At 46.6% G+C, this 115,343-nt stretch carries 101 protein-coding genes, 1 tRNA gene, 2 pseudogenes and 1 riboswitch (1 of these 105 only partly in view); of the genes and pseudogenes, 36 read left to right on the top strand and 68 right to left on the bottom strand.

Annotated elements, in window-relative coordinates; all coding sequences use genetic code 11:
• Positions 1-55: 55 nt before the first annotated feature.
• Positions 56-1,153: a tRNA (uridine(54)-C5)-methyltransferase TrmA gene (gene trmA / locus L5M28_RS04495; protein ID WP_263202621.1), complete on the top strand. Its 1,098-nt coding sequence runs from the start codon at positions 56-58 to the stop codon at positions 1,151-1,153.
• 107 nt (positions 1,154-1,260) lie between these two features.
• Here trmA and fabR read toward each other — a convergent pair whose 3' ends face one another.
• A complete protein-coding gene (fabR, locus tag L5M28_RS04490) occupies positions 1,261-1,875 on the bottom strand; it encodes an HTH-type transcriptional repressor FabR (protein ID WP_105251021.1) in 615 nt (204 codons plus the stop codon).
• Positions 1,876-2,019: 144 nt separating this feature from the next.
• Between fabR and L5M28_RS04485 the strand changes: the two genes are divergently transcribed.
• From L5M28_RS04485 to mnmH, 3 genes are all read left to right on the top strand, one after another.
• Positions 2,020-3,126: an acyl-CoA desaturase gene (locus L5M28_RS04485; protein WP_168826995.1), complete on the top strand. Its 1,107-nt coding sequence runs from the start codon at positions 2,020-2,022 to the stop codon at positions 3,124-3,126.
• Positions 3,127-3,221: 95 nt separating this feature from the next.
• Positions 3,222-4,280 carry a selenide, water dikinase SelD gene (selD, locus tag L5M28_RS04480; protein WP_105251019.1) on the top strand — a complete coding sequence of 353 codons (1,059 nt, stop codon included), beginning with the start codon at positions 3,222-3,224 and terminating at the stop codon, positions 4,278-4,280.
• Positions 4,280-5,386, top strand: coding sequence for a tRNA 2-selenouridine(34) synthase MnmH (mnmH, locus tag L5M28_RS04475; RefSeq protein ID WP_263197489.1), 1,107 nt, complete (start codon positions 4,280-4,282; stop codon positions 5,384-5,386). Before selD ends, mnmH begins: the two co-directional genes overlap by 1 nt.
• A gap of 74 nt (positions 5,387-5,460) precedes the next feature.
• Here the strand turns inward: mnmH and L5M28_RS04470 are convergent, their stop codons facing one another.
• The 14 genes from L5M28_RS04470 to L5M28_RS04405 all read right to left on the bottom strand — a co-directional run bounded on the left by L5M28_RS04470 (position 5,461) and on the right by L5M28_RS04405 (position 25,944).
• The gene (locus L5M28_RS04470; protein WP_263197488.1) at positions 5,461-7,323 is read right to left on the bottom strand and encodes an MFS transporter; all 1,863 of its coding nucleotides are present in this window, start codon (positions 7,321-7,323) and stop codon (positions 5,461-5,463) included.
• On the bottom strand, positions 7,314-7,925 hold the full coding sequence (locus tag L5M28_RS04465; RefSeq protein WP_263202620.1) for a TetR/AcrR family transcriptional regulator: 612 nt from the start codon (positions 7,923-7,925) through the stop codon (positions 7,314-7,316). Before L5M28_RS04465 ends, L5M28_RS04470 begins: the two co-directional genes overlap by 10 nt.
• 316 nt (positions 7,926-8,241) lie before the next feature.
• Entirely contained in the window at positions 8,242-8,685 is a 444-nt protein-coding gene (locus L5M28_RS04460; RefSeq protein ID WP_263170315.1) for a GNAT family N-acetyltransferase, read from the bottom strand.
• Between the two features lie 7 nt (positions 8,686-8,692).
• Positions 8,693-9,505 (bottom strand): 3'(2'),5'-bisphosphate nucleotidase CysQ, encoded by an 813-nt coding sequence (gene cysQ / locus L5M28_RS04455; RefSeq protein ID WP_011848162.1) that lies wholly within the window; start codon positions 9,503-9,505, stop codon positions 8,693-8,695.
• A 71-nt stretch (positions 9,506-9,576) separates the two neighbouring features.
• Positions 9,577-10,125, bottom strand: a complete 549-nt coding sequence (nudE, locus tag L5M28_RS04450) for an ADP compounds hydrolase NudE (protein WP_263197487.1) — start codon at positions 10,123-10,125, stop codon at positions 9,577-9,579.
• 236 nt (positions 10,126-10,361) lie between these two features.
• Entirely contained in the window at positions 10,362-18,803 is an 8,442-nt protein-coding gene (locus L5M28_RS04445; RefSeq protein ID WP_263202619.1) for an Ig-like domain-containing protein, read from the bottom strand.
• Positions 18,800-19,660, bottom strand: a complete 861-nt coding sequence (locus L5M28_RS04440; RefSeq protein ID WP_263202617.1) for a sulfotransferase family protein — start codon at positions 19,658-19,660, stop codon at positions 18,800-18,802. The genes L5M28_RS04445 and L5M28_RS04440 overlap by 4 nt, the downstream gene beginning before the upstream one ends.
• A 69-nt stretch (positions 19,661-19,729) precedes the next feature.
• Complete coding sequence (locus L5M28_RS04435; protein ID WP_113941567.1) at positions 19,730-20,266, bottom strand: phage tail protein; 537 nt, start codon at positions 20,264-20,266, stop codon at positions 19,730-19,732.
• Positions 20,267-20,277: 11 nt separating this feature from the next.
• Entirely contained in the window at positions 20,278-20,808 is a 531-nt protein-coding gene (locus L5M28_RS04430) for a phage tail protein (protein WP_263175858.1), read from the bottom strand.
• A gap of 12 nt (positions 20,809-20,820) precedes the next feature.
• Positions 20,821-21,342, bottom strand: a complete 522-nt coding sequence (locus L5M28_RS04425) for a phage tail protein (protein ID WP_131525226.1) — start codon at positions 21,340-21,342, stop codon at positions 20,821-20,823.
• A gap of 84 nt (positions 21,343-21,426) precedes the next feature.
• Positions 21,427-21,918, bottom strand: coding sequence for a GNAT family N-acetyltransferase (locus tag L5M28_RS04420; protein ID WP_181800906.1), 492 nt, complete (start codon positions 21,916-21,918; stop codon positions 21,427-21,429).
• 276 nt (positions 21,919-22,194) lie between these two features.
• Complete coding sequence (locus tag L5M28_RS04415; protein ID WP_263175860.1) at positions 22,195-23,334, bottom strand: sulfotransferase family protein; 1,140 nt, start codon at positions 23,332-23,334, stop codon at positions 22,195-22,197.
• The gene (locus L5M28_RS04410) at positions 23,334-25,379 is read right to left on the bottom strand and encodes a phytanoyl-CoA dioxygenase family protein (RefSeq protein WP_263202615.1); all 2,046 of its coding nucleotides are present in this window, start codon (positions 25,377-25,379) and stop codon (positions 23,334-23,336) included. Before L5M28_RS04410 ends, L5M28_RS04415 begins: the two co-directional genes overlap by 1 nt.
• Positions 25,357-25,944, bottom strand: a complete 588-nt coding sequence (locus L5M28_RS04405; protein ID WP_263202613.1) for an aspartyl/asparaginyl beta-hydroxylase domain-containing protein — start codon at positions 25,942-25,944, stop codon at positions 25,357-25,359. Before L5M28_RS04405 ends, L5M28_RS04410 begins: the two co-directional genes overlap by 23 nt.
• Positions 25,945-26,104: 160 nt before the next feature.
• On the opposite strand from L5M28_RS04405, the gene yrfG reads away from it, so the two are divergent.
• Complete coding sequence (gene yrfG, locus L5M28_RS04400) at positions 26,105-26,767, top strand: GMP/IMP nucleotidase (protein ID WP_105251004.1); 663 nt, start codon at positions 26,105-26,107, stop codon at positions 26,765-26,767.
• 141 nt (positions 26,768-26,908) lie between these two features.
• Here the strand turns inward: yrfG and L5M28_RS04395 are convergent, their stop codons facing one another.
• From L5M28_RS04395 to gspC, 13 genes are all read right to left on the bottom strand, one after another.
• On the bottom strand, positions 26,909-27,670 hold the full coding sequence (locus L5M28_RS04395) for a type II secretion system protein N (protein WP_263202612.1): 762 nt from the start codon (positions 27,668-27,670) through the stop codon (positions 26,909-26,911).
• A 14-nt stretch (positions 27,671-27,684) separates the two neighbouring features.
• A complete protein-coding gene (locus L5M28_RS04390; protein ID WP_105251002.1) occupies positions 27,685-28,161 on the bottom strand; it encodes a type II secretion system protein M in 477 nt (158 codons plus the stop codon).
• Between the two features lies 1 nt (position 28,162).
• Positions 28,163-29,350 (bottom strand): type II secretion system protein GspL, encoded by a 1,188-nt coding sequence (gene gspL, locus L5M28_RS04385; RefSeq protein WP_263202610.1) that lies wholly within the window; start codon positions 29,348-29,350, stop codon positions 28,163-28,165.
• A 51-nt stretch (positions 29,351-29,401) separates the two neighbouring features.
• The gene (locus L5M28_RS04380) at positions 29,402-29,581 is read right to left on the bottom strand and encodes a hypothetical protein (protein WP_263202609.1); all 180 of its coding nucleotides are present in this window, start codon (positions 29,579-29,581) and stop codon (positions 29,402-29,404) included.
• A gap of 45 nt (positions 29,582-29,626) precedes the next feature.
• Positions 29,627-30,625 (bottom strand): type II secretion system minor pseudopilin GspK, encoded by a 999-nt coding sequence (gene gspK, locus L5M28_RS04375; protein ID WP_105251000.1) that lies wholly within the window; start codon positions 30,623-30,625, stop codon positions 29,627-29,629.
• Positions 30,622-31,398, bottom strand: a complete 777-nt coding sequence (gene gspJ / locus L5M28_RS04370) for a type II secretion system minor pseudopilin GspJ (protein ID WP_131525235.1) — start codon at positions 31,396-31,398, stop codon at positions 30,622-30,624. The genes gspK and gspJ overlap by 4 nt, the downstream gene beginning before the upstream one ends.
• Positions 31,379-31,747, bottom strand: coding sequence for a type II secretion system minor pseudopilin GspI (gene gspI, locus L5M28_RS04365; RefSeq protein WP_105250998.1), 369 nt, complete (start codon positions 31,745-31,747; stop codon positions 31,379-31,381). Before gspI ends, gspJ begins: the two co-directional genes overlap by 20 nt.
• Positions 31,734-32,309 (bottom strand): type II secretion system minor pseudopilin GspH, encoded by a 576-nt coding sequence (gene gspH / locus L5M28_RS04360; RefSeq protein ID WP_168827004.1) that lies wholly within the window; start codon positions 32,307-32,309, stop codon positions 31,734-31,736. The genes gspI and gspH overlap by 14 nt, the downstream gene beginning before the upstream one ends.
• Position 32,310: 1 nt before the next feature.
• The gene (gspG, locus tag L5M28_RS04355; RefSeq protein ID WP_105250996.1) at positions 32,311-32,745 is read right to left on the bottom strand and encodes a type II secretion system major pseudopilin GspG; all 435 of its coding nucleotides are present in this window, start codon (positions 32,743-32,745) and stop codon (positions 32,311-32,313) included.
• 62 nt (positions 32,746-32,807) lie between these two features.
• On the bottom strand, positions 32,808-34,031 hold the full coding sequence (gspF, locus tag L5M28_RS04350) for a type II secretion system inner membrane protein GspF (RefSeq protein WP_105250995.1): 1,224 nt from the start codon (positions 34,029-34,031) through the stop codon (positions 32,808-32,810).
• Between the two features lie 3 nt (positions 34,032-34,034).
• Positions 34,035-35,600, bottom strand: coding sequence for a type II secretion system ATPase GspE (gspE, locus tag L5M28_RS04345; RefSeq protein WP_105250994.1), 1,566 nt, complete (start codon positions 35,598-35,600; stop codon positions 34,035-34,037).
• Positions 35,593-37,719, bottom strand: coding sequence for a type II secretion system secretin GspD (gene gspD, locus L5M28_RS04340; RefSeq protein ID WP_263202608.1), 2,127 nt, complete (start codon positions 37,717-37,719; stop codon positions 35,593-35,595). The genes gspE and gspD overlap by 8 nt, the downstream gene beginning before the upstream one ends.
• A gap of 24 nt (positions 37,720-37,743) precedes the next feature.
• The gene (gspC, locus tag L5M28_RS04335; RefSeq protein ID WP_131525237.1) at positions 37,744-38,673 is read right to left on the bottom strand and encodes a type II secretion system protein GspC; all 930 of its coding nucleotides are present in this window, start codon (positions 38,671-38,673) and stop codon (positions 37,744-37,746) included.
• A 253-nt stretch (positions 38,674-38,926) separates the two neighbouring features.
• On the opposite strand from gspC, the gene hslR reads away from it, so the two are divergent.
• The 4 genes from hslR to L5M28_RS04315 all read left to right on the top strand — a co-directional run bounded on the left by hslR (position 38,927) and on the right by L5M28_RS04315 (position 43,757).
• Positions 38,927-39,325, top strand: a complete 399-nt coding sequence (gene hslR, locus L5M28_RS04330; RefSeq protein WP_011848177.1) for a ribosome-associated heat shock protein Hsp15 — start codon at positions 38,927-38,929, stop codon at positions 39,323-39,325.
• A 14-nt stretch (positions 39,326-39,339) separates the two neighbouring features.
• Positions 39,340-40,200 carry an Hsp33 family molecular chaperone HslO gene (gene hslO / locus L5M28_RS04325; RefSeq protein WP_105250990.1) on the top strand — a complete coding sequence of 287 codons (861 nt, stop codon included), beginning with the start codon at positions 39,340-39,342 and terminating at the stop codon, positions 40,198-40,200.
• Positions 40,201-40,397: 197 nt separating this feature from the next.
• On the top strand, positions 40,398-41,939 hold the full coding sequence (locus L5M28_RS04320; protein WP_173497001.1) for a phosphoenolpyruvate carboxykinase: 1,542 nt from the start codon (positions 40,398-40,400) through the stop codon (positions 41,937-41,939).
• A 258-nt stretch (positions 41,940-42,197) separates the two neighbouring features.
• A complete protein-coding gene (locus tag L5M28_RS04315; protein ID WP_263202606.1) occupies positions 42,198-43,757 on the top strand; it encodes an AbgT family transporter in 1,560 nt (519 codons plus the stop codon).
• A gap of 196 nt (positions 43,758-43,953) precedes the next feature.
• Here the strand turns inward: L5M28_RS04315 and L5M28_RS04310 are convergent, their stop codons facing one another.
• Entirely contained in the window at positions 43,954-44,310 is a 357-nt protein-coding gene (locus L5M28_RS04310; RefSeq protein WP_263202604.1) for a hypothetical protein, read from the bottom strand.
• Positions 44,311-44,809: 499 nt separating this feature from the next.
• On the opposite strand from L5M28_RS04310, the gene L5M28_RS04305 reads away from it, so the two are divergent.
• The 3 genes from L5M28_RS04305 (at position 44,810) to L5M28_RS04295 (ending at position 49,639) form a co-directional block, all read left to right on the top strand.
• Positions 44,810-46,060 (top strand): dicarboxylate/amino acid:cation symporter, encoded by a 1,251-nt coding sequence (locus L5M28_RS04305; RefSeq protein WP_105250986.1) that lies wholly within the window; start codon positions 44,810-44,812, stop codon positions 46,058-46,060.
• Between the two features lie 272 nt (positions 46,061-46,332).
• A complete protein-coding gene (locus L5M28_RS04300) occupies positions 46,333-47,469 on the top strand; it encodes an FUSC family protein (RefSeq protein WP_263202603.1) in 1,137 nt (378 codons plus the stop codon).
• Between the two features lie 133 nt (positions 47,470-47,602).
• Positions 47,603-49,639: a M14 family metallopeptidase gene (locus L5M28_RS04295; protein WP_263202601.1), complete on the top strand. Its 2,037-nt coding sequence runs from the start codon at positions 47,603-47,605 to the stop codon at positions 49,637-49,639.
• Between the two features lie 25 nt (positions 49,640-49,664).
• Here L5M28_RS04295 and L5M28_RS04290 read toward each other — a convergent pair whose 3' ends face one another.
• Positions 49,665-50,432: a class I SAM-dependent methyltransferase gene (locus L5M28_RS04290; RefSeq protein WP_263202600.1), complete on the bottom strand. Its 768-nt coding sequence runs from the start codon at positions 50,430-50,432 to the stop codon at positions 49,665-49,667.
• Positions 50,433-50,702: 270 nt separating this feature from the next.
• Here L5M28_RS04290 and L5M28_RS04285 point away from each other — a divergent pair, with 270 nt between their 5' ends.
• The 3 genes from L5M28_RS04285 (at position 50,703) to L5M28_RS04275 (ending at position 53,082) form a co-directional block, all read left to right on the top strand.
• Positions 50,703-51,488, top strand: coding sequence for a hypothetical protein (locus L5M28_RS04285; RefSeq protein ID WP_263202598.1), 786 nt, complete (start codon positions 50,703-50,705; stop codon positions 51,486-51,488).
• Between the two features lie 309 nt (positions 51,489-51,797).
• Positions 51,798-52,268 (top strand): hypothetical protein, encoded by a 471-nt coding sequence (locus L5M28_RS04280; protein ID WP_263202597.1) that lies wholly within the window; start codon positions 51,798-51,800, stop codon positions 52,266-52,268.
• Positions 52,269-52,389: 121 nt separating this feature from the next.
• Positions 52,390-53,082, top strand: a complete 693-nt coding sequence (locus L5M28_RS04275) for a hypothetical protein (RefSeq protein WP_263183203.1) — start codon at positions 52,390-52,392, stop codon at positions 53,080-53,082.
• A 362-nt stretch (positions 53,083-53,444) separates the two neighbouring features.
• Here L5M28_RS04275 and L5M28_RS04270 read toward each other — a convergent pair whose 3' ends face one another.
• Both L5M28_RS04270 and L5M28_RS04265 read right to left on the bottom strand, forming a co-directional pair.
• Positions 53,445-53,885, bottom strand: a complete 441-nt coding sequence (locus tag L5M28_RS04270) for a GIY-YIG nuclease family protein (protein WP_263202595.1) — start codon at positions 53,883-53,885, stop codon at positions 53,445-53,447.
• An 11-nt stretch (positions 53,886-53,896) separates the two neighbouring features.
• A complete protein-coding gene (locus L5M28_RS04265) occupies positions 53,897-56,032 on the bottom strand; it encodes a S9 family peptidase (RefSeq protein WP_263202594.1) in 2,136 nt (711 codons plus the stop codon).
• A 180-nt stretch (positions 56,033-56,212) separates the two neighbouring features.
• Positions 56,213-56,444, top strand: a riboswitch (FMN riboswitch).
• A gap of 189 nt (positions 56,445-56,633) precedes the next feature.
• Between L5M28_RS04265 and ribB the strand changes: the two genes are divergently transcribed.
• Positions 56,634-57,287: a 3,4-dihydroxy-2-butanone-4-phosphate synthase gene (gene ribB, locus L5M28_RS04260; protein ID WP_113941272.1), complete on the top strand. Its 654-nt coding sequence runs from the start codon at positions 56,634-56,636 to the stop codon at positions 57,285-57,287.
• Positions 57,288-57,721: 434 nt separating this feature from the next.
• The gene (locus tag L5M28_RS04255) at positions 57,722-60,946 is read left to right on the top strand and encodes an EAL domain-containing protein (RefSeq protein ID WP_263202593.1); all 3,225 of its coding nucleotides are present in this window, start codon (positions 57,722-57,724) and stop codon (positions 60,944-60,946) included.
• A gap of 72 nt (positions 60,947-61,018) precedes the next feature.
• Here L5M28_RS04255 and ftnA read toward each other — a convergent pair whose 3' ends face one another.
• The gene (gene ftnA / locus L5M28_RS04250) at positions 61,019-61,555 is read right to left on the bottom strand and encodes a non-heme ferritin (protein ID WP_105250975.1); all 537 of its coding nucleotides are present in this window, start codon (positions 61,553-61,555) and stop codon (positions 61,019-61,021) included.
• Positions 61,556-61,904: 349 nt separating this feature from the next.
• On the opposite strand from ftnA, the gene glp reads away from it, so the two are divergent.
• The 4 genes from glp to L5M28_RS04230 all read left to right on the top strand — a co-directional run bounded on the left by glp (position 61,905) and on the right by L5M28_RS04230 (position 64,993).
• Positions 61,905-63,158 (top strand): gephyrin-like molybdotransferase Glp, encoded by a 1,254-nt coding sequence (gene glp / locus L5M28_RS04245; RefSeq protein ID WP_219254633.1) that lies wholly within the window; start codon positions 61,905-61,907, stop codon positions 63,156-63,158.
• 10 nt (positions 63,159-63,168) lie between these two features.
• On the top strand, positions 63,169-63,939 hold the full coding sequence (gene moeB, locus L5M28_RS04240; RefSeq protein WP_263202591.1) for a molybdopterin-synthase adenylyltransferase MoeB: 771 nt from the start codon (positions 63,169-63,171) through the stop codon (positions 63,937-63,939).
• A gap of 128 nt (positions 63,940-64,067) precedes the next feature.
• The gene (locus L5M28_RS04235) at positions 64,068-64,730 is read left to right on the top strand and encodes a Bax inhibitor-1 family protein (protein WP_168826929.1); all 663 of its coding nucleotides are present in this window, start codon (positions 64,068-64,070) and stop codon (positions 64,728-64,730) included.
• Positions 64,731-64,747: 17 nt separating this feature from the next.
• Positions 64,748-64,993, top strand: a complete 246-nt coding sequence (locus tag L5M28_RS04230; protein WP_113941266.1) for a DUF333 domain-containing protein — start codon at positions 64,748-64,750, stop codon at positions 64,991-64,993.
• An 86-nt stretch (positions 64,994-65,079) separates the two neighbouring features.
• On the opposite strand, the gene rlmF is transcribed toward L5M28_RS04230, so the two are convergent.
• Complete coding sequence (gene rlmF / locus L5M28_RS04225; RefSeq protein ID WP_263202589.1) at positions 65,080-66,180, bottom strand: 23S rRNA (adenine(1618)-N(6))-methyltransferase RlmF; 1,101 nt, start codon at positions 66,178-66,180, stop codon at positions 65,080-65,082.
• Between the two features lie 58 nt (positions 66,181-66,238).
• Positions 66,239-66,667, bottom strand: a complete 429-nt coding sequence (locus L5M28_RS04220) for a flagellar basal body-associated protein FliL (RefSeq protein WP_105250969.1) — start codon at positions 66,665-66,667, stop codon at positions 66,239-66,241.
• A gap of 222 nt (positions 66,668-66,889) precedes the next feature.
• Between L5M28_RS04220 and L5M28_RS04215 the strand changes: the two genes are divergently transcribed.
• On the top strand, positions 66,890-67,453 hold the full coding sequence (locus tag L5M28_RS04215; RefSeq protein WP_212600815.1) for a chorismate--pyruvate lyase family protein: 564 nt from the start codon (positions 66,890-66,892) through the stop codon (positions 67,451-67,453).
• Positions 67,454-67,570: 117 nt separating this feature from the next.
• On the opposite strand, the gene L5M28_RS04210 is transcribed toward L5M28_RS04215, so the two are convergent.
• On the bottom strand, positions 67,571-70,165 hold the full coding sequence (locus tag L5M28_RS04210; protein WP_263202588.1) for an immune inhibitor A domain-containing protein: 2,595 nt from the start codon (positions 70,163-70,165) through the stop codon (positions 67,571-67,573).
• A gap of 318 nt (positions 70,166-70,483) precedes the next feature.
• Entirely contained in the window at positions 70,484-71,077 is a 594-nt protein-coding gene (locus L5M28_RS04205) for a YhgN family NAAT transporter (protein ID WP_263202586.1), read from the bottom strand.
• Positions 71,078-71,609: 532 nt separating this feature from the next.
• Here L5M28_RS04205 and L5M28_RS04200 point away from each other — a divergent pair.
• Complete coding sequence (locus L5M28_RS04200) at positions 71,610-73,262, top strand: ZIP family metal transporter (protein WP_263198305.1); 1,653 nt, start codon at positions 71,610-71,612, stop codon at positions 73,260-73,262.
• Between the two features lie 61 nt (positions 73,263-73,323).
• Positions 73,324-74,127 (top strand): NRDE family protein, encoded by an 804-nt coding sequence (locus tag L5M28_RS04195; protein ID WP_131525674.1) that lies wholly within the window; start codon positions 73,324-73,326, stop codon positions 74,125-74,127.
• 39 nt (positions 74,128-74,166) lie between these two features.
• Here L5M28_RS04195 and L5M28_RS04190 read toward each other — a convergent pair whose 3' ends face one another.
• On the bottom strand, positions 74,167-74,619 hold the full coding sequence (locus tag L5M28_RS04190; RefSeq protein WP_263198303.1) for a YybH family protein: 453 nt from the start codon (positions 74,617-74,619) through the stop codon (positions 74,167-74,169).
• A 133-nt stretch (positions 74,620-74,752) separates the two neighbouring features.
• Here L5M28_RS04190 and L5M28_RS04185 point away from each other — a divergent pair, with 133 nt between their 5' ends.
• Entirely contained in the window at positions 74,753-75,316 is a 564-nt protein-coding gene (locus L5M28_RS04185; RefSeq protein WP_113941259.1) for a lysophospholipid acyltransferase family protein, read from the top strand.
• 26 nt (positions 75,317-75,342) lie between these two features.
• A complete protein-coding gene (locus L5M28_RS04180) occupies positions 75,343-75,966 on the top strand; it encodes a LysE family translocator (protein ID WP_168826912.1) in 624 nt (207 codons plus the stop codon).
• Between the two features lie 26 nt (positions 75,967-75,992).
• On the opposite strand, the gene L5M28_RS04175 is transcribed toward L5M28_RS04180, so the two are convergent.
• On the bottom strand, positions 75,993-77,258 hold the full coding sequence (locus tag L5M28_RS04175) for a mechanosensitive ion channel family protein (protein WP_168826910.1): 1,266 nt from the start codon (positions 77,256-77,258) through the stop codon (positions 75,993-75,995).
• Positions 77,259-77,467: 209 nt separating this feature from the next.
• Here L5M28_RS04175 and L5M28_RS04170 point away from each other — a divergent pair, with 209 nt between their 5' ends.
• Complete coding sequence (locus tag L5M28_RS04170; RefSeq protein ID WP_219235484.1) at positions 77,468-78,046, top strand: porin family protein; 579 nt, start codon at positions 77,468-77,470, stop codon at positions 78,044-78,046.
• Positions 78,047-78,072: 26 nt separating this feature from the next.
• Here L5M28_RS04170 and L5M28_RS04165 read toward each other — a convergent pair whose 3' ends face one another.
• Entirely contained in the window at positions 78,073-78,465 is a 393-nt protein-coding gene (locus L5M28_RS04165) for a DUF1090 domain-containing protein (protein ID WP_105250960.1), read from the bottom strand.
• 215 nt (positions 78,466-78,680) lie between these two features.
• Between L5M28_RS04165 and L5M28_RS04160 the strand changes: the two genes are divergently transcribed.
• Entirely contained in the window at positions 78,681-79,310 is a 630-nt protein-coding gene (locus tag L5M28_RS04160; RefSeq protein ID WP_263198304.1) for a DUF3157 family protein, read from the top strand.
• Between the two features lie 138 nt (positions 79,311-79,448).
• A complete protein-coding gene (locus L5M28_RS04155) occupies positions 79,449-80,444 on the top strand; it encodes a DUF481 domain-containing protein (RefSeq protein ID WP_105250958.1) in 996 nt (331 codons plus the stop codon).
• A gap of 3 nt (positions 80,445-80,447) precedes the next feature.
• Here L5M28_RS04155 and L5M28_RS04150 read toward each other — a convergent pair.
• The 4 genes and pseudogenes from L5M28_RS04150 to L5M28_RS04135 form a co-directional block, all read right to left on the bottom strand.
• A pseudogene (locus tag L5M28_RS04150) lies at positions 80,448-80,648 on the bottom strand (VOC family protein); the annotation flags it as partial.
• A gap of 97 nt (positions 80,649-80,745) precedes the next feature.
• The gene (locus L5M28_RS04145; RefSeq protein ID WP_263175888.1) at positions 80,746-82,044 is read right to left on the bottom strand and encodes a M23 family metallopeptidase; all 1,299 of its coding nucleotides are present in this window, start codon (positions 82,042-82,044) and stop codon (positions 80,746-80,748) included.
• Positions 82,045-82,528: 484 nt separating this feature from the next.
• Positions 82,529-82,951 (bottom strand): VOC family protein, encoded by a 423-nt coding sequence (locus tag L5M28_RS04140; RefSeq protein ID WP_263197497.1) that lies wholly within the window; start codon positions 82,949-82,951, stop codon positions 82,529-82,531.
• Between the two features lie 18 nt (positions 82,952-82,969).
• Positions 82,970-83,608, bottom strand: coding sequence for an MliC family protein (locus L5M28_RS04135; RefSeq protein ID WP_263202585.1), 639 nt, complete (start codon positions 83,606-83,608; stop codon positions 82,970-82,972).
• 451 nt (positions 83,609-84,059) lie between these two features.
• Between L5M28_RS04135 and L5M28_RS04130 the strand changes: the two genes are divergently transcribed.
• Entirely contained in the window at positions 84,060-85,388 is a 1,329-nt protein-coding gene (locus L5M28_RS04130; protein WP_263202583.1) for a M48 family metallopeptidase, read from the top strand.
• A gap of 45 nt (positions 85,389-85,433) precedes the next feature.
• Here L5M28_RS04130 and L5M28_RS04125 read toward each other — a convergent pair whose 3' ends face one another.
• The 5 genes from L5M28_RS04125 to fdhD all read right to left on the bottom strand — a co-directional run bounded on the left by L5M28_RS04125 (position 85,434) and on the right by fdhD (position 89,121).
• Positions 85,434-85,658, bottom strand: a complete 225-nt coding sequence (locus L5M28_RS04125; protein WP_263202581.1) for a sulfurtransferase TusA family protein — start codon at positions 85,656-85,658, stop codon at positions 85,434-85,436.
• Positions 85,659-85,678: 20 nt separating this feature from the next.
• Positions 85,679-86,716 carry a YeeE/YedE family protein gene (locus L5M28_RS04120; RefSeq protein WP_131524603.1) on the bottom strand — a complete coding sequence of 346 codons (1,038 nt, stop codon included), beginning with the start codon at positions 86,714-86,716 and terminating at the stop codon, positions 85,679-85,681.
• 10 nt (positions 86,717-86,726) lie between these two features.
• Positions 86,727-86,960 carry a sulfurtransferase-like selenium metabolism protein YedF gene (gene yedF / locus L5M28_RS04115; RefSeq protein WP_107946196.1) on the bottom strand — a complete coding sequence of 78 codons (234 nt, stop codon included), beginning with the start codon at positions 86,958-86,960 and terminating at the stop codon, positions 86,727-86,729.
• Entirely contained in the window at positions 86,960-88,174 is a 1,215-nt protein-coding gene (yedE, locus tag L5M28_RS04110; RefSeq protein ID WP_131524601.1) for a selenium metabolism membrane protein YedE/FdhT, read from the bottom strand. Before yedE ends, yedF begins: the two co-directional genes overlap by 1 nt.
• Before the next feature lie 110 nt (positions 88,175-88,284).
• On the bottom strand, positions 88,285-89,121 hold the full coding sequence (gene fdhD, locus L5M28_RS04105) for a formate dehydrogenase accessory sulfurtransferase FdhD (RefSeq protein ID WP_131524599.1): 837 nt from the start codon (positions 89,119-89,121) through the stop codon (positions 88,285-88,287).
• 141 nt (positions 89,122-89,262) lie between these two features.
• Between fdhD and L5M28_RS04100 the strand changes: the two genes are divergently transcribed.
• Positions 89,263-89,357 (top strand) — tRNA-Sec (locus L5M28_RS04100).
• 69 nt (positions 89,358-89,426) lie between these two features.
• Here L5M28_RS04100 and selB read toward each other — a convergent pair.
• The 9 genes and pseudogenes from selB to hutC form a co-directional block, all read right to left on the bottom strand.
• Positions 89,427-91,265: pseudogene (gene selB / locus L5M28_RS24185) on the bottom strand (selenocysteine-specific translation elongation factor); the annotation flags it as partial.
• A gap of 5 nt (positions 91,266-91,270) precedes the next feature.
• Positions 91,271-92,692: an L-seryl-tRNA(Sec) selenium transferase gene (gene selA / locus L5M28_RS04095; protein ID WP_263202622.1), complete on the bottom strand. Its 1,422-nt coding sequence runs from the start codon at positions 92,690-92,692 to the stop codon at positions 91,271-91,273.
• A gap of 96 nt (positions 92,693-92,788) precedes the next feature.
• Complete coding sequence (gene fdhE / locus L5M28_RS04090) at positions 92,789-93,694, bottom strand: formate dehydrogenase accessory protein FdhE (RefSeq protein WP_263202579.1); 906 nt, start codon at positions 93,692-93,694, stop codon at positions 92,789-92,791.
• Positions 93,694-94,335: a formate dehydrogenase subunit gamma gene (locus L5M28_RS04085; protein ID WP_011982054.1), complete on the bottom strand. Its 642-nt coding sequence runs from the start codon at positions 94,333-94,335 to the stop codon at positions 93,694-93,696. Before L5M28_RS04085 ends, fdhE begins: the two co-directional genes overlap by 1 nt.
• Entirely contained in the window at positions 94,332-95,243 is a 912-nt protein-coding gene (gene fdxH, locus L5M28_RS04080) for a formate dehydrogenase subunit beta (RefSeq protein WP_168826883.1), read from the bottom strand. Before fdxH ends, L5M28_RS04085 begins: the two co-directional genes overlap by 4 nt.
• Positions 95,244-95,245: 2 nt before the next feature.
• Positions 95,246-98,260, bottom strand: a complete 3,015-nt coding sequence (fdnG, locus tag L5M28_RS04075) for a formate dehydrogenase-N subunit alpha (protein ID WP_173496974.1) — start codon at positions 98,258-98,260, stop codon at positions 95,246-95,248.
• 675 nt (positions 98,261-98,935) lie between these two features.
• Positions 98,936-100,477 carry a histidine ammonia-lyase gene (hutH, locus tag L5M28_RS04070; protein WP_263202578.1) on the bottom strand — a complete coding sequence of 514 codons (1,542 nt, stop codon included), beginning with the start codon at positions 100,475-100,477 and terminating at the stop codon, positions 98,936-98,938.
• Between the two features lie 52 nt (positions 100,478-100,529).
• Positions 100,530-102,197 carry a urocanate hydratase gene (gene hutU / locus L5M28_RS04065; protein WP_263202576.1) on the bottom strand — a complete coding sequence of 556 codons (1,668 nt, stop codon included), beginning with the start codon at positions 102,195-102,197 and terminating at the stop codon, positions 100,530-100,532.
• A gap of 155 nt (positions 102,198-102,352) precedes the next feature.
• Complete coding sequence (gene hutC / locus L5M28_RS04060; protein ID WP_263202574.1) at positions 102,353-103,060, bottom strand: histidine utilization repressor; 708 nt, start codon at positions 103,058-103,060, stop codon at positions 102,353-102,355.
• Between the two features lie 173 nt (positions 103,061-103,233).
• Between hutC and hutI the strand changes: the two genes are divergently transcribed.
• The gene (gene hutI, locus L5M28_RS04055) at positions 103,234-104,460 is read left to right on the top strand and encodes an imidazolonepropionase (protein ID WP_105250940.1); all 1,227 of its coding nucleotides are present in this window, start codon (positions 103,234-103,236) and stop codon (positions 104,458-104,460) included.
• A gap of 112 nt (positions 104,461-104,572) precedes the next feature.
• Here the strand turns inward: hutI and L5M28_RS04050 are convergent, their stop codons facing one another.
• From L5M28_RS04050 to L5M28_RS04040, 3 genes are all read right to left on the bottom strand, one after another.
• Positions 104,573-105,325 carry a siderophore-interacting protein gene (locus L5M28_RS04050; protein WP_263202573.1) on the bottom strand — a complete coding sequence of 251 codons (753 nt, stop codon included), beginning with the start codon at positions 105,323-105,325 and terminating at the stop codon, positions 104,573-104,575.
• Positions 105,318-105,875 (bottom strand): MarR family winged helix-turn-helix transcriptional regulator, encoded by a 558-nt coding sequence (locus tag L5M28_RS04045; protein ID WP_263202571.1) that lies wholly within the window; start codon positions 105,873-105,875, stop codon positions 105,318-105,320. The genes L5M28_RS04050 and L5M28_RS04045 overlap by 8 nt, the downstream gene beginning before the upstream one ends.
• Before the next feature lie 476 nt (positions 105,876-106,351).
• Positions 106,352-106,624 carry a hypothetical protein gene (locus L5M28_RS04040; RefSeq protein ID WP_263197505.1) on the bottom strand — a complete coding sequence of 91 codons (273 nt, stop codon included), beginning with the start codon at positions 106,622-106,624 and terminating at the stop codon, positions 106,352-106,354.
• A gap of 693 nt (positions 106,625-107,317) precedes the next feature.
• Here L5M28_RS04040 and L5M28_RS04035 point away from each other — a divergent pair.
• Positions 107,318-109,141, top strand: a complete 1,824-nt coding sequence (locus L5M28_RS04035; protein WP_263202570.1) for a glycerophosphodiester phosphodiesterase — start codon at positions 107,318-107,320, stop codon at positions 109,139-109,141.
• Positions 109,142-109,148: 7 nt separating this feature from the next.
• Here the strand turns inward: L5M28_RS04035 and L5M28_RS04030 are convergent, their stop codons facing one another.
• Entirely contained in the window at positions 109,149-109,580 is a 432-nt protein-coding gene (locus tag L5M28_RS04030) for a hypothetical protein (RefSeq protein WP_113941233.1), read from the bottom strand.
• A 381-nt stretch (positions 109,581-109,961) separates the two neighbouring features.
• On the opposite strand from L5M28_RS04030, the gene mtnC reads away from it, so the two are divergent.
• Positions 109,962-110,642 carry an acireductone synthase gene (mtnC, locus tag L5M28_RS04025; RefSeq protein WP_105253037.1) on the top strand — a complete coding sequence of 227 codons (681 nt, stop codon included), beginning with the start codon at positions 109,962-109,964 and terminating at the stop codon, positions 110,640-110,642.
• 89 nt (positions 110,643-110,731) lie between these two features.
• On the opposite strand, the gene L5M28_RS04020 is transcribed toward mtnC, so the two are convergent.
• The 6 genes from L5M28_RS04020 to L5M28_RS03995 form a co-directional block, all read right to left on the bottom strand.
• Positions 110,732-111,823 (bottom strand): hypothetical protein, encoded by a 1,092-nt coding sequence (locus L5M28_RS04020; RefSeq protein ID WP_263202569.1) that lies wholly within the window; start codon positions 111,821-111,823, stop codon positions 110,732-110,734.
• A 269-nt stretch (positions 111,824-112,092) separates the two neighbouring features.
• Positions 112,093-112,479 carry a carboxymuconolactone decarboxylase family protein gene (locus L5M28_RS04015; RefSeq protein ID WP_263142254.1) on the bottom strand — a complete coding sequence of 129 codons (387 nt, stop codon included), beginning with the start codon at positions 112,477-112,479 and terminating at the stop codon, positions 112,093-112,095.
• Positions 112,480-112,688: 209 nt separating this feature from the next.
• Positions 112,689-113,045: a MerR family transcriptional regulator gene (locus L5M28_RS04010; RefSeq protein ID WP_263202568.1), complete on the bottom strand. Its 357-nt coding sequence runs from the start codon at positions 113,043-113,045 to the stop codon at positions 112,689-112,691.
• A 3-nt stretch (positions 113,046-113,048) separates the two neighbouring features.
• Entirely contained in the window at positions 113,049-113,444 is a 396-nt protein-coding gene (locus tag L5M28_RS04005; protein WP_263202567.1) for a GFA family protein, read from the bottom strand.
• A 26-nt stretch (positions 113,445-113,470) separates the two neighbouring features.
• Positions 113,471-114,049 carry an NAD(P)H-dependent oxidoreductase gene (locus L5M28_RS04000; protein WP_263202565.1) on the bottom strand — a complete coding sequence of 193 codons (579 nt, stop codon included), beginning with the start codon at positions 114,047-114,049 and terminating at the stop codon, positions 113,471-113,473.
• A 67-nt stretch (positions 114,050-114,116) separates the two neighbouring features.
• Positions 114,117-114,476, bottom strand: a complete 360-nt coding sequence (locus tag L5M28_RS03995) for a MerR family transcriptional regulator (protein ID WP_105250930.1) — start codon at positions 114,474-114,476, stop codon at positions 114,117-114,119.
• Positions 114,477-114,670: 194 nt separating this feature from the next.
• On the opposite strand from L5M28_RS03995, the gene L5M28_RS03990 reads away from it, so the two are divergent.
• Entirely contained in the window at positions 114,671-115,099 is a 429-nt protein-coding gene (locus L5M28_RS03990) for an acyl-CoA thioesterase (RefSeq protein WP_105253036.1), read from the top strand.
• Between the two features lie 61 nt (positions 115,100-115,160).
• A protein-coding gene (locus L5M28_RS03985) for a GNAT family N-acetyltransferase (RefSeq protein ID WP_263202563.1) crosses the window boundary here: on the top strand, positions 115,161-115,343 show its 5' portion. Its footprint extends 81 nt past the window's final position; only the first 183 of its 264 coding nucleotides appear in the window; it begins with the start codon at positions 115,161-115,163; the stop codon falls past the right edge of the window.

Below are 115,343 nucleotides of genomic sequence, written 5' to 3'. Positions count from 1 at the left end.
CGTGTCACCTAGTATAATATTTGCGCCCCAATTTACAGCAACGGTGAATCAAACAATGAACTTAGCAGCAATGGACCCTCAGACTTATGATACGCAGTTAGAATACAAGCGTATCAAGCTAGAACAAGCCTTTGCCCAATTTGAAACACCGAGTGTTGAAGTTTTTGCCTCAGAGCCAGCTAACTACCGTATGCGCGCCGAATTCCGCATGTGGCATGATGGTGACGACTTATACTATTACATGTTCGATAAAGTATTGAATGAGAAAGTACGTTGCGATCAATACTTACCAGCTAGCGTACTCATCAATCAAATGATGTCGGCCTTAATCGCCGAGCTGAAACCGAATCCGAGTCTAAGGCACAAATTGTTCCAAGTGGATTTTTTGTCGACTTTAAGCGGCGAGATTTTAGTGTCTTTGCTTTATCACAGGCAGCTTGATGACCAATGGCGCGCCGATGCGGTTGCACTGAAAGCCAAGTTAAGTAGCCAGTTTAACGTCAACATCATCGGCCGTGCCCGTAAGCAAAAAATCGATTTAGATAAAGACTTTGTGGTTGAGTCATTACAAGTAAATGATAAAACCTTCTTATATAAGCAAATCGAAAACAGTTTTACTCAACCCAATGCCAAAGTTTCCGTAAAAATGCTGGAGTGGGCTATCGATGCGACTCAAAACAGTAAGGGAGACTTACTCGAGCTCTACTGTGGTAATGGCAACTTCTCTATCGCACTAGCGCAAAACTTTAATCGCGTATTGGCCACCGAACTCGCTAAGCCTTCAGTCGATGCGGCGCAATACAATATCGAAGTGAATGGTATTGATAATCTACAGATTATTCGTATGTCAGCCGAAGACTTTAGCGATGCCATGGCGAAGAAACGCAGCTTTAGACGTTTAGAAGGTATCGATCTTGACAGCTATGTTTGCAACACCATTTTTGTCGACCCACCACGCGCGGGGATTGATCCTGATACGCTGGCGTTAGTCCAAGGTTATGAGCGGATTTTGTATATTTCCTGCAACCCTGAAACCTTAAAAGATAACCTGCAACAACTGAACGAAACCCATAGAGTGACCCGCTTTGCCTTGTTTGATCAGTTCCCTTACACAGATCACATGGAAACGGGTGTACTACTCGAGCGTCGTTAATCACTTCAGATACACTGAGCTCGACTGCATAACACTTAAACGTAAATTCGCTAAAAATAATGGAGCCTTAGGCTCCATTATTTTAGTAAATCTACATCTCACTCAGATTAGCGGTGTTCAACCTTATGCTGCAAAGCCTCGGCGCCTTTGGCGACCATGCGCAATTGCATGACTAATTGATCGGCAAGAATTTTGCGGTCAGCCCGTTTCATATCTAATGCGGAAGCGCCGGCATTAAACACCAGTGTAACTAAAGCTTCAGCCTGTGCACGAGCTAGCAAGGGGGTTCGCCCCGCTTTGGCTTCGGTATAATGAGCCAATTCAGAAATAAAATGCTCAATTTCGCGGGCAACTGCCGCACGGAACGCTGCTGAGGTTCCTGAACGTTCATGCAATAAGATACGGAATACGTTTGGATTAGAATCAAGCACTTCCATAAAGGTATCAACGGAAATACGGATCACACTGCCACCCACTTCAGCTCGCTGACGGCCTTTACGCATCATCTGCCTGAGTGTTAACCCGCCCTCGTCCACCATAGTAAGACCAAGTTCGTTCATATCTTTAAAATGGCGATAAAAAGATGTCGGCGCGATATTAGCTTCCCGAGCAACCTCTCGCAAACTCAGACTTGAGAAACTGCGCTCAGCACTTAGCTGATTAAAGGCCGCATCGACTAAAGCTCTGCGAGTTTTCTCTTTTTGCTGTGCTCGAATACCCATTCTTAAATCCGCTAACTGAATGTAATAACGCAATAATACCGCTTTTAGGCATTAAACACAGCCCCATCGTCCTTGACCAAACAATATAGCTAAGCTAAATTAGCTTACAGATGTACGCTCAAAAGCGAATTTTGGAAACCTATAATGAAAAAACCCCCTATCATCTGGCTTAATGTCAGTCTGTTTGCCATCACTTTCCTCAGTGCGGTAATTTTAGTTCCATGGCGCGGTATTGTTCATGGCTATGGTGCCAGTGAATGGATCGCTTTTATTGTTTTAGCCTTTGCCAGTGGCCTGTCAATCACCGCAGGTTATCACAGACTCTGGTCACACAAGGCCTATAAAGCCCATCCGGCGGTGCGTTTTATATATGCCCTTGGTGGTGCTTTAGCATTACAAAACAGTGCATTGCACTGGGCATCTGATCACAGAGTCCACCACAAGCACGTAGATGATAACGACAAGGACCCGTACTCAGCCAAAATGGGATTCTGGTACAGCCATATCGGTTGGATGCTGCGTGAGTATCAGTCGCAACGCTATCACGATTATCAAAATGTGCGTGATCTGCAAAATGACCGTATTGTCATGTGGCAACACAAACATTACCTCGCACTCGTTTTGCTGATGAACATTGGACTGCCAGCACTGCTTGGCTGGCTCAATGGTGACGTGCTGTCTATGTTATTGATGGCGGGTTTATTGCGTTTAGTGGTGGTGCATCACTGCACTTTCTTTATCAACTCTTTAGCCCACGTGTGGGGCAGTCAGCCTTATACCGATAAGAATACTGCACGCGATAATGGCTTCTTGGCCATGTTGACCTACGGTGAGGGTTATCATAATTTCCATCATATTTTCGAAAATGACTATCGTAATGGCATTAAATGGTGGCACTACGATCCAACCAAATGGTTGATTAAGTCATTATCTTGGTTGGGATTAGCTAAGGATTTGCGTACGAGTCCACAGGAACGTATCGAGAGCGCACGCTTACAGATGCAGTTATTACGTACCAAGCGGAAGGTTAATAACCTGCCTAATGCTGATGAAATTATTGAAAAAATCCAAGCAGAGTATGAGTTATTAAAGCTGCACTTAATGGATTACTATCAAGCACAGAAAACCTTGCTTGAGGCCAAGCGTAAACAACTTGTCGATCAGCAACTATTGCAACAAGTTGAAGAGCTAAAGGCGCGTTTCTTAGTCCAGCAAAAACATTGGCACAGCCTGACCGCAACTTATAGCTAAGCCACAATTCTGCCCGAAAGTCATACGGCCACCTTGCATGGTGGCCGTATCTGATTATGATGATGCCTTAATCACTTAAATAGGCTGTTGAGATCATGTCAGATTCCCCAGTTACACTCCCAGAATCAATCAAGCTAACAGAATATAGTCATGGCGCAGGTTGTGGCTGCAAAATATCCCCTAAAGTGCTCAGCACTATCTTAGCCTCGCAATTACCTGTATTTACCGATCCAAATCTGCTGGTTGGCAATCAGAGCCGCGACGATGCTGCAGTGTACAAACTCAATGATGACATAGGCATCATTAGCACTACCGATTTTTTTATGCCAATTGTTGACGATCCATTCACCTTCGGTCGTATCGCAGCGACCAATGCGATCAGCGATATTTATGCCATGGGCGGCACGCCTATTATGGCGATTGCAATTTTAGGTTGGCCAATCAATAAACTACCCGCAGAAATCGCACAGCAAGTGGTCGATGGCGGCAGACAAGCCTGCATGGAAGCGGGGATCATGCTAGCCGGTGGTCATAGCATAGACGCACCCGAACCTATTTTTGGTCTCGCGGTTACCGGGCAAATTGCCTTAAGTGATTTAAAACAGAATGATACCGCTAAAGCCGGCGATCGTTTATATCTCACTAAACCTATCGGCATTGGTATTTTAACCACAGCGCAAAAACAGAAAAAACTCCGCGATGAAGATAGTCTCATTGCGGTAAATGCCATGTGCCAACTCAATACTATAGGCGCGACCATTGCAAAAATTAGCGGTGTAAATGCCCTGACCGATGTCACAGGTTTTGGACTGGCGGGACACTTACTCGAAATGTGCCAAGGCGCCAACCTCACTGCGAAGCTTAAATTTGATGCAGTGCCATTGTTACCACGCGCCTTAGATTATTTGGCCTTAGGTTGTGTTCCTGGCGGAACTCACCGTAATTACGATAGTTATGGCGAGCATCTCCCCGAGCTCAGCGAGCATCAAAAAGCGATACTGTGCGATCCGCAAACCAGTGGTGGCCTGTTAGTTGCCGTCTCGGCCGCAGCTGAAGCGGAATTAATTGCCCTACTCGATGCGAACCACATAACCCCAATCTGCATTGGGTCACTGGAAACACCGACCACTGCAGCGAATGTGGTGTTGTGCTGATGCCAAGCGCTATTGTAGCCGCAGAGCAATATCGAGAAATTTTCCTCAACCAACATCCGATGATGGATGTGCGAGCGCCCATAGAGTTCACTCGGGGCGCGTTTCCCAACTCGACCAACTTGCCCTTGATGCTGGATAGTGAAAGGGAAAAAGTCGGTACTTGTTATAAGCAATTTGGTCAGCAAGCCGCGATTGCATTAGGTCATTCACTGGTGAATGGTCCCATCAAGCAACAGAGAATCGAGGCTTGGGCTAGCTATGTTAAAGCCAATCCTAATGCTTACCTTTATTGCTTTCGCGGCGGCCTGCGCTCGCAACTCACTCAGCAATGGCTCAAAGAAGCGGGGATCGAAGTCCCCTATATTCAGGGTGGCTATAAGGCCATGCGCCAATATCTGATTGGCGTGATTGAAGCGGCACCCGCTCAGCAACCGTTATTGAGTTTGAGCGGGATGACGGGCTGCGGTAAAACCGATTTTCTACTACAGCGTAAAGAAGCGGTTGATCTTGAAGGGATAGCCAATCACAGAGGCTCTAGTTTTGGAAAGAATATCGACCCACAGCCAACGCAGATTAACTTTGAAAATCAACTCGCCATTGCCTTGCTACAGCACCAAACAAGTGGCGCGGCGTGTTTACTGCTCGAGGATGAAAGCTTCCTGATTGGGCGTTCGGCGCTGCCGCAGACATTTTACAATGCCATGCAAGCCGCTAATGTTTTAGTGCTAGAAGAGTCGGACGATGCGAGGCTCGAACGCTTACGCTATGAATATGTGCATAAAATGTATAGCGGCTTCTGTGAGCGCCTAGGGCCGGAAGCAGGTTTTGCGGCTTTCAGTGAATATCTATTACAGAGTTTAGTGAGTATTCGCAAACGTCTAGGCGGAAAACAACATCAAGAACTGCAAGATTTGATGCAACAAGCCCTCGATCAACAAATCAACCAGAATGACACTTCGCTGCACTTAGTCTGGATAAACCTGTTATTGCACAAGTATTACGATCCTATGTATCAATACCAATTACAGAAAAAGTCCGAACGTGTTCTTTTTAAAGGCTCACATCAAGCGATGCATGAGTGGTTGGATAGTTATCAAACTCGATAAATTACCCACGCATAAATGAGATAACCGCGAACATTAGATCCGCGGCTATCACTTTATTTCATGCCTTAACGAATTTAAAACTTGCCCAGCAGGCAAGCCACTTGGACTCTCAAAGATTCCTTATTCGCAAGCTTACCATCGACGGCATCCGTTAAATCCACCGACACCCTTGACCAAAAACGCTTGGGCATTTTAGCTAAGGCATGTCCGCCCTTGTGGCTAAAGTAAGATCCCCATAATCCGTGCAATGCCATAGGAATGACTGGCACAGGATCTCTGGCCAAAATCTTATCAATTCCGGGACGAAAATCGCCAAGTTCACCGTCAGGTGTGAGTCGACCCTCAGGGAAAATACATACCAACTCGTCATTGGCGAGCGCTTCATGAATCGCCTCGAAGGCACGATTATAGGTCTCTTCACTTTGCTTAGGCGAACAGATAGGGATCACACCTGCATGGCGGAACAAATACTTCAACAGAGGAATTTCGCTGATGGATTTATCCATCACAAAGCGGATTGGCCGTGTCGACGCTCCCATAATAATCAATGCATCCACATAACTCACATGGTTACAGACTATGATGCCAGCCCCTTCTTTTGGAATTTTCTCTCGGCCTGTGACTGTCACTCGATACATGACATGACTGAGTAAGTAACTGATAAATCGTTGTGTAAATTCTGGTACTTGTGAATAAACATAGAGCGCGACTACAGCATTCATCACGGCGAGTAGCAGAAATAACTGTGGAATAGTCCAACCTGCAACGCCCAGCAACAGCATAGATAACAGTGCCGAAACCACCATAAACAATGAGTTCATAATGTTATTGGCGGCAATCGCCTGAGCACATTCACCCTTAGGCGAACGAGATTGAATAAACGCATAAAGGGGGACGATAAACAAACCGCCGCTAACGCCGATCATAAAGAAATCCAGCATCACCCGATAATGTTGCGACTCGCCAATAAAGGCCTTTAATCCATAGACAAAACCAGCATCCACTGGCGCAGGTGGAATAGCCCAAAGCAAATCGACACCAAAAATAGTTAATCCCAATACCCCAAATGGCAGTAAACCGAGCTCCACATGGCCGTAGGAGAAACGTTCACAAACGAAGGAGCCAACAGCAATCCCGATGGAAAACATGCCTAATAATAATGACACCACAGTCGCACCAGAATGCAAATGCAGCTTAGCAAAGTTAGGAAACTGAGTCAGATAGGTCGCACCTAAAAACCAAAACCAACTGATAGCGAGGATAGCCATCCAGATTGAAGGCGTTTGACGGGCTTTTTTGATGCTACGCCAAGTGCCCGATAACGGCCTGAAACGTATTTTTTCAATGACGCCCTGCGGGGGTAATGCAGGAATCGCTCGGCTCGATAAATATCCTGCAAAGGCTAATACAGCAACAGTAATCGCCGACCAAAGCGTACCGTTTTCATTAGAAACCAAGATCCCCGCACTCAAAGTGCCCACCAGAATAGAGAGAAAAGTGCCCATTTCAACCCAAGCGTTGCCTGTGACTAACTCGTCCTCTTTCAACGCTTGGGGTAACAAGGAATATTTAACCGGACCGAAGTATGCAGACTGACTACCCGTTAAAAATAATAGTAATAACATCATCATGTAGCTCTCGCTCAGAATCGCAATCGCGGCGCTAAACATGATGATGACTTCGAGTAGTTTCAATCGGCGAATGAGTTTAGCCTTATCCATATTATCGGCGACCACACCCGCATGGGCCGAAAAGAGGAAAAATGGCAAAATGAACACCCCAGCCGCCAAGTTCACAAACATATCGACGCTTATGGGTAGGTCTTTCACTTGGCTAAAGGTCACTAATAACAGCAACACATTTTTATAGATGTTGTCATTCAATGCGCCTAAGCACTGAGTCGCAAAATAGGGTAAAAAACGTTTTGTTAGCAGCATGATAGTTCCTTCTGGTAACCCATTCCTTGTAAATAAGCTTGTACGTGACTCTTGAGTAAATCCCGCAGTGATAATGACTCAGCGAAGAGCTTATTATCGAGTGACAGAGAGGTCAGCCCATGAATTCCCCCCCATAATATCCGGCTCATACTGAGATGCTGCACCGGCGTAACCTCGGGAAATAGTTGCGCCAATTCACGCTCAATCAGAGTAAATAACCCCGCAATCAATTGCCCTTGCGATTCGGGCAAGGGTTCAGAATCGAGTAATTGCAGCTCAAAAACCAGCTTAAAAGCTTGGCGCTGCTCATGGGCGAATTGACTATACTCCCAAGCCATTGCAATAATTTTACCTAAACTGTCGGCCGCACGAACACCCGTCAATCGGTCGTGCAAAGTCCTAAGCGTTGACTCAGAAACTGCCAGTAATAAATAGTTGTAGCTGCCGAAAATATTGATCAAGGTACTAGGGACATAACCAATTTGGCTGGCCACTTTGCGTAAGCTGAGCCCTATGGCACCTTGATCTATCAGTAACTCAGTTGCCGCTTGTATTGCCATCGCGCGAATTTCATCATGGCTGTGTTCTTTTCGTCTGGCCATAGGTCTCATCCCCTGTTGAATAGCAAGAGACTAACAGCAGTTAAAATAAAAAACAACGTTCAAAATAAGTTTGTTTTACGTACAGAAGAGGGTAAATAATGAAGGATACTATTGAAGATGATGGATAAAGATAGGCACTCGAATTAGATTCCCTCAGCAAGCCGAACTGGATCCGTGGGATGACATCACCTAAAAGAGCATAAAAAACGGCACACTCAGTCAGCACACCGTCCATTATTTTGATTTAAAAATCATTCTTAATTCAAAGGTGATTTTTATTTGAGGATAATCTTTGGTTCAAAGATAAGCGCGCGATTTAAGGCCTGCGATAAGTCATCACAACCCTATCTGCGCCATCGCCAAAATAATCGGCTTCAAAAGTTGAATCAATGAAACCTAAATGCTGATATAAGCCATGGGCAGGGTTACTCGGATCAACGGTTAAACACACCCGCTCAACTGACACGGGCAACTCGGCTAAACATTGTTGCATCAAACGTTTGCCAAATCCCTTCCCGCGAGCATTTTCACTCACTGCGACAGATAATATCCACATGCAGTTAGGATCGCTACTCTGGGCACTGAGCAAATAGCCTTGTAGCTGATTATCTGCATCCACGGCCACTAAAAATTGCTCTGGCCAACAATCAAATCCCTGACGGAAGAAAAAATCGGGATAGCTATGCTCACCAAAAATGGCCTGTTCGAGCTGATAAACTGCGAATAACTCTGACTTTAATACCGGACGTATAGACTGCATTTGAAAATCATTCACCTATTAAAATCTTATCCCACTCTAAGTTGGGTGCGCCAACTACGATGAAGTTAGGGTTTTCTAAGCTCTCGCGCTCATTGTAGGTTAACGGTTGCAGCTCAGTATCCATCAGCTGTCCACCCGCTTCCTCGACGATAATTTGCGCAGCTCCCGTGTCCCACTCACCCGTTGGTCCGACTCGTACATAACAATCAGCACGACCTTCGGCGACAAGACAACTCTTTAACGCTGCGCCCCCCATCACGACTAACTCGCAGTGTTTGGGATGGTTGAATAGGGTCAACACAGATTGAGGGTCCTGACGGCGACTTACGGCTAATCTTAGGGATACCTTTTCACGGTGCTCAATTTGGCGACTGCTAATACGCACTTCTTGTTTATCCGTGCGCTTGTACGCCCCTAAACCAGCAATAGCGTAATAACACACTTGCGTCATAGGCACATAAACTACGCCCATCACGGGACGATTGTGTTCCACCAGCGCAATAATGACTGAAAAATCACCACTGCCGGCGATAAACTCCCCCGTACCATCGAGCGGATCCACCAACCAATAGCGCTTCCAAGATTCACGCACACTCAACGGAATGTCAGCGGCTTCTTCAGATAACACAGGAATATCAGGCGTTAAGGCGGTTAATCGGTCACAAATGATCTTGTTAGCCGCTAAATCTGCGGAAGTGACAGGGGTATTGTCAGACTTCATTTCTCGCTCAAAATTACCTTTGAGATAAATGTCACGGATAGTTATCCCTGCATCGGTCGCAATCGCAATAACTTCGTCGATCAACTCTTCTGGCTTCATAACAACTCCAATCGCCTGCTGAGCGAATGTTTTGCAAGCGTGCAAACTCTGAACGCTTAAAAGGAAAAAGATTATTTATGTAAATATTTTTGCGCCAAAAACAACGCGCTCACACTACGGGATTCAGAAAAATCGACATCATCGAGCAAGGCTTCCCAATCGGCGAGCGACCAAGGCACCACATCAATTGGCTCAGGCTCATCACCTTCAAGGCGACTATCATACAGATCTTCTGCAAGAAAAATTTGCATCTTACTAGAGAAATAACCCGGAGCTAGGCTGAGTTCTTTCAGTAAAGTGAGCTTATTCGATCCAAAGCCAATTTCTTCCTGTAATTCACGATTAGCAGCTTCTATTGCTGTCTCACCGGGATCGATCAAACCTTTTGGGAAACCGAGTTCGTAATTATCAGTTCCTGCAGCATATTCGCGTGCCAGTAGCATTTTCCCTTGATGAATAGGCACTATCATCACAGCGCCACGACTACCGCCTTTCATGCGTTCATATTGGCGCTCTACACCATTGGAGAACTTAAGATGCACTTGCTCAATTTGAAATAATCGGCTTCTCGCGACAACTTCGGTATGCAATATTTCCGGCTTATTCTGCCGTTGCGACATAACTGCCTCTGGATAAAAAAGCGATAAATTAAATAAGGTAAGTGACAATCTTACTATCCTGTCTTTAATCTACAACCTGAATTTATTACATGCTCCTAATGGTAAGCCACAAATCCTTTGCGATATGCATCACAAACCCAGCCCAGCCTTAAGTGAACACCTTCAAAATATTCTCAAATATGATGTTTTTATTGGATAGTAAAAAGGGGCGAATGCCCCTTTTGATATGCTAACGCTTAAAATTGATATCGTAGATTGAGCTGGTAACTGAGGAAATCATTAGGCTCGATGTCCACATATTGAGATCCCAAACCTACAGACCATGACTCACTAAATTGATAGCTAAAACGCACGCCCGCATACCAATCTGTACCATCAAGCTCTGTAGTTAAACGGCTATTGCCCATAGTGCTACTGATATCCGCTTGCCACCTAAACAACCCGATGGGTAATTCAAACCGCCAAGCTTCATGTTGGAGTAAAGTGAAACGTAATCCCAGCATGACACCATCGGCCAATACTGGCGTCACGGCTTTGACCTGCTCATGATATTGCTCAGGGGTGAGACTTGCGCCCTCAATCCTCGCAGTCCCATTACCAAAGTCGGCATAGCCAAATTCGATGGCAACAAAGGGAGTCCATTGATAACCGATACTCACACCCAAAGCAGTATCTTTATCATCAACCGATGTTACAAAGCCTGTCCCCGCTTGTGGCTGTAGATCTCGCCTGCTGCTATCAACCTGAGCTTGCCCGACAAATCCCTCGACATACCAGTTATCAGCCGCATTTGCTTGATTAACGGAGCCTGCGAGCAACACAGCGCCCAAGACTAATTTATGTAATTCCTTACGGCGAATTAATCCCATTGTAAGAATCAAACCTAATGCCCATAAGGACATACTGCCTCCACCCGACTTGTTATCTATCACCACATCTTGGTATGCCTTAACTGTGATTAACGCTTGCCCAGTTGCTTCGCCGCCCAATCCATCACTAATCTGATAACTCACAGTATCGACTCCATCAAATCCAGTTTTAGGGATATAACGTAGCTTATTAGATTCAACAGAAACCGTTCCTTGCTGCGCGGTTGCGCTGACTAAGGTTAAAACGTTGCCATCGGGATCATTGTCATTACTCAACACATCGAGTAACAAGCTCGTTCTGTCATCTATGGCAGCACTATCGTTCACTGTCGTAGGTGCCGTATTGCCATTAACAATCACAGTCAACTCACTACTCGCAGTACCACCTTTACCATCGGTAATGCTATACACCAGCACATCTGTACCGATAAAATCGGTTGCTGGCGTGTAACTTAACTGCTGATTAGCCAAGATAACTACGGTTCCGAACTCGCTGGTGACTTGTGTTACCCTCAAGGCATCACCATCGCTATCCGTATCATTGGCGAGCACATCGACATCGAGACTTTGATTCCAAGGTAAAGATGCCGTATCTGGGTTCGCCACAGGTAAATGGTTACCATTGAGTATCACTGACACGCCACTTGGGTCGACAATGGTTCGGTTAGCGACGCCATCGTCATCGTTGGGCCCACCATCTTCTATGGTTAACTGCACACACCAATGGCCTTCAGTTAATCCAGAAGTCCAACGATTATCTCCAGGAGGAGGGCAGAAACCACGCTCGCCTTCACTACTGGCAACACTATTGCGCGCATTAATCACAAAATCCTTCCAACCATTTTGGGCTTGATACTTACGATATACTGCATTGGCAGGAACGGGCGAACGTTGTGGTATCACCAGACTGTAACTCTGCCCTTGTTGCGGTAGTCCTGTCGCAATGAAGTCAAAAATCCCCCCCACATTAGCCGCGATACTGTCTTCAGGAACCAGATTAGGTAATAGTTGAATACCACTTTGCTCTTGCATCAGTGCAATATTACCTAAGCGTAAGCACACGCCCGCTTGCCCCTCTGCCAAGAAGTACACAGGCTGCAGCTCACCTTCAGGCATCACGTTACAATCATTGATTGCATCCAAGTAATCTGGAATGCCATCGCGGTCTGTATCGGTAAATCCCTCTTGGTTATCAGGGATCAAATCACCGTCGGTATCAGTCCCCGTCAGAGGTGGCAAAGATGGGCGCACAACAATATAAACTTTCTCCGTGGTAGACAGCGCGGGTAAGCCGCTATCCGTCACAGTCAGGCTCACAGGATAAATGCCCGGTAAGACCTCTGTCGGCAAGAAGAACATCCCCGCATCATCGGACTGCAAGTTCAGCGAGCCACTCGACCATACAGATGTCAAAGTATCGTTCATGTTGGCATCGCTAATCTGCGCATGAATATGAACCTCGCCACCATTTTGTGCCACGATCAACTGACGTTCACCCGCTTGAGTCACCTCAAGAGTCACACTCGGGGCAATGTTAGCCTCAGTGATCGACACTTGTGTTTGCTTCTTACTGCCTAAATTCAAACTTGGATCTAGGCTGATCAATACCTCTTCTTCAGCCTCAACTTCCCCATCCTCTATGGTTCTAAAGTGAATATGGGCCAATGTACCTGAAGTAATCTCCACTACCGCATCGACTAAGTCATGATCATTGCTGTCCGCGGAACCTGCAACCGTATAAGGAACTGATATTGGATACTCAGGCGCTACACCGTTTAAGTGAATACTAACAACAACCTCATTACCCTCACCCACGACTTGATCTTTACTCAAGGAAATTAATGGATGCACTTTTACTTTCTGAGCCTTAGTCGCTTTGTTGCCATCACGATCTACGGCTTGCCAGTAAGCAAGATAACTACCAGGGGCAAAGAATAAACGCTTATCGACCAAAGAAACGGGCAGTGGATGACCATTACGATCGACGGCCTTAGCAAACCCTAGATCCACCCGAGTGAACAAGCCTGTTGCATTAACCTCAACATCACTAGGTACAGTAATAACAGGTAAATTGTCAGCCTCCCCACCTTCTAGCAGTAAGTTGACTTTTGCACTTGCGCGCCCTTTCTGACCATCACTAATGGTATAACGAAGTGCGACCGGACCAACATAAGCTGCAGGGGCAGTAAATATGAGTCCATCAGCAGTAATCTGCACACTACCTATGTCTGCTGCCGCGCCATCGATAGTCAAAGTATCACCGTCCACATCAACATCATTCTCTAGCGCAGGTAGTGTGTATTTATCATCCGCGGTGCTGGCTAGAGTGTAATTATCATCTACAGCTTGTGGGTCATCATTCACTGGCGTGACATTCATGGTGATAGTCGCAGGCTCAGAACTCAGTTCAGCATCCTTAGCAATAAAGCTTATCTGATCTGCACCGTTGAAATCTTTCTCCGGTGTGTATAACCACACAGTTCCATGCTGCTCCAAAGTGCCCGATTCAGATTGGCTCACCACTTCATAGGTAAGAGGATCACTATCTGCATCCTCCCCAGTAAGCGTGATCATCACAGAGCTATCTTCCTCTAAGGTCACACTTGCACTCGTCGCAACAGGCGCATCGTTAACGTTGGTGACGGTTATGCTGAAGGACTGGTCAGCGGTTAAGCCATCCGTGTCCGTCACTCGTAAGGTGACCGGGTGACTGCCCACATCAGCATTGCCAGGCGTGCCGCTGAGTAAACCCGTCGCCGCGTTGAAACTCAACCAGCTTGGTATCGTCACCGCACTCAATGTCAGTACGTCGTCCACATCGACATCTGTAGCGGCAAAGGTATAGCTGTAAACAGCCTCTTGCACAGCGGCCGTAGTTGCTGTTGAAGTGATGGTAGGTGCGTCGTTGCTATTAGTGACTGTAATACTAAACGATTGATCTGCTGTTAATCCGTCAGCGTCCGTCACTCGCAGTAACACAGCATGACTGCCCACATCCGCATTGCTCGGCGTACCACTGAGTAAACCCGTCACCGAGTTGAAACTCAACCAGCTCGGTTTGGTCACTACACTGAGGGTTAACACTGCACCCACATCTAAGTCTGTAGCTATCACTGTGTAACTGTAAGCTATATCTTGAGTTGCTGTAGTGATGGCTGGAGAGCTAATCACAGGTGCATCGTTGACGTTGGTCACAATAACCATGAAGGATTGGTCAGCCGTTAAGCCATCAGTGTCTGTCACCCTCAGCGTCACAGGGTGAGAACCCACATCAGCATTAGTAGGCGTGCCGCTTAATACACCAGTCGCGACGTTAAAGCTTAGCCAGCTAGGCTTAGTTATCGCGCTTAACGTAAGTACATCGCCCACATCAGTATCCGCAGCAGTAAAGATGTAGCTATACGCTGCATCTTGGGTCGCTGCAGTCATAGCCATAGAACTAATCGTCGGTGCATCGTTGACGTTCGTCACAGTTAAATTAAACGCTGGTAGACTCGCGGATAAAGTGCCATCAGAAACGCTGATAACAATTCCGTTAGTCACACCAACATCTTGATTTAATGGAATACCAGACAACATGCCTGTCGCGGTATTAAACGTTGCCCACGTAGGTTTATTACTAATACTAAAGCTAAGTGTATCTCCCACAGAGTCAGACGCTGTCGGCGTAAACTGGTACGAAGCATCCTGATTCACGATTAATATCGGCGAACCATTAATAGTCGGTGCACCATTTGGCGTCACAGAGTTACTCGCACTTGAAGCATTACCACTTCCCACAGTATTCGCCGCAGTAACACTAAATGTATAGGCCGTACCATTTGAAAGCCCTGTAACTGTAATTGGAGATCCTGCTCCCGAACCCGTAAAACCACCGGGGCTAGATGTCACTGTATAAGCCGTAATTGATGAACCGCCATTAAATATCGGAGCAGTGAAGCTAACAACCGCTTGGCTATCCCCAGCGATTGCGGCTCCTATGGTTGGCGCTCCAGCCACGACAGCATTTACCGCAAAGGTTCTGCTCACCTGTGTAGCAGGTAAATAGCTACTATTACCTGCTTGATCTGCATTAATAGTACAGCTACCTGCCGTCACAAAGGTCAGTGCACCACCGGAGGTAATAGTACAAACGCCCGTAGTGAATGAAGTAAAGACAGGTGTTAAGCCTGAATCAGCTGTAGCCGTTAATGTTGGCGTAGTACCAAAGTTTTGCGCTCCAGGATTCGCAAAAGTGATGGTCTGAATGGCAGCCGGAGTAATCGAGTTGGATGCGCCCGATGCAGAGCCAGTACCCGCCACATTATCGGCAGTTACAGTAAAGGTGTACGCTTGGCCATTGGTTAAACCAGTCACCACAATCGGAGATGAACCACCGTGTACTGGAACGACATCCGCCGGGTTTACCGTCACGGTATAACCGGTAATCGCCGAGCCACCAATATTCACTGGGGCAACAAATGCAACACTGGCCTGGGTATCACCGGCGATTGCAGTCCCTATGGTTGGTGCGCCGGGAACTACGGGGCTAACGCTGAAAGACTGGCTCACCTGCGGTGCAGCCAGGAAAGACAAATCGCCCGCCTGATCCGCATTGACCGTACAGGTTCCTGTCGTTATAAAGGTCAACACACCGCCACTGGTAATAGTACAAACACTGGTGGTAGATGAGGTGAAAGTGACAACATAACCACCACCTGCCGATGAGCTTGCGGTCAGCGTTGGCGAAGTACCAAAGTTCCGTGTTCCTGGATTAGCAAAGGTAATCGTCTGTGGTGATGCCGGAATGATCGAGTTGGAAGCTGCCGATGCTGCACCCGTCCCTGCTGAGTTGGTCGCGGTTACCGTAAAAGTATAGGCCACTCCGTTCATCAGCCCAGTTACTGTAATTGGCGAACTTGAACCCGTACCGGTTGCACCACCTGGATTAGCGGTGACGGTGTAACCGCTGGCAATAATCGCAGCCCCACCCGTACTGGCTGGTGCAGTAAATGTCACCGTTGCTTCAGTATCACCTACAGTGGCAGTGCCTATGGTTGGTGCATCAGGAACTATCGCATTCACGGTGAAAGTTTGGGTAACCGTAGTGGCCGCATTCCAAGCCGTATTGCCTGCCTGATCTGCATCGATAGTACAAGAACCCGCCGTCACAAAGGTCAGGGCGCCGCCGCTGGTGATGGTACAAACACCGGTAGTGGATGAACTGAAGGTTGGGGTCAAGCTGGATGTTGCTGTCGCACTGAGCGTTGGTGTGGTACCAAAGTTTTGCGCTCCAGGATTACCGAAGGTGATGGTTTGAGCACCTTTGGGAGTTACTGAGTTGGAAGCACCGGAGGCCGTACTGGTGCCTATGCCATTAGTCGCGGTAACGGTAAAAGTGTAAGCCGAGCCATTGCTAAGACCAGTAACTGTAGCAGTACAAGCTGCGGGCCCAGCACAGGTGCCAAATGCACCACCGGGGTTAGCCGTAGCGGTGTAAGTAGTAATTGCTGAACCGCCATTATTGCCGGGGGCACTAAAGGTTACTGATGCTTGGCCATCGCCTGCGGTGGCTGTGCCTATGGTTGGTGCAGCAGGCGCAGTTGGAATAGCAACTGTGTGGGTTGCACCACTGCTATAAGCCGCAATACCCGCATTACCTGCGTCGTCAGCAATATTGGTTGAACCATTTAAATTCAACTTGAAGACGCCGTTGCCACTAATGCCGTTGATATTGATATTAACGCTGGTACCCGACGCTGCCGACACGCTGGCAATATTTCCCGTAGCGGTTCCTGAAGTTGTCGCCAAGGTAAAGTCATCGGTTGATATGTTGCTTACTGACTCACTGAAACTGGCAACAAATGCCATGCTCGAATCAGTTGAAGCAGGAGTACCGCTGAGCGCAATACCGCTCAGGGTCGGAGCAATATTATCAATCGTCGCACCAGTAGTATCTGCTGCGGTTGTGGCATTGCCGGCGTTATCGGTTGCACTGAAGGAGATATTGCGGTTGGTGTTATCAATCGCACCAGCGACTATGGTGTAGGTTGCAGTCCAGGTTCCCGAACTATTGGTTGCGGCCACTGCAGCACCACCACCAAATTGTGTGAAGTTGACGGTAGCTGAACTAATCGTATCGGTATTGTTATCACCACCAGCCGTGTTGTTCCAGGTCGCCGTAACCGTATCGCCAATTTTGTAGGCACCGCTGGTTCCAGTTGCGCCGGAAATACTGATGCGTCCATCTGTCACAGTAGGCGCGATGCTATCGACGGTAGCATTGGTGCTATCCGCTGTAGTATCGCTGCCACCTGCATTCGTAGCAGTGACACTCACATTGCGCGCCGTATTATCGATGGCACCTGCGGTGATTGTGTAGCTTGCAGTCCAGGTATTACTGCTATTGCTTGCAACAACAGCAGCACCACCGCCGAATTGTGAAAAATCAACCGTTACACCGGTAACACCAGAATTATTATCGCCACTTGCAGTATTATTCCAAGTTGCGGTAACTATATCGCCAATTTTATATGCCCCGCTCGTACCTGACGCGCCGGAGATACTGATACGGGCATCACTTACTGTAGGTAGAGGAGGAGTATCTATTGCATTCGCGACTGTGAAGCTACGAAACTCAAAGTTCTCCGGCCCATCATTTGGCAAAGTACAAGCACTTGCACAATCAAAAAATAATTTGAACCCTTTTAGCTTAACGCCAGAAAAAGATCCTAACTGCCCAGCACCAAAGGCGAAGTTTTGAGCACCTGGGACTCCGTTAACAACAGATGACGTAACCGTTCCGCCACTCTGCAAGTAACCGACAATACGCAGATTAGTAAATTCACTAGAGTAGCCAGCGTACTCGCCTCCCGTTAATCCCGTTAACTCAAATGCAGTAGTATTGGTACCATCGGCGCGCAAATAAAAATAATGGTTAGTGCTAGTCGCACCACCATGCATGTAAGCAAAATTGCCAAGGCCATTACCTAGATTTTGAGTGACTCCATCCCCCCCCTTAGCTGTTAATCTGAAATGGGTTGTGCTGAGCTGTGCAGTTCCCTGTCCACTCCAACCTGCAAAATCATAAGTGCCATCTACAATTGGCGCTAACACCTCTGAAAAATCCCTTAATGCTTTTTCAGAAAACACCACAGTAGATTCAATATTTCCGCGGGTAACTTCTAAATCCCAGTCGCCCTGCAACTCGGCATTACCGGTTAAATTATTGGAGGCGGCAACATCCAAACCCGTGTTATTGCTAATGATATCCAGCAGCGCTTCACCGCTTTCATTCGCGGCCAAATCACAACCATAAAATAATAAATCACCACCTTCACGCACCGCGCCTTTTAGCGCAGCAAATGCCTGCACTTCTTGCTGGATTGTCTCTGGGGTAATACGTGAATTGCCTAGCAGTATCACACCAGCTTGTGCGTGGGAAACCACATGAATAGCTGCGAGATTTTTGTGACCATCAAGTACATTAATTAATTGCGGTAATCCAGCGATAGAAGAATCTAACTCTACCAATTGAACACTAGGTTTAAGGGCGCGACGCAATACCGATTTATCAGCTTCAGCCACTGCACCATCAACAATCACCAGCTCACGCACCGGATGTGCACTCTGGATATCCAGTTGATCGCCAGATAAATCAATTAGATCCTGTGGTAAAGAGGTGTCTGAACGCAATAATAGATCGGTCGATGCACTTATCGATGAACTCAAATAGGATCGCTGATAACTCGGCGCTGCAATAGCACCAGCACCATAGAGTCCGAATGGTAATAACAGCGAGGAAAGCCCACGAAGCAGTGCGTGTCTCATGATAAGTGATTCCCTTCATTTTTTGCGTTAGGTGCTACAGGTTTTTTACTTGCAATAATATTGGCTGCAGTGCCAGTACTATCTAGCCAGAAGTCCATTTCTTGATACTTCATAAATAAGTCAGGCGGTAAAATACTGCGCCTACTTTTGTATTCCACTTTCCGCTTAACGCTATGCAAACCTTTGACCCCAAGATTGTGGTCAAACTCATTTTCAGCATAGTCGACATTATTAAAATCGTGTTCGAATTGCGGTTCGCCAATAAAACAATAGATTAACTCCAGCGTGCGTGCCGGATGCTGGGTAAGCAGATCATAATCCACTAATAGCAAGCGATCAGAAAACTCGCCGTAATAGGCTTCCTTGAGTGCGGTCCATGCACTTCCAACCGCACCACCAGCATTGATTAATGACTCGCAACGGCTATAAACCGTCTGACGCGAGGCCGCATTGAACATACGGCTGTAATCAAATGGGTTTTTACGGTAAATCACTTCAAAACTATCCATAATCCAAGCCGGATTGCGCACACAACAAATCACTTTAAAATCATCAACCAACTCTACCAATTGATGTAGACGGGCAGTCCAGTGACGGTTTGTGTCGAAAATAACTGGATGATTTTTATCTTGATAATAAGCATCAATTAATGCCCGACAAATGACCTTACGTTTATGTTCATCGAAAAATGAATAGGACTCACTACCAGCCCCCATTTGTTCGAGGGCACCATTCACAAGCCCCGCTACAGGGCTACTGATAGCCGCATGAAAGCGTGGATTTTGCCGAAGTATACCTGCGAGCAGCGTCGAGCCAGCACGCGGTAAACCTGAAATAAAATGTAATTTGTTTGGCATTAATGTGACTTACTAATTAAAAATATTTATTAAAAACTTCCCGACAAACATGCCGGGATCATTCATCAATTAATTGCGTGCCGGAAATACACCATAAAGGGCAATACAATAATTCAATGCGATAAATGGCTGACGGTTTTCATGGGGTAGACCACCACCATTTAGACCTAAAGTCTGTGGTGCCATAGTGGTATTTAATGTACCTGGTGCTGCCTGCATATAGTTGACTATGCCACCACCACGTCCATCCTTCGCAAGATAGGTATTCGCTGCCGGAGAAGGCAAAGTCCCCTGATTATTCAAACCGGTCAGCGTGTGGTTGTGTGCTGGCATTTCAGTGGAGATCAGCGTCACCCCATTTTCACCAAACTGTTCGCCCCAATCCCAGGTTCTCAGCCCGGGGCCCTGACCTACACCAACTACGGTCTGCCCCTGCAAATTAGGCAATTGGAATGTGGTTGTACCATTGCCACCATAAGTAATTCCGATAATTGAAAACAACGCGGTATTACTTGCGATTGACAATATTTGGCCATTACACAGCGCCCAATTGTGGGGAGCGAAGCTGAATGGCAACAAACGGATTTCACCTATAAATGGATCCATAATTTCGCTCCTTAATTACGCGATGGGAAAATGCCTTCAATACATATGATGTAATTTATCGCTGTAGTAGGCATGATGTTATTGTGTGGTTGTGTTCCCCCTGAGGCTTGCACACTGAGTGCATTCATAACTTGGGGATCGGCACCGCTAGATGGCAAAGGAGCATAAATATTATCGGTATTACTATGGGCAAAGACATTACCCATAGGGCTAGGTGATGTGGAGGGACTTGCAGTACTCGCCGACAAACTATGGCTGTGTGAAGGTATTTGCGGCGTTAATAAGGTAACGGATTCAACACCAAACTGCTGGCCAATAACACGGGGAGTCAGACCAAGGCCATTACCCTGCCCAACTGGAAGGCGACCGCGCAAATCCGGCAATTGAAATGTTGTTACCCCATCACCACCATAAGTAGTTCCGATAATTGCGAAAAGAGTGCTTTGCTCGCTAATACTTAATAGCTGACCAGCGCACAACATCCAACCTCTAGGTGCAAAACTACCCGCAAAAAGACGGATATCACCGATATAAGGATCCATAGTGATTCTCCTCTAGTTACGTGAAGGGTAAATGCCTTGAGTGGCAATGCAATAATTCATTACCAGTGAAGGCTGACAATTTTCATGGGCTTGATTGCCGCCGGTACTGGATACAGTTGCAGGGTCCAACGCTTGTAAACTTGCAGCGGACCCATACAAATTGACCTCACCTGCTGCATTTTTGGCGGCGGCAATATTATTGCCTGCAAGCAACGTGGTATCGCCCGCCGTAGAACTGGCCATCACAAGGTGATTGTGTACTGGCAGGTTGTTAGGTACTAGGGTTACATTTTCAACACCCGCCTTACTGCCCTGAGGCAAACCTGCACTAACATTAGGGTGAACTGGTACGCGACCACGTAAATCCGGCAACGCAAAAGTATTGATACCGTCGCCACCGTAGGTCGTACCCAAGAGTGAAAAAAGCGCTTGGTTGGTGTTGATTGGCAATAATTGCCCTGCACACAAAGTCCAATACTTAGGTGCCCAGTTGTATGGGAGAAGCTTAATTTCTCCGAGAAAAAAATCAGACATCCATGACTCCTTAATAAAAATAAACCTATCTATACATCATCTGTTTGATTACACACGCTTTCCTCTTCCCTCAAACAACACTACCTATGGTGATGGCCACGATAGCCACTCTTGGGTAGGTGATATTTCAAAAGGTAAGAAACCCAAGCGAAGATATAACTGTTTCGCACGCATATTTTGTCGATCAACACTCAGACTCACACTCGCCTCTTTTGCTTGGGCATAGGCTTTTACCGAGTCCAAAATGACTGAACCATAACCATAGCCACGAAATTGCGGTGCGATGACAAAATCGACGATATGGACACCGTTAGCAGAGGGATTAAGTATGATTTTGCCAATAGAAATTGATTGATATTCAATGATTAGAGTCACCGCTTGAGGGTATTGGGCAGCGTAACTCGCTTGCTGTAAGCGGTATTGTTGTTGCACTAACAGCTCTCGTTGCTGTGGGGGAAGCGGTAATAGAGACAATTCCGTCCTTGCAGAACAAAATAGTGCAAATACAAAAGCATCGTCATTTTTATACGCATAACGCAATGAATAGGCTTTAGGTAATACGATGTCTTCTACCATCAAATACATTCCCTGTAATAAGTAACTCTAACAGCGCTTTATAGTTCTTTAATTCGTCGTGGCAGCTCGGGGTTAACGGGCAAAACTCAACAAATCGAATGACAGGTTTAAAGAGTGACTCAGGGAAATGCGTTCGCAGAATAAAAAAGGCTAACGACTTGGAAGTACATGGTTGCATTTTCCATCCCTAGAATAAAAACGTTAACTTGCTGATATTTTTTAATATAGATAGTTGGCTAAAGCTAGTTCACATCACACAAAAATACAAGATTTATGTTAACCTTTAGTTTCAAAAAGGTGAAGATTAGACCAGTTACAATAACGGTGGATCTGTTCTTTTTGCTTAGCCGAAAAAAAACTTTGTTTAGATTGTGAATCTGCTACAAAGGGCTGCGTGGCTGTTTTAGAGTGTATTAACTGACATTGTTCGACTTGGCTGCACTCTTCTTTAGAGAGAGCCAACGAAAACCAGTTTGCGATTTTATTCGCTATCGCGGGTAACAACTCCTGATAATCCACGACCATCACTTGGTTACGCTGACTCATCTCTAACCCATAACCCAATAACAAGCGCAATACCTTACATTGATAATCCAGTATCGACTCCCCCTCCTCTGGTACTGATAATTCACGGAATAAAGGTCGAGACGGTTGTCGCACCATATGATATCCAGCAGACTTTTGCTGTGAGGCTAAGATCTCGACGGGGTCCCTAAGTAGCAATAACACGGGAACTTGAGGATAAAGTGATAGGATCAATGGCCAAAACTGCAAATCCCACGCATTCCATTTAATCAACAAATGCTGTTCAGGATGAAACAACTGACCTTGGGTATTAATGCAAAATATTAAAGCTGCGCGTCTTTCAGTGTCTGATAGGTTCCTATCCAATAGCACTTGAGTCAGCAAAGGCGATTCAGATAACGCCCTGCATTTAGATAACCCCGCAAAACTGCGCGACACTAAGGTAGATCCACAGCGAGAGAGGTGAAATATAAATCCGGCAGGCTGCACTTGTTCTACTAGCCCAGAAAGATTTGGCGCAGGTAACAGAGCAGTTTGGGGTTTGATCAAGGCGGACAATAACTGACCCCGCACGGCAGAAATATGCTCCGAGTAGAAAGGATGAATCGGTTTTTCTGCGGCGGACATCCACTCTAATACTCTGCGTTTAGGGTCATAGTCTGCTGGCGCCCAAAACTGGCAGAAGAGTGAATAATCCGGCTCTATCCTTTGTCGATTACCAGTATGCAAGATGGCCAGTAACGTATCATCGCCACAGTCTGGTAAGTACCAAAAAAGCCGCAAATATTGGCAAAAGTTGGTGAGAGTCATAACCTTGCCAAGCTCCCTCAGGGCGGCTGGATTATGAACTAACAACCAATAGCGTTGCTGTTGTTCTTTAAAATCAACCATTAGGAAGCCATAGGGTAAAAGTTAATGTATTGCACCATACGCGGTAACGTCCCACGATTAGGACTGGCGCCGTGGGGCAAGGCATGGTGCCAAATGATTAAATCGCCTGCTTTAGCCGCTATAGGTTTTACTTGCCAGCGATGCCAATCCTGTTGCTGAAGCTCAATATCAGGCTTGCTCTGTTCGAGAAGCCACTCCTCTATCTTGAGATGAAATCCGGGGACACAACAGAATGCGCCTTGTTCCTCGCCAGTGTCGGTTAAATAAATTAACCCTTGCGTCGCAAACTTAACGGGGAGCTGTAGCGGCATATCCCAGTGCATATCAGGACCGGGGAAATGCCAAGTTGGCGTTTCAGGTGGATTAAAGCTGACTCTATCGGTTGTCATTACTAAATCAGTTCGCTGCCACAATTGTTCAAACACTTGACGGATTTTGGGGACTTGTCGATTCGCATCTAGTTGCGGATGGCGAAACAGTTGCAGCATTATTTTCTGCATAAACTCATGAGGTTGATACCAAGTGGTGGGATCTTGTTCATTGGCTCCTAACTGCTGCCAAATAAAATCTCGAGTTGCGGCGCATTGCTCTGCCGTGAGTACTTGCGGGATCACTAAGTAGCCTTCACTTTGCCAAAAATTGAGTTGTGACTCGCTGAGGACTGCCGCTGGATTTGAGTCTTCAACCTCCGCTGAATTGAAGTCTTCGACTTCTGGTACTGTGACCGATGGTGTTAATCCATGGAAAATAGCGCCTAATTGCTGATTAATCCCAGCAATATCCGCGGCTGTCAGCTTGGCGATTTGCTGAATGTAAGCGACAAAAGCTGACTGATGATCGTTTTGATATAAAGCTCTTAAACCCGGCTCTAGCCCTATTCCACAAAGATCCAGCAAGGTTTTATCTAAGTGCCATTCATTAGCCAGTTCAGTGAATGGCACTCCCCGTTTGCGTAGCTGTATCTTTTGCCAAAGCCGCTGCAAATGATAAATGCCTAAGCAGCTCAGATCGTCACTCGACACAAGCACAGGTTTTTGCTCTATAACATCAAACACAAAATCGGGATGAGTACCCTGCTCATATCGAAAAGCAAGGCATGAGAGTGGCTTAAGCCAATGCTCGCGTCGATATCGAGGTAACGTGAGTTGAGATTGGTTTTCGCTCAACTTCGATTCACCATAAACTTGAATGCTGGTAGTAAACTTAAGCGTTACTGCACTCGGGCTGAAATCGGGTAATAGTAATGTACCAGCCAAGAAACTGCGGTCTCCACTGGCAAGCAAGCGTGCTGTTTGTAGGTTGAGCGCGAATAACGGCCCTAAATAATGCGTCTCCACAAAATCCTGCACAGTACGACACTCAAGCCAAGCGTCTAACTCAATATTTTGCGGGATGAGCACACCATCATCGGCAAGATACGCCTGTAAATGGGTAAAAATTTGCACTTGCGGCTCCTGTTGCAACAAGTGCTTCATGGTTTCGGAAAGAATCACATCAAACTTTACGACTGTATTTGGCTGCCAAAGCGTGGCATCCGCACAGACACTCTCCACCATACGATCAGCTAAATCAAAGTGTTCAATAAGCTTGGTAACTTTATCTAACGAGGCTTGATGAATGTCGAGCAAGGTCACTTGAATTTGACTCGCAGAAAATAACGGCAGCAGAGGTAATAATAACCAAGCAAAAGGCCCAGTCCCCGCATATAAGATGTTCACAATCTGCCCGGGATGAGCCTTTAGACGATCTTGTATTGCTTGATAAATACCTTGTATAAAGACTCGGCCCCGCTCGGGATCTTCGGCACACTGCGCCGCGGTAGTGAGTGACACCGCCTTACCAAAAGGCGTATGGCTCGCCTCAGTATCCAAAAAAGACTCGGGGTGTAACTCCACTGCCGCTATTTGGCACAACTGCTTCAGCATGGGATCAATGAGCCGTTTAGACTCCCCTGCTGAGGTTGACAGCAGTAGCGCATTAGCAAACTGAGTTAATACAGCTATATCCAAACTATGCCCTAATTCAAGCGCTGATCTTTGCAGCATCGATTAACTCCCTTAACCAAGTATTGACCTCGCAATCAATCACTAAATTGATCCGCGCATCCTGCCCTTTATTTTCAACCCAATGGACTTGGTCGGCATTGATATACCAGAGCTCTCCGGCCTGCATGGGTACACGTTTATCGTCCACGTAAAAGTTGAGTTGCTCATTCGTTTGCAGTGGCAAATGTAATCTTGCCTCGCCTTGTTCTAGGCAGAGTCCTTGATCTCTATGGGGTTTGATTTCTGCCCCCGCATGTAAGCGCATCAAACGCACGGATTTCACTGGGCAGGCTAAAGATTGCAGAAAATGGCATAACGCAGGGCTCGATTCGAGTTGAGGCAAATCTTGCCAGTGCTGACCAGTAGAAATTGAGAAGGCTTGCAAGATAGGATGAGCACCGCGATACTCTGCAGCACAGCGTAAGACGAGAACATCCCAACCCCCCATATAATCACGCTGATTTACATGGGGTAACCAGTCTTGTTGCAGCAAAGCATTCAACTCTTGCTGTAAACTAAGGGAGTTTGAAACTTGAGCTAATAGGGCAAAAGAACAGATATCCATATCCAACCGCTTAATTTTCAGACTAAAAATAATTAATCATCCAAGACTAGCACAAAGATTTGAGCATACAAGTGACTCGAATCATCGTCATCACTGAGTATTACGCAGTGCAACAATCAATGCTAAGCGTGATTCAGTTTTGCAAAAATAGGAAATACCCATGTTTAACTGGAAGACTATCGATACGGTTCTGCTCGATATGGATGGCACCCTATTGGATTTGCACTTCGACAATCATTTTTGGCTGAATTTAGTACCGCAGGAATTGAGTCGACAGCAAGGTGTGAGCCACAACGAAGCGCAGCAATTAGTTGTGAACGCCTATGAGAAAGTCGTAGGCACGCTCGATTGGTACTGTCTCGATTATTGGCAGGAGCAACTGCAGCTCGACATTATGGGCTTGCACCGCACTTTAGTGGATCGCATTCAACTGCGCCAAGACAGCATGCCATTTTTAGCGGCCTTGGCCTCTGCAGGTAAACGGCGCATCTTAGTGACCAATGCGCATCCCAAGAGTCTTGCCCTAAAGCTTGAACATACCGAGCTGGCAGCAGGGCTCGATGACATGATTTCTAGCCACGAGACAGGTTACCCTAAGGAACACCCACAATTTTGGCTGACCTTGTTTAAGCAATTCAACCTTGAACCAAGTCGCTGTCTCTTTATCGACGATAGCGAACCCATACTCAAGGCCGCAAAACTTGCCGGTGTGGGTCATCAATTAGGAATTGCTAACCCTGACAGTAAAAAACCAATCAAAGTCTTTCACGATTTCCCCGCGATTACCGACTATCACTCACTACTGACTGATCTAACGCGATAAAAGGCTATAAAAAAGGCACCTTAGGTGCCTTCGTTTCTATTCATAGCGTGTTTTAGGATCGAACGTTTAATCGCAACTCTCGCATTACGGCCTTCACATCTGAGCACTCACATTAAGTTTAAGTGCTCATCTAAAACAGCGCTATAACCCAGGGATCCGCCCCTGATATACCACAGGGAAATAACCATCCGCACCACGCTTACCTAAAATATTCAGCGACTCACGCATATCTTCCGGTTGCTCTGCCGTTTCTTTAATCTTAGCCTCAACCTTCACCATATTGCCTTCATCTAACTGTAAGGTACCAACAATACCAAGCTGGTTCTTGGTTTCATCTGTGGCCAATTGCGCTTTGCCTTCGACACAACTCAGTCCGAGTTCAATATTACCTAGAGGATAGTTACCAAACTGATTCTTAACATTGGTTTGATTCAAAAACAGCTTACCAGACAACTGTTCACACCAAGGCTTACCTTGCTCTAGCGTCTCGACCAACAAACTGACTTCACCGGTGATTTCGGTTTTAAAAGGCAGTTTTGCATTGCCGAGTAAAAAACTATCCGGCGCTTCGAAACGTAAACCCTGCGCACTTAAGCCTCCCATAGACCAAGAAATTAATCCCTTAGCACTGACAGGTGTTGCGCGGCTGCCCACTTGAAAATCCACTTTCACTTTACCTAAAAATAGCGCCCAAGGACTCAGACCCCAACGCACTTGCTCTACCTGACGCTGCGGCATACTTAAGGTTTCTATGCTGCCAGACCAAATACTGCCACTTACACCCGAAACACTGATATTCGCGGGCAATGGGGCTAACGCTATCGCAATCTTAGCGGGGAATAGAACGACTAAAAACATTAAATAAATCAGTACGCCTATGATGACTTTTTTTATCAAACTCACAGCTACACCTTAATTTATTGCGCTAATTGGATACGTCTCACTTTGACATAGCCAGGTACATCAGCCTCAGCCAAATCAACACTTTCGAGCGAAAGTCCTTTCTTCTGTACTAACTCACTCAAATAACCTAACAAGGCATCAAAAGGAACATCGTCCATCCACACTTGGATCTTATCGCCTTGGGGCTGCATGCGAGTAATCACTAACCCATAATTGCCCGCAGTTTGGTTAACCACAGAGCTTAAACTGCCCGACGTAGTCGGCTTAGCACCATTCTGCTTAAGACTCGCTATTTTATTTGCCGTTTGTTTTACATAGTTCAACGTCTGTTGCTGTGCATTGAGGTTACGTAATGCATCGGCTTCAGCATTGGCAATCGGCGTCCAAACACCCCAATAAAAAATACCTATAACTAAAAATACCGAGCAAAAGCCTACTAACTGCTGCTCGCGCGATGCGAGCCCTTGCCACCAAGTCCGCAAATTATCCATCTTATTTGCTCCTCAAGGTTAAGGTACTGGTGACTTGCTCTTCACCGCTATTCATAGTGCCGCCATCGAGTTGAAAACGACGACCGACAATCTCTTTAAACTTCTCGATCTGCGCGTAATTTTTCGCACTCACTTGCATGCGGATCTCGTTACGAGCACTTTCGAATCTTAAGCTATTAGGTTTAAGTTCAGGCACTTGCTTAAAGGCATCCTGTAAACCATCGAGCATGGCAAAAAACTCGGCACCACTACCCTGTCCCTGCAATGCACGTAACTGACTTTCCATCTGCGAACGTAGGTTAACAATGCGCGAATTTCCCGGGATCACTTGCTGATAAATGGATTCACTCTGGGCTTTAAGATCGGCAACCTGACCATTGACTTGATGTATAGTCAGCCCTTTATTCACTAAGGCCAGCACGCACGCGATGGCAATAACGATGGCCGCACTTTTCCACATCATCAACTGTTTGCTGTATTCACGCTTCGGCGTGTAAACGCCGCTCAGTAAGTTCACTGGCGCATGCAAAATACCGCGGGCCAACACTAACATAGGTAGCTCAAGTGACTGCGGCTTAAGCTCGACACCCTCGAGTTGCATCTCGGTATAACTGGCGACAGAGACTTCGCCCTGTATAGGCTTAAGTTGTTCTAATGCAATTGGCAACCAAGGCAGAGGTAAGCTCTGGCCCGAAGCTAATCCGGTACGCAGCAATAGCTCATTGCCAAAATTCATTGCCGCCCATTGGCATTCTTGCAATGGCAAGGCTAAACAATCAGGCACAATGCGCTTCACTTTTAAACCCGCTTCGGTCAAACAACTCAGCCAAGTCTGCATTTGCTCATGGGCCACTGCGACCACACTTAAGGCATCACCATCACGTGGACCAACAGTAAAATGCATGGCATCGACATCATCGGCTAAGGCTTCTTCGAGCATAAAAGGCAAGGCTTTCAAGGCTTGGCGTTGGCCTTTTTCGGGCAAATGCACACTAGTGAGCGTCATTGCCGCGGCGGGCACTAACACATCAACGGGACGATTACCCGCACGCTCGGTTAAGGTCGACAAACCTTGGGCATTGGCGAGCTCGCCAGAGGCGATAATTTCCTGTTCTTGCTCCGACCAAACGAGCCAAGAGCACGCTTGCTCTGCTGTTCTGCCTAAGCGAATAAATAGCCGTTCACTCACAGTTTTTCTCCACCAGTCCCAGTCAAGAAAGCGTGACTGAGCTCGTTGCTATTATTTTTGTCCACCAGATTCTGCCGGGTGAGCACTGCCATTATTTTTGCCCACCAACATCAAACCCTGCCGGGTGAGCACTTCCATTATTTTTTGGCCACCAACATCAAACCCTGACGGGTGAGCACTGCCATTATTTTTGCCCACCAAAATCAAACCCTGCCGGGTGAGCACTTCCATTATTTTTGGCCACCAACATCAAACACTGACGGGTGAGCACTGCCATTATTTTTGGCCACCAAACTGACGAGTGAGCACTTCCATTTTATTGCCGCCGCTCTTTTTGAGCACACTTTCCATTCTAAATACGGCGTTATCAACCTTCGCCCCCGAGGCCAATAAAAAATATTGGCTATCGATGACAAAGCTCGACTTCATGGCACCTTCCCACTTGATCGATCCCATGGATGAGCTTTCATAAAAATCATCTATCTTGGCAAAGCCATCGCCGGGGCGTTGGTTGATGATACTTTCTGCTTCGCCTACCGAAATCTGATTTTCGAGCATGCCAGCTAACAGTGCAGCTTGCTCGACTTCCAAGGTATTCACATTCAGTAATTGCCTGTCATTGCCAGGGATAACGCATACATAGGGCAAGAGTTTCAAATAGATATCTTGGGTGTATCCCATCACTGCCCGTAATTCACTGCGATGATTCATCAGCGTATTGGCCGCACGGTAAGGCACATTTCGCGCTTCGTATTCCGCATCTTCGGCACCATAAGGGCTAGCAGTAGTGTCTTCGTCGATATAATCTTTTAAGGTCTGGGTCAGACGGTCCGCACTAAAGTCGTCCATCCCTAAACTCACCAACAAGGCCTTATATTGCTTCGCCGCCAACGGCAGCTTAGGTTGACTGTTTTCCACCTCTTTCGTGGTCACAGACAAGGCATTTAAGTTAAAACAGGCGCGCATATCAGTGATCTTGCCAGCAATTTCACCGTATTCCGCCGGAAAGACTACATCGGCCATGGCCCAATATTGTTGCCTGTGGACTCGACCTTCCGAGTCGTCTAAATCTTGTTTTAAAATTTTCTTCGCCAGTTCTTCGGCAGAAATCGCGTACCAATAGGCTTGATCGTACTGGGCCAAGTTCAACGTTCGACGCATGGATAACTGATTACGACCTGTGATATTTGTCGCGATGATCACCACCATGGCCACAATCAAGAGCACAACTATCAGTGCGACACCACGCTGTTTAGACCGAGATTGGGTTCTCATTCGCGGCCCTCATCTTCAGGGTCGCCATCACCTGGATCACCAGAACCGTCACCTGGATCGTTCCCCGAGCCATCATCGACTCCATCTTTGTCTTTATCTTTGTTCGTATCGTCAGGATTTTCGTCTTTATTATCGTCATCCTTAGACTTTTCTGGTGCAACAGCACCCAGCGGCAACAAGAACTTACGTTGGATCTTGCCTAAACCTTCAATCTCAATCTCCATGGCGATCGCTTTAGGCAACTTAGTCGCCTCGACTTTACGCTCCCACTTGTCTTCCATAAAGAAGGAATATTCCACCGACAGCACTTTGTCGATAATCACTGTCTTAATCGGCTCGGCGCCAAATTCAGGCTCAGGATAAGGAAAATACCAACGTTCCAGCCGCCCTTCATGCACCACATACGCCACCGACTGTAAGCTGCCTCGCGGTAATAAACCGTCGGGATTTAACCAGCCTAAACGGTAAAACACTAAGGCTTCTGATTCCGAATCTAAGATATCATTGCCCGTTTGGAAGACGGTCGAACCTCGACCACCTTCGAGTAATCTTGGCGTGCGCGCCACCATTTGCGCGAGATCACGCTCAATCGCACCAAAACCTTGTTGTAGAGCTTTAAGCCGAGTTGAAAACGCGCGCGTCACTTCATCGTTAGTCAGCACTGTGCTGAGTACCGCATTAGAAGCCAAACCTATCATGGCGAAAATCGCGATGGCGATCAGCATTTCCAACAGGGTGAATCCCCGCTGCGCACTAGTTAGTTTTAAGGACATAACTGCTCACTTGTGCGGCAATACGCTGATATCGTTCGTCTTCACTCACACTAATGCGGATCATACGAAAATTATCGTCCGTCGTTTTCACCACTTCTTTACGCCAATACCAATCCTTTCCTGCGAGCTCAACTTGACCTTCTTTTTTACCGATTTCAGGAAACTGTGGATCAAGTCTGGCATCGACCATCTGATTATCAGCCACCCACTGTGCCAAAGTGCGCGATTCCAGAATCGGCATGTTTGCCATCTGCTCGCCCAAACTTTTAGTGATAGACACGGCCGCAATCGAAAATACGGCAAGGGCCACAATCACTTCGAGTAGGGTCATGCCCTTAACGCGTTTCATCGGGGCGCCCTATGGTTAATCTGCCCAGCGCATCACCGACCACTAACGTTTCGGCCTGCTGGCCTTTGTTAGTTTTAGCGATAAACGTCAGCTCAAAAGCGCTCATTTCACCGCTCGGGAATAGCATGACCTGTGGCTCAGGGTGTTTCTTCTTATCATCGGCAGAGGGTTCAATCAGCGGTTCTTCAAACCAAGAATCGTCTTTCTCATCCTCTTGTACCAAAGGTAAACCATCGAGCACTAAGTTCAGCTCAACCCCTTGCTCCATTTGCTTTTCAGATAAGAGTCTGTCTTTATCCAAAGGCTCCCACTTACCTTCTTTATAAAAAACAAACTGATAACTAGTTTTCTCAATCACAATACCAATAAACTGGCCACTTAAAACAGTTTCATCAAGCACCATTTCAGTGGCCGCAATAAACTGCCGCGCCGTTCTATCTAAGGCCTGTTGCGGCCCAGAATTGCCGATAGACATAGTCACGGCCGCAGCCGTGAGCCCCATCAACAAAATCACTAGCATCACCTCCATTAAGGTGAAACCAGCGTGACGCAGCTTTAGCATCTTATTGGAAATTCTGTAAATTCCAGTTACCGATGTCATCTTCGGTACCTGGTTGACCATCGGGGCCTGCACTGAAAATATCTAACTTGCCGTTTTCGCCAGGGCTTAACAACAGGTAGTTATTGCGCCATGGATCTTCTGGCAAACGTTTTACATAACCATCTTCACGGTAGTTACGTGGCTCAGGCGAAATCGTAGGCTTTTGCACTAATGCTTCTAAGCCTTGTTCGGTCGATGGATAAACACCGTTATCTAACTTATACATGTCTAAGGCATTTTCGAGTGCAACTATGTCAGACACGGCTTTTTGTTGGTCAGCCTTGTCTTTGTTACCCATCAAGTTAGGCACCACCATAGAGGCTAAAATCCCTAAAATCACGATAACAACCATCACTTCGAGTAAGGTAAAACCTTGATGTTTCTTGTTCATTTGCATCGACTACTTCTCCTAAAAAATCCTATGCCAATCGACTTGGTCATAATCCATAAATTCAAAAATTAACCGCTAATCAAGTTATTCAAGGCTAAAATTGGCTGCAAAATTGCCATCACGATAAAGAGCACAACACACGCCATACTGACCACCAGCATAGGCTCGAATACACCCAATGCTATGTTGACGTTACCTTCGAATTCCCTGTCTTGGTTATCGGCGGCCCGCTCTAACATCTGCTCAAGTTGACCACTCTTCTCGCCCGACGCAATCATGTATAACATCATAGCCGGAAACAACTTAGTATTAGTCAACGCTGCACCTAAGCTAGTTCCTTCCCGCACGCGTGCGGTCGCATCGTCAACTGCGGCCCGCACTCGCATATTCTGCAACACTTCACTCGCGATACGCATACCATCGAGCAAAGGCACTGAACTAGCGGATAAGATACTTAACGTCCGCGCAAAACGCGCCGTATTTAATCCCTTACTCACGCGGCCAACAACCGGCATGCTCAATAAAAAATTATCGTACTTCATCCTAAACGCAGGTGACTTTAACATGCGCCGAAAGAGTGCGAACAGCAGCACTAAGGCGATGACCACAAACACACCATAGTTTTGAACAAAGTCAGAGGCCGAGATCAAAAATCGGGTCGAGGCGGGAAGCTCAGCGCCCATGTGCTCAAACTGTCCGACCACTTTAGGCACAACCGCAGCTAGCAGGATTGAAATCACCCCTATCGCCACTGTGGTCAAAACCGCGGGATAAATCATGGCTTGGGTCAGCTTAGATTTAAGCTGTTGGCGTCGCTCGGTATAATCCGCCAGACGATTAAGCACCACTTCTAAGTGACCGGACTTTTCACCCGAGGCCACCATGGCACGGTATAAATCATCGAAAATATGCGGAAATTCAGCCAAGGAATCGGCCAGACTATAACCTTCCACCACCCGAGAACGTACCGCCATGATCATGCTCGCGAGACGATCTTTCTCACACTGCTGACCAACGGCTTTAAGGGATTCTTCAATCGGTAAACCCGCGGCCACTAAGGTCGCAATTTGGCGGGTGATCAAAGCTAATTCAGCAACTGAAATGCCACGTTTGAAAAACGAAAAACTGCTGCTCTTAGCTTTGGCTTCTTTTTCAGTAACAGGCAGTATTTCCAAGGGCATCATGCGCTGATCGCGCAGTTGGCTGCGGGCGTGTCTGGCGGTATCCGCCTCAATCACGCCCTTAAGCTGCTTTCCCTTGGCATCCAGTGCCTTATATTCAAATGCTGGCATAAATTACTCCTCGCGAGTCACACGTAGCACTTCTTCGAGAGTGGTGATGCCCGCGAGCACTTTGCTCATGCCATCGTGACGAATGCTCGGTACAAACTGACGAATATACTTTTCGATGGCTAACTCACCGCGGCCGCCATGGATCAATTCACGCACATTATCGTCAACCAGTAATAGCTCATGAATACCGGTTCGACCACGGTAGCCATTGTTACCACAGGATTTACAGCCATTGGCACGGAAAATACGTCTGTCGTCATCGGCGGCTATGCCCAGCAACTCACGCTCACGCGCATCGGGCACATGCTCGATTTTACATTTAGGACAAAGGGTTCGGATCAAACGTTGCGCCAACACGCCGAGCAAACTTGAAGACACGAGGAATGGCTCTACGCCCATGTCTTGCAAACGTGTAATCGCGCCAGAGGCTGTGTTGGTATGTAGGGTTGAAATTACCATGTGACCAGTGAGTGACGCTTGCACCGCAATTTGCGCGGTTTCGAGGTCGCGGATCTCGCCTATCATCACGACATCGGGGTCTTGACGCAAAATAGCGCGCAGACCACGAGCGAAGGTCATATCGGCCTTAGTGTTTACTTGGGTCTGACCAATACCGTCTAACTCGTATTCGATAGGGTCTTCTACTGTGAGTATGTTGGTGTCTTTGGAGTTGATCTCCGTCAAACCCGCATACAAAGTGGTACTTTTACCCGAGCCCGTTGGGCCAGTCACCAAAATGATCCCGTGAGGACGACGAATAAGATCTTCAAACTTAACCCGAATACTGTCTGTCATCCCCAATTGTTCTAAATCGAGGTTGCCAGTATTTTTATCCAGCAGACGCAGTACAACACGTTCACCGTGGCTCGATGGCATGGTCGATACCCGCACATCTACCGCACGACCTGCGATACGCAGCGAAATACGGCCATCCTGCGGCACACGTTTTTCGGCGATATCGAGGCGAGCCATAACCTTAATCCGCGAGACTAACAGCGACGACAGTTTACGGTTTGGCTTGAGGACTTCCTTAAGTACACCATCGATACGGAAACGCACCACAAGCTGTTTCTCGTAGGTTTCGATATGGATATCTGACGCTTCTTCTTTAATCGCTTCAGATAACAAAGCATTAATCAGTTTGATGATAGGCGCATCATCATCACCTTCGAGCAAGTCTTCGGTCTGCGGCAGCTCTTCGGCAAGGGTGAATAAATCCATCTCGTTGCCTATGTCTTCCATCAACTGCTGCGCTTCAGACGAGTTCGCCTGATATGCTTGAGTGAGTTTGGCCTCAAACTTTGCCACTTCGAGCTTAACCAAAGGCAAATCAACACCCGAATAACGCCGCGCTTCGAGCATAGCCGTTAACGGTGTTTTACTCGTATAGAACAAGCTTAACTCGCCCGTTTCACCCAGCGCGAGCACCACATCGTGGCGGTGTGCAAAGGCAAAAGGTAAACGCTCTTTACTGCTCGAACGAAATACCTCATCACCTTCAGCTTCAAGGCCTAGCTCATTGGAGACTTGGCTGAGGTCATCGACTTGGGATAGTTGAATTTCACTCATTGGTTTTATCTTTGTTTTTGTTTTCATCGAGCGTTTTGAGCGTTGGATCCGTTTTACGCATCTGGGTATCTAAGCCTTTACCTTCTTTATAACGCTCTAAAATCTCGTTAACTTCAGGTGGTAAATACTCAGACTGATTCCATTCATCTAGTACAGGCACTTTAGTATCAGGCATTAAGTTAACGCCACGCTCTTGCTGTTCAAGCTGTAATGCTCTGAAATAATTATATTTACGTCCAGCAATCCCTTCCATCGTGATGCCATCACGTATAATCGTTGGCTTGATGAAGATCATGAGGTTTTTCTTCGTTTTTTTGCTCGAGGAAGATTTAAACAAATGTCCTAGAATAGGGATATCACCCAAGAACGGTACTTTTTGTATACTTTCTTGTACTTCTTCGTTGATCAAACCACCGAGTACCACAATTTGACCAGAATCCGCCATAACGGTAGTGGTTAAGCGACGAGTCGCGAAGGAAATATCCACGCCTGTATTACCGTTAACCCCAGAAACTTCCTGTTCAATCGTCAGCTTAACAGAGCTGCCTTCGTTGATCTGCGGCACCACTTTCAGTTTAACCCCAACCTCTTTACGCTCAACGGTTTGGAATGGGTTGCTGTTGCTCGAGCTGGCGGTAGAACCTGTCAGAATAGGCACTTCGTCACCCACAATAAACGAGGCCTCTTGGTTATCTAAGGTCGTAATAGAAGGCGTTGCCAGTACGTTTGAGTTAGTGTCACTCGACACTGCTTGAATTAAGGCACCAAAGTCGCCCATGGCCACGCCCCAAGCCATACCGTTCACTTTGCCTAAGGCTTGAGCAAGTAAGGTAACATCACCACGCTTGTCTGGGTTTTTAGTCTCAATTTTCTGACCCGTATTTGGGTCTGTGGTAATGACAGTATTTCCTTTTTCCCCCTGTGCCTGCCATACACCAGCGCCAATCTCACCTATGGTTGGGCCTAAGTTATTAAACTGAGTACCACCACCCGCTTTCGCAGCCCATTGCACCCCGAAGCCAACGTTATCGCCTTCGGCGACTTCCACAATAATGGCTTCTACGAGTACCTGAGCACGGCGGATATCGAGTTGATTAATCACGCTCTCGATAGTACGCATCTGATCGGGTTCAGCACTGATCACTAAGGCGTTGGTTTCAGTATGCGCCATGATATTAATTTCATTACGGCGTTTACCACCACCCGCAGCCTGAGCGCTCGGATCTTTCTCGCCTTCCAACTTTTGGGCAAAACCGGTCAGCACTTCAACTAAATCTTCTGCTTTGGCATAACGTAGATAACGGACTTTTGTGTTACCTGTGCTGGCTTGTTCGGCATCGAGACGATGGATAAGCTCGACCACACGTTGGCGGCTCTTCTCATCACCGCTCACGACTACGGCATTGATACGTTCGTCAGCAACCACTTTTGGCGCTTGGCCAGGCAATTGAGATTGGTTAGCGGTAGCACGATAAAGGGTATCGATAATTCGTACCATTTCACCCGCAGAAGCAAATTCTAACGGCACCACTTGCACCGAGGTATCGCCTTGCTTATCCACTCGACGGATAATTTCGACTAACTTGTTCACGACAGCAGCACGGCCAGACAACATCAAGACATTGGAGGGGTCGTAGTTCACTACGTTGCCGCCACCCGCATTATCATTAAGTTGACGCAATAACGGCGCTAATTGCTTAGCCTCAGTGTTATACAAGGCCACGATACGCGTCACCATTTCATCACCAAGGCCGGGGTCGTTATCGTTAGCGACTCGAATTGCAGCGGTTTTGGCATCTTTGTCTTTAATGACTTTAATAACGTTATTTTCCATCTCGACGATGGCATAACCGTAAACTTGTAAGACGTTGAGGAAAAACTGGTAATACTGATCGTCGTTAAGCAGATCATAACTGCGAACGTTGATTTTGCCGCGAATTGTCGGGTCAACTATGATCGTCTTATTCAGGTTTTTACCAACGATATTGATAAACTCTTGAATATCCGTGCCTTTAAAGTTGGCCGCATACTGTTCAGACCAAGCGAATTGGGAGGAGAACATGGCTGCACCCGCAACAACCCCAGCAATCAGCTTGCGTCGAATCCTTTTGTTATTCATTCTTTTTCTTTCCTCTAACGCGTGTTATTGCGGCAAACTAAACATGATTTCAACCAATTGTCCTTCCCGCTCAACCATAATAGAAACTTCGGTTAACTCGGGTAATTGGCTCATCATTTCTAACGCTTGACTCATTACGGTCAAGTCGTATCCATTAATCGATTTGGCTAAATCGTTAGCTTTAAAACCCGCCTGCTTAAACAAATTGGCGTCTTTCCCTGGATTCAAGCGATATCCCGCCACAGCGTCACCCTGTCTGACAGGTGAAATGGCAATATAATCGGTGATCTTACTAGGGTCGGCTAACAATTCGGTGCGGGATTCGGCGAGTTCTTGGGAGATTTCGGCATTTTTACGTTGATCGACACGGCTCACTGCCGAGCCAGTCTTATTCGTCTTAGCTTGTTGTAACTGTTGATTGGCTGGGCTTTGGCTAGTGTAAACTAAACCATCGAGCATTAATGTCTCGTAACGGCCAGCGTTAGTGATGATAATACGGTCGGCATAGACTTCTTTCAGTGATGCCGAAGTGCCCTTAATTTTATCGCCTAAGCTGTAGGTCTCTTGGCTGCCGTTTGACTCAATGATCGCTAAGCCTTTCTGATCCGCTGTCGATGCAACAACGCCAGTGAGCTGAATAGAGAGTGTGGTCTTAGGCGCGTCAGTCACAGTCTCAACAACCTCAGTTTTTGGCTTTTCAGATTTAGCATCTGCCTTACCAAAGAGACCAAGCTGCTGTAAACCCGCAAGATCAACCTGCCCAGCACCTTTACCCGTCAGGTTAACGGGCGTTGGTGACCAAGCACTGGGTGATGAGCTAGTAGGCACTAATTTCCATGTAATTTGCGCGGCTAACAACATGATCACAATAAAACCCAACCAGAAGACTATCCGGCTTAAGGGCTTATGGGGCATGCCAATGGCTTTTGCGATAACTTTATCTAATAAATCCATATTTTATGTGGACCCTCGATACAGGTCTCTGTTCTGATTATAATAATTAGGCGATTACCGTCTCATGCTAACCTAGGCAGCATTTGGCAACAAGCCCATAACAGCATTCAAATTGGCGAAAATAGGCCAATTATGCTAACTTTGCCCGCCATAAAAGGGTGTGAAGCACGCCACCCTTTAACATAATAGAAATGCTCTTCACGCATTTTCTTGCTCGGCATGTGAACTCATCGATCTTTTAGCTGGAGACACTATGACTCAAGGTCAAAGCGATAAAACAGACATTCGACTCGATAAGTGGCTTTGGGCTGCACGTTTTTATAAAACCCGTGCCATCGCCAAAGAAATGATTAACGGCGGCAAAGTACATTACAACGGCCAGCGTGCCAAATCTAGTAGGAATGCCGAGATAGGCGCCGTCCTTAAGATACGCCAAGGATATGACGATAAAGAGATCGTCATAAAAAAATTATCGCAATTACGCCAAAGTGGTGCGATTGCACAAGAATTGTACGAAGAAACCGCGACAAGTCTGGCTAAACGGGCCATTAATGCTGAGCAACGACGCCTCCACATGCTCAATAACCCGATACCCGATCAGAAACCAGATAAAAAGCAACGACGCCAGCTCATGCGCTTTAAAGACCTTTAACAGTGAGATACACGATGAACCAAGATACTTTACACCGCTACTTGTTCGATAATGCCGATGTGCGCGGTGAACTGGTGCAGTTACAAGACAGCTATCAACAAGTGATCAGCGCCCAAGAATACCCAGCCGTACTGCAAGTGCTACTGGGTGAATTAATGGCAGCAACCTCACTATTAACCGCTACATTGAAATTTAGCGGTGATATCAGCGTACAGTTACAAGGCAACGGCCCTGTTTCTTTAGCAGTGATCAACGGTAACAATTTACAAGAGTTACGCGGTGTGGCTCGCTGGAATGCTGAACTCGCCGATGATGCTAGCCTCACAGAACTCTTCGGCCAAGGCTATATGGTCATCACCTTAACACCCGACGAAGGTGAACGCTACCAAGGTGTCGTTGCACTAGACAAGCCAACGCTTGCGGCCTGTGTTGAAGAATACTTCAATCAATCTGAGCAGTTACCTACGGGAATTTGGTTATTTGCCGACGGCAAACAAGCGGCGGGCATGTTCCTACAAATTCTGCCAAGCCAGCAAGATCACAACGCCGACTTCGAACACTTGAGCCAACTGACGTCGACCATCAAGGCCGAAGAGCTATTTACTCTTGATGCAGAAAGCGTGTTACATCGTCTCTATCATCAGGAAGAAGTACGCTTATTTGATCCTATCGATGTGAGCTTTAAATGCACTTGTTCCCATGAACGCAGTGCCGGCGCGATCAAGACCTTAGATCAAGCAGAAATCGAAGCCATACTCGCCGAAGATGGCAAGATAGAAATGGGTTGCGAATATTGCCACGCTAAATACACCTTTGATGCCATAGACGTAGCAACCTTATTTGCTAACGGTCAGACATCAACAACCCAGCAGTAAAACGACTCCCGCTAAAAAATGGGCGCCCTATTTGGTGCCCATTTTTTATTCATACCTATAATCCCCTCACACATTGCACTCGGCTTAGGCTACAATCGCCTCACTTTGTCACCTAGCACGACTCAGGCGATAAATAAAATTAAATCGGCAGACGATCGATATTAAAATAACCTTACAAATCAAATGGAGACCTCACTATGGCGGATGGATTAAACCGCGTTCACTTTAACCCCTCAACAGCACAACTTGTCGAATTTGCCCTGCTACGCGGCGAAGGTGAATTGACAGCCAATGGCGCATTAGTTGCTAAAACAGGCGCTCGCAGCGGTCGCTCACCTGGCGATCGTTTCATTGTAAGAGAACCCAGTTCAGAAGCTGATATCGAATGGGGCCCAGTCAATCAGGCTTTCGATCCAGGTGCTTTTGAAGGTTTATGGGCACGGGTTGAAGCTTACCTAGCCGATAAAGAACTGTTTGTATCTGATCTCGAAGTCGGTGCCGACACTGAACATTACCAACCAGTACGAGTCACCACGCAATACGCTTGGCACCAACTGTTCGCCCGCAATCTATTTATCATTCCTGAAGAATTTAATCGTAAAGACAAACCAGTGTGGCAGATCATCAATGCCCCTGACTTTGTTTGCGTACCAGAACGTGATGGCACTAACTCAGATGCGACCGTGATTTTAAACTTCGCCGAACGTAAAGTGCTGCTCGCTGGCCTTAAATACGCCGGCGAAATGAAAAAGTCTATGTTCTCAGTGCAGAACTTCCTACTGCCAGCCCAAGGCGTGCTACCTATGCACTGTTCGGCCAACGTAGGTAAAGATGGCGACACTACGCTGTTTTTCGGTTTATCTGGCACAGGTAAAACCACACTTTCTGCCGATCCAAAACGCTTCCTGATTGGTGACGATGAACACGGCTGGGCACCTGGCGGCGTATTCAATATTGAAGGCGGTTGCTACGCCAAATGTATCGATTTAAGCCAGAAGAATGAGCCCGTGATTTGGGATGCGATTCGTTTCGGCACTGTACTTGAAAACGTCGTTATGGACGAACACCGCGTACCTAACTACAAAGACAGCAGCCTAACGGAAAATACTCGCGCAGCCTATCCGCTGGAGCACATCGCCCAACGTAAAGAAGACAACTGCGGCGCTGAGCCACATGCGGTTGTATTCTTAACCTGCGACGTATCTGGCGTATTACCACCGGTTTCTATCCTGACCAAAGAACAAGCGGCATACCACTTTTTATCTGGCTATACCGCCAAAGTGGGCTCGACTGAAATCGGCTCAACCTCGGCGATTCAATCCACCTTCTCAACGTGCTTCGGCGCACCTTTCTTCCCTCGCCCTGCTGGCGTGTACGCAGAACTGTTGATGAAGCGCATTGAGTCATTCGGTAGCCAAGTGTACTTAGTCAACACAGGCTGGACTGGCGGTCCACACGGTGTAGGTAAACGTTTTGACATCCCAACCACCCGCGCCATCGTCGATGCGATTGTCAGCGGTGAATTGAAAGATGTGGAAACTGTCCACTTAGACACCTTGAACCTCGCCGTTCCTGTGGCAGTCACAGGCGTAGACAGCAATTTACTCAACCCAATCAACACTTGGGGCGATAAAGCGCTATATGCCGAATACGCCCAGAAGCTGGCCGAAGCTTTCACTAAAAACTTCGCTAAGTATCAAGTGTCAGACGCTATCCGTAACGCTGGCCCAAAGGCATAAGCGCGTAGCGGCTCTGTTCGGTACGATTATTGAGTCAAAAATATCGTTTCATAAAAAAGCGCGGGTTCAGTCATGAACCCGCGCTTTTTATTTGCGGCTAAATTGATTTAGTGATGATTAAATCCACCCGCACTAAAGTCACTGCGATAGATTTTTATGTGTTTTATTTCTTATCGATTAGTTAAACCAAGCTTAAATTAATGCTGCGTTTTTATAATCACAGATAACAATCATCATTTTTTAGGAAGCGGCACCCAAATGGAAAATCATAAACCTGTCACTAGATTCCAGCGATTTCTCAATGGCGTCGAAGTCGTCGGCAATAAACTGCCTGATCCAGCGGTATTATTTGCGATGTTTCTGGGCTTAGTCTGGTTGATCTCTTGGGGATTATCGGGTGTCAGTTTTGATGAAATCGACCCTCGTACTGGCAACCCGATTCAAGTCGTCAATATGCTCGAAGGCGGCGCACTGACTACATTTACCTCGAACATAGTCTCCACCTTTGTGACTTTCCCGCCGCTCGGTGTCGTGCTGGTTGCTATGTTGGGTCTAGGCGTTGCTGAACATACTGGCTTTATTAATGCTGGCCTGCGCTCGATTTTATCTGTTACCCCCAAGATGTTACTCACTCCGGTATTGATAGCCGTGGGTATTCTAAGCCATGTCGCGGTTGATGCGGGTTATGTACTCGTTATCCCACTCGGCGCGGTGATCTTCTATGCCGCGGGTCGTCATCCCTTAGCCGGTATTGCCGCCGCTTTCGCTGGCGTATCCGGTGGTTTTTCTGCGACCGTTGGCGTGCCATCCAGCCTTGATCCTATGCTAGCGGGCTTAACTCAGGCAGCGGCAAGATTATCAGCCGACCCCGCGGCCGCCACATTAACGATTAACCCACTAAATAACATCTTTTTTACTTCGGCTTCTGCCATTTTAATTATCTTAGTTGGCTGGTTCTTAACGGATAAAGTTATCGAGCCGCGCCTAAAAAACACTGCGGTGAATGGCGATCCCAGCACGCTCCCAACCCTAGATGAACTGCAACCCCATGAGCGCCGCGGACTCAAATTCGCCATGGCCGCCATGTTGTTATGTGCATTAGGATTAGTATTAACCGCCTATGGTGAACATTCTGCTTGGCGTGCTACTGACGGCGCCTTAACCAGTGCTTCAGCGCCATTAATGCGCTCTATTGTGGCGATTATTTTTGTGTTCTTCCTCGTGCCCGGCATAGTCTATGGTTACGTCGCTGGCACGGCAAACAACCACAGAGCCATTATTCAAGGCATGAGCAAATCCATGAGTGGCATGGGTTATTACATCGTCATGGCTTTTTTCTGTGCCCAGTTTATTTATGCATTTGGTCAATCCAATTTAGGCGCATTAATGGCAATTAAAGGCGCGTTGGCGTTAAAGGAATTGGCCCTTCCTATGGGTGTGACTCTGGTGGGGATTGTTTTTCTCACTGCATTCGTCAATCTATTAGTGGGTTCCGCTTCAGCCAAATGGGCATTGATTGGTGCCATTATGGTGCCCATGTTAATGGAACTAGGTGTGTCACCGGATTTGACTCAAGCCGCTTACCGAGTGGGCGACTCATCCACTAATATCATCACCCCACTGATGCCTTACTTTCCGTTAATTGTGGTGTTTTGCCAAAAATACGTTAAGGAATCAGGCATCGGCACCTTAGTGGCACTGATGTTACCGTTTTCAATCAGTTTTCTTTTACTTTGGAGCGGTTTCTTACTGGCATATTGGGCCTTAGGCTTGCCTCTAGGGATTGGCAGCTCGCTCTCCTTCCCCGCAATGCCTTAGGGCGTTCAAGAGGTATTCAGAGTGCTTGCGAAATTGAATTCATAATAAACAGGCGCTCAATACCTCAATAACCACTAAATAGTGCACAACTTATTACCTCGCCTTAAACGCAAATGCCGACGTTAACCGTCGGTATTTTACCGCTAACAACACGTAATTTTATTTTATATAGAAACAACAAAATAAAAATAAACACTTAAATATCTATAAACGCATCTCGCTCATAGTAAAAGATAATAGCTTCAAGCAGTTCCTGTTCACTTGGCAGGGCTTTTTGCTGCATCAGGTTATCGATCACATCCTCAATCTGATCCGTGTTTAGCAGATAACAATAGTCACTCCGGCCTAAGCTATCCTCAAAGGCATCGATTTCGTCATCCGATAGGTCTCTCATATCATTCACTATCGGGAATAATGGAGTGGTCAGTTGCAGGGATTCACCTTCATCAAGATCTTGATAAACCAGCCAATAACTTAATCCAGGTTGTTCGACGCACTTTCTTATCCAGCATTGTAACGATTCGGGCGGGCCGAAAAATGAGGTGATGTTCATAATGTCCTCGAAATGGAGTTGTCATAGGGAAAACTGAGTGAGTCACAGAGTTGAATGGTCATGGAGGTTTTTTAGCTATTAACCACTCTCATGATTCATACAAGTAAAAGATGGGTAACTAACGACTCAAGCCACCCCAAGAATACAAGAGGATATCTGCGCCCATCAAAGTAAAAATCACAATTCATCAATTCGGCAGTTAAAATTCCATAATTAAATAAGCTTTATTCATTTTTAAGCGCATAAATTTAAGCATTCCTCATTTAACGTTAACGTGATTTAGACTTTGGTTATTTTGAAACCAAGGTTAGTGATGTTTCACAATCCCCTACTATGCAATTGTGGTACTTTACTCGGTCAAAAATGTCGGGCATTTGCCTTTAACATAGAGTGAACCTTTAGCCTAGAGTAAGCCTTAATCATTAAAGCTTGAGTCGTCTAGGTTCAAATCGTCTGTGCATGACACAAAATGCTGCGGCAACTGGGGAGTTTCGCAAGAATGAAGAGCAAGAGTTTATTAGGTAACATTGGTGTGCAAGTGGTTATTGCCATGATTATCGGCGCACTGGTGGGTTTTATCATGGGCGAGAGTGCAAGTGTGTTTGCACCACTCGGAACCATTTTCATCCATTTAATCAAAATGCTAGTGATACCACTGGTATTGGTTTCTATCATCAGCGGCGCGGCGAGCTTAGGTGATAGCCCATCGGCGGGTAAAATTGGTATTGGCACTTTCGGCTTTTTTATTGTCACGTCGGGCTTTGCCGTTGTGCTTGCACTCTTGATGGGTAATCTGTTCCAACCGGGTGCAGGCGTTGATTTTACCGCCCACAGCAGCACAGACTTGATGGAAGTAACCAAGGAACATGGCGCATTGCCCGGGGTAATGGATACCTTTATCGGCATGATCCCAACCAATGTGTTCGAGTCACTGAACGGCGGTAACATATTGCAAATCTTAGTCTTTAGTATCTTCTTCGGCATCGCACTGACTAAAGTTAAAGGCGATGGTGCTAAACCTATTTTGGCCGCACTCAACACAGTCGTTGATGCCTTTGTGTGGATGATCAACTGCGTGATGATCATTGCCCCTATCGGTGTATTTGGTTTGATGGCCGATTCTGTCGGTACCTTCGGTTTCGATGCACTAGAAGTCGTGTTTAAGTTATTCGCCGTATTTGTGGCTGCGATTCTGATCTACGGCTTTATCTTCTTCCCATTAGTGGTACAACTCTTCTCAAGAGTGTCGGCGCGCCAGTTTATTTCGGCAATGAAGAAACCACAGGTGATGGCATTATCGACCGCCTCTTCAATGGCGACTCTGCCAGTGAATATGGAAACCTGTGAGGAAGATCTTAAAGTCTCTAAGGCAACCACGGCTTTTGTATTGCCGTTAGGCGCCACCATTAATATGAGCGGCAACGCGATTTATTATGGTTTAGTGGCCATGTTCTTCGCCCAAATGTATAACGTTGATCTGTCGATGACAGCCTATGCGGCCATCATTTTCACCTCAACCTTAGGTGCAATTGGTCAAGCTGGTGTGCCGGGCCCATCCTTCTTAGTGGTGGCAGTGCTGTTAGCTGCAGGAATTCCTATCGATGGTTTACCTTTGCTGTTTGCGTTAGACAGGGTTTTTGACATGATCCGTACCGCACTCAATATCACTGGCGATGCTGCTTGTGCCTTGATCATGGATAAATACACAGAAGTTGACGTTAAAGCGGATAGTGAGCGCAGCTTAAGCTAACTCAAACACTTTGAATATAGGCTTGAATAGGCAACGCTTATTCAAGCCTTTTTTATCTGCAGCACGATATAATGGCCTGCCTCTACACGCATCAGTTAAGCCTATTTAATCTGAGTGTTAATGTGATCTCTCCCGCGCCATCCACTAAGCTCAATTTGCTAGATTTCGCAATTTACATTTCTTTATGGCGCTATGGCCGCAAGTGACATGGTTTTTCTGCGATACTGCCACTAGATTAACATCGCTAAGTTAGCTCAAAGGAATTTTGCCCTATGTCTGTATTTGCCCCAGCCACACCCTTTGCCGACTTTATCTATCGCCATTTCCGCTCAATCCACGCCCTAAAGCTCGGGCTAGCCTTACTCGTTGCTGTCACTATTAATGCCATTTGGGCGCCACCGCATTTTATTTGGAGTATGGTCACGATAGTGATCATTATGATGAGCTTACCTCAGGTAGGCGGCGCGATTGAAAAGTCGCTACAAAGGGCTATAGGCACTTGTTTAGGCTCAGCTTATGGGGTGATGTTAGTTGCCACTGTGGACAGTTATTGGCTAATTATGAGCCTGCTGATCTTAGCCGTTAGCTTGATTTGTTTTATCTCGGCCGGACGTTACAGCTATGCCTATTTAGTGGCCGGATTTACCATCATAATCGTCGTCGGCGACGCCAACCATGACACCTCTGAGGCACTATGGCGCACGGCCAACATCCTCTCCGGCTGCGTGATTGCTATTTTGGTCTCACTGTTCATTTTTCCGATTAAAGCTAAACAAGATTGGCGCTCCCAACTCACCCATGCCATCGACAATATGGCCGAAGTATTAGCCGAGCACCTTAAGGCACCCGCCAATCATGAGCTCGATTTTCGCGCTAGACTAGAGGCTGCGATGAAAGCCGTACTCACTCAAAAGAAACTGTTTTTCTCCTTGGAATGGGAAAGTCAAACCCTCAAAAAACACAAAGTGCTACTGTCGCAGTTAGCCAATAAACAAGTGCGCTTAATCACCTTACTCGAACTCTTACCCTTAACCCGCTGGCAGGAAGAAGACAAAGACGCCTATCTGCAGATTAATGCGGTTGCCTCTGAGCTTGCCTTCTATTTGCAACAACTTGCAGAATTTGTAGCGGGTAAAGCCCAACAATTGCCGACACTGCCAGAATGTTTAGATCAAGAATTACAACACAGACTCCAGCTTGCCCTAGTTGCAGCCACTCAAGCATCAACCGCAGACCCAGTGACAACCGTAAACGACCAAGTGCCGCAGGGATTTGCACTCACAGGTTATAGCTGGCTGATTTATCAGCTCGCGATTGCCGTCGAAGCACTTTATAAAGACATTGCCATTATCGACATTGCCTATCACAAGCGGCCAGCTTCTCAGATAACGCCCAGCAAAACGGCTTAGTCGATTTTACCATTCCGCTTAGTGCTTAAATCCATGTCAGAAATGCCGGATAACCCTTAGCCGCCCTTGCGTTAACGGGGCGTTTAATGAAAAGATACCGTCCTAATAAAAATTCGATAGATGGACTCTTTTCATGCGCTTGTTTTCTTTCTCCGTTATCGCCATTGCCTGTCTCTCTACGGGCAATCTGTACCTTGGTAATGCTTTTGCCAATGATGCGAAAACCACAACCCAAACAACTCCGGCAGCCACTATGGCGCAAGCCTCTACCACCGAAACATTGGCAGTTGGCTCCCCAGTAATCACAACGTCACAGGATGCAAGTCCAGCAGCGAATAGCCAAGCGACTGAAACTGCGACTAATGTACTGGCCGATACCACAGTTACGGCGCCAGAAGCACAACCAGCGCCCATTCCTGAACGAGCCAACACCTTTGTCAACGATGCGATTTTACCGCCAAACATCACTTGGTCTGGCGCCAGCGAATCGCTCATGTTAAGTGTTGATAGCGAGTGGGCGACTCCCTTTGAGCAAAGTGGCGGTATTGAAAGTCCAAGCTACGATGCCACTATCGCTTGGCTCGACAAACTCGCGGGCGAGACAGATAAATTACAAAAGGTTAGCTTAGGTAAGAGCCCACAAGGGCGCGATATTTGGATGTATATCGCCAGCAGCGAAGGCATTAATGAATCGGCACGCCTCAAACAAAACACTAAGCCGACAGTGCTAGTGCAGGCGGGAATTCATGCAGGAGAAATCGACGGTAAGGATGCCGGCATGATGCTACTACGTGACATTATCCAAGGCGATAAAAGTGCCCTGCTCGATAAAGCTAACCTCTTGTTTGTGCCTATTTTTAGTGTTGATGCCCATGAGCGCAGCGGCGAATTTAATCGTGTAAATCAACGTGGCCCTGTGAATATGGGCTGGCGCACTACGGCTAATAATCTCAACCTTAACCGCGATTATGCTAAGGCCGACAGCTTAGAAATGCAGCACATGCTGCGCGCAATCAACGTATGGCAACCGGATCTGTATATCGATGTCCATGTTACCGACGGCATCGACTATCAATACGATGTTACCTTTGGTTATAACCTTGCCCAAGGCTTAAGCCCTGCGAGCTACCGCTGGCTCGAAAACAGCTACAGACCTGCGGTTGAAGCCGCATTAACGGAACAAGGCCATATTCCCGGCGCACTGATTTTTGCCGTGGATAACGCCGATATTAACAAGGGTATGTCGCTGTGGAATCCAAGCCCGCGCTTCTCTAACGGTTATGGCGATGCTCGCCATTTGCCCACCATTCTGGTTGAAAACCACAGCCTAAAGCCCTTTAAGCAAAGGGTGCTCGGCACTTATGTGATGTTAGCGCAAACCCTCAAAACCGTGGGTGAACAGGCGACAAAACTTAAGAGTGCGATTCAAGAAGATAAATACCGCGCCTCACCGCTAATCACCCTTACTTGGAAATTAGCACCATTAGAAAAAGGCTGGGATTTTAAAGGCATAGATTATCAACTTGAAAAGAGCCCCATCAGTGGTGCTGAAGTTGTGCGCTGGACAGGTGAACCTAAGCTTTACCCTAACTTGCCTGTGATGGCTGAAACTGTGCCCGACATTAAGGTCACTCGTCCGAGTGCTTACTATATTCCCGCTCAATGGACTCAAGTGATTGATCGTCTTAACGTGCATGGCATTCGCATGACCACGCTCAAAAAGCCAACCGAGTTAAAATTGCAGCAATATACCCTCAGCAATCCCGTGTTTAACACTAAGGATTTTGAGGGCCGCCAAACGGTCAAAGCCGAGTCAGAGTTAACCAAAATCAGCACCACTCTGCCCGCTGGCACCATTAAAATCAGTACAGATCAACCGCTAGGCGATCTGACGATTTTACTGCTTGAGCCGCAATCACCAGATTCTTTACTGCAATGGGGGTTCTTCAATCCTATCTTCACTCATACTGAATACATTGAAGATTATGCGGTAGAGCCACTGGCGGCCAAGATGCTAAAAGATGATCCTAAGCTACAAGCTGAGTTCGACAAAGCACTGACCAATGCAGAGTTTGCCGCCGATCCTGAGGCACGCCTACGCTGGTTCTATGAACGTAGCCCTTACTACGATAACCAATACCTTAAGTATCCGGTTTACCGTAGTCGTTGATCATCGCGATTACAAAAGGTTGTGATTACGCAGGCTTACGCGCACTGATGCTATACACCAAGGGCACCTTCTGCCCTTGGTGTGTTAACACATAACGACCATCTTCTTGCGCTTCGAGCCCTTCAAAGCAGTTATAGGGGCTGAAATCAAATTCGTGGAAAAACTCCAACACTAAGCCCGCCTGCAATAACGCATTGATCACTTCAGATAAACTGTGCGACCAGCACATTAAGGTTTGCTGATCATCACCGGTATTTTCGGTATATGTGCCTTCCAGCTCTATGTCTGGCTCACCCCGATTAAAATAGCTATAGCCATCGAACAACTGCTGCGCAGGATGGAACTCGGCCATGTAAAACTGTCCGCCGGGTGTTAAACAGTCGGCAACCGTTTGCGCCCATAGGGTTAAATCCGGCAGCCAAACAATGGCACCATAGGACGTAAACACAATATCGTGAGGCTCAACCTTGCTCGCCACACTGTAAACATCGCTACAGATAAACTCGGCGGACAACTGTGTCCGTTCTGCCAGTTTTTGCGCTTCAACAATCGCCACCTCTGACAAATCGACGCCTGTGACTCTGGATCCCATTCGCGCCCACGACAAGGTGTCTAAGCCGAAATGACATTGCAGATGCAGCAAACTTTTACCTGCAACCTCGAGTTCACCTAGCTCAATTTCCCGCAGCGAAGTCTTACCACTAAGAAAGCCCGCAACATCATAAAAATCAGAAGTTAAATGTACCCGAGTGCGCGCATCCCAAGCCGTTTTGTTTGTTGTTAAATAATCCATCAGCATCCCTTCTTATATTTTTTGTATTTTTGATTCCGCGTGACTTACGGAGCTTAAACTAACTTAATAAATGAGCAATTTCACTAATCTATGAGTAAATCACCCATGTAGCGGACATGTCCGCATAGTGAACCTCGGACACTTTTTAGCTTAACCAATTGATTATAAATGAAACTTAAAATTGGCATAAGCTGTGCAGTATCTTACACATCGCAAGGCTACTCAGCACTCACCCAAAAAATCGAGTGCCAGATAAACAAGGAAGCTAACATGTCACTACGCCCATTTATATTCACCCTCGCTTTTATAGTGTTTTTTACTGCTGGGGTATCGCTCACTGGCTGCATTCTTAATGTGAACGCAGCAGGCATGCCAGACTTAGACCACCAACAACGCGAACTCATACTCGATAGCCAAGATTTACAAGGCCTGATTGCAGAAACAGGCGCAGGCAGTTTGGAAATTATCGGTGTCGAAGGCCTCAGCCAAATTAAACTCGTCGCCGACATCTATAGCAATAAGGACGGCAACGATGACAGCAAAGTCATTCTCACCCTTGAGAAAAAAGCCAATAAAGCCAAGCTCAAGGCCAACTTTGAGCAAACAGATTCTAATAATGACTCGCCCTATATAGACCTAAAACTGCAAGTCCCTGCGAACTTTACACTGGATATTGATGACAGCTCAGGGGCTATTTTGATCAGCAAGATGACGTCAGACATGAACGTCAAAGACGGTTCGGGTGAACTCACTATCAACGGTGGTAACAATATCAACATAGAGGATGGCTCAGGTGATATTGAAATCAGCCAAATCAACGGCAGCCTAACCATTGAAGATGGCGCTGGTGCCATCAAGCTGACCGATATTCGCGGCAATACCGCAATTGATGACGGCTCGGGCAACATAGAGGTCGCCAATGTGCAAAGTGCTGTGACCATCACAGACGGCTCAGGCAACATTAATGTCTTTAACACTAAGGGATTAACGATTCTTGCGGCAGGTTCTGGCGATGTGACATTTAACAAAATCGACGGCCCAGTAAGCATGCAATAACGCGCCGTTTTACCACTCTACTCCCAAAGGTTTTACCCACTTCCCGGCGTAGAGGCTGATGTTGCAACGGTTCCCAGCCAAGATGTCAGTCTTCTACCCACCCTTTTAAGCGTATGCCCGACTTATGCATTTATGCCACTAACCCCTTGTAGTGGCATTTTTTTATACCGGAATAAAGCTTGAGTTTGCAGAAATGACGTTGATTTTATTCAGATCGTTACGCTTTAACCTTGTGGATTTGCTAAGATTGTCGGCCTTCCCACTTCAATAGTCGAAAAGTCACACTGTAGTGCCAGTAAGGTCGAGAATATGGATCAGTTTTCGGAATACCAAAAAGAAATTGAAGCGCTTTCTCTATCGGATAACCCTAGGCAGATAATGGAAGGACTAGGGGATATTTGTTTTGATGGCGAATCTTTTTATCGCAACGACAATAAAGCCCTAGCCAAACACATTTTCAAGCATATTTACGCCTTAGATGCGCACTCAGACTATTTCTCACACGCCAGAACTGTTGCAAAAGCCTTTCTTATAACCTTGGGAGAAATTCCCCCTATCTCCCTAGAAGAGGCTATTTTACAGATAAAGCATGAGCATGCCTCATTAGCCGCACATCAATTAAATCTGCTGATTGCAAAGCGTATTTTTAGGGAATTTAGTCACCATCAAGACGCTATCCACATCACTATGCAATATCTCACCAAAGCCGAGGCACTTACCCCTCTGAGCAAGAGTGACCTTCGCTTTAAAGCTTTAGTCAGCTCAAATAAGAGTGAGTAAAGGGATAGCGTGACAGAATAAATCATCAGAATTTAGAGCCGCTTCTCAAAAGAAATGCAAAAATATACCGGAAGAGATCAACGTTCTGAATTCGACAACCCAATTTTAATTAAGTGATAATATGGACATTTCATCTTTTAAGAAATATATAAAGTTAGCACCAGAAAATGTTTCAGAATGGCAGAGGTGGGAAAATTCATTACCTACCTTCGATTCTATATTACCAATATTGGATTATGTATATAACACTGAGTGGCAGCGAGATGATTGGAAAGCCATAATGGCATTCATTCGGAAAGGTTATGTTGAGCAAAATGAATCATCTGAATTGGTTGACGGGATTAAGCATGTAAATATATTCAACTCCAAAGTTATTAATCTAAAAGTTGATGTCGCAATTTCATTAAACTGCTCCATTGTTCGTTCATTAGAGTCAATTAATTTATGCTCAGACTCAGTTGAATCATTAAGTGTGTCCCATGCAAGCAAACTCTCTGAAATTACCGGAAACACCCAGAATTTAAGCTACTTATCTTTAAATAAATGTCAAAAGTTAGATTTTGGTTCTATCATTTCAACGCTTGACAGCGTAAAAATTTTAGACCTCAGTGGAAACCCACAGTTGTCCAGTATTGATGAGTTGCGTGGAAATAAAAATATTTTTGCGTTATATCTTGTTGAAACAAATGTAATCAAGACTAAAGAGACAGTAGAAATCTTGGCTTCGATACCAAACTTGAAAAAACTTTGGATTAAAGCAAACAAAAAGGAGTTGGAACTTTTAAGAGAAGCCCTACCAGGGATTGTAAATTAAGCATAGAAAAAGACCGGACATGTAGTTCGAGAGCGTGAAAAGATCTGTGTAAGTGGCATTCTTAATCTGTTGAATGGAGTTCAGAATACCAATAGCAGACAAACTTATCACTCAACAGAAGAAAAATTGACTCACCCCAATAATAAATCCGGCAATAAACCGGCCAGTGGCATTTTTTAACTTTCAATTCTTACTTCTCTAACCCCAATGCAGACCAGTCTTTGGTGGCGATAAAATCTTAACCACTTGATTTATTATGGAAATTAATCGTTAAGCTATTAAGCACTGCCATTCCAGTGCTTAATCATTGTATACAAATACCAATGACTTAATAGGATTTTGCTCTTTCATATCGCACTATGTTAGACAGACTCAATCAATGCCAGCTTTTGACTGCGGCTTAGCTTTTTAACTGCAATCTCACGGCGTAGTGCATCACCCTGACTGCCAACCTGCTCTTGATACATCAGCGTTAATGGCCCTTTACCGCGCAGATACTTAGCGGATTTGATTCCACCCGATTGATGCTCGCTAAAGCGTCGCGCTACGTCGGTGGTGACGCCTGTGTATAAATGCCCGTTGGCGCAGCGGACTAGATACAAGTACCAGAGGGGTGCTGATTTTATGGGTGTAGGCTTCGGTGGTGCAGGATTTAATGGTACGGGATTCAGCGAAGCTTCTGTAACAACATTTTTGGTTGCGACAGCGCTAGTCACTGGGACAAGTGTGTCTGCCACCAGTGACTCATGTTGCTGTAAAGCGCCTCTGTCAGTATTGCCTAGGTTGACGGCTGATCCAGTCACTTGCGAATGACCTACTTCGCCATACCTAATAGACTCAAGAAGAAGGCATATTCTTGGGCAGTGTCTTGGTACTGGCGATAACGACCACTCTTACCGCCGTGGCCAGCTTCCATATCCACATTGAATAACAACACCTTATCATCCATCTTGTACCACTTATTCTGTACATCGCGCAGTTTAGCGACCCACTTAGCAGGTTCAAAATACTGCACTTGCGAGTCATGCAAACCCGTCGTCACTAACATGTGTGGGTATTCTTGCTCAGTGACATTGTCGTAGGGCGAGTAACTCAGCATGTAATCAAAGTAAGTTTTCTCGTTAGGATTACCCCACTCGTCGTACTCATTGGTCGTCAACGGAATCGACTCGTCCAGCATAGTCGTCACCACATCAACAAAGGGTACATGGGCTGCAAGGGCGAAATACTTATCCGGCGCTTGGTTAGCAATCGCGCCCATTAGCAAACCACCCGCGCTGCCGCCAGAGGCAACAACCTTGTTTTTGTCGCCATAACCTTGCGCCGTTAATGCCGTTGTTACGTCAATAAAATCATTGAAGGTATTCTGCTTATTCAACAACTTACCATTGTCATACCAAGGGCGACCTAGCATTTCTGAGCCGCGCACATGGGCGATGGCATACACAAAACCGCGGTCAAGTAGACTGATAACGGATGAAGAAAAATCGGGTTCTACTGTGTAACCGTAAGATCCATAACCGTATTGATACAGAGGATTAGTGCCATCTTTCTTGAATTTATCTTTGCGATATACCAAAGAGACGGGCACTTTCGCACCGTCGCGGGCCGTCACAAATATCCGTTCTGCACGATACTGGCTGGCATCGAAGCCGCCTAAGACTTGATCTTGTTTTAATAAATCACGTCTATCGGGATTCACCAGCGAATATTCGTATACGGCTTCTGGCGTCGTTAGGCTGGAGTAGAAAATGCGTAACTTATTGCTGTCTTGCTGGGAATTAATCTCTAAACCCATCACATAAGCAGGCTCATCAAAGCTCAACTCGAAGGGCTTTTGACCATTGAGCGGCATCACTTTAATCCGCGTCAGGCCGTTTTCACGGGTCTGAATAATCAGATAATCCTTGAGCACTAACTCATCTTCGATACGGGCATTGGGATTATGCGCAACCATTTCTTGCCACTTCGATTTATCCGCCGCATCTTTGATGGCAACTTTCATCAAACGGAAGTTAGTCGCCTGCCAGTTGGTGAGAATGTAATAAGTATCACCCAGCTTAGACACACTGTATTCGTGGCCTTCTTCCCGCGCTAATACTGGCTTGAATAAACCTAAAGGCTCGCTGGCATCGAGAATAGACACTTCACTCGTCGTGGTGCTTTCTTGGAACAACACAATTTGCGACTCATCTAAGGTTTTGCCGAGTGAGATATAAAATGAATCGTCCTGTTCTTCATACACTAAGACATCGCTCGATTGCTTAGTGCCCAGCTCGTGGCGATACACTTGATAGCCCAGCAAGGTTTTTAGATCTTTGGCGATATAGAACACATGCTTGTTGTCGTTCGCCCACACTACGCGACCTTCGGTATTTTCAAGCACGTCGGTGATCATGTCGCCCGAAGCCAAGTCTTTAAAATAGATGTGATATACACGGCGGCTGAGGACGTCTTCGCCAAAGGCCAACATGGTTTCATCTGGGCTCACACTCGCGCCGCCTAAACCATAAAACTCATGGCCCTTAGCTCGCTCGTTAACGTCGAGCATCACTTGCTCAACACCATCGGCGCCCTTACGGCTGATCAGCGGATATTCGCTGCCCTCTTGGTATCTGTGATAGTAGCTGTGCTGATGCCATTGGTACGGCACGCTCGACTCATCGGCGACTAAGCGCTCAGTTAACTCCTTATAAAGACCATCTTGCAATGGCTTTAATGGTTTGAAATAAGCCGCGGTATAACGATTCTCAGCGTTGAGATAGGCCAACACTTTAGGATCTTTGCGCTCATCATCACGCAGCCAATAGTAATCATCGGTACGGGTTACGCCATGCAAAGTCATCACATGGGGAATTTTTTCAGCAACCGGGGCAGGTACTTGCCCTTTGGAGGTCGAACAAGCGGATAACAGCATAACAATACCTAAAGTGAGTAGCAGAGAGCGCATTTATACGTCCTTGTGACGTCCATAACGACCGTCGAAGAATGCGACGGCAAGTCAATTAGCTTATGTGTTCAGTATGATAGTGGTCAGGTGTGCACTAGCGCAAACATTGAACGCGAGAAGTTGCCATTCGCGGTAAATAAGAGCAACATAACTGCGTTTTTGAGCGCAAATGGCTCAAAAGCAAATTCTCAGGGCGGGGTGAAACTCCCCACCGGCGGTAAATGGGTAACGACTAAGTGATTATTTTGCTGAGCGACACCCAAAGCCCGCGAGCGCCCGAAATCACTTTCGGGGTCAGCAGATCTGGTGCCTTAGATTTTGCCTAGTGCAAAACTGACTATTCCAGAGCCGACGGTAATGGACTGTTTGCTTTAATGGCGACAGTGCTGAGTCCGGATGGAAGAGAATGTAAGACAACCTTGTGGTATTTAAGTGCAACGCGCTTATGTATCTCAGTGTTAGCCTCATGTTTTGCAATAACTTCACCCCAAGTGAAGTGATATTGCTACAGCAAAATCGAGCCATTGGGTTTGATTACGTTGTATTTCTGCACGCCCTGATTCTGGATATTCCAATGTCGTATTTTTTAAGGATATTAACCATGAATCAGTCTTTACTTGCTCCTTTTGGTACTGCTATCGAACGCGTTGAAGCGGGTCTTAATGCCCTGCGTCAAGGCCAAGGTGTATTAGTTGTCGATGACGAAGATAGAGAAAACGAAGGCGATTTAATTTTCGCTGCCGAGACGCTGACTAACGCTCAAATGGCCATGCTCATCCGTGAATGTAGCGGTATTGTTTGCCTGTGTTTACCCGATGCAAAAGTCAAAGCCCTCGAGTTGCCCCCTATGGTGGAAAACAACTCGAGCCAATACGGCACGGCGTTTACTGTGAGTATTGAAGCTAAAGTCGGTGTGACGACTGGCGTTTCTGCCGCCGATCGCGTGACCACCATTAAAGCGGCGATTGCCGATGGCGCTAAGCCAAGTGATCTCGCTCGTCCTGGCCATGTGTATCCACTTCGCGCCCAACCGGGTGGAGTATTAACTCGCCGCGGCCACACCGAAGGCACTATTGATTTAATGCAACTCGCAGGTTTAAAAGCCGCTGGCGTATTGTGTGAAGTCACTAACACCGATGGCACTATGGCGCGTTTGCCCGAAATTATTGCCTTCGGAACTCAGCACAATATACCCGTGTTAACGATTGAAGATATTGTCGTTTATCGCAAATCATTGCTGGCCAATGTCGGCTAGATAACGCGCCAATCGCCTGAATCTAGGGCATTGATTTAAATAGAAGGACGTTTCGCTGCGGCAAACGTCCTTTTTATTTAAGTAGATTTACCGTTAACAATCGCGTTCCACCTAATGCACTAAAAAAACGATAAAAGGTAAAGTTAAACAAGTCATTCTTTCGAATGATGAAATACTGCTTCACATCACAGACAAAGCAAATGCTTGTTTGATAGGTGCAAAATAGGTTAATAAAAATAGTCTCTTAGCATGATATATAACAATTTGCTTAATTTCGTGACCTAGATTAGATATCCATAAACTAAAGGTCGCGGTAGCTGGCTGCCTATGTTAAATATCCTCACCCTGTGCCTAGTCCTATTTGTAACTCGGATTCAACGTTATTACGTTGAATTTTCTTTTTCTGCCTAGGCGAACGAGTGGAGTGATCTTTAATGCCGTCAGCGCTACACCATCTCAGTTTGAAGCAAAAGCTCATTCTGTTTTCGTTAGTCCCATTATTAATGATGAGCTTTTTCATTCTGACGCGCATGCATGACTTGATAAAGGAATCACACTCAGCCAAGCACAATCATCTTGCGGTACAAACGACGGTACAAATCACTGAGCTACTCTATCAGTTGCAAAACGAATATGGTCTAAGTACAAATCAGCGACCAACCGATGAAGTGCTATTACAGCAACAAGCGACTAGGTCAAAAGCACTCGATGCATTACTGAACAGTGAGCCTTTAGAGCATCTTCTGGAGGCGCTCGACCCTAAAAGTATTGAAGCAAACAAAATGAACGCATTGTTGGATGCGCTCAAACTCACAGGCAACAAACTCGCTAACGTTCACCAAAACCACACAGACGAAACACTGAGTCAGTTTACGGAACTCTATAATCAATTCCACACTCAGCTTTTACAGCTCATCCAGTTATTACAGTTACAAACCAATGAAATCAGTCAGTCCCGTGCCTATACCGATCTATTGAACCTGCTTATGGTGCAGGAGTTGGCCGTAAAAGAACGAAGTGCCATCAATCAATTACTGCTCAGCAAGTCACTCAATATTAATGATTACCGCACCATAATCTCCTTTATGTATGAATATGAGCGAGCCGTGATGCACGCGAGTAATGCATCAATTTCCGATAGAAGGTCCTTACTGCAAAACCTACAAGATTCGCCAGAAAATCAACGCATTCTGCAAATCAGCAAGCAAATTGAACAACAAACTCGCATTAGCGCTCTGGCACAAAATATTAATGCCTACTTAGGTTACGGTGGCTTAATGGGCAGTTTTCAGGACTATTTGCTTAAGGGCGATGATATTTCACTGCAAAAATTTAATGCTGCACTTGCGACGATTCAGCTTAATTTGGATGAACTCAATCATGAGACTCGTTCTCTACCCGAATTTAAGGCAGCGCTGAAAACCATTGAGGACAGCATAGATCAACACCAGTTCAGCATGGTCAAGTTGCAGCAACTGAAGCAGCAAGGTTTGCCGATGACGGAGATCAAAGCCATCGCGCAAGTCCCTGCCAGCGAGGACAAATTAAGCCAAGCGATGAGCCAACTATTAATGCCGCCACATCCAATTGATAGCCAGGAGTGGTGGGATCTCACCACTCAGCGTATCAATCAACTACATTTGCTAGCGCAAAATATCACCAAGAACATGGCGCAGCAGAGCGAATATCAACAAAACCACACCTTAATCTTACTCGGCTTATACTTGTTCTCGGCTTTGTTCACCGCGACCATCACACTTTGGCTTGGACAAAAGATCATCCGCAATTTTATGGATAAGATCACTAAGATTGCCAATGACATGCAGCAAATGGCAGCAGATCCACAGCTCAATATTAATATCCAAGTCTCAGGCACAGATGAACTCGCTCGCATGGCCCGTGCCATGAACCGTATGATTAGCGAACGGCAAAAAGCAAACCATGCCCTAAGCCGCGCTGCAGCTGTGTTTGACTATTCTGCCGAAGGCATAATGGTGACAGATGCCGACAACCATATTGAACTGGTCAACCCCGCTTTTTGCCACATTACGGGCTATTCATTGGAAGAAGTGAAAGGCCGCAGCCCCTCCCTACTCAGCTCTAGCCGTCATCCTAAGCACTTTTATACCGCCATGTGGGAGTCACTACAAAAAGAAGGGAAATGGGAGGGTGAAGTTTGGAATAAACGCAAAGATGGCCAAGTGTATCCCGAGTATCTAGCGATTACTGTGGTGCGAAATGAGCAAGGTAAAATAATCCAACATATTGGTTTATTTATGGATATCAGTAAGCGTAAGCAATATGAGCAGGATCTTTGGTATCAGGCCAACTTCGATGGATTAACTGGGCTGCCTAATCGTAAGCTGTTCAATGAACGACTGCAGCACGAAATCCATGTGGCACAGCATGACTCTCGCAAGCTGGCTATCTTGCTGATTGATTTGGATCAATTCAAATATATCAATGATGTACAAGGCCATGCCACTGGAGACTTATTACTTAAAGATGTCGCAAAGCGCTTAGAAGGCATTGCGGGGAAAACCGATTTTATCGCACGTATCGGTGGCGACGAGTTTGTGCTTATCTTGCCACGACTGACTAACGAACTCGCCATCGAACACATGGCAACCCGAATCATTGAAACCTTAGGTATGCCATTTAACTTAAATGACCGCGAGATCCAGATTTCGGCCAGCTTTGGTATTGGCGTCTATCCCGAAGATGGGTTAGATACCGGCTCACTCACCCGCAATACCGAAACCGCCATGTATCAAGCCAAAGACGCAGGGCGGAACAATTTTAAATACTTCACCGCGGGTATGAATCAAGCCATGTTCGCCCGGATGGAGTTAGAACAACGCCTACGCCGTGCCGTGGCACAAAATGAATTTGCCCTGCATTATCAACCTATCGTGGATATGCAAACCGGAAGTGTCTGCAGCGTCGAAGCCCTTATCCGCTGGCAAGATCCCGAGCTTGGGTTGATCCCGCCGGATCAATTTATCCCATTAGCCGAAGAAACCGGGCTGATAGAGCCTATGGGCGAATGGGTGCTCAACCAAGCCATGCATGATCTGAGGCAATGGCAGAAAAGTGGCTTAAATATCAATGTCGCGATTAATGTTTCCAGCCGCCAATGTATCAATACACGCGGTATGGGATTCGACCAAGTGTTGCAGGAGTGCTTCAACCGCCACCACGTCAACCCACGAAATGTGCATATTGAGATCACTGAAAGCATGCTGATGGGCGATGCCAGCCATTGCTTGAGCACGCTCGAGTCTATTCGTCATTTAGGCTCGCAAATCTATATCGATGACTTTGGTACGGGTTATTCTTCCCTGAGTTATCTGAAAAAATTCCCGATTTCAGTGATTAAAATCGACCGCAGCTTTGTGGAAAATGCCCTCGAAAATAACTCGAACGCCAACTTAGTCAAAGCGATTGTCATGATGGGGCAAAGCCTAGAAATGGAGTTAGTTGCTGAAGGCATAGAAACCGAAGCACAGTGGCACTTCCTACGAGATTTAGGTTGTCACTTCGCTCAAGGGTATTTGATCTCCAAGCCGCTCCCCTTCAATGAAATCACTCCCTTGCTACGCATCAAGCACACAGCACTGTTGAATGATGGCTATCAAGATAAATGCGTGAATATCTAAGCTTATAAAAAATAAAACAATAAAGAGCAAAAAAGCAGCCTAGGCTGCTTTTTTGTGGCAAATAAAACGGGTTTAAGCCTGTGGTTGGCCTTGACCGTTCATTATGCTTTCGCCCCCCTTAGAGGCTAGCTTAGCTAAATCTTTATCTATAAAGAACAGTGCCTTACCATCTTCGCCCACTAAACGTATCTTATCGACAATCGACTTAAACAGCTTTTCTTCTTCGTGCTGCTCAGCGACATACCATTGTAAGAAGTTAAAGGTTGAGTAATCTTGATTCGAAAATGCGGCATGGGCCAAGGCATTGATCTGACGGGTAATCAGCTGCTCATGCTCATAGGTTAATTCAAACAACGCCAGTAAAGAATCGAACTGTGACTGTGGCGCCGCAATCGCACCTAACAAAGGTAAGCCACCGGTTTCGCTCACATACGTGAACAGACGACGCATATGGCCCATTTCTTCATCCGCGTGCTCACGCATAAACTTAGCTGCGCCTTCAAATCCCTGATCTTCACACCACGCACTCATTTGCAGGTATAAATTTGAGGAGAAGAACTCCATATTAATTTGTTCATTCAACTTTTCGATCATAGTTGCAGACAGCATAGTAAATCCTCTTTTGCATTCGAACTGAATCATGGGGGACATTGTCATCAAGGGGGTCGACAAAAGCAACAAAATTTACCTTTGGATTTCTTGCTAAGTTAATGATTCATTGATAAAAATGATTTTCATTTGTTCATCGACTCGCGTTCAACCCTCGAATTAGCGCAGTAAATTGTGTGACTTCTAGCGAGGTTATCGCCCAAAGTGGCAGAAAAAACTGACTGGCCTATCACAGAAACTCACATGCAAATCATAGCCATCCCAGATCACCGTGGCATAATAGCCAGTCATAATCAGGTGGAAATTCATTCAGCGTCATTACGACCCATTGCATATAAGGCAGACCCTAATGTCCGTAACAGCCGATCCTTGTTCGCAACCTAGCTTAATGCATCCAGATCAAGCTATTCCCCTTTTGCTCGAGCAAGTTAGCCCAGTGTCAGACACCGAAGTCGTATTGCTTCCCCATGCCCTTGGCCGCGTCCTAGCAGAAGATTTAGCTTCCTGCATCGACCTGCCGCCCTTTAACAACTCCTCTATGGACGGCTACGCCTTCCGTTTTGTCGACTTAAATACGCAAACCAATCAGACCGCATTGCGCCTTATCGGCAGTTCCTTCGCTGGCCATGGTTTTAAAGGTGAAGCCAAACCTAATACCTGCGTGCGGATCATGACAGGCGCGCCTGTGCCTACAGGTTATGACACAGTGCAAATGCAGGAAGAAGCCGAGGTTGAAGGTGAGATTATTCATATCCGCCATCCTAGGGCGCAAGGCGCCAATGTGCGTTGCCGCGGTGAAGAACTCACCCAAGGCACTAAAGTACTCAGTGCAGGCATTCAAATTGGTGCCGCCGAACTCGGGGTGTTGGCCACGATTGGCGTTAGCCAAGTGCGAGTTTACCGTCAGCTTAAAGTGGCCTTTTTCTCCACAGGCGATGAACTGCGTCCCGTTGGCAGCGAATTAGCCCTAGGACAAATTTACGATTCAAACCGTTACTCGATCCAAGGCTTACTCAGCCGCGCTAATGTGGAATGGCTCGATTTAGGCGTAATAGCCGATGATCCTGAAGCCATACGTCAGGCATTTCGCAATGCCGCTAGCCAAGCCGACATGGTATTAACCTCGGGTGGCGTGTCGGTCGGTGAAGCAGATTTCACTAAACAAATTCTTGATGAGGAAGGCAAAATTACCTTCTGGAAACTCGCCATCAAACCAGGCAAGCCCTTTGCCATGGGCCGTATCGGCAAAGCAATATTCTGTGGTTTACCGGGGAATCCCGTATCTTCTATGGTGACGTTTTACAAACTCGTTTGGCCAATACTGAACAAGATGCAGGGCTTAACCCCAGTTGCACCTTTGATGTTAGACGCTACGCTCACCACGCCTGTACGTAAACAACCGGGCCGCGTCGAATATCAACGGGGCGTTTTAAGCCGTAATGCACAAGGTAAACTTGAAGTTGCCATTACTGGTAGCCAAGGTTCTGGCATGTTGACTTCGATGAGCTTAGCAAACTGTTTCGTTTTATTGGAGCAATTCCAAGGTGATACTCCCGCTGGCACCCAAGTGACTGTCGAGCCATTTAACAGCGTGCTTTGCTAGGAAAATCCCAATGAATGTGCCAAAAGATATTCTCAGCGACAGCGAACTCTTAAGATACAGCCGCCAAATATCCATCAAGGCTATGGATATCGACGGTCAAGAACGCTTAAAACAAGCCAAAGTGCTCATGATAGGCGCTGGCGGTTTGGGCTGTGCCGCCAGCCAGTACCTCACGGTTGCGGGTATTGGTGAGCTGACACTGGTCGATTTTGATACAGTTGAATTATCCAACCTGCAGCGCCAAGTGCTGCATCAAGATACCAATGTCGGCCAGCCTAAAGTCGAATCAGCTAAACAGAGCCTCATGCAGCTCAATCCCTTTATTAAGATCAACATTATCAATGCAGTATTAGATGATCATGAGATTGACGCCCTAGTCGCCGATCACGGCCTAGTGCTCGACTGTACCGATAATGTCAGTGTGCGCGAGCAACTTAATCTCAGCTGTTTTAAGTATAAAGTACCCTTAGTGTCTGCCGCGGCAATTCGGATGGAAGGCATGGTCACTGTGTTCAATTATCACAGCGAAACGCCTTGTTATCATTGCTTTAGCGCCCTATTTGGCGAGCAACAACTGAGCTGCGTTGAATCGGGCATCCTAGCACCCGTGGTAGGTATGATAGGTTGTTTGCAGGCAGTTGAAGCCATCAAAGTGATTACTGGCATGGGTAAAACCTTAGCAGGACGCATTTTGATGATCGATGCAATGACGATGGAGTTTCGCGAGATGAAGTTACCGAAACAAGCCCGCTGCAGTGTTTGTGGTACTAAAGAGGCTTAGGTTGTTCTCGCTTGAAAAACGGCTTTATTTACACTAGCTTAATTGCCACCGCTTAATTTGCCGTCATATAGCTCAACACTGATGACGCTTAATGGCCCGTTAAAATAAGGAAATCATAAGGAAAACATATGGATTCGGAAAACAGTGTATTTGACCGCATGACCACAGACGACCCCATAGTTGGCGCAGGTATTTACAACCTCGTTATCGGCCTCACGCTGATTTGGGGTTTTGCCGTTAACTATTGGATGGTCACCAATATCGACCCAGAGGCGATTGCCAGTGTTAATCCTTGGATTTTCTTTATCGGCTATTTCGCCTCCTGTTTCTTTGGGATTTATCTGTTCCAAAAATCGACTAACCCCGTTGTCAGTTTTATTGGCTACAACTTTGTGGTCGTGCCCTTCGGCTTAATAATCAATATGGTGGTCAGTCAATACGATCCCGAATTGGTGACTGAGGCCATTCGTATCACAGGGCTAGTGACCATAGCTATGATGTGTTTAGGCACACTCTTCCCCGCCTTTTTCCAAAAAATTTCCGGTGCACTCACGATTGCTTTATTGCTCGTTATCGTCGTCGAACTGATTGAAGTGTTTATCTTTAATACTCACCACGGCATTTTAGATTGGATAGTCGTGCTGATTTTCTGCGGTTATATTGGTTATGACTGGGGACGGGCGAATCAAATCCCTAAAACCATAGATAATGCCATCGATAGCGCCGCCGCTTTGTATATGGATATCATCAACTTGTTTCTACGGATCCTGCGGATTTTAGGGCGAAAATAACTCACCAAGGAGTGTCTATGAAAATCAAATTCCTGCTTGTTACTGCTCCACTTCTGGCGAGTCTGGTATTAGTCGGATGCAGTGATACTGAACAAGTAAAAATAGCCAACCCCGCCTCTGAGTATTGTGTCTCCATTGGTGGCAAATTAACAATTGAGAAAACCGCTGAAGGTGAACATGGGATCTGCACCTTACCCAGCGGTGAAGCAATTGAAGAGTGGGCGTTATTCCGTCGCGATCATAAGGAAGAAAAGCCACAGTAACAGTGGCTATTTTTACTTTTAATAAAAACAGGCGCCATTAGCGCCTGTTTTGTTAGCAGTACTTAATTGGGTCATACCCAACAGTCTTAACAGGCTAAGTGTTCACTGCGCCAGATTTTGCGCTTAGCTGCTGACTGGAAGCTCCACGCTAAAACCCGCGTAATTTTATTACCCTGCTGCATCTCAATCGTTTTCACAGTATCGACTTTCAACTGCGCTAAGGCTTGATAACAAGGTTTCAGGTTTTCCTTCTTCGACACTAGACTGCTAAACCATAAGCATTGATCTGCAAACATTTGACTCTCACGGATCATAGTCGCTAAAAACTGTCGTTCGCCACCTTGGCACCAAAGCTCAGCCGCTTGACCGCCGAAATTCAGCTTAGGTGCAACCTTTACCAAGCCACCCCGATTGAGCTGCAGATTATTCACCTTACGCTTTGTACCTTCGCTCGCCTCAGCCATAGAAGCATGAAATGGCGGATTGCACAGGGTTAACGCAAAACATTCTCCGGCTTGAATGATTCCCTTGAAGACCGCCTTGTCATTTGGCTGTAATCGTAAACTTATCTGCCCTTGCAGCACTGGGTTTTGCTCAATAATACTCTGCACATTACTGAGTGAATGGGCATTAATATCCGAGGCGACAAATTGCCAACCGTATACTTGGCAACCCAATATGGGATAAATACCGTTCGCGCCAGTGCCGATATCTAATACCCTAGTTTTATCCAAAGCAAATACATCATCGCCTTCGGCTAGAAGGTCTGCTAAATAATGTAAATAATCGACTCGACCGGGAATAGGAGGACATAACGCTCCATCAGGAATATCCCAAGATTCAATCCCATAATGGTGTTTCAGTAGCGCCGCATTAAGGATTTTAACTGCTAACGGATCGGCAAAATCGACCGATAAAGCCCCATAAGGCGTGGGTCGAACAAAGGCTTTTAGCTTAGGGAATGAACTCATCAGCGCCGGAAAATCATAGCCGTTCAAGTGTACATTTCGAGGATGCAAAGCTTTTTTGATCTCAGCACTAGGCCTGTTTTTGACCGACTTCACTTTGCCTTTCACCTCAGTTCTAGCCTGCTTTGGTGCTTTAGTTTTTGCATGACCAATGTTGGCTGTACTCGTTAGGCGTTTCGCAGTCACTAATTGGACGGGTTTAACGGCAGGTTTTGACATAATAGCTCTTGTAACGCAGTGGGCCGACCTAAGTCAGCCCATAGAGTGAGGCAGTAAATTAATCGTACAGATAAGAGGTAAACAATAAGTTTACGATCAAGGGTTTACCAGCTTCTTTGGTGATCAAATTGTTAACCATTTCAAAGCACTCACGACGAATCTCTTCACGACCCGTGAGTGACTTAATCTTCTCTTCCGATTGATTGCCTAACACTTCAACAATTGCGGCTCGCAATAATGGATTATGGAGCTCAATTGTCACTAGATCATCTGGACTCTTTACCATTAACTCAACGCTAATCTTCACAAAACCCAATTTCTTGCGATTAGAAATGTAGTTAGTGACAATTTCGGGTTCGAAACCATAGTAGGCATACTCACCCGTTGGTGGGGTTGCTGCTGCAGGTGCAGCTTCTTTTTCATCGGCCGCATAAACACTGAAAACACTTGTAAACAGGATAAGACAGACTGAGAGTAATTTTTTCATAGCGACTTACGGCCCCTAAAACAATAATGGTAATGGAAGAAACTTCCCAATCTATATAGCCAAACAACCTGAAGATGCAGTATCCGTATCTGGAAGTAGCTTGGGTATATACCCAAACAACCTGAAGATGCAGTGTCCGTATCTGGAAGTAGCTTGGGTATATATGCTCGCGTCGCGACATGCTAGACTGCCGACGTTTGTTTATATTGTAACGAGTATTTAATGAATGTGACTAGCTTAAGCTTTCCCTATGGTGAATCTATTCAGTGGTTTTCAGCCGATCTAGCCGACAAACTCCCCAAATCGCCCTTGAAAGAATGGTTGCTTGCCACTGGCAGCCTAACGCAAAAACTCAAAACTTGCTGTGCTCAATTTGAAGTAAAGGTACTAGGCGAAGGACTGCATGCTCCCTTAGAGGGCGAATATCCCCAGCAAGGTGCTGTATGGATCCGTGAAGTCTTGCTTTGCCTCGACTCGATACCTTGGGTATTTGCCAGAACCTTGATCCCTGAAAAATTAATGGCCGAGCGCAAAATGGATTTCCTTAGTTTGGGTACTCGCCCCTTAGGTGAATTACTGTTTAGCCAAGATAACTTCATCCCCGGTAGAATCGAAGTTGCCAGTTTCGAAACCTGTAGTCGCCTCGCCCACTTAGCTGAAAGTTTAGATCAAAGTGTCGAACATGCACTCTGGGGACGCCGCCGCTATTTCCATCACGGTGAGCATGAAATGATCGTCAGCGAAATCTTTCTGCCAGCGGCCGAGCAAGCTATCCGTCAGTTGTAAACTTTAGACTTCATCCAAAGCTTAGTCAGAATTTAGCCTCAAGACAGATAAAAAATGCCTCTAGATCAGAGGCATTTTTGTTCGGATTTCAAACAATCAACTTAGTGGACATTTAACTTAGTGCACATTTAACTGGCGGCGCCAAGTCAATAAGCTAAGGAAGGCAAGGCTTAACCAACCTAAGCTGCCGCCACCTGAACCCTCACTGGCCGGCGGAGTTACTGGAGGCGTAACAGGTGCAACAACCGTTACCGTCGAACTGCTAATCGCCTTAGTATTTTGCGCATCTGTCACTGTAAGCTTCACCGTATAAGTGCCCGCCTTCGCATAGGTATGGGTTGGCGAAGCCGCTGTACTTGTCGTGCCATCACCCAAATCCCAAGCGTAGGTTAATACTCCCATACCACCATCAACGTTACTGGTGAAGTTCACCGCTAATTGACTAACTGTCTTACCAAAACTGACAGTTAACGGCGCTATAGCATCAGAGTTCGCATTCGCAAGACGAATAACCGCAGTGCTGTTATTACTGGCTTGCGATAGTACCTGCATTGTCAACCCTAGCTGCTGCAACACCATACCTGACTGTGGCTGTAGTGGCGCGCTGTAGTAATCAAAACTATCATCGAACAGGCTGACAGCATCGCGATGATTATCCTCCAAATAGAAGGTTTGATTTACTGTGCTAAAGGCTGCATCACGAATTTGTACGTCGGTCGAGCGAGTGCCAATCATGTTTGGGTCAGCATCAATCACACCAATCAAGCTATGGCCAGGATGGTCTGAAACGTTATTGTCTCTGTAACCCAAATTTTCTAACCAGAGTAAAACTCCGGGATCAAAACTTGCGGCTTTTAAGCCAGCATCGACACCATTATGGCTACGCAGCTGGATAATATAACGAGACTGAGATTTTGGATCCGGACGAGAATCCTTAATCCGGCTATAGCCGTAAAACGTCATTTTATCCGCGACTTCAGCGTTATCACTATATAACTCAGTGGTATTTTGTTTAACGCTGATGTTATCAATAGTGATCCCTGACTTAGAGGTAAAATCATCGGTGACATAGTTGATCTCGACAGCAACAGATTTTCCAGAATATGCCGATAAATCATATTCTAATGTTACCCAAGCATCGCGACCTTCCGCCTGAGCAAGCGCAGACGATTCACCAGTGATGATATGACGAGCACTATTCATTGCATTGTTCGACTTAGTGTAATTACCCGCAATGGCCGCACCATCCACTTTCACCTGCATGTAATCAAAGTCAGGCTCAATACTCCAACTGGCCTTCATACTCAGAATCAGTTTATCTGTGGTTACGGCAGGTAATTTAACATTAAAATTCATGCTGTTGTTCAGCATATTTCCTTGGCCAGAATAGTACTGATAACTGCCCTGATAAGGTGTTTTAACATAAATTAGCGTTGGAGGGAGCGGAATAGAAATCTGATTAACCGCCTGCTGATTAACCGCCTCATTCAACGTCACTTCCATGCCTGATTTAGGAATACTATCTAAGGTGATTTCACGTTCATTCAACCACTTACCTTTATATCTTTCCTGTAAGTAAGAACGCGCATAAGGGCTAAAACCACTCGGCTGAGCGCCAGGAATAGCACCAGCCCAACTACCACCAGACATTAAAGACCATAGCCCCACAGGCGAGCCGTCTTTCTTATCATTTTCAGAGGTATCGTACTCATCAGGCAGACCTAGATCATGGCCAAACTCGTGGGTACACACGCCCGTTGCCGCATCGATAGGCTGGATTGTATAACCGAATACTTTTTTGTTCGTGCCAGGAAGCGCATAACCATTGGTTGCTTGGTCGACATAATATCGATGCGACCATATCGCACTCGATCCTAGTTTTCCGCCGCCGACCTCTTCGCCTACGCTAGAGTGGAAAATCATCACATGGTCGATAATGCCATCGGGCTCATCGTAATTACCGTTATTGTTCAAATCATTTTGATCTTCAATATCATAGCTAGCCAGCTCTGCTTCAGACATATTTGCAACAGCTTGAGATACGGCTTCTTTTACCAATTGTTCGACCTGTGAATCACTACGGGTATCTGGATCATTAACACCATAGTATTCAGCATTTTGCGAGGCGGTATACCAGCCCTTCACATCCCCAGTAAAGGAGAAGGTTTGCCCAGAAACCGCTTGATAATATTGATACCCCGAATCTAACGTCTGCCCCTGTGGACCTTTGAAGCCCGTAGGCGAAAAGAGTAATTCCTTGTAGTGGGACGCAGGATAACTCGGGTAATACATGTCTGTATCCCCCGCTTTTAAGCCATTGTCATCATGTTTTAGATCAGCAAAATCCACTAATACTGTGAGCACTTTAACGGTTTTCTTTACATCCGCATCGGCCTGTAAACGCTGTGCAGGTGAGCGCATCATTTGCGATGATTTAGCTCTTTGTAGACGCGCATGTTCAGCTTCAACTTCGATGCGCGGCGCTTTAGGTTGTGCCAAAGTGGCGCGATGAATATAAGCTTCTATCGCCTCCTGCTTTACGCTATCACTGGCATCGGCGGCCACTTCGCCACGCTTAATCAACCAATATAAAATTCGATCTTTATTAATCACACCCGCATCTGCAGGCGTATGATTCGGAGCTGCAATACTCGCGCCGCTAATCAATGCCAACATCAGTCCAAACGCTGTTACGCCTTTTGTACTTCGCATTTTTAACATCCTTCTGTAACAGCCAACGCCATTCTATTTATTAAGACTAGTGTCTCTTTGTATTAAGACAAATTACCTTTAATGAGTAACCTACTCAGGGTTTATCCGTCTTCAAGTGATAGAGACAGAGTTTTCGACATTAGCAGCACTGCACCTCAGTAACAACTTGATACACCTGTTCGCAGGTAAGATTTGCACTTTTGTCAGCAAACATTCAGCAAACCTCTGTGCTGACTCAATTCCAAACCAAATCTCAGCCATAAAAAAAACCGCATTAACAACGTTAATACGGTTTCGTTTTGATCAAACTAGATAAAGTTAGGCAGCGGTTTTCAGATAGTTTGAAATACCGTCGAGGAACATTTGCACTGAGATCATGACCAGCACCATACCCATCAAACGCTCGACTGCTGTGAGCCCCTTTTCCCCCAGCACACGGGTGAAAAGTTTATAAAACATTAAGATCACCGCACTCGCCCCCCAAGCTGACACTAACGCTATGGTCCAATCGCCCATACGTGAGCTATCGGTATGCGCCAGTAAAATCAAGGCTGCAAGAATCGATGGGCCAGCCATCAAGGGAATAGCCATAGGCACGATAAAAGGCTCTTCTCCCGCGGCTAATCCAACGACACCACCGGGTTGTGGGAAGATCATTTTAATCGCGATCAAAAACAGAATAATACCGCCTGCAATACTCACAGATTCGGAACGAAGATTTAAGAAACTTAAAATGGCTTCACCCGCATAAAGAAAAGACAGCATGATCACTAAGGCGAAAAGTAATTCGCGGATCAGTACCTTACGACGTTTCTTGGGATCGATATGCCGCAGAATCGACGCGAAAATCGGCAAATTACCCAAAGGGTCCATGATCAGAAACAACATTACCGCAGCAGAAAATATATCCATTTAACGTATCAACACCCAAGCCAACATAAGCCGATATTATATACCCAAACAACCTGAAGATGCAGGATTCAGCGGGAATGTAACGCACTTTAGGCAAGGCCCTTTATTGCTCCTGCATAAATGGCATTCACGCCATCCATGGCGATTGCGGTTATTTGCGGACCTAGTGGGCTAAGTTAAAAATAACCAACACGGCATAAAGTACGTTACAACCCGCCGGAACGGAGCGCCTAGGGAGCTCCACTTCCGTGTTGCAACAATTCAAAAGGTGGCCGACATTCTGTCATTGATGCGCCTTGAATTGAAGCACCCTAGGCGCTCTGAAACTCGTATCTTCAGGTAGCTTGGGTATAGTACCTTTTCTCGAGTTAGATCTGAAAATTTCTCCGCAGAATGGCCAAAGTGAATAAAATTCTCACCTTCAAAACACAGTATAAAATGTCAGTTGAGTAAATTGCCTGCAAGTCACTGCTCACTTTGCTTTACAGCTGGTATACTATGGCGTTTTTTCAGCAAATTTTCCGTGGAATCCATGCTCTATCTTCTTGCTAGCTGTATCGCACTCTTAATTGGCCCTCTGTTTTATCGCTACTTCTCATCGAGTAGTGGCTTACAAAAGGGGCTCGATGGTTTTATATTCGTCTCATTAGGCGGATTAGTGCTGATCCACATCTTGCCAGAATTACTTGAGCATGGTGGCATGCTTGCGATCGTCTTTGTACTCCTCGGCATCTGGGGGCCTACCGCCAGCGAACGCCTATTTCACCGTTATTCAGAAGTCACCCATAATTTTACGCTTTTCTTAGGTATTGGTGGCTTATTACTGCATACCATCACCGATGGCACCGCTATGGTTTTGGCGCAGCAAGACGATAACTCCATTCTGCTAGCTCTTGGTGTCATACTCCACCAATTACCCGTCGGTTTTGCAGTATGGTGGATACTTAAACCCCATCTCGGAACACGTTGGACACTCATGATCTTTGCAGCCCAGATGCTATTTACAGGCATAGGCTATTTCGCCGGTGAGCAACTACTTCCTTATTTAAATATCGATGACACTGTCTACTTACAAGCCTTTATTACTGGCACAATTCTGCATGTGGTACTACATCAACCCCATGGTCAGCATGAAAGTGATACGCAAGGCAAATATGAATACCAAGCTGGCATAGGTAGTTTGCTCGGCATCGGTTTACTCGTGATGTTGCTATTAATGGATTCAGGCGGCCACGAACATGCCCACCATGATCACAGCACAGAGCAATTAATGACTTGGCTATTAAAGCTCGCACCCGTGTTGCTGCTAAGCTATGGTGCGGCTGCGCTGCGCTTTAAATTAGGTTTGACGCCGCAGGATAGCAGTTTAGCCCGTCGCTGGTTCCAACGCTTAGCTGGGCCTGAAGCCTTAGTGATCACAGCTCTACTTCTCGGTCCTTGGTTAGCGTTATTCCAATTGCTTGTAGTGTTTATTCTGAGTGCATATTTAAGCCATGCTAACGTCACCATTACCGATCCACACACTAAATTACCCAGCAGTTCACTGCGTTTCGGCTTTGCTCATTTAGTCGATCGCAGCGCACCTTGGATTTTACTCAGCCTAGTATTAGTGAATTTAATTGGCCACCCTTCAATGCCCTTAAGCAATCCATTGCTACAGGTTGTTGTGCTATTGCTTGTATTTTTACCTATGCGTTTCTGCAACTTAGGCGCCGCCGTACTCGCTCTTGCACTGGCTTATAGTGGCTGGAATCCTATCGCGATTATGATGCCGCTGATTGCTGCACCTGTGCTCAACATAGCTCAGCTTAAGTTAATGACATGGACGCAAAGGGCGATATTACTGAGTATTATTGCGCTGAGCTTAGCCGCAGCATTACGCTTGCCACTATGGTTCTCCTTATTTACCTTGCCTGAAGTCGTGAACTTAATTGCTCTACTGATCCTCTCAGGGTTGTTTGCCGCCAGCTTACTGCGCTTAGGTCCACGTAAATTTTTACGCCGCTTAATGCTCAGCAAACCGGTAGTTCATGCGCATAGTCACGCCCATAGCCATTCCCACGAGAATACACATACTCACGAATCTAGCGCTTCGCACACAGACGAGCAGAAACCTGTTGTGACACCTAGTGCCGATAAACATGCACATGAACACGCAAAAACAGATAAGCACTCGCACCACTAACGCTGTTCATTTGTGAGCAGACAGGCTAAGTTAATCTACCTTTGGATTAATTTAGCCTGCTATGTGCATACTCTTTGTCGCCATTAATGCCCATCCTAAGTATCCCTTAATCATCTGTGCCAACCGCGATGAGTTTCATCATAGACCAACTGCGCCAGCGCATTTTTGGCCGCCGGAAGAAAACATACTCGCGGGTAAAGATCTGCAGGCCGGTGGCACTTGGTTTGGCATCAATAAACAAGGACAAATCGCTGGCGTAACCAATCTGCGCGTTCCGCAAAAGAACCCTGAAGCCATGCGTAGTCGTGGCGAGCTAATTACTATGACGCTCAACTCAGGGTCGCTCGTGTGCCCTAATTGGCTTGTTGAACATAGCGACAATTATCAGCCGTTCAATCTCATCTTCGGCCAAGGTACTGACTTATATTGTTTTAACAGTATCAATAAAGACACAGTAAAACTTGCCGATGGATTTCATGCCATTAGCAATGGTGCACTCGATGATATTTGGCCGAAAATGGCGAAGGGACAGCAGGCGTTAGAAGCGGCAATCAGCCAGTCCAGCAGTATAGAAGTGCAAGTACTGTTACAACTAATGAAAGACGATTCCCAGCCGCAAGATAATGAGCTGCCTAATACGGGAGTAGGGATCGAGTGGGAACGGCGTTTAGCTGCGATTTATATTCGTCACCCCGACTATGGCACCCGCTCCACCAGCATTCTGCTTGAAGATGCTGAGGGCGGTATGCATTTCACCGAAGTGAGATACGATGGCAAAGGTAGACAGCTTGGACAGCAGGATTTCCATTTAACTCTGCCTGCCGAGCCGCCCACCAAACCAGACTGTTTATTATCGCAAATCTAATTTGAACTGCAGTGCAACACTGAGTGCAAAGGACACGGTTTAATCTGAACTGTGGTCCATGGTGATCACCCAACGATCGTCGATTTTTTCAATCAACAGAGTAAACACACCCGTTGGGGCATCTTTTATCCGCCGTAAATCCCAGCGCCCAACAACCATAGCGGCGTAATTACTGAGCATTTTGATTTCTTTGATAGTGAACTTCAGTTCACCAAGCGCTTCTTTATTTGGATAATTTTTCTTATAGGCAGCGAGAGTTTCTTCCCAGCCAAAACGAAACTTACCATTAGAGACAAAACGCAGTTGATCACTCTTCCAATAGCCTTGCATATAAGCATCGAGATCGCCGCGATTCCAAGCGTCTTCTTGGCCTTTAAGCATCTGCGTAATTTCATCCGTCGGCACAGCATTAACATGACAAGTCAGCAGGAGTAACAGTGCCGCAAAAACACGCTGCCAGATAACCTTGTTTAATCGTCCATTTTTCAACATAGTATCGTTCCCCCACAATCAATCAGGTTAAACTGTACTATAACGAATTAAGTACAGACTATCTTGTTTAAGCCAGTTTAAAATCTAAAAAAGCTGATGATATTATTAATTTTTCGACTCTGGGCACCGAACTATGTTTACACCACTTTGCCGTTGGCTACTTAAAACTTCAGGCTGGCAGATAGAAGGCCAACTGCCCGACTGTGCTAAATACATCATCATAGTTGCACCGCACACTAGTAACTGGGACTTCATTGTCGGCATTTTAGCCCGTGGCGCCCTAGGTATCCGCATTCACTTTCTCGGCAAACACCAACTCTTTATCCCGCCTTGGGGCTGGTTTTTCCGCGCCATTGGCGGCAGTCCGGTGGATCGGCGCAAGAACAACAACTTAGTCGATGCCGCCGTGCAGCTGTTTGAGTCAAAATCCGATTACAAGTTAGCGCTAGCGCCAGAAGGCACCCGCGGCCCAGTGACGCGCTGGAAGTGCGGCTTTTATCATATCGCCAGCAAGGCCCAAGTACCCATTACACCCGTTGGCTTAGATTTTAGCCGCCGCACTGTCGTTATCCGCACACCACTGCAACCCAGTGACGATATCGTGACCGACATGCAAGAGATTTTGAGCTTCTATCGCACCATTAAAGGCCGTCATCCCAAGGTGATCCCTGATTTTATAGCGAGTGCTAAACATTAACATTTATTCCATTTAGAGCAGCAAATATGCAACCCGAAACTTGGTTACTCTATCTCTTCGCCATTGTATTGATTGGGATTTCACCCGGTCCTATCGCTATGTTGTCTATGTCCCATGGGATCCACTTCGGCAAGATGCGTAGCATAGCGACTGGTCTTGGCAGTGTTAGCGCCGCTTTAATCTTAATGATGGCGTCAGCGGCAGGACTTGGGGCGATTATTAGCGCCTCAGAATACGGTTTTACCCTGCTCAAATGGTGCGGCGCGGCCTATTTAGTATTTTTAGGTATTAAGCTGTTATTGACGAAAAACCAGGGTCAAGCCCTTGAAGTTAGCCCGTCAGAGGGCAAAGGTACGCCTGCGCAGCTTTATAAGCAGGCGTTTCTAGTGGGGATCAGTAATCCGAAGGATTTACTGTTTTTTGCCGCCTTGTTTCCGCAATTTATCAATCTTGCCGCGCCGCAATTACCGCAACTGACCATTCTTGCAGTCACTTGGGCCGTGGTGGATTTTAGCTTTGTGATGATTTATGCCTGCATGGCCAATGTACTTGCGCCCAGCCTAAAGGCGAGCAACAAGCTGCATTGGTTTGACAGAACCAGCGGCGGTGTATTTATCACCTTAGCCGCGATTCTTGTCTCTCGAAACTAAATCGATAATCATCGACAGCCATCAAACTAGTCGACCTTAACTGACTTTAAACTGCGAATATCATTGCCGGTGGGCGCTTGGAACGCCTGCAGACCAAACTCAGGTAATACAGCAAACACATGGTCGAAAATATCCGCTTGTATCGCCTCATAAAACGCCCAGCGAGTATCATTGGTGAAGATATAAATCTCAATCGGTAACCCTTCAGTGGTCGGCGCTAATTGGCGTACCATTAAGGTCATTTCCTTGTGGACTTTATCATGACGCTGTAAATATTCCTGCAGATAAGCGCGGAAAGTGCCGACGTTAGTCAAATGGCGGCCGTTCACTTTCATATCAAGGTCAGAGACTCTGGCATTCGACTCACGAATTTCATTTATTTTTGCGGGGAAATATTCTTTTAAGCAATTGATCTTACTGAGACGTTCGCGCTCTTCCTCGGTCAAAAACTTTATACTGTTGATATCGATATTGATCGCGCGTTTGATCCTGCGACCGCCCGACTCAGACATACCCCGCCAGTTGCGAAACGCATCCGACACTAAGGCATAAGCAGGGATCATAGTGATGGTTTTGTCCCAGTTACGCACTTTCACTGTGGTCAGCGAGACTTCTTCTACCGCACCGTCGGCGCCGTATTTGTCCATCTGGATCCAGTCGCCTTTACTCACCATACGGTTAGCCGCTAACTGAATGCCCGCCACAAAACCTAAGATAGTGTCGCGGAACACTAACATCACAAAACCCGTTGCCACACCTAAGCCGCTGAGGAAGTACACAGGTGATTGATCGGCCAAGATTGAGATAGAAACGATAATCCCAACAAAGAATAAAAATAGCTTAGTTAACTGTACGAAACTCTTAACAGGCAAGCGCCGACTCACCAGATTCACATCTGAAATTTCATCAACCGCATCCATACCTGCATACATAGCGCGGATAATCAGCACCACTAACCAAATACTCAGTAATCGGTCGACTAGCCCGCTTAACAGTGGATGCTCAGTCAGCGCGATTGGCACCAATAGATTAAGTACGATAGCGGGCACAAGCATGGCCAGCTTTTCAAGTACCTTATAACGCATGAATACATCGTCCCACGTCGCCTTAGAGCGCAGGATTACCATATTCACCGCACGAATTACCACGCGTCGGACAATAAAATAAGCGATGCTCGCTAACAGTAAGCAAGCAATGACCATAACTGTGGTCGATATTCCATCAGAGGGTTGGCTATCAATCCCAAAGCCCGCTAACCATGCCGAAATTTCGAGCCTTATTTCCTGATCCACAATTTCACTCCAACGTAGGCGCTAGCGCAACAAACCCATACAAAGGTAACTGCCGAGTTGACCTCGGTTAAATATCACCCTAGAAAACACTCAAATCAAAACACAAAATATTTACAAATACTTATTTTAAAAGAGATTTTAGCATTTTGAATTGACCCCGCACACAGGAAAATGAACAATATTTCCCCTATCCCTAAGGAAACCATCCTATGTGTCGTCATTCATATACGCTAGCCTGTCTTAGCATTGGACTCCTGAGCCTATGCCAACCGCTTCAAGCGGCCGAATATAGCACTTCTAAGCAATTAGTTAGGCCAGATAAATCAGACGAAACTGCCAATGCACCTTATATCGCCCTTATGCTCGATTATATTCCCGCCACAGATAATCTCTATGGCATTACAATCGCCCCCTATCATTTCGATAATAATTACCAACAATGGGGTTATTACCTAGGCTATGCCCGCAGTCGTGAAACCGATATTATCGTGCCAGAACCCGCGCAGTCCTATCGCCAAGAAAGCCTCTTCCGCTTAGGTTTAAGCTACAGCTTAACGGCAGATTTAAGCTTTTATGCCGGCGGCAGTGGCTATATCAGCACAGTGTCTTACACGAATAACATTTCACCCAAAATTGTCGATGGCAAACCCACATGGGAAGAAGATAAAACAACCCGTTGGGGCGCAGAAGCTGGGCTAAGATATCGAATCACTGAGCACTTCATACTGAGTGCCGGTTATAACTCCAGCACAGAATCCACTATTTTAAGTATAGGTTACGCGGGCTAAGCTCCTAGCGATTGGGCTTGAGCTATTTATTGCGTTAGCTCGGCTCGCGCCTTAGCAAGATCAGCCTCGACTTCGGCGACTTTATTGCGTTTCTTGTTGATTTTATCCATAGAACGACCTTCTTCTATGGCTTTGGCCAATTCGTTTTGGCGCTCAGTGAGTTTTTCCTCTAAGGCCTCAACTTTAGCGACTCGCTCAGCGTATAAGCTATCATCGTCGCAATGGGTTGAAACTTCGTCATAGGCCTTTTCAAGTCCCGCGACTTTATGCTTATTACCTGCCGCTTTTGCTTGGGCAAGTTCGGCACTAATAGCATCTAATTTCGCCGCGCAACCCACTTTCGGTGCTTCAGCAGCCAAAGTGACAGTGCTAAATGCCAATCCAATCACTAAGCCATAAATTCCATGTTTCATCTGCATCTTAATCTCCTGTTACTTTATTCATTGAGCATACCGCTCATGTACACCTATCTAATAGTGCCACAGTCAGCTAGCTCAATCTGTACTAGCGTTAAAATCTCGCCATTAATCCACTTTATTCATCAAAACACGACTTAGACAGTGACTAACATGCGGCAAATTGTTTATGTTAGGGCAGAATATTGACTCAGACGGATATCGGAGCCAGAAAATTAATGCACACTTCATTACGCCTTAGCGCACTTAGCTCATTTTTATTGCTAACATCATCGGTTATGGCGGCCGACGTAGCCAATATCACCCTAGAAAATGGCGCCCAAGTCAGACTCAAAGACGACTTTACTTGGGAATACGTGATCACTGAAACCAAAGCCGCGCCCAATGCCTTAGCCGCTGCAGCCGTAGCAAGTGCATCGAGCAATGTTGCCAGTGTCCCAAGTGCCGCAGTTACCACTCAAACTGTTGCTGCGCCAGTCACCACATTGACCGCCACTGCGATTACCCAACCTGAGCTATTAGGCTCAACGGCAAAAGATGGGATCAAAGTCAGCTTTGCTGAAGGTCAATGGAAAGGCGACAAACTCGGACTCAGCTTCGATCTCGCCAGCACCAGCAATGAACACGTTACCTTAGTTGAAGTTGAAGCTAGCTTCTTCGCCGATAATGGTACTTTGCTCAAAACCGAAAAACTCGAAGTGTGGGAAGCCATTTTCCGCATGCCTGAGACCTATCTACGCAAAGGCGAACAGCGTAAAAGCAGCGTCATTTGGGTCGAAGGCATAGATAAATCCCAATGGCAGAAGCAGCTCATTAACCTCAAAATAACCGAAATTAACTCACGCTAACAGGCAAAGAAGTAAGGGATTGCGAACCCGTTTTCAATCCCTTATCAACACTTTTATCAAATGTTATTGCTTTGTAGAGCCTGTGTTCGAGTAGAATGACAACACTTACTCTCCCTTTATTTTGAGCCCACGAGCAAGATGCATAATCTGATATCCAATCCAGCATTGTACCTTGTTGCTACGCTCTGTAGTGTCAGCCCCTTGTGTTATGCCGACACAGTTTTTTTGCTCAATGGCGATAAAATTAGCGGTGAAATTAAAGAGTTTAACGATCAAAATCTCATCATCAACACCAGTTATACCCCTAAAATTACCATTCAACGCAGTGCCATTCTCAGCCTCGAAGTCACAGATACTAGACCTTGGAGTGTCAGTCGTTCCATACAGGACATAAGTATTCAAGCCTCTAATGAACATGGCATGGTATTAATTAATAACCAGCACACTCCCGTGAGTGAGTTGAGATTCTCGCAGCACTATGCAAACTCAGATTGGAATTTTAACGGTAGTGTAGAAACCACACTTGATGTCACCAAAAACAAGAAAAATAGTCAGAAGCTACATATCAAAGGCGATATCACAGCGGAAACCTTGCAATGGCGACATAATATCAAGACCGAAGTACGCTACGAAACCGAAGATGACGTGACTAAGCGCAACACCCTCGAAGGACATTATTCATTAGACTATCTGCTCAATGAGCATTGGCTGTTACGTCAGGAAGATTTTTATGAAGAAGATAAACTCGGCATCGATAGCCATAGTTATTATGCGGGACTCGGTCCTGGTTATCGCTTTTGGGGTGCTGGGCGCGATAAATTAGACTTCGTCGTAACCTACAACCATTTTTGGCTTGAACAACAGTCCTTTAAACTAGAACTAAATGCTTGGGCGGCCTCACTTAACTATAAACAATATTGGTTTGGTGGCATTTTAGAGTCCTATGCCGATCTGCAAATTGCCTTCCCAGATATGCCTTCGATTGATTACATCTCAAACTCGACAGTAGGACTTAAATATCTGCTAACTCAGCGGATTTATTTGTCATTTAAATATGACTTCAATGACACTAAAACAGTGATAGGCAATACGAGAGATACCAGCTACACCTTAGGATTAGGGGTTAACTTCTAATCCTCACTCCCGATACGCTAACCTGTGTGCCATAGGATGCTCATCATTCAATTGCAGTAAATCCCATAAGTTACCGTAGAGATCTTTAAACACAGCGACTGTGCCATAGTCTTGTTCTTGCGGCTTGCGCGCAAACTCCACGCCATCGGCGACCATACGTTGACAATCCCGCCAAAAACCACTGGTATTCAAGAATTTAAACAGGGGGATATTCAAATAATTTGAGGGTCTAGCTAGCTTATCGATCAACGGTTTCCTCGCATTATATCAGCCCCTCGATTGAGGGGCTTTCTATCATGGATTAGAGACTTCCAGCATTATACAGCGGCGCCCAAGCGCACATTGTACGATTGTTACTTACATCAAACAGATTGAAACGACTACAGTTATTGTCATAGTTGTAACTACCAATGTTGATTCTATATTGCCCCAAATGTACATCTTGCAACGACACATGGCGGCCATCCTTTAATAAAGAAAAATGCAAATGGGGCCCAGTTGAACTCCCACCTTCACACAAGGCTGCATTTTTATTATTTGCATAAATGCCCATCACAGTATTTTGGTTTACATATTGACCATTACGCACTGTAATTTGATCCATATGATAATAGTTAGTCGCCCAACCGTTAGCATTTGTCACCCGTACTTGGCAGCGAGACAACACATTGACAGTCCCATCATGTGCGGAAGCAACCGAATAAGTCGGACTTCCCCATTGTGGCCAATCGTAGGATACATCGATTGATGATAGCGGATAGCCAGACCCAGTATGCGAATGAGCACCATTGGATTGCCATGAATATCCCTGTCGCCAAGGCATTTGCAGCATGTTACTGGGTGGCAGACTACTCGCGGTAATATTCGCCAATGGGACGACTTGTTGCATCGACTGAGTTGAATCAGCTACAAGCGGATTTTTAGCAACTGAACTCATTAACAACTCACGGTCAGTATTGCCAAATAATAATCTAAACTGCTCAATGAATAGGTCCAATCCCAAAGCGTGCTCACCCGTCATAACGGCATGTTGCTGTTGCTCTATCCTACGACCGTTTAACAAAGCCAATAATGCAAAACTCGATGCATTAACTGCGTCGGTACTTGGCGGGTATAGGCCTTTTAATTGAGACTCTTCATAGGCATAAAAACGTTGTGATAGCTGAGCCAATACATCTTGGAGTTGTTCCTCAAAACCCTGTTTATCCGATAATGTTCCCAAAGGTCGGTTAAGCGCTTCAGCTGTCGGAGACGAAATTAACTGAGATTGCATTTCCATCAAAGTCAGTATGACTTTGGGGTTAATACTATAATATCCAGCCCAATGCGTAATCGCCTCTTCTTTATCGATTAAATCAGGAACATTGACGTAAATAAAGTCAGCTAAATCAAACTGCGATGCATCTACGCCATATAAAAACATCAGATTATTAAATGGCAGTAACACACTAGGCATATCTACCATTTTCATTTCTTCTGCATCAATATGATACTGACTGGTTGGCATATCAGATGCGAACGATGGTAACGCTATTATCGCGGAGACACTTAACGCGCGGCCTATCCATAATGCCGTGCAACGTATTTTAAAAAAATTCATACTTATCAGATTCCTTTAGTAAGTCACTCAGATTAAATATTATTTTCAAATGCCAGCTTGCTTTAGACGTAATGATATTCACGACTAAATTTTTATAGCTAGAGAACATTAAAGAAGCTAAGTGACAATAATCGCCTATGCAAATAAGTGACGTATAAAACTGTCAACAAAAACTGACGCTCATTAATTTAAATGTGAGTTAAATACTAAAGTACGGAAAAAGTGAATAGGTAATTATAAAAACAAAAGAGTAATTTATTCGATAGACATTGAATTTTGAATAAAAACATAATGGTATTGGCCGATCCATTATAAAATCTATCGGTTCCACAAGAATAAATTGAAATTTACAGTGAATCCCTAATAAAAATGATCAATAACTGAGAATTTTCGACGAACTTAACAGAGGTCAAACACAAAGAATATTCCCAGTGTTTGACTCCATTAAATAGCTTGCGCGGTAATTCATACTAAATACTGAATCTTAACTCATTCGCTTAGCCATGACATGATTCGAATTCAATTGCAGTAAATCCCATAAGTTACCGTAGAGATCTTTAAACACAGCGACTGTGCCATAGTCTTGTTCTTGCGGCTCGCGCGCAAACTCCACGCCATCGGCGACCATACGGCGATAATCACGCCAAAAGTCATCGGTATTTAAAAATAAAAACACCCGACCACCCGCCTGATTACCGATAAAATCGAACTGCTCAGGTTTAGACGCCCGCGCTAACAAGATAGAAGTGCCCTTAGAACCCGGTGGGGCAACAACGACCCAGCGCTTATCTTGCTCAGCTTGATAAGTGTCTTCGACTAATTCGAATTTTAATTTATTCACATAAAAATCAATCGCCTCGTCGTAATCTCTTACGACTAAGGCGATATGCACTAGAGCTTGTTTCATGGCGACCTTAAATCAATCCTATTTAGTCACCAGTTTACAGGTCATTTCTGGTGCTTCGTAGCCCCAAACCACTTTCGCTTCGCCTTGATGTTCCCATAGGCTTTCATTGCGGCCTTGATACTTAGCGCCGCTGCCGCTGGGTTGCACAAACATTAATGAAGTACTATCACCATGTTCAGCAATCAGGGTGGCAGGTTCGGTTTTAAAATAAGTCACGACCACTTCGTTAGCTGGATTGCCGTCACAGGCATAAAACACTGGGCCGGTCATGTCGACTAAACGATATTGTGCCTGCAGTTCGGCAATGCGGGTTTGATAGCTAGATTCAATACACGCGTGCTTATCGTCGCTCTTCCAGCATTCATTACGGCCTTTCACCCAACCACGTTGCATCGCCTTTAAAGTAGGAGGTTGTTCATTCTTCGCTTTTTCAAGTGCTTGGCTATAAACCTTAGCTAACTGATTATCAAGTTGGTTCAGCCCCGCATCCTTACAGACCATGTCTTCAATACTGCCAGCATTCACTTTCGTGCAGTCAAAAGAAGGTGCGTTAGCCGCCATTGCTCCCGCACTTAACGCGCTAACCATCACGCCTGCGGCACAGTACCATTTGAAACCCAATCGATTACTTATCATCTTATTTGTTAACTTAGCCATCTTAATTCCTTTGTATTTCTGTGGTTTGTTTTAACGCTTGCCATAGCTAACCCTATATAGGCTTAACCGAGCCTGACTCAAAGCACTCTGCCTTGAAGAACCATGCCTTAAAGTGCACTCATAGTAATGTAATTTACTTTTATCTCGGTTCTAACTTAAGACTTAACCCTCAGCCGATATGCTGCGAAAACACCTAATTCTAGTGCGCTGCGAGGAAAATGCCCAGAGACGAAGAGCCACTTACTAACCTGTGTCCGCCTGCATAATCGGACTCTCTGGCGCTAAAAAACCACAAAATCCTGATGAAATCGACCTACTCCAATTTGCGCATAACTGATTAAACTAATGACAAAACGGTTAATTTTTTGCTTTGCACGCGATAGTGGTTGAATTTTCGAGTAAAATTGACTACTTTCACGCCGTTTGTCTCTTCACAAGGAAAAGGATCAACATGGAACAAGTTATTACCGCAGGGAACGAGAATCCCATTCAAATGACAGATATTGTCTATTCGAAGGAAAAATCGCTGTTCACTCTGTTAGCTATTATTTCTGGGATCGTCTGGGCGGCATTGATCATAGGCACTTTTGGCATGGCGCTGCTCTATGTGTTGATGTTTTTCATTATTTATCTCTTTAGCCACTCCGCCTTTATCAGCTACTTAAAAGGCACGGCTGTCGAAATCAATGCAGAGCAATTTCCTGAATTACATAAACAATATTTAGCGTGTTGCGAACGTTTAGAAATGCGCGAGCCACCACGCGCTTACTTATTGGCAGCTGATGGCATGTTAAACGCACTGGCGACACGCTTCCTCGGTCGCAACTATATAGTGCTATTTTCATCGATTGTGGATGCGCTTGAGTCAGATAAAGATGCGCTCAACTTCTATATCGGCCACGAGTTAGGTCATATTCGCCGCAATCATATAGGTAAAGCGCCCTTCTTAGTCTTCGCCACTTGGTTACCTTTAGTAGGTGCGGCTTATTCTCGCGCCTGTGAATATACCTGCGATCTCCACGGATTACGTTGCTGCAACAGCTTACGTTCAGCCACAAATGCCGTTGCTGTGTTAGCCGCTGGTGTCGAGCAATGGAAACGTATGAATGTGGAGCAATATATCCGCCAAGCCAGTGAGTCGAGTGGTTTTTGGATGTCGCTGCACGAGCTTAATGGCAGCTATCCTTGGTTGACTAAGCGCATGGCAAGAGTCCAAGCCAAAGCACAAGGAGTGGAATATGCACCGCCATCACGCAGTGCATGGGCCTATGTACTCAGCTTCTTTATGCCACGTTTAGGCACAGCAGGCGGTGGATTGATAATCTTCGCTGCGATTATTGGTATTGCTGCAGCAGTCGCGTTGCCAGCGTATAAGGACTATCAAGAGAAGATGGGTGCCGCCACGAGTTATGAGGCGCCAACCACGACCGAAGCCACACCAGCAGCATTGAATGTACCCGATGCGGCACTGGCCATTGCCAGTATCGACCAGCAACATCAAGCACTGGCACCGATCACTGACATCTTAGTCGGTTACTATCAAACCAACAAAGCTTGGCCAACCGAATTGGATGTGCTTGGACTCACGGACGAGCAGATTGCGACATTTAATCTGTACACAGATGGCATAGTCGGTTTTATAGGAAGCGAAGCACTCGGGGATTATCAAGGCTATGAAGTCTATCTATCGCCTCAAGTTGATGAGCAAAATAATATCACTTGGGTTTGCAGCAGCAACGGTATTCCGGATGAATATCTGCCAGTAGATTGCCAAGGCTAAGATCAAAAAGCGCTGCAAATGCAGCGCTTTTTAGTTGAGGACGAGTTAGCCTTTTTGAATCGTCATAGTCCAAGCAGCATCGCCCTTCTGGGCAAAGTGTGTCATCTCATGCCCAGCTTCAGCCGCCCAGCGGGGAATATTCTCAGTTGCTTGGCCACAATCGTAATCCAGTACCACTTTATCGCCAGACTCAAGACTCGCAATTAAGCGTTGTAACTCAATTAAAGGAAAAGGGCATAGCTTACCCGTTGTGTCGAGATACTGTTCCATATACAGCTCCTTTATAAACGTTAAATCTGCGCAAGACGCATTGGCCTCAGTAGCGCAAAATAGTTAAAGCACCAACTGCCAAATAAAATAGCAGGGATAAATAGCCAGCCTTGCCACGACAAGTAAGCCGTGCCAACGAGCGCATTACCAAGCATGCAACCTCCGGCAAGCCCGCTCCCCACGCCCATCAACAGGCCACCAACAAACCCAAATAACACTACTTTATGACCTGGGTAGCGCCAGCGCTGCTCAGCACTGCCTCGGGCAGCGATAAAGGCGCCTACAAATAATCCCAAGAGAAAATATCCAGGCCAACTAAAGAACTTAGTGTTACCTGTGGTGACAAGATCCCATAACTGCGCACTCGGGCCACTGATCCCAACACTGCCTACACGGCCACTTTCAAGACTTGCAGGCCATGCAAGTAGCGCCAGTAAACCAATCAGCAAAGCACTTACAAAGGGATGCCAGCGCGCTTCAAACAACCAATGAGCTAAACCCGTTTTACGGGGTGCCATCAGTGCAACCGGACGTTTGCGGCGTTTGAGATAACCCAATGCCAACCACAATGTGAGTAATACGAGGACAAGCACGATCACCCAAGGGGAAACGCCCAGAGTTTGATAGAGCGTTTGGTCCTCAAGTTGATGCTGTTTAAAAGGTTTAAGTAGACCTTTCAACTCATCGAGACGCACTAATTTACTGGCAGCAATAAAACCGAGAACGGCCATCACACTGGCAGCCAACCCTTCGGCAGCGCGGTAATAGGCGCCAGTGGAGCAGCTTCCCGCTGCTGCCATACCCACACCAAACAATACACCACCGACTAAGGTTGCCAACCAAGGGAAATGCCCTTCTGGCAATTTAACCCAACCCCATTCGTAAAACAGGAACAGCCCTAGACTTTGGATGCTGATGGCAATCAAAATAGCGATCACCATGGTAAAGTCCCGTTGCAGATAGGTATCGCGGATCCCGCCCGCCATACAAAATCTACCCCTTTGCATCACAAATCCCATGGCTAAGCCAATACCTAAGCCACTGAGAATAGTCAACATAGTCCTATCCTCAACGCTGGATCAGATAACGAATAGTCGGACCATTCTGCTCAATTTCCAGCACTTTATAACCATGATTTTTAGCATCGAGGGGAATGTTGTTAATAGACTGCGGGCAGTCACTAATCACCTCGAGAATTTCACCGGGCTTTAACTTTGGCATAGCCTCAAGGGTAGCCACTGCGGGATAAGGGCAAGGTTCACCCACCATATCGAGTTGATAATCTGGAATATATTGAGCCATTACGCCGCCTCCGCTAGCAATTGTTCATCACGCTTCGCCTTACGAGCAAAGAAACGTTTTTCCCACAGCAACATAGCGCCAAAGGAGAGCCCCAGCAGCACATAGGTCAGCAATAATCCGCCTTTATCGCCAAAGCTGGTCAGTAAATTAACTTTGTCCCAATTCGTTGCTAATGGCTGAGCGATATCATCCCAGTAATACGCCAGTAAGGTTGAACCCAACACGTTACCTAAGCCCACCCACCAGAAATGCACTTGGCCTTCGACTGCACGATACATCCAACCCGTTTCACAACCACCAGCCAGTACAATACCAAAACCAAACAGTAAGCCGCCGATCACCGCATTAGGGCCAGCCCACATGATCTTAGGCGGCACACCCAGTTGCACATAGCTGTAAATACCTATCGCACTGACCGCCATGCCTAAGATAATCGCCTTCGCCATGTGAGTACGACCAGTGATCCACATATCGCGGAACGCTGAGGTAAAGCAGATTTGCGCCCGTTCGATTAATAAACCAAAACCAACACCACAGAGCATAGCAATGCCGAGTTTTGGCGCATTGAACATAGTCAACAACCCCCAACCGACGATGCCTACAAACACCAACATACCGATGCGGAAACGACGTCTAGCTTGGTTTTCGTCCTGCTTGATTGAAGTCGGTTTATTTACCTTTTTCAGTTTTATCGGAATACGGAACATCGGCAGTAAGGTAAATCTTGCACCAAAGTAAGAACCTGCCGCCGTCGCCAAAGCAAAGAACCAAGCATGTAAAGAGAACTGCGGAATACCCGTGAAGAAGGCGGCAAGGTTACAACCCATAGCTAAACGGGCACCAAAGCCAGCAATAATGCCGCCGATCAGTGCCTGAGCAATACGGATACGGCTCTGTGGCATACGCAGTTTGACGTTATTGGCCCAAAGCGCAGCAGCAATACAACCGCCAAACATACCGATAATCATCATGCCGTCGATACGATCTAGAGGAGAGCCCTGCAGACCTATCACTTTGAAATAACCCCAAGTTTCTGGTTCTGCACCTAAAAACTGCAGTAAATGACCACCCCAACGAGTGAATTCCCCAGTAACGGCCCAGAAGGTTCCGGTCAAACCAAAATAGTAAGTAGAAAGGATACCTGCAGCGATAACCGCTGGCATAGGCGCCCAAAAACGGACTAAATATTCTTGTTTAAATTGTTGCCATGTCATGTCATTACCCTAATGAACGAGACTATAAAAAATAAGCGCAATGCGCTTATAACCTGTGTGCCAGAGTGATTGAAGTCGTTCGACAACTTCAATCTCAAGTGGCCTCACGCTTAAATGGCTTTAGCTAAGCAGACACACTGCAGCCCCAACAGGCGATAACCGTGGGTGTAAAGCGTTGCCCTGCCATTACGGCAAAAACCGATAAGCGTGATATTGCTTTTCTCTGCTAATTCCAACGCCAGTGAAGTCACGGCGGACATAGCAAACAGAATTTGGATATTGGCACTAGCGGCCTTTTGCACCATCTCAAAACTCGCGCGACTAGTGAGCAATACGGCCACAGGACGTTCCACATTGTGAGCGGAAAAGGCGCCAATTAGCTTGTCTAGTGCGATATGCCTGCCTATATCCTCATAGGCGGCGATGATCTGTCCTTGATGGTTAAGCCCCATGGCCGCATGAGTGGCACCCGTCAGCTTAAAATGTTGTTGATTATCTTGAATTTGCCCAAGTGCGACCTGTAAGTGTTCGATATCGAATCTGGCATCTGAGTCCACCCGCATCACAGGCTTGACGGCCTCTTCGAGCTGGGCGACGCCGCACAATCCACAACCTGTGCGTCCTGCCATATTCCGCCTTTGCAGCTTGAGTTCCATAAAGCATCGTTGGTTGATTTCCACTTGGATCAACACGCCTTCACTGGTGAACTCGAGCTCCACCCCTTTGATATCATTGATATGGGAAACGATACGTTCAGATAACGTAAAACCAATAGCGAAGGCTTCTAAATCTTGAGGGCTCGCCAACATCACGGTATGCGCTATGCCGTTATAGACCAGTGCGACCCGCACTTCATTAGCTAAGTAGTCAGTCAGCTCAGATGCGTGCCCATGTTCTAACAAGACTACGTTTCTTTCTGTCACCACTTCATGTGAATGATATTCCATAGCGCCCCTTTAAAACTATAAAACCAAATAAAAACAATTAGTTTGATGACAATTTAAGACTTGTATCACAAACCCATAAACTAAATAAGAATCGCCTTGAATCATCCTTACGCATTTTCTACTATCCCTAAGTCTTCTATTGGAAGAACGTCGTCTCCGGTGAGGCGTCCGGATTTCAAATCCGGGTAGGGCTGCCAGCAGTCCTGGGTAGGTTCGACTCCTATGTTCTTCCGCCAATTCTCATGGGAAAAAAACAACTCCGCATCCCGAACTTCTCGGCTATTACTTCGATACTTCCTACGGGTAAAACCACTTCTGTCAAAGAACTCAAGCAGTTGAATACTCACCTTACGCCCAAGCCCAACCATGTCTTTAAATTCTGCCGTTTCGAGCTTGCCGTGTTCTGCAATATGAGTACGCACTAAGCTGGCGTAGTAACAGATTTGCTCGCTGAGCAAATATCTGTCCTTCACCACAGCAGTAATAAACCCCTGCTGCACCAGCTGGAAACACAACAACCTTAATTTGGCAGGTTCTAGCGCAAGGTATTCGCCCATTTCGGTGACCCATACGGGGGCGGTTTGCTCGGCAAGCCAAGGCGCAAGCGCCTGCCAACAATGCTGAGCCTCAGCGTCTAGTACTATTTTGTGTTCAGCGAGCTGCAACAAGGCACCACGCAGCACCATGCGACCTTCTTGGCAAAGCGTGTCGAGCACTTTATTGGCTAATTCGGGCGGCAAAGCGCTATGGCTCATGCGCTGCAGGCGATTACGCCCAAGCCCAAGTTGGTCGGGATGCTGTTGATGGAACTCGCTAAGTAAAGTAATAAACTGTTGTTTTTCTTGCTCAAGCAAACTTGTCGCTATAGCAAATGCCCCAAAACGGACTAAACCCGCTTGGGCAAACAGCATTGCAAGCCCTTCGTCAGTTAATTGCCAACGCCACGCGATTTCATCAAGCTCTAGCGCCTGAGTTTGGCCGAGTAAAGCCACCACATGGGCAGGATTATCCAAGCGCGCTAATTGCTGTAATCTCGCGACTCGTTCAGGCGTACGTTTCTTACGATTAGGGACTTTCAGTGCCAACACTCGCCCCGCACCTAAAGTCTGTTTGCCCCCGATGTGTCGCAGGACAATTCGATCGTCTTGGCATAGGAGTAGCGGCTTTTCGAGTACCAACTCCGCCAGACAGAAGCCTTCTTCATCAGCTTCATTTAACAGGGAAACTCGACCTAAAGTATGATCGGCGCCATGGTGACAGTGGACATTTTGCCAATGCACCAATGACTCACTGCCTAAAAAATCGAAGGCTCGAATGTGCACAACAGGGCGACTACAGAGCTCTGCTTGAGGCAAACTGCTCAGCCAATCGCCACGCTCTGGCTCCCTATGGTTATCGACACCCGTTAAATTGAGTGCTACGCGTGTACCAGTGACAGCCCTTTGGGCTTCTTGTCCCTGACAATGTATGCCTCGCACTCTGAGTTTGGCCTTTTGCCCTGAGCTAAAAAGACTATCCCCCACACATACGCTGCCGCTGATCACTGTGCCCGTCACGACACAACCCGCACCTTTCACACTAAAGGCGCGATCGAGCGTCATCCTAAAGCTGCTGGCATCCTCCGCTCGCTTTGACTCTTGCTCACCTAAATCAAGAATATGCGCCTTCAGCGCAGCCACGCCATTGGATGCTAAGTCGGCGGTTCCATTCGCCGACACTTCAAAAACACCACTGGCCTCAATGCCATACTCGGCCAGCAAAGTGAGCCCATCGGCGACAAGCTGTGCCGCCTTGTCACTATCAACTAAATCCCGCTTAGTTAGCACTAAGGTCAAACTGTGCAAAGGTAAGAGCGCAAGAATTTGCAGATGCTCACGGGTTTGCGGCATTACGCCATCGTCACAGGCCATCACCAACAGGGCGTGTCGAGCATGACTCACACCCACCAGCATGTTGTTGATAAATTTTTCGTGGCCGGGCACATCAATAAAAGCAAAGCGCGAACCATCTCGAAGTGGCATAAACGCATAGCCAAGATCGATCGTCATACCACGGCGTTTTTCCTCCGGCAGACGATCGGTATTCATCCCAGTCAAAGCACGAATAAGCGTGCTCTTGCCATGATCGACATGACCCGCAGTCACAATGATCACAACTGCACACCTAAAGTGCTCAACTCGGCGAGGAGTTCGGCTTCACTATCAAGACCGCGCAGATCTAACCTGAGTTGGTCCTGACTCATGCGGCCTATGATAGGCCGTGCCGCCTGCTTAAATTGTTGTTCTAACAAACTTAAACTACCGCCATTGAGTGCGGTAAAACACAACGCCACTGAAGGTAAAAAAGTATCGGGCTGCGAGCCACTGCCGACCTGTGTTTGGCACTCGACTAACTCAATGCGATAACAAGGTTCAAAGTGTGGAACCAAAGCTTGCTGTAAGCGACGACCAATCTGCCATAACGTCTCTTGGCTACGGGCAAATTTCGCCATAATAGGCAGCTCAATGTCTAAGGTTTCAGGGTTAAGATAGTGGATCAATGTCGCTTCTAACGCCGCCAAAATCAGCTTATCGCAACGCAGGGCGCGCTTTAGTGGATGACTCTGTAACTGCTTAATCAGCGACTGTTTGCCAACGATTAAACCAGACTGAGGGCCACCCAATAGTTTGTCACCGGAAAAACTGACTAGATCAACCCCATCGGCTAACATGGCTTGGGGTGTAGGTTCTTGCTTTAGACCAAAGCGGCGCAGATCCGTCAGTGAACCGCTGCCAAGATCTGAAATGAGTGATATGCCACGCTCACGGCATAACTGACCCAGCCTTGCCTCCTCCACTGCGGCAGTAAAACCACTAATATGATAATTACTGGTGTGGACCTTCATTATCGCAGCGGTATTTTCAGTAATGGCCTGCTCATAATCCTTAAGGTGAGTCCGATTGGTGCTGCCGACCTCGACTAAGGTGCAGCCCGCTTGGCGCATAATGTCAGGGATGCGAAACGCGCCGCCAATTTCCACCAACTCACCACGGGAGACGATGACTTCTTTCCCCGCCGCCACCGCTGACAGCATCAACAACACAGCTGCGGCATTGTTATTCACAACACAACAAGCCTCGGCACCCGTTAAGCGCTGGATCAAAGCACTGATCGCATTATCTCTGTGACCACGTTCACCTGCCGCAAGCTCAAACTCCAGCGGTGTGGGATAGCGCATAACAGAAGTCACGGCTCGAATTGCCGCTTCTGACTGTTGCGCTCGGCCAAGGTTGGTATGCAATATGGTGCCAGTGAGATTCCACACGGGTTTTAAGCTGTGGCTGTAATCGTTAGACAGTTGATCAACCAAACATCTGTGCAATTGCGCAAGCTCGCCACACCATGTCGGCAAACAGTGCTCACGGCCGATTAAGCTGCGCGCCGCCTTTAACTGGGTATCCAGTGCGGCCTTTACTGCCGCTTTGCCGTAGGACTGCTGCAATACCACAAAACTAGGCTCTGCAAGTAGGCTATCCATTGAAGGCAAAGCTCGGTACAGAACTTGTAGTGTTTCAGGTGCTTGGGTCATCATCTGTGTCATTTTGTTTATATTATTGCCATTGGTTTATAAAAAGCAGGAAGGGATCAGCAACCCGACTCCCTCCCGCATTTGTTTAAGCTATGTGGCTTACGTGGTTTCGTGGGCCAGTAGCAGTGGGTTCAGTGTTGTTGCACCAAAGCCCTTAGCATTTAGCTCACTGTCTAACATCAAGGTTGCGAGATCGTCTACCGCCACATCCATAGACGGCGAGTTTTCGACGAACATCATCTTGGTATAGCCATGACATTCATCGCAGCTTTCGATCCGCACTTGAGCCTTGGCATCATCTAGCGACCAAATCGTCATCTCTTTGTCCTGACCGCAACTGGTGCAATGGGCACGAATGTAATGCCATTCGCTCTCGCACAGACTGCAATGCAGGTAGCGCAAACCAGCTCGGGGCTGATCGACAATCACACTCGCCACCGGATGACATCCACAAACGGGACACATACTCTGCTGCGCCACCTTGCACGGATCCATCCGCTTGATGACCATAGGTGCCCAATGCGACCAATAAACGCCCATCGCCGCCCAGATGAATAAGCTAAAACGGGCAGGCACTTCACTGACATGCCCTTGGCGTAATGAACGCCCCCACGAACTCAGTTGCTCGGGTGATTGCTGCATCAACAAACGCACTACCCGAGCTATGGATTCATCCACCTGCGGCAACAAATCACTTAACAGTTGCTGTAGCAGTCCTTGCCAATAGCTATCGGCCTCTGAGCCCAACAGGGAAAGCGGAGTCGCCTCATCTTCCCCCCAAGCGAGAAGCTTACCGAAGTCAGCCTCCTGCGCTAACCTGGCCTGTATAGAGACCAAACGGCGACATAGCTCAAAGTAATCAGCCAGCGGCGAGTCCTTGGCCAATGACAGCAAACGCTGCGCCCTTCGGTGATACACAGCTTGGGGATCTGCCGCTTTTAACGGTTTAAGTTCCAGCGGCGATTCGCTGCCTTGGGCCAGAGGTATCTCGGCTGTATGACTCATTAATGTTTCTCCACGTCCGAATGTTCATCCAACATCACAGGGTGATGTTTGCGGCACCAAGCCTTAGAGACTTTGCCGTAAAGCATGCCTGTAACCGACCCTTCCACCCATGTCGCCATCCAAAAATGTACCATCACAAAAATCAACATGATGAGCGCACAAATGGCGTGCAATAGAATGGCCCAACCCACCACAGTGGCTGAGAAATAGGGCGCAAAGTAAGGTTGCCACATGATGATTCCCGTCACCGTTAAAGTGATAGATGTCAGCACGAAGGCGCGAAACAATACCTTTTGCCCTGGGTTGTAATGGCCGATAGGCGGGATTTTCTCCTCGTTCTCGAACATCACATCCTTAATGGCGAGCATCCAAGCGAGGTCGTGCTTTTCCCATTTGTTGTGTTTGTAGTAACGCACCAACATCAACATCAGAGGTAAGCACATCATCAAGCCCGCAATGGGATGAATAAACTTCGCCAATTGCGGTGTGCCCGCTATCGCCCCAAGCCATTGAAACGACGGATAGAAGAAGGAAAAGCCAGTGAGAAATGTCACTAGGCCAACCGCCACAATGAACCAATGACAGATGCGATCGAACAGCTTGTGACGCACTATCATTTCTTGCTTATCATGCTTGCTCATTTGTCGGCCCCCTCTTCCTGCTTAGCCTCTTCCTCTGGCGGTTGATAACCCGGTTGGTCTTCTTCGACTATATTGCGACCGACGGTGATCTTATGCAGACAAGCGACGGCGGCAGTGGCAAGAATGCCCATAGTGCCTAAAGGTTTGACCCAGTCCTGCCACAGAGTGAGTGACAGTGGGATCTGCGGGTTATCGGGCATGTTGTAGCTTTCTGGCTGATTGATATCGTGCAATATCATCATCATACCCGTGCCACCTACACCCTCAGGGTTATAAAGTCCTGCCTTAGCAAAGCCCTTTTCCTTCAGTTCTTCGACCCGTTTTTGCGAGTAGAACAACATGTCCTCACGGGTGCCAAAACGCAGCGCCCCTGTGGTACAGGACTTAACGCAGGAAGGTTCCAATCCCACAGCCAAACGGTCAGAGCACATAGTGCACTTGTAGGCCTTGTTATCCTTAGGATCGATTTTGGGCACATCAAAGGGACAAGCACTGGCGCAATAACCGCAGCCGATACATTTGTCCGAATCGAAGTCCACCACACCATTGGCGTGCTGGATAATCGCGCCCGAGGTCGAACAGGCCGTTAAACAGGCAGGGTCAGCACAGTGCATACAGGCCGAGTGGGTAAATTGCCAACGCAGCTTGTTGCTTTCCATCACCTCATGGAACTCCATCAGGGTCCAACATTGGCCCGATAGCGACATAGGGTTTTGGTAACTGCCTTGGAAGGTGCCCACCTCTTCCCGTAAATCATTCCACTCAGAACACGCCACTTGGCAGGCTTTACAGCCATTACACTTAGTGGCGTCGAACAGCTTGGCGACCTTTTCTGACGAATTACGCCCCTTTGCCGCAGGCGTCACCGCTGAAGTACCGGAGCGGCGGATAATGTCTTGTGATGCCATAATCAGATCCCCTCCGCTTTAGTGATGTTAACCAAAAATGCTTTGAACTCAGGCACCTGTGTATTTGCATCCCCCACTTCCGTGGTAAGTACGTTACAGGAGTAACTCTTACGAGTGAGTGCATTATGGCTGCCGTGACGGGGTAACCCGACGGTATGGACTAACTGGCCATTTACCTTTAACGGCTGTAGCCGTTTAGTCACTAAGGCTTTGGTTTCAATGCTGCCACGTTTAGAGCTGACAGTGACCCAATCCCCATTGGCGATACCTTTTTCTGCCGCTAACATTTCATCGATTTCGACGAAGGTTTCAGGCATAGAAATAGCAGCTAAACGAGCATGCGTAGACCAGAAGTTAAAGTGTTCAGTTACACAGTAAGTAGTTGCCACATAAGGGAAGTCCTTATGGGAACCTAAGGTTTCCTTCACACCCGGTAACATACGTACCGCAGGGTTACTGGTGACCTTGTGTAACGGGTTCAACCCAATAGGCGACTCCATCGGCTCGTAGTGCTCAGGGAACGGACCTTCGGCCAATAATTTAAGGGCGAAGAAACGACCCACACCTTCGGGTTGCATGATGAAGGGGCCAGCGGATTCCTGTGGTGTTAACTTCATATTGAAGTCGCCCACATCGATACCGTGCCACTTACCGTCAACCCACTCAACGATAGTGCGTTTTGGATCCCAAGGTTTGCCGTTGATATCGCAAGAAGCGCGGTTATACAGCACACGACGGTTTGCTGGCCAAGCAAATGCCCAACCCGGAGTAACACCTTTACCGGAAGGATCATGGTTGTCACGGCGAGCCATCAAGTTGCCTTCTTCGGTCCAAGAACCCGCATAAATCCAACAGGCGCTGGCGGTACTACCATCCGCTTTCAGTTCAGCAAAACTACTGAGCTGACGTTGAGTCACGAGATCCTTACCGTTAAGCTCGCGAGCGATTTCTTCAGCGTGCGGTGAGTGAGGATTGTGGTAATTCCAGCTCATCGCGTGCACTGGTTCAGGCAGCTTACCGCCCTCTTGTTTGTACAGTTCACGCATTGCCATTAAGACGCCGGAGAGAATCTCAGCATCTGGCTTGGCTTCACCCGGCGGGTTAGCTCCCTTCCAATGCCACTGCATCCAACGGCCAGAGTTGACGATGGAACCTTCTTCCTCGGCAAAACATGTCGTAGGTAAACGGAACACTTCCGTCATGATTTCAGCGGGATTGACTTCATTGAAGCCATCGGCATTTTGCCAGAAGGTTGCGGTTTCCGTTGCCAAGGCATCTAACACCACCATGTATTTAAGATTACTCAAGGCTTTGAGTACCTTATTACGGTTTGGCATAGAGTTAATGGCGTTAACACCTTGGATAATGTAGCCATTCACTTCGCCGTGGAAAGCCATATCTAAGTGTTTAGTAAAGTCGTACTGCTTGTCCCATTTCGGCAACCAGTCATAACCAAAGTCATTTTCAACCGTGGCGTTATCGCCCCAAAAGCTCTTCATTTGTGAAACAAAGAATTTAGGGTAATTTTGCCAATAGTTGGTTTGACCCGGACGCAGAGCGACAGGTGTATAGTTGTGGAGATAGGTTTTAAGATTAATGTCTTTTTCGTTCGGCAACTTGAGGTAACCGGGCAAGCTTTGACACAATAAACCCATATCGGTCGCGCCTTGCACGTTCGAGTGTCCGCGCAGAGCGTTAACACCACCGCCCAACACCCCAATGTTACCCAGCAGCAACTGCACCATGGCCATAGAGCGAATGTTCTGCGCCCCTTTACTGTGGTGAGTCCAACCTAAGGCATACATAAAGGTCGCGGCTCTATCGTGGGTATGAGTGCTACCAATTTGTTGGCAAACGATCTCATAGTCCGCAATCGGCGTACCGGTAATATTGCTTACTGTTTCAAAGTCATAGCGTTCTACATGTTGCTTCATTAAGTTCCACACACAGCGTGGATGTTCGAAGCTAGGATCGATTTTCGCGTAACCCTGTTCGTCTAACTCGTAATACCAAGACTCTTTATTGTAGCTATCTGTTTCTTCATCGAAACCACTGAACAGACCTTCACTAAAAGAGAAGTCTTCGCGCACTATGTAACTGGCATTGGTATAAGCCTTCACATAGTCGTAGTTCACTTGTTTGGTTTCAATAAGATAGCGGATCACCCCGAGCAGGAAGGCGATATCTGTGCCCGAGCGGATCGGCGCATAGTAATCGGCTACAGCGGCGCTACGGGTGAAGCGAGGATCGACCACCAAAAGTTTAGCGTTGTTATGTTGCATAGCTTCTGTAACCCAGCCGAATCCGACAGGGTGAGCCTCTGCAGCATTACCGCCCATAATAATGATCAAATTAGAGTTTTTAATATCGATCCAGTGGTTGGTCATGGCACCACGTCCAAATGTCGGAGCAAGACTTGCTACCGTTGGAGAGTGTCAGTTACGCGCAATAGTATCGATTGCAACTAGGCCCAGTGCCCGTGCAAATTTCTGGGTGATATAGCCACCTTCATTCGGCATCGCCGACGAGGTCATCATCCCAGTGCTAAGCCAACGGTTAACCGTCATCCCAGCAGAATTCTTTTCAATCAAGTTAGCATCACGGTCATTCTTCATCAGACGGGCGATGCGTTGGTAAGCTTCAGTCCAGCTGATACGAGTCCATTCATTACTGCCTGGCGCACGGTACTCAGGATATTTAAGACGATTAGGGCTGTTCACATAATCCACTAGACCAGCACCCTTAGGACACAAGGCCCCGCGGTTGACTGGATGGTCTGCATCCCCTTCGATATGGAAAATACTTTGTTCGGCGTTTTTGCCGTTACTTCCTTTGCTGTACATCAGCAATCCGCAACCCACTGAGCAATAGCAGCAGTTATTGCGGGTTTCTTTCGCGCTAATGAGTTTGAATTCTCGAACGGCCGCATAGGCCTTTTCGGACATCAATCCCAACGCTGAAATTGCTGAGGTGGCAGCTCCGGCAGCACACAGTCTAAAAAACTGGCGTCTGTTCATTGCGTCCTCTCACACTCTTGTCGTTATGAGTCTAGTGGTTGCTGTGGTAAAAATGGCAACCGATTGAGTGAGTCCTACTAAAGACCACACTTAATTTAAGATTATCCCCAAAGAAGAAATAGATAACAAATAATGACATGAGATCAAGATCTCAAATAAACAACCACAGAACTTAACTCCAAAAAAAATCAATAACAAAGCATTAAAGACCATTTATAAATGATAAAAGCACAACAATAGGAATTAAAAACCAATAATCCACAAAAGACAATTTGTCCAATATGACAACCCCATATTGTCCCACATCATAGGGTTGTGGTTATTAAAAATGATTACATGCATTCAAATATGCATAATGATGGCGGATAAAAACACAAAGGTAACGGTTTCTAGAGGGATAGATAGCCACAAAAACTGACAATGTAAAGATTAGGGTAAAAAGTGCAGAGTCTGCGGTGTTAAACACACCAAAATGGCAAAGACAAAGATCGAGGAAAAGCAGGAAAAAAACAAAGAAAAAGGCACAAGCAATCTGCCTGCACCTTAAATTTTGCCTTTTAACGCTTATTTTTAGCACATTGAGGTGCAAAATCTGGACGCGATAACAAAAGCGCCTCAGTGCAGCCTATTCCCGCGGAGTAAACACCTGTTCAGCCATTAAACTAAAACAAACGCCTAAAAGCTGGCTAGCGTTCCTGCTGGCAGATAAGTGTTAAAGCTCGCTGTATACAACAAATCGGTCGCGGCTTCGATATCTGGCGCGAAGTATCTGTCTTTATCGTAATAAGCGACGACTTCACGCAATTCGGCTTTGGCCTTAGCCACTGCGGCACTTGGCGTTAGCGGTGCGCGGAAATCTAACCCCTGCGCCGCTGCTAGCAATTCAATTGCTAACACGCCACGGGTGTTTTCGCTCATATCGCGCAAGCGGCGGGCCGCAAAGGTCGCCATAGAAACATGGTCTTCTTGGTTAGCCGAGGTTGGCAAGCTGTCAACTGATGCCGGATGAGCGTAGGTTTTGTTCTCGGACGCTAATGCCGCCGCTGTTACCTGCGCGATCATAAAGCCTGAGTTCACGCCGCCATTTTTCACTAGGAAAGGCGGCAGTTTCGACAGGCTAGAATCGATTAACAGTGCGATACGACGCTCGGCAATAGAACCCAGCTCGGCAATCGCAATCGCCAGATTATCCGCTGCCATAGCCACAGGTTCAGCGTGGAAGTTACCGCCTGAAATGATATCGCCCGTGTCTTGGAACACCAGTGGATTATCGGTTACGCCGTTGGCTTCAGTGCCTAACACATCGGCCGCATGGCGAATTTGCGTTAAACAAGCACCCAACACCTGTGGCTGACAGCGCAGTGAGTAAGGATCTTGCACCTTTTCACAGTTAACATGACTTAAGCTTATCTCAGACTCTTCACCCAGTAGATGACGGAAGACCATGGCCGAATCGATTTGACCTTTCTGACCACGCGCCGCATGGATGCGAGGATCAAACGGGCTACGGCTGCCCATAGCCGCTTCGACGCTCATGGCACCGATCACAGAACTTGCTGCGAACAAGTCTTCGGCGTGGAATAACCCTTCCAGCGCCAGCGCTGTCGACGCTTGAGTGCCGTTCAGCAAAGCGAGTCCTTCTTTGGCCGCTAAATCGATTGGCTTGAGGCCGGCGATTTCTAAACCTTCAGCGGCAGAAATTAACTCACCTCGATAACTCATTTCCCCTTCACCCAGCATAGGCAAACACATGTGAGCCAGTGGCGCTAAGTCACCCGAGGCGCCAACAGAGCCTTTTTCTGGCACGCAGGGATAGACTTCGGCGTTCACTAAACTGATTAAGAAGTTAATCACTTCTAAACGAATGCCTGAAAAACCACGGCTTAACGAGTTGATTTTTAACACCATCATCAAGCGCACTGTGGCATCTTGCATGTATTGCCCCGTGCCAGCGGCATGTGACAACACGATAGAACGTTGCAGCAATTGCAGATCTTCGGGCGCTATCTTGGTATTGGCCAACAAGCCAAAACCCGTGTTGATGCCGTAAACGGTGCGACCTTCATCCAACACTTTTTGCACGATTTGCGCGCTGGTGTTGATATCAGTAATCGCCTCTAGTGCGAGTTCCAGTGTCAACTTATGACGGCTGATTTCGCGCAATTGCGCTAGGCTCAAGCTGCCCGGCGTTAACACTAAGTGATTCACAGATTTCATATTTTTAGCTCCAAGCTTTTAGTTATTATTGTTATTAAGTCGTTAGCATCGGCTAGTCTTGCATAGGTAAATCGAGGCCCTGCTCCTTGGCGCAGTTTTTCGCAATCTCGTAGCCCGCATCGGCATGACGCATCACGCCTGTCGCTGGATCGTTCCACAACACGCGGCCAACCCGTTTTGCCGCCGCATCAGTGCCATCACACACAATGACCACACCCGAATGCTGGCTAAAGCCCATACCGACGCCGCCGCCATGGTGCAGCGACACCCAAGTTGCGCCGCTAGCGGTGTTGAGTAGTGCGTTCAGTAATGGCCAATCGGATACTGCGTCTGAGCCGTCCAGCATAGATTCGGTTTCGCGGTTCGGGCTGGCAACAGAGCCAGAATCTAAGTGATCGCGGCCAATCACCACAGGCGCCGACAACTCACCATTTTTGACCATTTCGTTAAAGGCTAACGCTAAACGGGCACGATCTTTTAAGCCAACCCAGCAAATACGCGCTGGCAGACCTTGGAAGGCGATACGCTCGCGCGCCATGTCTAACCAATTGTGCAGGTGTGGGTTATCTGGGATCAGTTCTTTGACTTTAGCGTCGGTTTTGTAGATATCTTCGGGATCGCCAGATAACGCCACCCAGCGGAACGGGCCAATGCCTTCACAGAACAGTGGGCGAATATAAGCAGGTACAAAACCAGGGAAATCAAAGGCATTTTCAACGCCCATTTCAAACGCCATTTGGCGAATGTTGTTACCGTAATCGAGCGTGGCTGCACCCGCGGTTTGCAGGTCGAGCATGGCTTGTACTTGCACTGCCATCGAGGCTTTCGCCGCTTTCACTACGCCCGCTTCATCAGTTTTACGCATGGCCGCAGCCTCAGCCATAGTCCAGCCCTGCGGCAGATAACCGTTTAATGGATCGTGTGCCGAGGTCTGGTCGGTCACCACATCAGGAGTAACGCCGCGTTTAACTAATTCAGCAAACACATCGGCGGCATTCGCTAATAAGCCCACTGATACTGGCTTACCAGCTTGGTTCGCTTCTTCAATCATGGCTAATGCTTCATCGAGCGAAGTGGCTTTTTTGTCAACATAGCGAGTACGCAGGCGGAAATCGATGCGAGTCTCGTCGACTTCACAGGCTAACACTGAGAAGCCTGCCATAGTGCCCGCCAGCGTTTGTGCGCCGCCCATACCACCTAGCCCGCCAGTGAGGATCCATTTGCCTTTGGAGACACCCTCAAAGTGCTGTTTTGCGACCGACACAAAGGTCTCGTAGGTGCCTTGGACTATGCCTTGAGTGCCGATATAGATCCAAGAACCCGCCGTCATCTGGCCGTACATAGCCAAACCTAGCTTATCTAACTCGTTGAAATGTTCCCAGTTCGCCCAATGTGGCACTAGGTTTGAGTTAGCAATCAGTACGCGCGGTGCATCCGCATGGGTGCGAAATACGCCCACAGGTTTGCCCGATTGCACTAATAAAGTTTCGTCGTCTTCGAGGCGTTGTAAGACTTCGATGATTTTGTCGTAGCAGTCCCAATCGCGGGCGGCGCGGCCAATACCACCATAGACAACTAAGTCTTCTGGGCGCTCGGCGACATCGGGATGTAAGTTGTTCATTAACATGCGCATTGGCGCTTCTGTGAGCCAACTCTTACAGCTTAATTGCGTGCCATGCGGTGCAATAATACGGCGGCTTGGGTCGTGGCGCTTATCCATTGAATTTTCCTCTTTCAACCTGTGGTGCTAACTCGTATTCGCTAAGTCGCTAATACGGGTTAGCACTATTGTTTTTATTGTGTTTTTATCTTTTAACTTATAAGGGTACAGCTATCAAAGTTACTGATTTACATCTGTTAATCACGCCACTGGCGTTACTTGCTAAAGGTTAAGTGGCCGCCGAGTTTAAAGCGGCTACCTGGATGAACTAATTTTGCGAAACTCACGACGCCTTGGCGTGACCAAGTGCGGCGTAAAATCTGTAGACAGGGCTCAGTGGCGGGGATTTCGAGCCTTTGCTGTAATTCTTCACTGGCGATAATCGCTTCAATCGTGTGATGCGCCTCGGTCAGCGGTGCCACTTGGGACAAATATTCGTGGGGTGTCTGCTGGGTAAAATCCTGCAATAAATAATCGGGCACCAACTCGGGATTCACATAACGCTCTTCGACTTGCAACGGTAAGCCCTGCTCGCAATGCACTAAGATCGAATGGAATACTGTCGCACCGTGCTCAAGTCCAAGGGAAATTGCGATACTCGTACTCGCCGCGACTTGCTCTAACGCCCATTGCTGTACGCTATAGCCGTGGCCGCGGTCTTTTATCTCATCGGCAATATTGCGGATCGCCAACATAGACGACTGGGATTTACACCCTGCGACGAAGGTGCCTAGCCCTTGAGAACGCTCAAGCACACCGCTATCCGTCAGCTCGGTTAGCGCACGTCGCGCCGTCATTCGGCTGCAGGTAAACAAATCGGCAAGCTGATTCTCAGAAGGCACGCGAGCATGCTCTTCCCACTCACCCGACTCGATAGAGGAGATAATGTATTGCTTAATTTCTGCAAACTTAGGTGTAGCCAAAACATTTCCTCAATATAAAGCGCTAGAATCTAGGTGCTATTCACTCTTTCAAACGTTCAAAATTGCGGCTACAATCCTAGCTTGTATATACAAGTAAATACAAGCCAGCTCACATAAATTTAATAAACCGTTAATCACTTGGTTAACATCTGCCAGCACAGCAAGGGGAATACATGTCTTGGGATCAGGTTTGGATAGACGTTAACTTAGCCACAATGGACCCTTCCGTATCAGCACCTTATGGTGCGATCACCAACGCGGCCATCGCAGTAAAAGATGGCAAAATTGCTTGGCTTGGCCCCCGCAGCGAACTGCCCGCCTTCGATGTTTTGTCAATTCCCGTTTACAGGGGCAAAGGCGGTTGGATCACCCCAGGATTAATTGACGCCCACACCCACTTAATCTTTGCCGGTAATCGCGCCAATGAATTTGAGTTACGCCTACAGGGCGCCAGTTACGAAGAAATTGCTCGTGCAGGTGGCGGCATTATTTCGACCGTTAAAGCTTGCCGCGAAGCGGATGAAGCAGAATTATTTGAACTCGGCCGTCAGCGTTTAAACGCGCTGGCCAAAGAAGGAGTGACTACGGTTGAGATCAAATCGGGTTACGGCTTAGATACTGAAACTGAATTGAAAATCCTGCGTGTCGCCCGCGAGCTCGGCAAGCATCACCACGTAGATGTGAAGACCACATTCCTTGGCGCCCATGCAATTCCGCCAGAATATAAAGACAATAGCGACGGCTATGTCGACTTAATTATCAATAAGATGCTACCCGCGGTGATCGCCGAAAATCTTGCCGATGCAGTGGATGTGTTCTGCGAGAATATCGCCTTTAACCTTGAGCAAACCGAACGGGTACTCAGCGCAGCCAAAGCCGCGGGCTTAGAGATTAAACTCCACGCCGAGCAGCTAACCAATATGGGCGGCAGCGCACTGGCCGCACGTCTTGGCGCTAAGTCAGTGGATCATATTGAATACTTAGATGAAGCAGGCGTTAAAGCCTTAAGTGAAAGTGGCACCTGCGCCGTACTGCTGCCAGGCGCGTTTTACTTTTTGCGGGAAACCCAAAAACCACCTATCGATTTACTGCGTCAATACGGCGTACCTATGGTGCTCGCCAGCGATTTCAACCCAGGTTCATCCCCCATTTGCTCAACCCTGTTGATGCTGAATATGGGCTGCACCTTGTTCCGCTTAACGCCAGAAGAAGCCCTAACTGGACTCACCTTAAATGCCGCCAAAGCACTAGGAATTGAAGACACCGTTGGCAGCTTAGTGGTTGGCAAACAAGCCGATTTTTGTCTGTGGGATATCGCCACGCCTGCGCAGCTGGCCTACAGCTACGGCGTCAATCCCTGCAAAGATGTGGTGAAGAATGGCAAGCTAGTTCACCAGTAGCATAGATCCATCAATAATAGGTGCATCAATAATAGGTGCATCAGCAGCAAAAACGGCATAAGCGAAACGTTAGATAAGGTCGCTAAATCAAACTTGGCGACCTTATCTGAATTTAAACACTGGCCCCATTTTCTAACTGTTCATCTTCTTGTTTTACCAGCTTATGCTCACCTTCGTTACAACCGATTTTCCAATAGCTCGAGGTATAAAAATGGCTCTTAGGCAATGAATGCGCTTGCTTAAAATGCCTTCTTAACGCGCGCATGCTATTAAATTCACAGGCAATCCATACGGCTGGCTCGCCAGCAAGCCAAGGTAATTGGGCTATTCGCTCGACCAAAGGACGGCCTTCGGGATCGGCTTCAGGATTGATCACCCAATGCAGCTCGACGTGTTCAGGATGCACTAAAGGTTGAATATCTGCTTCACTTAGCACTTCAATCACAGCGTAACCCACTGCATTGTTTGGCAATTTTTCCAGATTCACGCTAATGGCGGGTAAGGCTGTCATATCACCTGCGAGTAAAAACCAATCCGCCTCAAAGTTGATCAGTTTTTTAAGTCCGGGTCCGCCAATTTGAATGAGTTCGCCCACCTGCGCCGTTTTCGCCCAACTCGATGCGGGGCCGTTGGTATCGTGCAGCACAAAATCCACATCGATTTCATCATCGCGTTGCTGACGGATAGTGTAAGTTCGCATTAATGGACGCTCACCCGCTTGTGGGAATAACAACTTGATATAGGCGCTCTCTTGATCGGCAGGAAATCCAGCCAATCCCGCACCGCCTAAGGTGATGCGTAACATATGCGGAGTGATATAAGTCGCGCGGATCACTTCTAGCTCACGTGGTGCAGGTTTATTCATTATGATTTTCTCCTATGGCGTGTTCTGCCGTTAAGCGCAACTCAATGGCTCCGTTTCCAGCCGTATCTTTTGGCTTACTAGATGGTCTTTTTTGAGTAAGGCAATCAGTTTCACTTTTGGCAGCGGCATCATCCACACTTTTACTTATCCTATTGGCAAGTTTAATAAAAGTATCGACTTCGTCTGAACTGAGCGCCTGCGTCATGCGCGCTACGGTTTTACGTTCTGAGGCATTGATCTGAGTCATGATCTTTTCCCCCTCAGCCGTGGGTCGCAGTAACTGGCTGCGGCCATCCTTAGGGTTATCGATTTTAGTGATCAACCCGCTCTGCTGTAGCTCATTAAGAACACGGGTAATTTGTGCTTTATCCCGCTGCATACGCAGGGCGATAGACTGGGCTGTCGATTCAGGATTGCGACACACGCCCTTCAAGGCTCGGATATGAGTGACAGGTAAATCAATCTCTTGTGCAGCAATATCGCTACGCAATTGCTTTTTGTAGGCATGCACTAATCTGTGTAAAGTTTCACTGAGTGACAATGACGACATAGAAGGCTCTCGATATAGTTGACTGTATCAACAATATCGAGATTAGTTGATTGTGTCAACTAAGCAACCCTGTACTGAATGTGCGGCAATGTGCAAATAATCAGAAAATGATTAAGCACTGGCTTTCCAGTGACGCGCCATAAACTCATCCTTGAGGGCTCGACCGTGACATCCCTGTCACGAACGGTCCCTTACATGCCAGTGCTTAATCTCATCAACTCCCGCGCATATTAACGATCTAATTTAACCATTAGCCTTATGCAATTTGCGTTTCAAGAAACTGCGCCACCATCACAAACTCGTTATGTTGATAATGTGGCGTCATTAAGATGGCTTGAATCAGTTCTTAATGAATTTGATTCATTTTAGGGTAAAAAAATGCCCTCCAATACCCGATAACAGGGCTTAAGGGCATGTTTTGGCGGTGTGATGAATCAGTCTGGGGTAGAGTAATTCACTGACATGAACCAGAAAACTTAGTGAATCAATCCGCCAGCTCTTGCGATCCCTACAATACCAATCAAAATCCAAAAACCATTGAGTAACGTGTAAGCGGCATCTTTGCGTAAAGCGGCACACCATGTTAGCAAAACAGCATCTATTGTGTTGAAAATCCAAACAAACATAAAAGGACTTTCAGGGCCAAGCCAACTGACAAGTGAGAAACTAAATATGCGCATTAGAACACCAACCATTTCAAAGGCCCGCATGTTTGCGTTCAAAAATGCATTAAATTTTTTATAAGACAATTTATTACTACTCTTTTATTTATAAGCAAATTCTTATCATGTAGAACTACATAAAAGAACGACTGTTACCAACGCAATCCCTTTGACACGGGTAAATTGCGTGAAATTTTAGTATGTAAACCAGACGAGGTAAATCTGATTCACGGATTTTAACGAGGCAAACATGTATACGCAGGTCTTACCTATATAAATCAGCAAGTTGATACCACATGACTTTGATTTTTATCCGCAAAAAATCAAAATGTTGAATAAGCAACAAAACATAGACAAGGCTTAATCTGCGATATCGTGCACTTCTGGGATAAGTAATTTATTTATAAAGTCGACTCACTAAAACATGTTAAATATCAAAATAAGAATAGGATAGAAGGTATCACTATTAGCACACTCACAGCCGAATATACCCAACCCAATGTTTAAAATAGAGAAAGATTGCGATACCAATAAAATTGGCGACGATACTAAATCGAGTGAACCAACTTAACGAGCTATCTATTATTACACTTTGAAGAAAGCTCAATGACAAACGACCCGACATAGGCGCAGCTCGGAAACTTGAAATAATCAGTGTATTTATTGCTTTATGGATAATAACAACTGACTCACCAGCTCAAAACATTACACGAATGACTAACCGTCAACCTGAAACGCTGCTAAATTACAGTCCTAAACTCGCACGATTAAGGAAGCTGCATGCTCAATCCTGAACACAGTTACTGGCATGACACGCTTAAAGCCATTCGTCGCTGCGGTAGAAAACTCATTGAATTTGAACTGTTATTCACCTTAGTGTCGGCGGGTATTATCGTCCCGTCTTTTGGCTGGCTACTGCGCCATCTGATTGCCCAAACGGGCAATGTCACCATAACCAATTATGACTTAATCGCTTTCGCCATGTCTCCCTATGGCTTGCTGTTTATGGTCATTACTCTATTCAGCAGCTTTACCGTGTTTTTTACCCAACGTGCTGGAGTCACGATTCTCGCAGCATCTGGCTTATACGATATTCCCATTGGCCCAGTGCGGGCGCTGATTTTCGCGACTGCGCGCTTACCCGTATTTATTCGCCTTGGTAGCATTTATGCGGCTTGCTTATTGCTGCTCAGCGTACCTTTTATCGGGTTAGGATATCTGATTTTCAGCGTGTTTCTACAGGGACACGACATCAATTACTACTTGTATTTCAAGCCTATAGACTGGTATCTCGCCTTAACGAGTATGGCGTTCTTAGCGATAATCTATGTCCTTGTTGCCTTATATCTGTGGGCCAAAGCGGCCTTTTCACTGACGATTATTGTGAGTGAAACGACCGATGCTTTGACGGCACTCAAACGCAGTTGGCAATTAAGCGCAGGCAATGAACGCCCGATTATGTGGCACGCTGCGGGTTGGTGGTTGAGGATAGGTGCTTTGGTGTATCCCTTAATGCTGCTGATCTCCTGGGGAGCCGATATTTTACTCGATAGGGTTACGCTGACACTTTCGGCAGAATTAGCCATATTGGCCCTCGTCTCTGCACTGATTTTTATGCTCAGCGCGGCATGGTCCTTACTCGGAATGTTTGGGGAAGCCTTTATCATATTGCTGTTATACCGCCAACTGGGAGAAAAACCCGCAGGGTTAGAACGCCTTGGGCGACAAACGGTAAAAAGAACGTCTGAACTGTCGATTTATACGATAAGCGGGGTGTTGATCGGCACTTTTTTAATCATGTTGGGGTTAGGGGTATATGCCCTCAATAGTGAACCACAAAGGGATGACATCCTGATTACTGCCCACCGTGCTGGCGCTGCTAGGGCACCAGAAAATACCCTTGCGGCTTTGCGTTTAGCGATTGCAGAAAAGGCGGATTATGCCGAAATCGATGTGCAAACGGCATCCGATGGCACCTTAATGGTATTGCACGATGCTGATTTAATGCGCATAGCGGGCGATTCTAGGCGAGTTGCCAACCTCAGTGCGAGTGAAATACAGCAACTCGATGCGGGGAGTTGGCACAGTGCCGCCTTTGCAGGTGAATCCGTACCAACACTACTAGAGATGCTTAATGAGGCACGCAACAAAATCGGTTTGAACATTGAGCTTAAATATAATCAAGCCGATCCCAGCTTGGCACAGGCCGTTGTCGCCTTATTGCAACAAGAGAAAATGACACAACAAGTCGTCATTACATCACTCGAAGCAAGAGCCATTGAAGAAGTGCAACGACTCGACCCTTCCATTCACACTGGCCTTATCGTCACTCAATCCATTGGCGATCCCATTAAGGCGAATACACAATTCTTAGCGGTCAATCAATCGATTACTAACGAAAAATTTATCGCCCGTGCACACAAAGGAGGTAAGCAAGTGCATGTATGGACAGTAAATAATCCACGGCAAATGCGGCGCATGTTGGCGCTGGGAGCCGATGTGCTCATTACCGACTATCCGCAAGAGGCCGTGGAAATCCGAGAACAGTGGCTCGCGTTATCCCCTGTTGAACAAACGGCACTGCGCCTACGCTATGTTCTGTAAATTCTGCTTATTTACTAAGCCTCGCCTCGAAACGCTTAGCTCTGCGTTGAAGCAACCAAAAGAGGCTTAACACCCCAAATGAAGCGGCTAAAGTGGTCAACGTTAGAGCAAAACCTTTGAATGAAAACAGGTTTAAAGTAAAACCATCTAATACCAGTACCGCCAAGCCAAGCGGCATTTGGATAAGCACAGCGGTAAACCAATCGAAGGGAAGTTTAGGAAAGATCCTGTGGTAAGCATAAAGCACTAAACCTGCAAGCAATATCAGCAAACTCGCATCATGAGCCGCCAATAAAAGATACTCCACACTGTTATGCGAGATGTGAGGCACCGCACTCAACATGTCCAACATATAACCTGCGCTGGCGACCAATGAGAAACTGATAAAACTCAATAAGGCTAATAGGATACCAAAGCCAAGTGCGGGTAAATATTTCATGTAAGGTCTCTCTATTCGCAGGTGAAATATGCTGTCTCGTCTCCCGAAAACCACAGCATGCAAGGTATAAAGGAGTAAAGAGACTTTAACTACAATAGCAGCCTAAATTTCCCTTAGCTATTAAGACCATAGTCTTATGTCTACCACAAACTTGTGCGCAATAAACGAGATGAAATCCAGTATCAAGTTAGTGTTTTCTCGGATAATCAGTGGATAAGCTTTTAAAATTACTAGATTAATCAAATTTCAATCTTATCGCTTAGTGATATCACCCACAATTTGCCCATGTGTTTGGGTGAAATAGACTAGCCAATTTCACCAATAACGCTTAGGATCGGAGTTGCATTTTTTAGCCAACATATTGTGGAGTATCAAAACATTATGGGTATCAGAGCCATAGTCGTAGACACAGCAGGCACCACGACAGACCTAAACTTTATCCAAGATGTACTATTCCCCTATTCTGTCAAAGCCTTGCCAGACTTTTTAGAACAGAACCAACACAATGTATTGGTTGAAAACTGTATTTGTGACACTAAAGATATCGCCCTAGAGCCCGAGGCTGACTTAGCGCGTGTAACTGAGATCCTGCAACAGTGGGTCAACGAAGACCGTAAAGCTACGCCACTTAAAACCTTACAAGGGTTAATTTGGAAACAAGGCTATGCCCATGGCGAATTTAAGGGCCATATCTTCCCGGACTTTATTGAAGCGGTGAAACGTTTTAGCGCACAAAATCTGCGTATTTACAGTTTTTCATCCGGCTCTGTCGACGCGCAAAAACTGTTGTTCGGCCACAGTGACGGCGGCGATTTAACTGAAATGTTTAACGGCCATTTCGACACCCGCACGGGCAACAAATTAGATAAGCAGGCTTACTGCAATATCCTCAACACTATCAGCTTAAGCCCCAAACAAGTGCTGTTTGTGTCTGATGTTATTGAAGAATTAAAGGCTGCTGACGCTGCGGGTATGATGACCTGCCAAATGGTTCGCGACAGCAAACAACGCACTGGCGAGTTCCGCAAAATCAGCAGCTTCGATGAGCTGCTGATTGAATAATGTGATGGTTGAATAACACGATAGTCAGCTCAAGCTGATTTAGCCGATAAAACGAAAGCGACCTTGTGGTCGCTTTTTTATTAATTGACTCAATTGCCCTTCACCGCCAACGGAAACGCGGCCGAGATACATTTTTCCACCTCAAAACGATAACCATAATCCGCATTCTTATCGGGTGTGATCAACAAAATCTCGTAATCATTTAATTCAATCACATTCGACTCGGCAGGCTTTTTACAACGCGAGCGGCCATTGGCTTCAAGTGAAAATGCGAACGTAGCTAGCCATTGCCGCACTAAGTACTGATATTGAGTTCGCACCGAGGCGTAGGCCTTTTTGCGCTCTTCCTCTTCCAGCTCGCCGTCATCATTACTATTCTCAGCCTTGCTCGATTTATCGCTTTCAGAATCAAGAGCAGTCTGAGTTAGCTCTACAATCGGTACCGTCAGCACATCGGTCGCATCCGGCAACCGTCCCGATTTAGGCTCGCGAGGCGCATGCTTAGCGGCTTCTTGGGGAGAGGTAATAAAGTTGCCAAATGAGGTTTCAATGCGCGTCTCTAAATCAATTAACAGGCTCAAGTGATACAAAACCACAGTCGCTAGCACGATACGGATCAAAAAAGTCGTTTTACGGAATGAAGTATGCGAGGTAAGCCGTAACGACTTGACACCCAAAGGTTTAAGCAAAAAAATTAATATTAAATAGATAGGAATAATCAACTGTAATGCCAGCAGCACGATAGCGCTCACCATCAAAAACCAAGCGGGCATATAGAGTAAAATCGCTAAGTTATGGGTGTAATTGAGATCGCTTGCTGAGACCCCGACCACTTCGTTAACTATCGCGCCAGACCAGCCCAAAGCAAAGTTGGCAATCATCGCATAAAACAGCAACAACACAGCTTTGCCCGCCAAACTGTGCCAAACCCGCTCGAACACAGGCCAAAACTCGATGGCCATAGCGATTACGGCAATCACAGCGACCAACCCCATTAACTCGCTACTAAAAGCCAATATCAAAGCAATAAGATACAGCTTTTGCGCAAAGGATAACTTAGCCACCCCTTGGATAAGACAGCGCCAAAATTTGCCCAAACCTAAACGGATTTCACTCAGTGATGGTAAGCTGAGCTTTCGCAAGTATTGGCGAGCCGACCCAATGTAACCTATTAAATTCATTATTATTTTATATTCCATTGAAATAGTAAGACGGGCAACATTTGCCACTGTAATGTGCCAAGCACAGTGATGGCAACTGTGCCACTCAATCTCGGTACATTGGTCACTTTGGCTATCTCTAGCCAAAGTCGAATGTTCTGTTTAGAGTCGAATGAAAGCTCTGCAACACCCCATCGCCCGTTTAAATCCAACTAAAATGAACTTGAGAGAGGAAATCAAAGCGGCCTTATGGTCACTTTTGCAAATCGATAAACCTGACTCAGGACTAACTAAACGACGCTTAACTCCCGCTCAGAAAATACGGTTTTAGCGACAAACATGCCATTAAGTGCAGCAGGAAAGCCAGCATAAACCGACATTTGCAATATCACCTCAACAATTTCCTGCGGCGTACAACCCACATTCAATGCGCCATTAATATGTACGTTTAACTGTGGCTGGCAATGCCCTAGCGCCGTGAGTGCGGCAACGGTCACTAGCTCCCGCGTCTTAAGATCGAGCCCTTCACGCTGATAAATATCCCCAAAAGGATATTCAATAATGTACTTGCCTAAGTCAGGGCAAATATCGGCAAGACTGCGTATGACTTTCTCCCCCGCCTCACCGTCGATTTCAGTCAGTTTAGCGAGGCCCTGCACATATCTTTGATTACTCATTTTTAGCTCCTGTTGGATTAAATCACAGCAAGCAGCCTAAACCTTAGAGTTAACTCTAAGTCAATGGTTCATTGATGGATGACACAGGCAATGCGGATCAGTAAAACTAACCCTCTGTTTAACTCGCCGACTAGAGGCACAAGCAAGCAAATAGAAAAGTAAATAATATTAGCTTTTTAGCATTTAACTACAAATGTTAGCGACTGAGCTTAGCCACTAAAATGAGTTTGGTAATAGTGAATTTTTTGCTTAAGGGCAGCCAAATGCTCCTGCTCTTGGCGAATACACTCAGCCAATTGTGTTGCATGTTGCTCGAGCAACTGCTGTCGCTGGCCAGCGGTTGCATCGCCTTGGACACGCAACTCGGCATAGGTCAATATCTGCTTTAACGGCATGCCCGTTTCTTTTAAGCGATTGATAAACCCAATCCATTCCGCTTCTTTCGCCGCATAATCACGATGCCCGCTGCCATTTCGCACGACAGACTGCAGTAGGCCAATTTTCTCGTAATATCTGAGCGTATGCGCCGACAGCCCTGTGAGTGCAGCAAACTGACCTATGTTCATAATCTAACGATCCGCAGGATGGTTAACGCCATCATTCGTGGGCACATTTTCGAGATCGAATGGATTGACCCCTTCGAGGCAACCAATGTTGTAACCATACTCATGGGGATTGGAACGCCGCTGGTGATGGGTGTAAATACCGCAGATAGAGCAGAAGTAGTGTTTGGCAGTTTTGGTATTGAATTCATAGAGTTTCAGCGCATCCTCCCCCTTGAGGATCTTAATCCCCGCCAGCGGCACAGAGCCAACCATTGCGCCCTTACGGCGACAGATAGAGCAATCGCAACGGCGTGGATTTTCGATGCCATTAGACAATGACAGCTCCAATACCACGGCACCGCAATGGCAGGACGCTCTGTGTTTTGGCTGAATAAGAGTATTGCCCACTTGTTTAATCACACCCCACTCCTTGTGTCGCCTAGATTCTATAAACCTAAATTCCCCAGCCGCTGCACCAACGCTCGCCATTGTTGCAATTGCGGCTCCTTAGCACTCATCACTGGTCCCAACATATTGGACTTAGCCCGCTTAAAACCACTAAATACTAAGGTGGCGGTATCAAGCTGTTTGAGCGCGGGAGCGCCTTGAAACCACTTGTAATACCAAGGCGGCGTGTCCATAGTCATGATAATTCGCGAGGTTTTATGGCGCAGCAACTTAGCGGGTATCAATTTACCTTTCTCATATTGAAATGCAAACCCAGATAAAAATGTCCTATCGATTAAGCCTTTAAACTTAGCAGGAATACCGCCCCACCAAATCGGGGTGACAATCACCACATGCTCCGCCCACTGGATATTCGCTTGAAACGTCTGCAAATCGGCTTCGAGTGGCTGAGGTTGACGATAACCATAGCTCAAATTCGGGTCAAAATTCAGCTCAGCTAGTTTGACGATTCTCACTGAGTGTTTATCTGCCGCCGCTTGGGCATAGGTTTCAGCCAGATGCTCACAAAAACTCTGCGCCTTAGGATTACCACAGATCACTAAAATCTTTTTTGCCACGATGAAACTCCATAACAGTCAATGTGACAAATAGCATAAACTCTGCCCCTAAGGGGAGAGTCAAGACCTAAGGTAACAGCTGCGACTCACAGGAGGTGAGCCCATCAATACAGGCATCTAACTGAGTGACTTTATGTTCTAACTCACTTATCTGGCGTAAAAAATCCGCTTTTATACCCAACAAAAAAGCCTGCACTGTGGCTAACTGAGCATGCTTATCGCCTTGTTCGAGTAAATCTTTTAGTTGGACAAGCTTAATGCCGAGGGCTTTGGCCTCTTTGATCAGCAACAACAGCCTAATATCCGCCGCACTATAAATACGATAACGCCCCTGACGTGCGGGAGTGTCGATTAGCCCCCACTCCTCATACAAGCGAATCGCTTTTATCGACAGCCCAGTTTGCTTTGCCGCTTGTCCAATATACATAGCTCAACCTAACCCTTTAAAGACATTACTCATATCGGCATTGCTTGCCATTATCAGCCACAGTATCAGCTTAGGCCAAGACTTGTCGCAGCAATCTTATGCTGCTAGTCTGGCCGCTTAAACGAGCGTTTTAACTTGGGATTTTTATCATGGGATTTAAACAACAGTTGCAAGAAGGTGTACAAGAACAGGCAATGGAAAAGTTTCTCGCACAGCACCCTATCGTTACCCAAATCCCCGTTGCTTGGGGCGAAATGGATGCCTTGCAGCATGTTAATAATGTGGTGTATTTCCGCTATTTTGAAACGGCACGTATCGACTTTTTCAATCGCCTCTTCCCGCTAGATACCCTGTATAAATCCGGCATTGGCCCCGTAATCAGCGAAAATCAGGCTCGCTATAAACGCCCAGTGACTTTCCCCGATACTTTATTGGTAAGTGTCAGCATTAGCGATATTCACAGCGATAGATTTACCATGCATTATCAGGCTTTTAGTAAACAGCAGCAGGCAGTAACCACCTTAGGCACTTCAGTCGCGGTGATGTTTAACTTTAAAACGGGCAAAAAAGCCGAGTTACCGGCAGAACTGCTGGCGATTCTCAAACAACACGAAGTCGCTTAAGCTATTCAAATCAATAACGAATTGCCAGCACACTTTAGGCCATACCTTGAGGGAAGCATGTATGCCAGATAACGAAAATATCGAGATCGCCATTGAACATCAACAGGATAGACAGCGTTTTATTATCCCTGTCGACGGCTATGAAGCCGTGTTGGAATACCGATTATCAGGCAAGGATATCGATTTTAGCCGCACCTTTGTCCCCAACGAACTGCGCGGTAAAGGCCTTGCCGAACGCTTAGTG

Source organism: Shewanella sp. SW32, assembly GCF_025653365.1.
Lineage (GTDB): Bacteria > Pseudomonadota > Gammaproteobacteria > Enterobacterales > Shewanellaceae > Shewanella > Shewanella oncorhynchi.
The sequence above is the reverse complement of the archived record's forward strand: the minus strand, read 5'-3'. Positions and strand labels throughout refer to the sequence as shown.

Excerpts from the sequence above, each read along its gene's own strand:
- mnmH (WP_263197489.1), top strand. The coding sequence starts at position 4,280 with ATGCCAAGCGCTATTGTAGCCGCAGAGCAATATCGAGAAATTTTCCTC.
- gspK (WP_105251000.1), bottom strand. The coding sequence starts at position 30,625 with ATGAGAACCCAATCTCGGTCTAAACAGCGTGGTGTCGCACTGATAGTT.
- hutI (WP_105250940.1), top strand. The coding sequence starts at position 103,234 with ATGTCTTGGGATCAGGTTTGGATAGACGTTAACTTAGCCACAATGGAC.
- gspE (WP_105250994.1), bottom strand. The coding sequence starts at position 35,600 with ATGAGTGAAATTCAACTATCCCAAGTCGATGACCTCAGCCAAGTCTCC.
- L5M28_RS04125 (WP_263202581.1), bottom strand. The coding sequence starts at position 85,658 with ATGGAACAGTATCTCGACACAACGGGTAAGCTATGCCCTTTTCCTTTA.
- L5M28_RS04140 (WP_263197497.1), bottom strand. The coding sequence starts at position 82,951 with ATGAAACAAGCTCTAGTGCATATCGCCTTAGTCGTAAGAGATTACGAC.
- gspH (WP_168827004.1), bottom strand. The coding sequence starts at position 32,309 with ATGCTAAAGCTGCGTCACGCTGGTTTCACCTTAATGGAGGTGATGCTA.
- L5M28_RS04085 (WP_011982054.1), bottom strand. The coding sequence starts at position 94,335 with ATGAGCAAGCATGATAAGCAAGAAATGATAGTGCGTCACAAGCTGTTC.
- L5M28_RS04145 (WP_263175888.1), bottom strand. The coding sequence starts at position 82,044 with ATGAATTTTTTTAAAATACGTTGCACGGCATTATGGATAGGCCGCGCG.
- hslR (WP_011848177.1), top strand. The coding sequence starts at position 38,927 with ATGACTCAAGGTCAAAGCGATAAAACAGACATTCGACTCGATAAGTGG.
- L5M28_RS03990 (WP_105253036.1), top strand. The coding sequence starts at position 114,671 with ATGGAAAAGTTTCTCGCACAGCACCCTATCGTTACCCAAATCCCCGTT.
- gspI (WP_105250998.1), bottom strand. The coding sequence starts at position 31,747 with ATGAAACGCGTTAAGGGCATGACCCTACTCGAAGTGATTGTGGCCCTT.
- trmA (WP_263202621.1), top strand. The coding sequence starts at position 56 with ATGAACTTAGCAGCAATGGACCCTCAGACTTATGATACGCAGTTAGAA.
- L5M28_RS04420 (WP_181800906.1), bottom strand. The coding sequence starts at position 21,918 with ATGGTAGAAGACATCGTATTACCTAAAGCCTATTCATTGCGTTATGCG.
- L5M28_RS04280 (WP_263202597.1), top strand. The coding sequence starts at position 51,798 with ATGGATCAGTTTTCGGAATACCAAAAAGAAATTGAAGCGCTTTCTCTA.
- yrfG (WP_105251004.1), top strand. The coding sequence starts at position 26,105 with ATGTTTAACTGGAAGACTATCGATACGGTTCTGCTCGATATGGATGGC.
- L5M28_RS04265 (WP_263202594.1), bottom strand. The coding sequence starts at position 56,032 with ATGCGCTCTCTGCTACTCACTTTAGGTATTGTTATGCTGTTATCCGCT.
- L5M28_RS04295 (WP_263202601.1), top strand. The coding sequence starts at position 47,603 with ATGCGCTTGTTTTCTTTCTCCGTTATCGCCATTGCCTGTCTCTCTACG.
- yedF (WP_107946196.1), bottom strand. The coding sequence starts at position 86,960 with ATGGCTCAATATATTCCAGATTATCAACTCGATATGGTGGGTGAACCT.
- L5M28_RS04135 (WP_263202585.1), bottom strand. The coding sequence starts at position 83,608 with ATGGCTAAGTTAACAAATAAGATGATAAGTAATCGATTGGGTTTCAAA.
- L5M28_RS04410 (WP_263202615.1), bottom strand. The coding sequence starts at position 25,379 with ATGCTGCAAAGATCAGCGCTTGAATTAGGGCATAGTTTGGATATAGCT.
- L5M28_RS04320 (WP_173497001.1), top strand. The coding sequence starts at position 40,398 with ATGGCGGATGGATTAAACCGCGTTCACTTTAACCCCTCAACAGCACAA.
- gspG (WP_105250996.1), bottom strand. The coding sequence starts at position 32,745 with ATGCAAATGAACAAGAAACATCAAGGTTTTACCTTACTCGAAGTGATG.
- hutH (WP_263202578.1), bottom strand. The coding sequence starts at position 100,477 with ATGAAATCTGTGAATCACTTAGTGTTAACGCCGGGCAGCTTGAGCCTA.
- selD (WP_105251019.1), top strand. The coding sequence starts at position 3,222 with ATGTCAGATTCCCCAGTTACACTCCCAGAATCAATCAAGCTAACAGAA.
- fdhE (WP_263202579.1), bottom strand. The coding sequence starts at position 93,694 with ATGAGTCATACAGCCGAGATACCTCTGGCCCAAGGCAGCGAATCGCCG.
- L5M28_RS04285 (WP_263202598.1), top strand. The coding sequence starts at position 50,703 with ATGTCACTACGCCCATTTATATTCACCCTCGCTTTTATAGTGTTTTTT.
- L5M28_RS04305 (WP_105250986.1), top strand. The coding sequence starts at position 44,810 with ATGAAGAGCAAGAGTTTATTAGGTAACATTGGTGTGCAAGTGGTTATT.
- L5M28_RS04275 (WP_263183203.1), top strand. The coding sequence starts at position 52,390 with ATGGACATTTCATCTTTTAAGAAATATATAAAGTTAGCACCAGAAAAT.
- moeB (WP_263202591.1), top strand. The coding sequence starts at position 63,169 with ATGAATGTGCCAAAAGATATTCTCAGCGACAGCGAACTCTTAAGATAC.
- glp (WP_219254633.1), top strand. The coding sequence starts at position 61,905 with ATGTCCGTAACAGCCGATCCTTGTTCGCAACCTAGCTTAATGCATCCA.
- L5M28_RS04180 (WP_168826912.1), top strand. The coding sequence starts at position 75,343 with ATGCAACCCGAAACTTGGTTACTCTATCTCTTCGCCATTGTATTGATT.
- rlmF (WP_263202589.1), bottom strand. The coding sequence starts at position 66,180 with ATGTCAAAACCTGCCGTTAAACCCGTCCAATTAGTGACTGCGAAACGC.
- selA (WP_263202622.1), bottom strand. The coding sequence starts at position 92,692 with ATGATGACCCAAGCACCTGAAACACTACAAGTTCTGTACCGAGCTTTG.
- L5M28_RS04415 (WP_263175860.1), bottom strand. The coding sequence starts at position 23,334 with ATGGTTGATTTTAAAGAACAACAGCAACGCTATTGGTTGTTAGTTCAT.
- gspF (WP_105250995.1), bottom strand. The coding sequence starts at position 34,031 with ATGCCAGCATTTGAATATAAGGCACTGGATGCCAAGGGAAAGCAGCTT.
- L5M28_RS04190 (WP_263198303.1), bottom strand. The coding sequence starts at position 74,619 with ATGTTGAAAAATGGACGATTAAACAAGGTTATCTGGCAGCGTGTTTTT.
- L5M28_RS04120 (WP_131524603.1), bottom strand. The coding sequence starts at position 86,716 with ATGTTGACTATTCTCAGTGGCTTAGGTATTGGCTTAGCCATGGGATTT.
- L5M28_RS04485 (WP_168826995.1), top strand. The coding sequence starts at position 2,020 with ATGAAAAAACCCCCTATCATCTGGCTTAATGTCAGTCTGTTTGCCATC.
- L5M28_RS04200 (WP_263198305.1), top strand. The coding sequence starts at position 71,610 with ATGCTCTATCTTCTTGCTAGCTGTATCGCACTCTTAATTGGCCCTCTG.
- L5M28_RS04210 (WP_263202588.1), bottom strand. The coding sequence starts at position 70,165 with ATGCGAAGTACAAAAGGCGTAACAGCGTTTGGACTGATGTTGGCATTG.
- L5M28_RS04020 (WP_263202569.1), bottom strand. The coding sequence starts at position 111,823 with ATGAATTTAATAGGTTACATTGGGTCGGCTCGCCAATACTTGCGAAAG.
- mtnC (WP_105253037.1), top strand. The coding sequence starts at position 109,962 with ATGGGTATCAGAGCCATAGTCGTAGACACAGCAGGCACCACGACAGAC.
- L5M28_RS04030 (WP_113941233.1), bottom strand. The coding sequence starts at position 109,580 with ATGAAATATTTACCCGCACTTGGCTTTGGTATCCTATTAGCCTTATTG.
- L5M28_RS04460 (WP_263170315.1), bottom strand. The coding sequence starts at position 8,685 with ATGCAGTCTATACGTCCGGTATTAAAGTCAGAGTTATTCGCAGTTTAT.
- L5M28_RS04255 (WP_263202593.1), top strand. The coding sequence starts at position 57,722 with ATGCCGTCAGCGCTACACCATCTCAGTTTGAAGCAAAAGCTCATTCTG.
- L5M28_RS04390 (WP_105251002.1), bottom strand. The coding sequence starts at position 28,161 with ATGGATAATTTGCGGACTTGGTGGCAAGGGCTCGCATCGCGCGAGCAG.
- L5M28_RS04230 (WP_113941266.1), top strand. The coding sequence starts at position 64,748 with ATGAAAATCAAATTCCTGCTTGTTACTGCTCCACTTCTGGCGAGTCTG.
- gspD (WP_263202608.1), bottom strand. The coding sequence starts at position 37,719 with ATGAATAACAAAAGGATTCGACGCAAGCTGATTGCTGGGGTTGTTGCG.
- L5M28_RS04165 (WP_105250960.1), bottom strand. The coding sequence starts at position 78,465 with ATGCAGATGAAACATGGAATTTATGGCTTAGTGATTGGATTGGCATTT.
- L5M28_RS04435 (WP_113941567.1), bottom strand. The coding sequence starts at position 20,266 with ATGGATCCATTTATAGGTGAAATCCGTTTGTTGCCATTCAGCTTCGCT.
- fabR (WP_105251021.1), bottom strand. The coding sequence starts at position 1,875 with ATGGGTATTCGAGCACAGCAAAAAGAGAAAACTCGCAGAGCTTTAGTC.
- L5M28_RS04045 (WP_263202571.1), bottom strand. The coding sequence starts at position 105,875 with ATGTCGTCATTGTCACTCAGTGAAACTTTACACAGATTAGTGCATGCC.
- L5M28_RS04130 (WP_263202583.1), top strand. The coding sequence starts at position 84,060 with ATGGAACAAGTTATTACCGCAGGGAACGAGAATCCCATTCAAATGACA.
- cysQ (WP_011848162.1), bottom strand. The coding sequence starts at position 9,505 with ATGAAGCCAGAAGAGTTGATCGACGAAGTTATTGCGATTGCGACCGAT.
- L5M28_RS04445 (WP_263202619.1), bottom strand. The coding sequence starts at position 18,803 with ATGAGACACGCACTGCTTCGTGGGCTTTCCTCGCTGTTATTACCATTC.
- hslO (WP_105250990.1), top strand. The coding sequence starts at position 39,340 with ATGAACCAAGATACTTTACACCGCTACTTGTTCGATAATGCCGATGTG.
- gspJ (WP_131525235.1), bottom strand. The coding sequence starts at position 31,398 with ATGTCCTTAAAACTAACTAGTGCGCAGCGGGGATTCACCCTGTTGGAA.
- L5M28_RS04155 (WP_105250958.1), top strand. The coding sequence starts at position 79,449 with ATGCATAATCTGATATCCAATCCAGCATTGTACCTTGTTGCTACGCTC.
- L5M28_RS04315 (WP_263202606.1), top strand. The coding sequence starts at position 42,198 with ATGGAAAATCATAAACCTGTCACTAGATTCCAGCGATTTCTCAATGGC.
- yedE (WP_131524601.1), bottom strand. The coding sequence starts at position 88,174 with ATGACATGGCAACAATTTAAACAAGAATATTTAGTCCGTTTTTGGGCG.
- fdhD (WP_131524599.1), bottom strand. The coding sequence starts at position 89,121 with ATGGAATATCATTCACATGAAGTGGTGACAGAAAGAAACGTAGTCTTG.
- L5M28_RS04220 (WP_105250969.1), bottom strand. The coding sequence starts at position 66,667 with ATGAAAAAATTACTCTCAGTCTGTCTTATCCTGTTTACAAGTGTTTTC.
- L5M28_RS04035 (WP_263202570.1), top strand. The coding sequence starts at position 107,318 with ATGCTCAATCCTGAACACAGTTACTGGCATGACACGCTTAAAGCCATT.
- L5M28_RS04235 (WP_168826929.1), top strand. The coding sequence starts at position 64,068 with ATGGATTCGGAAAACAGTGTATTTGACCGCATGACCACAGACGACCCC.
- L5M28_RS04205 (WP_263202586.1), bottom strand. The coding sequence starts at position 71,077 with ATGGATATATTTTCTGCTGCGGTAATGTTGTTTCTGATCATGGACCCT.
- hutU (WP_263202576.1), bottom strand. The coding sequence starts at position 102,197 with ATGGATAAGCGCCACGACCCAAGCCGCCGTATTATTGCACCGCATGGC.
- gspC (WP_131525237.1), bottom strand. The coding sequence starts at position 38,673 with ATGGATTTATTAGATAAAGTTATCGCAAAAGCCATTGGCATGCCCCAT.
- L5M28_RS04195 (WP_131525674.1), top strand. The coding sequence starts at position 73,324 with ATGTGCATACTCTTTGTCGCCATTAATGCCCATCCTAAGTATCCCTTA.
- L5M28_RS04160 (WP_263198304.1), top strand. The coding sequence starts at position 78,681 with ATGCACACTTCATTACGCCTTAGCGCACTTAGCTCATTTTTATTGCTA.
- L5M28_RS04440 (WP_263202617.1), bottom strand. The coding sequence starts at position 19,660 with ATGCCAAACAAATTACATTTTATTTCAGGTTTACCGCGTGCTGGCTCG.
- L5M28_RS04310 (WP_263202604.1), bottom strand. The coding sequence starts at position 44,310 with ATGAACATCACCTCATTTTTCGGCCCGCCCGAATCGTTACAATGCTGG.
- ftnA (WP_105250975.1), bottom strand. The coding sequence starts at position 61,555 with ATGCTGTCTGCAACTATGATCGAAAAGTTGAATGAACAAATTAATATG.
- L5M28_RS04215 (WP_212600815.1), top strand. The coding sequence starts at position 66,890 with ATGAATGTGACTAGCTTAAGCTTTCCCTATGGTGAATCTATTCAGTGG.
- L5M28_RS04380 (WP_263202609.1), bottom strand. The coding sequence starts at position 29,581 with ATGGAAGTGCTCACCCGGCAGGGTTTGATTTTGGTGGGCAAAAATAAT.
- L5M28_RS03995 (WP_105250930.1), bottom strand. The coding sequence starts at position 114,476 with ATGTATATTGGACAAGCGGCAAAGCAAACTGGGCTGTCGATAAAAGCG.
- L5M28_RS04050 (WP_263202573.1), bottom strand. The coding sequence starts at position 105,325 with ATGAATAAACCTGCACCACGTGAGCTAGAAGTGATCCGCGCGACTTAT.
- fdxH (WP_168826883.1), bottom strand. The coding sequence starts at position 95,243 with ATGGCATCACAAGACATTATCCGCCGCTCCGGTACTTCAGCGGTGACG.
- L5M28_RS04425 (WP_131525226.1), bottom strand. The coding sequence starts at position 21,342 with ATGTCTGATTTTTTTCTCGGAGAAATTAAGCTTCTCCCATACAACTGG.
- L5M28_RS04300 (WP_263202603.1), top strand. The coding sequence starts at position 46,333 with ATGTCTGTATTTGCCCCAGCCACACCCTTTGCCGACTTTATCTATCGC.
- L5M28_RS04405 (WP_263202613.1), bottom strand. The coding sequence starts at position 25,944 with ATGGATATCTGTTCTTTTGCCCTATTAGCTCAAGTTTCAAACTCCCTT.
- ribB (WP_113941272.1), top strand. The coding sequence starts at position 56,634 with ATGAATCAGTCTTTACTTGCTCCTTTTGGTACTGCTATCGAACGCGTT.
- L5M28_RS04465 (WP_263202620.1), bottom strand. The coding sequence starts at position 7,925 with ATGGCCAGACGAAAAGAACACAGCCATGATGAAATTCGCGCGATGGCA.
- L5M28_RS04015 (WP_263142254.1), bottom strand. The coding sequence starts at position 112,479 with ATGAGTAATCAAAGATATGTGCAGGGCCTCGCTAAACTGACTGAAATC.
- L5M28_RS04290 (WP_263202600.1), bottom strand. The coding sequence starts at position 50,432 with ATGGATTATTTAACAACAAACAAAACGGCTTGGGATGCGCGCACTCGG.
- L5M28_RS04170 (WP_219235484.1), top strand. The coding sequence starts at position 77,468 with ATGTGTCGTCATTCATATACGCTAGCCTGTCTTAGCATTGGACTCCTG.
- L5M28_RS04185 (WP_113941259.1), top strand. The coding sequence starts at position 74,753 with ATGTTTACACCACTTTGCCGTTGGCTACTTAAAACTTCAGGCTGGCAG.
- nudE (WP_263197487.1), bottom strand. The coding sequence starts at position 10,125 with ATGTCGCAACGGCAGAATAAGCCGGAAATATTGCATACCGAAGTTGTC.
- L5M28_RS04010 (WP_263202568.1), bottom strand. The coding sequence starts at position 113,045 with ATGAACATAGGTCAGTTTGCTGCACTCACAGGGCTGTCGGCGCATACG.
- L5M28_RS04470 (WP_263197488.1), bottom strand. The coding sequence starts at position 7,323 with ATGCTGCTAACAAAACGTTTTTTACCCTATTTTGCGACTCAGTGCTTA.
- L5M28_RS04430 (WP_263175858.1), bottom strand. The coding sequence starts at position 20,808 with ATGGATCCTTATATCGGTGATATCCGTCTTTTTGCGGGTAGTTTTGCA.